Origin of the sequence: Fusicatenibacter saccharivorans, from assembly GCF_027667425.1 — a bacterium.
Lineage (GTDB): Bacteria > Bacillota > Clostridia > Lachnospirales > Lachnospiraceae > Fusicatenibacter > Fusicatenibacter saccharivorans.
This window is the reverse complement of sequence record NZ_JAQEGR010000006.1, coordinates 1-115,343: the sequence shown is the minus strand read 5'-3', so window position 1 is coordinate 115,343 and position 115,343 is coordinate 1. Positions and strand designations below refer to the sequence as shown.

Sequence of the window (115,343 nt, the reverse complement as noted above, 5' to 3'; positions counted from 1 at the left end):
TGAATAGAATTCAGCGCATTCATCAGAAAATGCGGATTGATCTGATACATCAGCTTTTCCAGCTCCAGATCCGCTTTTTCTTTTTCCTTCCGCTGCTCACTCTCAATCAGCTCCTGAATCTGCGCTTTCATCTGATTGAACGTTGCAAAAAGCTGATTGTATTCCGCAAGCTGAACCGGTGTCTCTGCCTCAGAAAAATCTCCTTTTCCAAAATGGCGCATTTCTTTTTCCAGTACTTTGATCGGATGCGATACCAGCCAGATCTGTGAAATTGCGACTACAGCAAGAATGGCCAGTGAAATAAAAATCACGCTTCCTGTCAGCAGGGTCCATTGATAAATTTCGCTCTGGTATTCATAAGTTGGAAGCAGCAAAACCGTATAAAATCCATAGATATTCTTTTTGGCAACTCCCTCATATCCGTTCTGCTCTATTCTGCCATCCTCATCCAGTTCAAGGATATCTCCTTTTGCAAATACTTTCTCGCTGGAATACTCTACTTTCTTTTCCGGATTCAGCTGCAGCAGCACATATGGTATTTTTTCTAATTCGGAACGTTTCTGCAGCATCAGTGCTTCATCTGATTTTGCTTCTAAATAAATCCAGGCATCTGTGCCATCTGAAAATGATGTTCTGCGTCCCATTGAAACAACATTATCATTTCTCACACTGTTGTAGCTTTGATGAATGGAATGATATGTAACTTCTCCCGTATCAACCAGCTTCGACAGTGTTTCCGGCTGGAATGTCTCCTTCTTTGTGCTGTACGTGGAAAACAGAATCTCCGGTGTCATTTCCCGGCTCTCCCCCTGAATCAGATAAGCGCCCAGCATAACATCTTCCATCTCCCAGGTTGCGACATTCAGGGTCTGATAAAAGTCCTGATACTCCAGAATTTTATCATACTGCTCTTCTGCCGTTCGATAAGCATCATATTTTTCCCCGACCAGTCCATTCGATGTCATCGTCTGTGACAGACGCAGCAGCACATTGTACTCTGACTCAAAGCCCTGATTCACTTCCTCCAGTGTTGCTTTCAGCGATGTTTCCATTTTAGATTCCCGCATGGCTTTCATGGAAATCCGCGTGACAAAAATAATCAGCAGAAGACAGAGCAGACTGCTGCATGCAAATACCATTAAAACAATTTTCTTCAGGGAATATTCTTTTCTCTTTTTTGGCTTCCCCATTTTTTCTCCATCCCCCATCTGCACATTCGTTTTTAAACATTTTCTGCAAAATGAAACCTCATTAACACCATTTTAACAACCAATTGCTGTTCCGTCCAGTCACAAGTTGCTCTGATTTTCTCTTTTTTATGGTCTGTGTTTTTCAGAAATCATGTTTTACACTTTACAAACTTGTCTTCCTAAAGTATACTTGAAGCAGTTGATTTTTCATTATTTCAAGGAGGTTTTTCCATGGAACAGCAGACCTACACCATTCGTGAAATGTCCGAGCGTTTTGGACTTCCGGCCTCTACGCTTCGTTATTATGAGGAGATCGGGCTTTTGACAGATGTCATTCATACCGAAAGCAAGAAACGAATTTACACCCAGCAGCACATTAACTGCATGACCGCAATTCTCTGCTTCAAACGCACCGGGCTTCCGATTGCGGGGATTCAGGAGTTTTTCCGGCTTGAGAACGATATCCCGGGAAATATTGACCAGATGGTTGCCATTCTCAAGGAACATGAGCAGAATACACGCGAGAAAATCGAGCGCATGGAATCTGATCTCGAGCATATTCAGCAGAAAGTGCGGTATTACAGCGCGGTTCGCGATGCGATTAAAAATGGGGATGAAATGCCGTCGTGGGATTCCTGCGGCTGTGAGGAGAAGGCGCAGTAGATATCTCTCCAGGCTTTTCCGCCGCAGACACACACAAGTTTCAAAAGAGCAGGTAAGAAAAGGGACCAACATCCACTTTTCTTACCTGCTCTTCTTATTTTTTCTATCACCTTTTCCCTTCATACCCGGAATTTTTTCTGCATTTCCCGCATAAAATCTTTTCCGCGGAAAAAAAACAGCCCGATCAGATACAGCACACTAAGGCCCACGCAGATCACGGACGGCCAGGTAATGCGGACAGTTCCCGTCAGCCACAAAATCGCCGGAACGATTCCTGCTGCTCCGGACTGCATCAGATAAAAAAGATATTCACTGACCTCCATTTTGTACGCTCTTGCCAGAATCTGCATCGTCGCGCCATTCATAAGAACGGCGAGCGGAATTGCGAAATCGACAGACCAGCCGATCCAGCCCGTCGCATAATCCCACAGAATCGCACCGATCATAATAAAGATCAATTGCCACATACTGTTTTTGAGTGGATTTTTCCGTTTCTGATATCCCACCCGGATCAGAAGCCAGGCGCAGAACACACCCGCTGTCGCATAACCTGCCCACCACATCTGCGGCGTTGCAAGGAAATTCATCATCCAGCAGAGTACGACAGCCGCGATGCAGGTGAAAGAAAAAATTTTCAATCCCAGTTTGGCCGTCCCGTGCGGCTGTTCTTTCTGTCCCGGAAAATCATTTTCCTCCTGTTCACAGGCGATGCCCTCTTTCTGCAGCAGATGCATCAGGTTCCGTTCAATATTGGAATCAGCGATTTTAGATGTGATTCCAAGCACCATGCTGTCACCGTAGGAACAGGAACACATCTGTACTTTGTCGGTGCTGGTGAAAAATCCGAACCGCTCAATATATGTTTCATACTCCGGCGGCATCTGAATCCGGCCGATATTGGAATAGACGGTCGTAATGCTTCGTCCGCCGAGCGTCGTGCCCGCCATCAGCGCCAGATTTTTGATTTCCAGCGGCACGGCGCGCAGCACCGGATTCCGCTCAATCCGCACCAGATCGTTCATACGTGTGGAAATCTCCTGCTTCAGCGCCTCTTTCTGCATCGCGGCTCCCGTGATCTGCAGGGCATCCTCAAACGATGCCTCCGGCCCAAGATCACAGGCAATCTCGATCCAGCTCCAGAAATTCGTCATCGATGCGGATGGGAAAAAGTTGCGGAGATTGGCTGGAACCATCAGAGAAACCGGCTTTTTCAGCCTGCTTTTCGGGATTTCTTCATATACCGCATATACCAGCGCCGCCGCAAGGTACGCCGTCACCGACACGCCATGTGCTTTTGCGCACTTATGAACTGCTTCCGCGGAAAGCAGAATCTCAGTAATTTCCATCTCCTCCTGCTCCAGATACTCGCCTTTGATCTGGTATGCCGGGCGGCTTTTTTCTTTTTCATTTTTCTTTCCGGTGTAATACTGGGAAAAGCTGTCCTCCTCGAAATCTGTCTCTGTCAGCATGTCTTCGCTGACCTTTGAAAAGATTTCCTCGGGATGACACAAGATCAGATAATTGCTCACCAGTTCTTTCAGAAACAGCATCGCACCGGTGCCATCTGTCAGGGCATGGAATACTTCGAAATTGATTCGGGTTTTATAGTAAGAAACCTGGAAAAGAAGCGTTTTGTGGTCGGGTACGTAAATCTCACTGCACGGCGGACGCTTTTCCTCTTCTACTTTTGCTGGCAGATCGCGCTGCTCCAGATAAAACCAGAAAAGACCTTTCCGCAGTACCATGGAAAACACCGGGTAATGCTCCATTGTCTGCTCCAGCGCTTTCTGCAGCAGATCCGCCTGGATGTCCTCTTTCAGCTGGCAGTAAAACCGGAAGACTCTCGTATCCTTTTTTCCGGTGGCCGCCGGAAATGCCTGTGCCGCGTTGTCCAGCTTTCTCCAGCGCGAAGAATGTTCTTTCTTCATTTTCTATGCCTCCTTACGCCTTCCCGTGTGTCAATTGTTTCTTCACTGCTGCTATGTTTTCCAGTTCTTCGTCTGCATTTTTCTGCTGTTTTTCTTTCCTTAAAAATGCATTCATATACTGAAAACTTTCCTGCACATATAGGTGTTCAATGCCAAGCGCAAAATAGCCGTGCAATGCGCCCTTGATCCGATGATGTTCAACCAGATTGCCAGCCCTTTTCAGCTTTTTCGCATAATCCTCGCCCTCATCGCGCAGCGGATCGTACTGCGCCGTCAGTACCAGCGTGTCCGGCAGTCCCTGCAGATTTTCTGCCAGTACCGGTGCAAAGTACGGATTTTTGCGGTCTTCTTCGGTCCGCTGATACAGAATTACATAATCTTCCATTTTGACACTGGTCAGAAGGTATCCGGTTCCATTGGTTTTCACGGATTTGTACGGTGATTTCTCTGTGTAACAAGAATTCACCGCCGGATAAATCAAAATCTGTTTCCCCGGCAGCAGTTCTTTTTTGTCCCTCGCCATCAGGCAGACCGCAGCCGCAAGATTTCCTCCTGCGCTGTCGCCCATGATCGTGACATTTTCCGGCGTTACCTCCAGCAGAATCTCCCCGCGCAGCATTGCCTGGGCGGCGGCGTAGCAGTCTTCTAAGCCTGTCGGGAAACGATGCTCCGGTGCAAGACGGTATTCTACCGATACAACAATCTGCCCCGTCGACTGCGCCATGCGTGCGCAGACACGGTCGTATGTCTCCACACTCTCGGTTGTCCAGCCGCCGCCATGGAAGAACAGAATCGCTTCTTTTGCACCATGCTCCTCCATTTTTTCATCCGGGAAGAACAGCCGAATCGGAACCTTGTAGTCCCCATTATATATTTCCATATCCAATTTTCGCAGAAAAATACGGATCGGATCCAGCTTCTTGATATCGGCAAGCCGACGGGCGGATTCTACTTCAATTCCGCCGTAGGACAATACATTTAAAATGGCTTTGACTGCTTTTTTCATTCACTCTCTCCTCTGTTGCTATTTTTCTGCTTCTGTTTTTCGTCTAGTTGCAATGTACTGCTTCAAAAATTCATACATCTGCTCATCGGTCGGTGGGCAGCCTTTCAGATTGTATTTAAACCCTGAAGTACAACTTCCCACACCAAGCGCCCCGCTCTTTCCCCGGTATCCCTGCCCGATGCAGATTTTTTCTTGGAGTTCCTGCAGCAGTCCTTCCTCCTTCAGCCGGTCGAGCGCCGGGATCAGATAGCCGTAGCAGGCACTGCAGGACTCAACTTCCTCTACGGCATCCTGCAGTTCCACGATCTTCCGTTTTTCCGGAATCACTCTTTTTTCACCAATTTCGCCAATTTGGCGGATTGAAAGCCGTGTGAGATCAGCGCTGCCCACGCCCAACTCTTCTGCCATTTTGACATACGGGACATCTTCTGGCTTATAATGCAGTTCCGCGCAGACATATGCATCGATCAACACCGGATCTAACCCAGCGAAAAGGCGATTCATAATAAACGGATTACCGCCATCCTCAAAGTCAAGGTCTCCGCAGATATTATCCACCAAAATAAAATCCTGATGAATCCCCAGCCCCAGATGCGCAATTGGCCGATGAAGTCCCATGGCATGAAAATGACGTTTTTCTTTATTCGGCAAGAGACCTTTCATATTTTTCAGTGCGCAGGTAATTTTAGTCTGGCAATGGCCTTTCATGACCGGGACATTGATCATAAAATCCACCTTTTTCGCACATTCGCAAATCTGAAGTTCCATATCACCACACTGCACTGGCATGCTTTTTTCCTTCTGCGCATCGATAAGCGGAACGCCGTACTGTTCCGAAAGCATACGGTATCCACAGACCTCAAACGATTCCTCTGTCTTATCCCCGACCCAGGAACCTTCCATGATTTGAAGGTTAGTAAATCCGTTTTCCTGAAGATATTCGATGATCCCCGCAACCACCTCCGGATGTGTCGTCCCTCCAAACTCCGCCGGGACAGGTGCTACCAAATTTGGCTTAATACCGATGAGACTGACCTTCGAAGGAATGAGCGTAGCTAAGGCACATTTGTTCAAAAGCTGTTTTGTCATTTCTTTATATTCCATTCCCTGTATCTGGATAATTTCGTTTTTATTCATTTAGTATTGCGGCCCCTTTATTCTGATTTGATTTTTTCTGACATTCGATATTCTTTAGTATATAATAGTTACTGATTTCTTTCAACTCATCCAAAAACAAAATCATTTCCTGTGAACTGTAACCATTCCCGTCAGCTCCAGCTTCATAGAAAATTAAGCACTGTATGCTTGTAAGATTTCCAATCGCATTGTATAATAAATGGAAAACGGTACACAGAAAAAGTACCTCATCAGAAAGGAACTGTCATGAGTTTTGAAGATGATTTAAAGGATGTCGGCGACAGTATTGGAAAGCTTGTGGATAACGCTGTAAATTCTCAGGATTTTCAGGAATTAAACCGGAAGATTTCAGACACCATCAACCAGTTTGTCTACCCAAACCGGAAGGGACCATTCCGTGCAAATGGCACACAGGAGCCGTCCCGCGGCTATTCCGCAGATACTTCCTACAGCAGCCAGCATTCTTCCCATAATAATACAGCGCAGCAGACCGGACCGCATCACTATTCCTACGGGCCGGGAGGCACGATGCCGGGTAAGAGCGCGAACCCGGTTCCCAAACCTTCCCATACCTGGCAGCCCTCCCAGAATACGGAATGGAACAGCCGCATACAAGAACGCCGTGTACTGCGCGAGCGCTTTATGCCATCCACCGATCTTGCACTTGTCGGCGGATTTCAGACGGCCGCCGGCTGGGGTGTCACCGGACTGTTCGGCTGCTGCACAGCGCTTAGTCTGTATTCCTTATTTGCAGGTCCAGACAACAGCGCGCTGATTCCTTCTCTTATTTTTGCCGCATTTACCATCGGCGGCGGCATTCTTCTGAAAAAGGGAAGTAAAAACCGGCGTCTGGTCCGCCATTTCCGCCAGATCTGTACGCTGCTCGGCACAAAGGAATATATTTCCACGAAAGAACTCTGCGACAGTATGCACTGTGAGAAAGGTGAGCTTCTGACCGATATTACGACCATGATTGATAAATCCATGCTGCGCCAGGGCCACCTCGACGAGAATGGTACCTGTCTGATGGTAACAAATGACTGCTACGACCAGTACCGCGCAATGCTCGCCAGCCAGAAGGAACAGCAGATTGCTGAGCAGAAAGCACGTGAACAGCTGGAGGCCTCCGGTGTAACGCCGGAATACCAGCAGATGCTGGAAGAATGTGAATCTTATATTCAGAAGATCCATCAGTGCAACCTGGATCTGCCGGGTGAAGTCATCACAGCCAAGCTGAGCCGTCTCGAAACGGTTGTTACCCGGATTCTCGAGGAGGCAAAAAAGCGCCCAAAAGAAGCCGCCGCCCTGCGGAAATTTATGGATTACTATATGCCGACAACCTGGAAGCTGCTCGACGCTTACCGTTCCTTTGAGAACGAACCAATTCAAAGCGACAATATCCTCCGAACCAAGAAGGAAATCGAGGACACACTGGATACCATCAATGCCGCATTCGAAAAGCTGCTTGATGATCTGTTCCAGACAACGGCATGGGATATTTCTTCTGATATCTCTGTTCTGCAGACGATGCTGGCGCAGGAGGGACTGACAAATCAGGCAGGTCCGTCAAAGCAGGATATTGAGCCGCTTCACATGTAACTATTCAAAGCTATACAATGGAAATCAAATCACCGGTTACGTTTCCGTACCGAAGAAAAGGAGAATAGAAAACATGAATGATTTTGTAAAGGACACCACTGAAATTCCAAGCTTAAGTTTCGGCGCTCCGGAGCCGGAACCGGAACTTCCGGTACAGCAGCCGGAAGAAAAGAAAGAGGTCATGGATGATTCTGTTCTGTCCGACGAACAGAAAGCCATGGTGGATGCCTTTGTTTCCCAGATTGATCTTGCCAATACAAACGGCATTCTGCAGTACGGTGCCGGTGCACAGAAGAAAATGGCAGACTTTTCCGAGAAAACGCTGGAGAACGTCAGAAGCAAAGATCTCGGGGAAATCGGCGATCTGCTCACCTCTGTTGTGACAGAGCTGAAAACGTTTGACGCAGAAGAAGAAAAGGGACCATTCTCTTTCTTTAAGAAAAGCACGAACAAAATCAATGCAATGAAAGCGAAGTATGACAAGGCAGAGGTGAATGTCAATAAAATCTGTGACGTGCTCGACGGCCACCAGCGGCAGCTTCTGAAAGACATTGCCATTCTGGATCAGATGTATGCACAGAACCTGAATTATTTTAAAGAGCTGACCATGTACATTCTCGCAGGAAAGAAAAAGCTGGAGCTGGTACGTTCCACAGAACTCCGTGATCTGCAGAATAAAGCGCAGATGACCGGAAAGGCCGAAGATGCACAGGCTGCCAAGGATCTCGAAGATCTCTGCAACCGATTTGAGAAGAAACTGTATGATCTGGAACTGACCCGTATGGTTTCGATCCAGACAGCGCCGCAGATCCGCATGATTCAGAACAGCGATTCTGTAATGGCCGAAAAGATCCAATCCACACTCGTCAACACCATTCCGCTCTGGAAAAACCAGATGATCATTGCACTCGGCGTTCATCACTCGACTGAGGCTGCCAAAGCACAGCGCCAGGTTTCGGATATGACAAATGAGCTTCTGAAAAAGAATGCGGAGAATCTGAAGATGGCAACGATCGAGACTGCAAAAGAATCTGAGCGCGGTATCGTCGATATGGAAACCTTAAAACAGACGAACCAGAGCCTGATCTCTACCCTCGATGAAGTGATGAAGATTCAGGAGGACGGCCGCCAGAAACGTGCCGCCGCTGAAGTTGAGCTGGTACAGCTCGAAAATGATATTAAGAAAAAAATGCTGGAGCTTTCTGCAGGCGGACAGCACTGATACTTTTTGTATCCTATATAAAAAAACGGAGAAGCCGCTTTTTCTGTGGTTTCTCCGTTTTTTACGTCCTGTCTTACCCTTATCTCGGGCGTTCTGCCTTTTCATTCTTTCTTCGGTATTCCGTGAAATAAAATTCAATATCAAAGCAGGTCTGCTCATCGCCCTCTTCTACCATCTCCCAATCCGGTGATTCGTCAAGATCCTCAAAGAAGGTATCCGCCTGATACGTCATGTCAATTCGTGTGACGTATGCCGTATCACAGTATGGGAGAAGCTGACGGTAAATTTCTCCGCCGCCCGCAACATAAATATCGTCGTCCTCATACGGCTTTAACACTTCCATCAGCTCTTTGATACTGTGGACAACGGTTGCGCCGCGGACAGTCCATTCCGGATCACGGCTTAAAATAATATTCGTTCTGCCTTTTAACGGCTGGCCTGCCGGGAGTGTAGCAAGTGTCTTTCTTCCCATCACGACAACGTGTCCCATCGTAGTTTCACGGAAGAACCGCAGATCAGACGGAATACTTACCAGCAGCCGTCCCTGATATCCCAGACCCCATTTGCGGTCCGCACTTAAAATTGCTTTCATTTTGTTTCCTCTTTCTGTGTTATTTTCTCATCCATACTGCCGGAACGGAACCCTTCCAGATCCATCGTCAGGTAAGAAAAGCCGAGCTTTTTCAGATATGCAATCATTTCTTCTCTCTTCTCAAGCACTTCCCCCATACGCTCCGGTGAGATTTCAAGACGCACCACATCGCCATGTACACGCAGACGGAGATTCTCTTCCGCACCGAACAGCGTATGAAGCCATGCTTCGCCGTCCGCAATCCGATCCAGAACGTCATAGTTAATTTCTGCCCCGTAGGGAAGGCGTGTCGCCATACATGGAGTGGATGGACGGTGTGCTACGGAAACGCCGTACTTTGCAGCAAGTGCTTTTACCTCTGTTTTTGTCACATGACACGCTGCAAGCGGGCTGATGACACCATATTCTCTCAGCGCTTTTCGCCCCGGCCGGTAGACATGAAGGTCATCCTCATTTGTTCCGTCGAGTACCTGGGTGACACCGTGATCGCGGGCAAATTCCAGAAGTTTCCCAAATAGATAGTGCTTACAGAGATAGCAGCGGTTTTCCGGATTGTAACGGATTGCCTCCTGCTCCAGCTCATCAACAAAAAGGACCTCATGAACAGCGCCAACCTCCTTTGCTACTCTTGTCGCTGTCTCCAGGTCGCAGGGCGGATGCAGCCGTGTCTGAAAGGTTACTGCATAAACCTTTGTTCCATATTTTGCAGATGCATCCATGACAAGCTTCAGCAGCAGACTGCTGTCCACACCGCCGGAGAATGCCAGACAGAGATCCTGTTTTGCAATCTCGTCAAGTTGGGTAAGCAATGCTTTTTCCTTATTCTGCATATCTGTTTTCTGTTCTGTCCGGTTCTTTTTCTTTTCCTGTAATTCCATCGTATCTGTCTTCCTTTCCTGTAAAATGGCCGATGTCTTCTTATCAGAAAATCCATCGGCGGCACTGCTGCCCCGATGGATTTTCTCATACAGGTATTCCTGTTCTATTTTTTATCGATATGTCGGATCGCTTCCGAAAGCACCGCCTGTCCAGGTATAACGGGTCGGGTTTGTCAGCGGATAATCCAGATTGTCGCCAATGCGGACCGTTGTTCCGCTGCTGACGTTATCATAAATCCATTTTGCATCGATTGCAGTCAGTCTGACACAACCATGTGACATCGGTGATCCCAGGGAATTGAAGTCTACGGCAGAGATCATATTCAGATCCGGTGTGCTGCTTGCTACGCCATGGAAGTAAACAGCGTCATAAATCTGTGATACATATGGTGCCCAGCACACATAATCTTCACCTCTCATTTGCTTCTTTTTCAACTGCCAGCCGATTTTATATGTTCCTGCTGCAGTGTAACTGATTGGATTTCCTACGGAGCAGATCATTGATTTGATCGGGGTATCGTAAGAACCGGTTGCACTGTTATAGCCGTAAATGGTGACACGTCCGCGGGTTCTGTCTACTGTGATGTATTTGGATGACGGATTGAAGATGCTTGTCACATCCTCCATCAAAGAACCGTCTGCTTTGCGGTAACGGCGGTATTTTCCGATGTACTCCCATCCTTCCGTGATTCTGCGTCCGGAAGCATCGAATTTGTACTGTTTTCCATTGATCGTAGCGGTGCAGTTCTGATATCTTCCGCCCCAGCTGCGGAAATAATACTGAGAACCGTTCAGTGTCAGCCACTGATCATGGTACATGCCGCCCCAGCTCTTGAAGTAGTACCAGTTCTTATCATGAAGAATCCACTCGTCATGTGCCATGCCGCCCCAGCTCTTCATGTAATAATAGTTACCGTCATGGTAAACCCAGCCGGTCAGCATTTTTCCATCTTTATCCAGATAATAATAATTTTTATCATAGAGGAACCAGCCTTTTTGCGTCCGTTTGGTTCCATCTGCATTAAACCAGTACCAGGTATCGCCGGACTTGCCCCATTCGTTTTTATACATACCACCCCAGCTCTTGAAGTAGTATTTTCCATCGAGCCATTCATTGGCAAGCATGGTTCCATCGGATTTCAGATAATACTTATTTCCTTTGTAGGTCAGCCAGCCGCTGGTATATTTCTTTCCATTTCCGTCAAAATAATACCATACATTGTTGACTTTTGCCCATGCGTTTTTGTAGGCCGCACCCCAGCTGCGGAAGTAATAGGTGTTATCCAGCCACTCATTAAAAGCCATTTTTCCATCGGCTTTCAGATAATAGCTGTTTCCATTGTAATCCAGCCAGGAATTCGTCAGCAGTTTTCCGCCGTCTGCAGTTGCCCAGTACCAGATTGTCTGCGTGCTGGTTTTAATTTTTTTCCATCCTGTTGTCGTCGAAACGGCTCCGTCAGCACCAACGTAATAATAATTTCCATTATAGCTTCCAACATCGTTGACACACATGCCGCCCCAGCTCTTGAAGAGATACATGGTTCCGTTCACATTCAGCGCGTTGTCTTCCATATGACCGTCTTCATGGAGATAATATTTATTTCCATCGTAATTGAACCAGCCTGTCCGTACGCCGCCCCAGCTGCAGAAGCTGTACCATTTTCCATCAATCTGTGCCCAGCCGGATTTATTTTTCTGATTACCGGTTTCCATCTCGAAACTTCCATCTTTCAAATTTCCGTTTGCATCAAAGGAAGCTGGTTTCATATAGTAGATTGCTGTATCTACCTTTTGCCATCCTGAAAGAAGTTCCCCTGTTTCCGCATCCACTAAGTACCAGTTAGAGCCAACCGTCAACCAGCTTACCGTACGATCTCCCTGCTGATACGCATTGTGATTTCCAAGAGATACAGTGCTGTCTTCTGCATTCAGATAATAGGTATGCGTTACATTGTTTTCATCAACAACAGTCTGGAAACCTGCCTCTTTTACGCGGGTTCCATCATTGCCAAACAGATATGTTACATCTCCTACTTTCTGAGTTGTGCTCCAGACTGCATAGCCTTCTTCATCGGCATAGTAATCATCCACACTGCCATCCTCAAATTTGATGGTAACAAGTTCATTTTTTTTCAGTTCCGGTGCAAATACTTTTCCTTCACAAATACCCTGCTGTCTCGAACCAAGTTCATCTTTTGCAGGATCTTCCCCTTCTGTCTCAAAGTAGTAGATTCCGGTTTTTCCATCTTCATCCGTCAGCTCTACTTCACCGGTCAGCATATAGCCATTTTCGTCAAACGCATAATCGACGCCGTCGATTTCTATTGGTCCGGTAGCAGCTACCACCTTATTATTCTCATCCAGAACTCCGTACTGAAACTGTTTCTTTCCATCTTTTTCAACGCTGTTCCAGCCTTCCTTCAGATTACTTACTTCCGGAGCCGGAGTTGCGCTCGGCGTCGGTGTCTCGGAAGGGGTCTCAGTTGGTGTTACGGTTGGTGTTGCGGTCGGTGCCTCGGTTGGAGCCGGAGTCTCACTCGGTGTAACCTCTGGGGTCTCAGTTGGCGCCGGAGTCGGAGTCGTTTCTTCGTCTTCGGCCTGAGCTACAGTATCACTTTCCGAATTTACCGGTAATGGACTGGTTTCTGTAGAAGCTGCATATGCACCGGCTGGTGTAACACTTACCATGACGCCAAGTACGGCTGCGGCCAGAAACTTTCTTTTCATTCTTATTCATCCTCCCATTTTTTTACTCTTATACAATTTATAGCTTACTACATTTTTCCATCTATTTCAAGTTATCCGCCGGTAAAATACCTTACAAATTTCTTATGGTTTTTTCCTGTTTTTCGGGCAGAAAAAACCTCCTGACCCCGGTTTTCTGACCGGAAACAGAAGGCTTTTTACTGTTCTTTTATTCGTTTACCGTGGTAGATCCATAGATCTCTGTCTGAAGTCTCGAGATGGTTGCTGCGAAGTCCGGAACAAGCATCTCACCCTTGCTGGAGTACAAGTCGTCGTACGGTACACGGCTCTGTACAATCTCGTAGGACAGAATTGTCGGCAGCTCTCCGATCAATGTCATCAATGTAGACTGATCAATGTTATGGGTAACACTTGGAAGAATGGTATCCGCCAGTGCACTCAGTTCTGTTACGCTTGACGATTTCATTTTCTGCATCATCTTGCTTAAAACCTCTCGCTGACGCTCCGTTCTCTGATAATCAGAATTTCCAACGTAACGGATTCTTGCATATGCAACTGCCTGATAGCCATCCACATGCTGCTCTCCGCCTGCTGTATACTGATGGGCGGAAGCATCCACATTACGGAGTCTGCACATTTCATCAACATATTGGTTCGCTACACGGATTTCATCATCGCTCGGCGAAAGCTCGATTCCGCCGATGGCATCGATAATGTCAATCATGGAATCGAAGTCAACACTTGCATAATTGTCAATCGGCAGTTTGTAGTTGTCCTCGATGGTTCGTACAACCAGCGGACCGCCGCCATATGCGCAGGCTGCATTCAGTTTTTTCACACCGACATCCGGGATATTTGCATACAGGTCACGCATAAAGGATGTCATGTGGATCTGTTTTGTATCTTTATTGATGGACATCAGAATCATGGAATCGGAGTTTCCATACCACGTTTTGTCACGACGGTCAACACCGATCAGCAGAATGTTGTACACGTTATTGTTGTTTGGAAGTTCAATGTCCTGTGTCTCATTTAAAATCTCAGACTGCAGGGCATCCGTCTCCTCATCAGTCAACCCGGTACTTTCTGTCTCAACCTCTGTGGATTTATTGATCGTGATTTTATCATCGCTTACGTAGTTACTCTTGCTGTAATAGTGATTGATTACAGCATAGACACCGACGAGCACAACCAGTACAACTACGAGAAGGATGGTGAGCACATTAACCCAGCCGAATTTCTTCTTTTTCTTTCCTGAGGAATGGCGTCTTTCCGGGATTTCATCCTCGTCATCATATTCTTTTCTCATAACGACCTCTTTCATTTTCTTATTTTCCGGTATTTTCCAGCCGGATATCGTTTATAATATAGTCAAAAAACGGACTGCTGTCAAGTGTGCAGTCCGTTTTGATTGATTTCCGTTTGCAGTTCTTTTTCCTACCGCTGCATTTTCTCCCACTGGTTCAGTGCAGCCTCAATGACTTTGTCCATATCGTAATACTTGTATTCTCCAAGTCTTCCGCCAAAGATAATCTTCTCTTCTTTTTCCGCAAGTGCGGCATATTTCTGATAAAGTTCCTGGTTTCTGGCATCATTCACCGGGTAGTACGGCTCCATCCCCTCTTTCCAGTCGGTGGAATACTCTCTGGAAATGACGGTCTTTTTCTGGGTTCCGAATTCGAAATGCTTGTGTTCGATCACACGCGTATACGGTGTCTCCCGATCGGTGTAGTTTACTACAGCTACGCCCTGATAATTGTCGGTATCCAGCACTTCTGTTTCAAAGCGCACCGTACGGTATTCCAGCTTGCCAAGTGCATAATCGTAAAACGCATCAATCGCTCCGGTGTAAATCACCGTCTCACCCATCGCCAGGTACTTTTCTTTATCTTCCAGAAAATCAACACCTGTCTGTACATCCGCTTTTTCAAAAAGCCGCTCTGTCAGAACGTTATAGCCTCCAATCGGAATTCCCTGATAAAGGTCATTGAAATAGTTGTTGTCATACGTAAAGCGCACCGGAAGCCGTTTGATGATAAAGCTCGGCAGCTCACTGCAATCTCTTCCCCACTGCTTTTCTGTATAACCCTTAACCAGCTTTTCATAAATATCTTTTCCAACCAGTTTGATCGCCTGCTCTTCCAGATTTTTCGGCTCTCCCGGAACAGCTTTTCTCTGCTCTTCGATGATTGTTTTCGCCTCTTCCGGTGTGCGGATTCCCCACATTTTACTGAAGGTATTCATATTGAACGGCATATTATAAATTTCGCCTTTGTAGTTGGCAATCGGCGAGTTTGTATAACGGTTGAATTCTGCCAGCGAATTGACAAACTGCCACACCTCTTTATTCGAAGTATGGAAAATATGCGCTCCATACTTGTGTACATGAATTCCCTCGATTTCTTCGCAGTAAATATTTCCGCCTGTATGATCTCTTCGTTCCAGTACAAGACAGCTTTTCCCTGCCTGACCGGCAAGATAAGCAATCACTCCGGAATACAGACCGGCGCCAACCAGAACATAATCATATTTCTTCATTGTTCTTTCTCCTTACAGTTCTTCCCCAAGTCCCGTCCGGATGGAATTGACAAGGAACTGCAGAGCTTCCTCCTCGTCCTCTCCCTCGCAGAACAGCTCAATTTCGTCTCCGCATTTGACGCATGCGCCAAGGACGCTTAAGACGCTCTTTGCATTTGCTGTATTTCCATCTCCGTAGTGGAATGTAATAGATGATTTAAACTGCATCGCCTGTTTGCACAGGGTTCCGGCCGGGCGAAGATGAAGGCCGGTTGGATTTTTCACGGTCACTTTTCCGCTTACCATTGGTTTCCCTCCTAATTTGTTCCTGTCGTTTTATTTGCTACTGCTTTTTCTTTGATATGAATCGTTGTCTTGACACTGTCTACGAGCTCATAGCCATCCGGCAGTGTGATTTTTACCGGTACCTCGTAATCCCCGACACCCATTCCATTCAGATCTATGGATGCGTTGATCTGGGAAGTATCTAATTTGGCCAGATTTTTGTCCGATGCTTTAATGCGGATTGCAAGCTGTGTCTGATCATACAGAACGGTATAAGTGGACTGAAGATTGCCCGTCTCGATCTGATCGACATCAAGTTCAAATTCCCTGCTCTCATTCGGCATAACCGTTACGTGAACGGTAACGGATGCAGACGAACTGGAAGATACTTTCAGATCTGTCACATCGGCGAGAACATCGCTTAAGTCAACCGTCGTCTCCACATCGGAGCGCTGTCCTGCAACGGAGGTATAGTCTTCCGGAATTTCAATCGTATTGCCTTCATCCGCCAGCTTTGCAAGTGCCTCCTCGGATCCGGCAACGGTGATTTCCTCCGGTGTGGTATAGATATTTTTAATCTGATAGCCGTCTGCCGGAGTTCCGCTGTACAGTGCACTCAGCTTAATACCGGATACACGGCGCCACAGTTCAATATCCACATCCACCTGCGGGGAGCCGCTGTCGAAATTCAAAAATTCCATCTGGGATTCCGGCATCTCATCCTGGTTTTTATCAATAATCATCAGATCCGCCGTGACGGTTCCGGAATTCCGCATATTGGTTACATCTACTTTTGCCACCACACTGCTGATCTTATTGATCAGGGACGTCGGGCCGGAAATGGTGATGCTCTCCGGATCGGAAGTCATCGTTCCCACTTCGTAATCTTTTGCCGGTTTCGTATTTCCTGCGTCAATTGTGATCGGGAATTTTTCGCTGTCCACATCCTCGATTTCCACAGGGATCGTTGCTGTCACTGTGCTCAGTTTTTCCTGTTTTACCATGGAGCACGCTGCCTTGATCGGCACATAAACCGGGTTTGTATCCATCGTCACAATCTGGGTCAGATCGGCCGTGACAGTGATATCCGATGCTTTCAGCCGGCTGACAACCGAGTTGTTGTCCGTGACAGTAACCGTGACCGTCTGGTATTCCTCCGCAATCTGGTATGTTTTCTTTCCGGCTGCGATGTAGGCTTCATTGGTCACCTGCACGGGGACATCAAAGCGCTCTTTCACAATCGGGTCATTCACACTGACCACAACGTACCAGATTACAATGGCAATCAGGATAGAAAGAATTTTCAAAGGGAGATTGTTCAGAAGCTTTTTCAGAATTTTCTTTTTCATTTCTTCTCTCCCTCCACTTTCTGACGCATTCCACGGATATGCCATCCTTTCTTCTCTTCCGGTTTTTTCGCGAGCTTCTGGATTTTGTGAAGCTGCTCCCGAAGGTCGCTCGGTGTTACTGCCGTGTGGAGTTCTCCGCCGGAAGCATACGACACATTTCCGGTTTCCTCGGAGACAATAATCGTAAAGGAATCCGTCACCTCACTGATGCCGACACCTGCACGGTGGCGTGTTCCAAGATTCTTGTTCAGATCCATGTTGTCGGACAGCGGCAGGTAACATGTTGCTGCCGTGACACGGTTGTTCCGTACAATCACGGCTCCGTCGTGCAGCGGCGTATTGTGTTCGAAAATATTGATCAGCAGCTGGCTGGTCAGAACGCCGTCAATCGGGATTCCGGTCTTTTCATATTCCTCCAGGGTGATAGTCTTTTCGATGACGATCAGCGCTCCGGTCTTTACTTCTCCCATTTCAAAACTGGCCCTTACCAGTTCATTGATGGTTTTGTCACTGAACCGTTCATTTTCCTCCTGGCCGCTCGCAAAAGAAATGGCAGACAGCGGATTCTTTTCTCCAATCTGCTCGACCACTCTTCGAAGCTCCGGCTGAAAGATAATTACAACCGCTGTGATCGCCGCCCCGCCGATGTTTCCGAACAGCCACAGAATCGTCTGCATTTTCAGCACGTTTGCAATGATGACAAAGACACCAATCAGAAAAATACCTTTCATCAGCGTATAGGCCTTTGTATTCTGCAGCCAGCGGATCAGGTGATAGACGAAAAATGCAATGAGCAGAATCTGCACAATATCAATCAGTTCAATTTGTTTTGGCAGCCCGTAGTCTGCCGTTCTTGTGACAATCCAGTTCCACACGCCACGCACACTGTCACTTCCTTTCTTTTCCCCCGGCCGGTTTTCTTCTGATTTTCAAAATTCTTTTAAAGATCCTTTAAGGTGTCCTCCAGCATGCTCTTATAATCCACATCCTGATAATCGCCCTCGTCCAGCGGCGGAATTTCTTCTTCCTGAATTTCTTCTGTTTCGTTTATTTCTTCTGTTTCGTTTATTTCTTCTATTTCTTCTTTTTCCTCGATCTCATCAAGATCCCTGCTGTTCCCGGATTCTTCTGTATGTCCAAGATTTGCCAGAGCATCGAGTTCCTCGTCTGTCAGATCCGGTTCTTTTTTCTTTTCATTCCGAATATAAGTCACACAGCGCTGTGCCTTTGTCACATTGAATTTTGGAACGGCTTTTACGTAGTAATAATAATCGTCGTCATCATATTCCAGGTATTCTGTCCGGGTGTAGTCTGCACCGAACAGGAAAAACTCCAGAACAAATCCAACCAGACAGCCGGCCGCCGCCCCGATCAGAACCATCGGGAGTGCAATCTGTACATCCAGTGCCAGGCTTCCGGCAATCATAATAACCGCATAGGCAACCGAACCTGCCACAATGGAAATCTGCCATGCATAGTCCGCACTGCTGTGGCGGATTGCATTGACAAGAAGTACGGTCAGTGCGCAGGCGATCAGAACCAGCAGCATTTCCTCATTGCGGAAGAGGCCGTTGAAAAATTCCTGTACGACTGCCGTGATCTCCGGTGCTTCCGCCGCATGAAGCAGCGGCTCCATTTTTCCGTGAATCATGTCGCACATATAGTAGACAACGACACCGCAGGCTGCTGAAAATGCAGAGAGCGGCGTGCCGGCAAGACCATAGGCAACCGGAACGGCAGATGGCACGTGAAGCCAGAATGCGAGCGGTGTCAAAAGGAGTGCCGGCGCATCCTTCGGCACAAAGCGAAGATATAGAAACCAGAGCACCAGCAGAACCAGCGCCGCAAGACCCGCGACTACCATGTGAAGTGCAAAGCAGTGGCCGATGATCACCAGCATTGCAAGGAAAACCATTCCATTCAATGGCAGGATGGCGCAGATCAGTGACAGAATCAATACCACATACATGCTGTTCAGCATCTTCAGATAGCCGAGATTGGAATTAATACCACGAAATACAGCAAGAGCGAGCAGAAATTTCACAATCGGAAGTACGATTCCGCTGCAGGAGCCGTAAAACTCTTTTAATTTTTCTTTCAGTTCAATCAATACTGTCATGTTTCCTTCCTCCTGCGCCCGGATTTCTTCCCGCTTTTTTCCTGTTCCTCATACATGTTCTGCAGGTCATCCAGCTCTTTTCCATACCATTTCAGCTTTTTCTGTGCTCCCTGGTAACGGATCGTGCTGATCACATACACGGCAATGGAATAGACTGCCAGAAAACACAGATAGGACGCGATCAGACACCCTGCTGCAAACTGCAGGTCGATTGTGTCTATCTCGTCCACCAACCATTCAATATGATATAAGACTGCAACCGCAAGTACCAGAATGTATCCGATGGAAGCCAGAAAAAAATTTTTCAGAAGCTCTTTTCCGATGTAATCACTCCGAAAATAGCGGCCGATTCGTAAGGCATTTTTTTCTTCTTTTTTTTCGAAAAAAGCCAGTTTTGTCATCTGACGAATCCTTTTTTCGTCCAACATGCCTCTTGGTCTCCTCTTCCCGTTCTAAATTATGTTTATTTTACCATATGTTTCCGATATTGGAAAGCTATTCTCAAAATATTCACACACTATTTTACAATTGCCGCACAAACAAAATCCACCTGTTCTGCTCCATTCACTTTCAACAGTGACGCAATGGCATCAACCGTGCTTCCCGTTGTGTAAATGTCATCTACCAGAAGAATCCGGCAATATTTCATCTGCCCCGGCTTTGCCAATGCAAAAGCTCCCTCCAGGTTTTTCCGCCGCTCGGCGGGACCAAGCTCTTTCTGGCGTTTTGTTTTTTTCACACGGCGGATCAGGCGGGCATTCATGGGAAGTTCCATTTCTTCTGCCAGCTTTTCTGCAAATACCTCCGCCTGATTGTAGCCGCGCTGCCGCTGTCTTGCCGGATGAAGCGGCACCGGAACGAGCACCTCCGGATTTCTTCTCTGGATCTGCTTTCCCACATAGAAAAACGCCGCGTGAGCATAAAATCCGGCGTATTCCTGCCGTTCATGATATTTGAACCGCATCAGGGAAGCCTCAAGTTCCCCGTGGTAACCGTACGGCGCAAAACCGCGGTCGAAGCTGTGCCTCGTTCTGCTGCAGTCCCGGCAGAACTCTTCCTCACTTCCCACGGGTTTCCCGCATTTTTTGCACCGCGCGCCCAGAATCGGATGGATCTTTTCCACACAATTCCGGCATAGATACAGCTCCTCACGTGACAGCAGTCCGTCACAGATGGGACATCGTCTCGGATAAACTGCGTTTAAAAGCCAGTTTCCTGTTTTATTTTTTTCTTTCATGTAACCTGCGCTTTCCCTTATCCACTCTGCCGGATGCAGCCGCATCCATGCCCCGGAAAAACGTGTTTACACGTTTTCTTCCTGCATTTCCCAGATTCTTCTGGCGAGCGTTGTATACCGGTTCGCCTCGATATGATTTCCGATCATTGCCTGGAATGTCACATCACTTCCAACGATGGTGACGCACTTTCTGGCTCTCGTCACGGCCGTATACAAAAGATTCCGCGTCATCAGCATGCGCGGGCCGCCGAGCAGCGGAATCACAACCGCCGGGTACTCGCTTCCCTGCGCTTTATGTATCGTTGTGGCGTAGGCGAGCTCCAGCTCGTCCGCCTGTTTGAACGTATAGTCTGCGAATTTTCCTTCCTCAAACTCCACGGTGATCACCTCGGTATACGGGTTGATGCTCCGGATCATGCCGAGGTCTCCGTTGAATACACCCATACCGCGCTCCGCCACGATTCCGTTGATGCCGCGGATTTCCCACTCCATCTGGTAATTGTTGCGGATCTGCATGACCTTGTCGCCCTCGCGGAGGATATTACCTCCATTTTCCCGCTCGGCTTTGTCCGGTGCGGGCGGGTTCAGATATTTCTGCAGAATCTGATTCAGATTTTCCACGCCGAGTGCACCTTTCCGCATCGGAGTCAGAATCTGGATATCCTGCGGGCGGGCATCCACATAACGCGGCAGTTTCTGGGACACCAGCGTCACCAGCACTTTCCAGATCACGTTGACATCGTACCGTTTCAAAAAGAAGAAATCTTTGCTCTTATTGTCCAGTATAACCTCTTCCCCATTATGGATCTTATGTGCATTGACAACAATATCGCTCTGGGATGCCTGCCGGAAAATGTGTGTCAGGCAGACAATCGGAAAGCATTCCGAACGGATCAGATCCCGGAGGACACTGCCCGGGCCGACACTTGGAAGCTGGTTCTGGTCTCCCACCAGGATCAGCCTTGTTCCCGGCACAATCGCGGAAAGAAGGGCATGCATCAGGTGGATATCAACCATCGACATCTCATCAATGATGATGACATCCGCGTCGAGCGGATTATCTGCGTTCCGCTCAAAATGCACATTTGCCGAGGAGTCATCCACATTTCCCGTCAGTTCCAGAAGACGATGGATCGTGCATGCCTCACAGCCAGTTGCCTCTGTCATTCGTTTCGCCGCTCTTCCGGTCGGCGCTGCCAGGAAAATGTCGAGGCCTTCTGCCTCAAAATAATGGATCATCGCATTGATGGTCGTCGTTTTTCCGGTTCCGGGCCCTCCGGTCAGGATCATAAGACCGCTGTATGCCGCCTCAACGACTGCCGTCTTCTGCATCTCATCCAGCTCGATCTGATATTTTTTCTCGATCTTTCCGATCCGCTTTTCGATTGCCTCACGGTCTTCCTCGCATGTAATATTCAGCTCATGCAGCATGCGCGCCGTACTCAGTTCCAGATAATAATACTGGCTGGCGTACACAATCCGCAGCGGCTCATCCCCTTCCCGTTCGGCCGGGAGCTCGCGGATGACCGCTTTTTTGTCGATTGCCATATCCTGCAGAGATTTCTGCATCCGCTCCGGTTCTACGCCGAGAAGTTCCTGCCCTCTCCGAAGCAGCACCGGTTCCGGCAGATAGACATGGCCTTCTGCCGTCGCCTGATTCAGCACATACGAAAGACCGCTCTTGATGCGGAATTCGCTGTCCACGGCAATCCCGATTTTTCCGGCAATCTCATCCGCCGTCCGAAATCCCACGCCTGCGATATCTTCCGCCATTTTATACGGGTTTTCCTTTAAAATCCGGTACACATTGTCCCCGTACTGCTGATAAATCTTTGCACCGAGATTCAGCGCAATGCCATATCCCGAGAGGAAAATCATCGCATTCTGCATTTCGGCCTTTTCTGCCACCTGCTGTGCAATTTCACGCGCTTTCCGCTCGCTGATTCCCTTTACCTCCGCGAGGCGCTCCGGCTCTTCCTCGATGATCCGAAGCGTATCGTCACCGAAGCGGCGCACAATTCTTGCCGCCAGCGCCGCACCGACTCCTTTGATCGCACCGGAACCGAGATACCGCTCCAATGCAACAGAATCCTGTGGAACTTTCGTCTCATAGGATTCAATGCGGAACTGCTTTCCATAGGCAGCATGTTCAATATAATCTCCGGAAGCCTCGATCAGCTCGCCCTCTCCGATCATCGGAAGCGTGCCGACGCATGTCAGCTCGCGCCCCTTCATGCTCAGATTCAGGACGGTATAGCCGTTCTCCTCATTTCGGAAAATAATGTGTTCTACGTAGCCTTCTACTTTTTCTTTTTCACTCATCTTTTATCAAAACTGGCTTTCAAATTCATTCATCACTTCGCGGTACTGGCCGGTTCCAAGCGCAACGACGCTCGCCGGATTTTCTGCTGTCACGGTATTGATGCCGGTCCGCTCCTGGATCAGCTCGTCCATTCCGTCAAGGAGACTGCCGCCTCCGGTCAGGATAATGCCGCGGTCGGAAACATCGGATGCCAGTTCCGGCGGCGTTTTTTCCAGCACGGCACAGATCGCGTCCGCAATCTGGTTTGTCGTCTGGGCAAGGGCACCTCGGATTTCGTCGGAGGAAACCGTAATCGTCGCCGGAAGTCCGGTGATGACGTTTCTTCCCTTGATCTCCATCGTTTTCTCCTCGGCCCGCGGATAAGCGGAACCAATCCGGATTTTCACTGCCTCTGCGGTCTGTTCTCCGATAAATACGTTGTATGTTTTCCGTACATAGCGGATGATATCCTGGTCAAATGTCTCACTGGAAATCTTGACCGAATTGGAAACAACGGTTCCCGCAAGCGAGATCACAGCGATATCCGTCGTGCCTCCACCGATGTCCACGATCATATTTCCGCATGGTTTCGTAATGTCAATTCCGGATCCGATTGCCGCTGCCACCGGCTCCGGCACGATCAGCACTTCCCGGGCTCCCGCCTGGTACGTTGCCTCCTCCACAGCCTTCCGCTCTACTTCCGTCACACCGGACGGCACACAGATGCTGATTCTCGGTTTCCGGAATGCTCTTCTTCCCATTGCCTTCTGGATAAAGTAGCGCAGCATGCGCTCGGTGATCAGAAAGTCCGTGATCACGCCCTGCCGCATGGGCCGGACCGCCATAATATTGCCCGGTGTCCGTCCAATCATCTGACGCGCTTCTTCTCCAATTGCCCGTACTTTATCTGCATCTTTATCATACGCAACTACGGACGGCTCCTTTAATACAATGCCTTTTCCCTTGGCATAGACCAGGATGCTGGACGTCCCCAGATCAATTCCGATATCGGTCGTTGCAGCCATAGTAATCCCCTTTCCTGTTCTCTTTTATTTTTCTTTATTTTAATCTGTTTGAAATTTGTATAGAATAAGTTCGGGTTCAAAACACCCGAAACCCAAAAGGATCGAATGTGCTCTGAACCCAACCCGCTTCTTATTATATACAATCCCTTTTAAAATGGAAAGGATTTTTTAGAGATATTTTTCGACATATTTTCCGGTGTAGGATACCGGGCTCTTGGCCACTTCCTCCGGCGTTCCGCACGCAATCACGGTTCCGCCGCCGTCTCCGCCCTCCGGTCCGATATCAATAATATAGTCCGCCGTCTTGATGACATCCAGATTGTGTTCGATGACAACGACGGTATTTCCGCCCTCGGACAGGCGGTGCAGAATCTCCACCAGTTTGTGGACATCCGCAAAATGAAGTCCCGTCGTCGGCTCGTCGAGAATGTAGATCGTTTTTCCCGTGCCGCGGCGGCTCAGCTCTGCTGCGAGCTTGATACGCTGCGCTTCTCCACCGGACAGCGTGGTGGACGGCTGGCCGAGGCGGATGTAGGAAAGGCCGACATCGTACAGGGTCTGTAATTTCCGGAAAATCGATGGTACCGGCCTGAAGAATTCCAGTGCCTCCTCGACCGTCATATTCAGCACATCGTAGATGCTCTTTCCTTTGTATTTGACTTCCAGTGTCTCACGGTTGTACCGTTTTCCATGGCAGACCTCACACGGCACATAGACATCCGGCAGGAAGTGCATTTCGATCTTCAGGATACCGTCGCCGCCGCAGGCCTCGCATCGGCCGCCCTTCACATTAAAACTGAATCTTCCCTTCTTGTAGCCGCGCGCCTTGGCATCCTGCGTTGCCGCAAACAGATCGCGGATCTGATCGAACAGACCTGTGTACGTTGCCGGATTGGAACGCGGTGTTCTTCCGATCGGGGACTGGTCGATGTCGATGACCTTATCGAGCTGTTCCATACCGATGATGTCTTTGTGTGCACCCGGAATCGTCCGCGCACGGTTCAGATCTCTTGCCAGCCGTTTGTACAGAATTTCATTGACAAGGGAACTCTTTCCCGATCCGGAGACTCCGGTCACGCAGGTCATGACACCGAGCGGGAAATTCACGTTGATATTTTTCAGATTGTGCTCTTTTGCTCCGACTACCTTCAGCCAGCCCGTCGGCTTTCTGCGCTCGGACGGAACCGGAATTTTCAGCTCTCCGCTTAAGTATTTTCCGGTGATGGAATTCGGATTTTTCATCAGATCTTCCGCCGTTCCGATCGCCACCAGCTCTCCGCCGTGCTCACCGGCTCCCGGGCCGATATCGACAACGCAGTCAGCGGCGCGCATCGTATCCTCGTCGTGCTCCACGACGATCAGGCTGTTTCCGAGGTCACGCAGATGTTTCAGCGTCGCGAGAAGTTTGTCGTTGTCTCTCTGGTGAAGACCGATGCTCGGCTCGTCGAGAATATAGGCGACACCGACAAGGCCGGAGCCGATCTGCGTTGCCAGACGGATTCTCTGCGCCTCACCGCCGGACAGCGATGCCGTTCCACGCGCCAGGGTCAGATAGTTTAATCCGACATCCGCAAGGAAGCTCACACGCGCACGGATCTCTTTTAAAATCTGCTTTCCGATCAGCAGCTGCTGTTCGGAGAGTTCGAGGTTCTGCATAAACTTCTGCAGATTGTCGATGGAAAGGGATGTTACTTCAAAAATATTTTTATCTCCGACCGTCACACCAAGCGACGTCGGTTTCAGACGCTGGCCATGGCACGCCTGGCACGGGGTCACACGCATGAAGGTTTCGTATTCCTGTTTTGTAGAATCCGATCCGGTCTCACGGTAGCGGCGCTCTACATTTTTGATCAGCCCCTCAAAAGCCACATCGTACACACCGACGCCGCGCTGACCGCGGTAATGCACCTTGACGGATTTTCCGTTCGTTCCGTAAATCAGGATATCGTGGATTTTTTTCGGATATTCACAGAACGGAGTGGAAAGGGAAAAATCGTACTCCTCTGCGAGCGCATCGAGAATGGCTCTCGTATAGCTCGATTTGTCCGTGCAGGACTGCCAGCCGAGCACGGTGATGGCTCCGTCTGCGATGGATACGGTCTTGTCCGGAATCATCAGATCCTCGTCGAACTCCATCTTGTAGCCAAGGCCGGCACAGCTCGGGCAGGCGCCGAACGGGTTGTTGAAGGAAAAGCTTCTCGGCTCAATCTCCTCCATGCTGATGCCGCAGTCCGGGCAGGAAAAGCTCTGGCTGAAGTTGAGCTGATTTCCGTCCATCGTGTCGACCACCAGAAGGCCGTCCGCCAGATCCAGTACATTCTCGACGGAATCCGTCAGACGTTTCTCAATGTCCGGTTTGACTACAAGACGGTCCACAATAATGGAAATGTTGTGTTTCAGGTTCTTATCCAGCGTAATCTCCTCGGACAGCTCATACTGGCTGCCGTCGATCATCACGCGGACATAGCCGCTGCGTTTTGCCTGTTCGAGCACCTTTTCGTGTCTTCCCTTGCGGCCGCGCACAACCGGCGCGAGAAGCTGGATTTTCGTCCGCTCCGGGAGTGCCATGATCTGATCGACCATCTGGTCCACCGACTGGCGGCTGATGACTTTTCCGCACTTCGGGCAGTGCGGAATACCGATTCTCGCGTACAGAAGACGGAAGTAATCGTAAATCTCCGTCACGGTTCCGACGGTGGAACGCGGGTTCCGGTTCGTCGATTTCTGATCGATCGAAATAGCAGGCGGCAGGCCTTCGATGCTGTCCACATTCGGTTTTTCCATCTGTCCTAAGAACTGGCGCGCGTAGGAGGAAAGGCTCTCCATGTACCGCCGCTGGCCCTCCGCATAGATCGTGTCAAACGCAAGCGAACTCTTTCCTGAACCGCTGAGGCCCGTAAATACAACAAACTGGTTTCTGGGGATATCGACATTCAGTGCTTTCAGGTTGTTCTCCCTGGCTCCCCGTATTCTGATAAACTCTTTTTTCTCTGCCATAACTGTTCCTCTTATTAATTGGAATCCCTGTCCGGACAGGGACAGGAATCTTGTCTCGTTTTCTCCCATTATAGCACACCGCCGTGCGTTATGCAAACATTTGTTCTATTTCTTTATCATCTTTTTACAGCAGAAAATCTGCCAGAATCACATTGCTGACGGAAATCCCATCGCGTGTCAGAGCCAGGCGCCCGCTGTGTTCCCGTAAAAGATGCACCGCTTTGTATTTCTTCAGAACCCCGCCGTATACGGCATGGATCTCCTTTCCAAACTGCTCCTCAAACTCCGCCGTCGAGATCCCTTGTGTCATTCGAAGGCCGAGAAACATAAATTCTTCCATGGCATCCTGCCGGGAAAGAATTTCCTCATCCTCACGGATCTTTTCCAGTGCTCCGCACGCTTTCAGATACAAAGATCGATCTGCCGTGTTCGTCCACCGGCGGTTTCCGAATAACGATGCCGCGGAAGGCCCGAACCCCAGATAATCCGTCCTTTTCCAGTAGCCGATATTGTGGCGGCATGCGAAGCCCGGCTTTGCATAATTGGAAATCTCATACTGGAAAAAGCCGTATTCTGCGAGGATTTCCGCCGTTCTGGCATACATTTCGCGTTCTGTGTCCTCATCCGGCAGATCCAGTTTCTGCTCCGCAAACAGGGTTCCCGGCTCCACGATCAGGCTGTAGGCGGAAATGTGCTCCGGAGAAAGCTCCGCGATCGTCCGAAGACTCTCTTCCCATTTCTCTTCACTCTGCTCCGGCAGACCTGACATCAGATCCACGTTGATATTCGCAAACCCGGCATCCCGTGCCAGTGCAAAACTCTCCTGAAATTCCGCAAACGTGTGGATTCTTCCCAGCCGTTTCAGCTCCTCATCGTGAACCGACTGACAGCCGATACTGATCCGGTTGAAGCCGCTCTTCCTGTAACATTTCAGTTTTTCCGCATCCAGCGTTCCCGGATTGGCCTCCAGCGTAATCTCAGCATCCTCTGAAAAAACGTACTTGCTCCGCAGTTTTTCCATCACACGGGCGAGCATTCCGGCATCCACTGCGGATGGTGTTCCGCCGCCGAAAAAGACGGAAATCACTTCACTTTCTGCCGTCTCTTCCGCTGCATCGATTTCTGCCAGCAGAGCCTCTTCATACTCCTTCTGCATTGCTTTCGTGCCCGGTCCCGAGACAAAATCACAGTAGGCGCATTTCCGGATGCAGAACGGGATATGCACATAGAGTTCCAGTGGTTTTCTTTTTTTATTCATTCTGCTTTTCCTCCGTACGATCGAAAGACCGGCCCCTGCGCTCCCGCAACAGCAGGCGGCGCCGACAGGCCGGTCTCATTTTTATTTCTTAATTTTCATCCAGTTTCAGTACGCTCATAAAGGCTTTCTGCGGAATCTCCACGTTTCCTACCTGGCGCATCCGCTTCTTACCTTCCTTCTGCTTCTCCAGCAGCTTCTTCTTTCGGGAAATATCGCCGCCGTAGCACTTGGCGAGGACGTCTTTGCGCATCGCGCGGACGGTTTCTCTGGCGATAATCTTCGATCCGACAGCCGCCTGGATCGGGATTTCGAAGAGCTGCCGCGGAATCTCTTCTTTGAGCTTCTCGCACATCTTTCTTCCGCGCTCGTAGGCAGATCCCTCGAATACGATGAAGGACAGCGCATCCACTTCTTCTTTATTGACGAGGATATCGAGTTTTACAAGCTCGCTTCTCTCATAGCCGAGCAGCTCGTAGTCGAATGACGCGTAACCTTTGGAGCGGGATTTTAAAGCATCAAAGAAATCGTAGATAATCTCATTCAGCGGGAGATGGTAATGAAGCATCGCACGCGTCGTCTCCATGTATTCCATTCCCTGATACTGGCCTCTTCTCTGCTGGCAGAGCTCCATGATCGGTCCAATGTAGTCGGTCGTCACCATAATCTCTGCTTTTACCAGCGGCTCTTCCATATAATCAATCTCGGACGGGTCCGGCAGATTCGACGGGTTGGTCAGGTCAATGACGGTTCCGTCGGTTTTGTGAACCTTATAGATAACGCTCGGTGCGGTCGTCACGAGATCCAGATTGTACTCACGCTCCAGGCGCTCCTGAATAATTTCCAGGTGAAGCAGGCCAAGGAAACCGCAGCGGAAGCCAAAGCCCAGTGCTGCCGATGTCTCCGGCTCATAGAAGAGGGATGCATCGTTTAACTGCAGTTTTTCCAGCGCGTCGCGCAGATCGCCGTACTGTGCGCCGTCGGCCGGGTACATGCCGCAGTATACCATCGGGTTGACTTTTTTGTAGCCCGGCAGTGCTTCTGCACACGGACGGTCGGCATCGGTCACGGTATCACCCACGCGGGTGTCGCGCACGTTTTTGATGCTGGCGGTGATATAGCCTACCATTCCGGCGGAGAGCTCGTCGCACGGGATCAGACGGCCTGCGCCGAAGTAGCCGACCTCGACAACTTCCTCGACAGCGCCTGTCGCCATCATGCGGATTCTCGTTCCTTTTTTCACGCTTCCTTCCATCACACGGCAGGAAATGATGACGCCGCGGTATGCATCGTAGACGGAGTCGAAAATCAGTGCTTTTAACGGTTCCGTCGGATCACCTTCCGGTGCCGGAATTTTCTGTACGATCTGCTCGAGCACCTCGTCCACGTTCAAGCCGGTTTTTGCGGAAATCCGCGGAGCATCCTGCGCTTCCAGTCCGATGACATCCTCGATCTCTGCAATTACACGGTCCGGCTCGGCGCTTGGAAGGTCTACTTTGTTGATGACAGGGAACACATCCAGGTCATGGTCAAGGGCGAGGTAGACGTTGGCAAGGGTCTGCGCCTCGATACCCTGCGATGCATCGACAACGAGCAGCGCGCCGTCGCATGCGGCAAGGCTTCGGGAAACCTCATAGTTGAAGTCAACATGGCCCGGGGTGTCAATCATGTTTAAAATGTACTCCTCGCCGTCGGCCGCTTTGTATACGGTACGGACTGCCTGTGCCTTGATCGTGATGCCGCGCTCACGCTCCAGATCCATATTGTCCAGCACCTGATCCTGCATCTCACGCTCGGTCAAAAGGCCTGTTTTCTGAATAATACGGTCCGCAAGGGTTGATTTTCCATGGTCGATATGGGCAATAATACAAAAATTACGAATTTTACTCTGATCTATTCCTGACAAGTTTTTTCCTCCTGCTTTTTCACGGGTTAAATATCAATTTTATCTCATGTCTATTTTGTATGATACGAAATTCCACTCAAAAAAGCAAGATAAATTTATCCGCCTGATGCCGGACTTTTGCCCGACAGAACCTTATGCAGGATATCCGCAAACGGCCCCATTGCATTTTTCACCTCCTCGACCGTATTCGTCTGCGCACCAACCTCGAGAAGAACAGATCTCGGGCGGAGATGGAGGTTGTAGCGGTAGCCTTTTAAATAGATACAGCGCGAAAAGCCGGGATAATACTGTTTTGCCTCATACTCCATCTGAAAGGAAAATGCAAGGTTTTCCGCCTGATACGGATTGGGCAGGCTTGTCAGTTCGCCGCTTTCTTTCGTGCGGGAAAGGCCGTTGAAAAACATGATCTGCGCGGTCGGCTTTCCGTTGATTTCTGTCACAAGACGTTTTGAACCATTGACCCCGTCCCGGTGCAGGTCGATCACGACCTGAATGGACGGGTGTTCTTCCAGCGCCGCTGCGATGACCGGCTCCGCGTAGTTGTAGGCGCGGCTCCGCTCGAGACAGCCTTCTTTCATGTCAAATGCCTCTGTAATATGAAGCACTTCGTATCCGTACTGCTTTTCCAGAAGCTCCTGCAGATCATCACCGAGGCCGATTACCGTGTCCGCTCTTTCTCCCGGACGGGAATCGGCGAAGGTTTCCTGCGAATGGGTATGATAGATCAGAATCTGCGGGCCTTCGGCATTTTCCGGCAGGGTCAGGTCTTTTCCGAGCAGGGTGCTGCCGTCGATCTCGCCCGGCAGGACCGAAGTGTTGGGATCGACAACGAAGAAGCGGTTCAGGAGCGCCTGCGGGTCAGCAAGAAGGTCAGGGGAAATTGTCTCCTGAATCGTGTCGGCCTCCGGGTAGAGAATCTCACGCGGTGCGCCGCCGGTTTCGATGGTCTCCTCCTGGACAGACTGCGGCGCTTCGGGTTCTGCCGTTGATGCCGACTCTCCGGCTGCCGGTTCTGTGATTCCTGTTTCCGTCTGCTCCGGCTCCGTGATTTCCATTCCATCTTTTTGAGTTCCATCCTTTTGATCTTCCTCAGTTCCCTGCTCCTTCGATTCTGTCTGCCCTCTTTCTGCTCCCGGTCCCGGAAACGAATCCTGCTTCGCCGTATCCGTTTCCGCTGTTTCTGTCCCGGCAGACAGCGTATTTTCTGCCGTGCTTCCCTCCCGAAGCGCCGGTATCTGATCCCGCACTGCCGCGAGGAGATTTTCCATCCATCCCCTTCCGTCCTCTTTTCCGTCATAAAAAAGAAGCGGCATCATCACATCCACGGATAACTGCTCCGCCTGTGCTGCCGCCCGCTGCAGCAGAACTTTCCCCTCTAAGAAATGATTTTTCCGGAGAACCGCTGCACTGCGGAACAGCAGTATACTGCAGGACAGGAAAAGACATCCCCATCCGAACCATCGTCCATTTCGCCTGGCATTCCACATATTATCACCATATTCATGATATGTTACAGTTCCCCGGAAAATGCCTGATTCATACCTGCCGCAAGAACCCCGGCCAGGCGGCGGACCATCTCGTCGATCTCTTTTGTCGTCACGTAAAGGCTTTCGAGCGCCGGTGAAATGACTTCTCCCAGAAATTCATCCATCTCGGACTCCTCCAGCGATTCCAGAACGCCTGCGACGGCATCGTGGACGATCGTTCCTGCCCCTACAACGGTCGGCACACCGATTCCGATGACCGGCACGCCGAGCGTCTCCTGATTTAAGGCATTGCGGTGGTTTCCGACGCCCGAGCCCGGCCAGATTCCGGTGTCGGCAAGCTGGATCGTACAGTTCAGCCGGTGAATACTGCATGCGGCAAGGGCATCCACGGCGAGAATCACATCTGGATGGGTCTGTTCTGCCGTTCCGCGCAGGATTTCCACTGCCTCCATGCCCGTCTGTGCCATAACGCCGGGAGCAAGGGCACTCACTTCCCGGCCCTTCTTTCCGTAGGTGCGCACCAGATGGCGCGTAACGTTAAGCTGCTCCACCGTCTCCGGCCCGAGCGCATCCGGCGTGATGCCGCGGTTGCCGAGGCCGGCCACAAGAACGGATCCGCACGCTTCCGGCACCATTTCCATCAGACAGTGGGAAAACTCCTCCGCCGCTTTCCGGCTCTCCTCCTCGTCTGCCGTCAAAAGCAGCGGCGCTTCGATCGTCACATACGTCCCTTTCGGCTTTCCCATCATTTTTGCACCCTGCTCCGATGTGATTTTCATAATGGTTGTCTGAATTTCCGCCTTTCTTTTCTTCTTCTCAATCTCGACCCCGGAGATCTCCACATGGTCCCTCTCAAATTTTTCCTGATTCTCCATCGCCAGGTCTGTCCGCATCCTATACTTTCCTATCATACTTTTCTCCTTCTCCTGTATTTTTGTTGTAGTTTTTGCAATTTTTTCAAAAATATGTATTGACAAAACATGCGAAATATTATAGGATAATAAAGCATGTTTCAGTGGAGCGCCCGTGTCTGTTCCATTGAATAACATCCCTTAAATCACATTAATTTTAAAAATATTGGAGGTGTACAGTTTGGCTAACATTAAATCCGCAAAGAAAAGAATCCTGGTAAATCAGACAAAGGCAGACCGCAACAAAGCAATCCGTTCTGCAGTTAAGACTTCTATGAAAAAAGTAGATGCTGCTGTTGCTGCAAACGATAAAGAGGCTGCTGCTGCTGCATTAGTAAATGCGATCTCTACCATCGACAAGGCTGCTTCTAAAGGCGTTTATCATAAAAACAACGCTGCCAGAAAAGTATCCAATCTGAGCAAAGCTGTAAACTCAATCGCATAATAAAGATATAAACCAAAGAGAACTTAGTCATACCGTCATGTGGCTGGGTTCTTTTTTTATGCTTACCAAAAGAGTGCGCCGCGACAGATCTTTTGATAAACACAGAACAAGGCGTACCGGTACAGGAAAACTGGCCGATACGCCTTGTTCTTTTTAGAAAACTCTGCTCTTACGCCGCCCTGCTGTATTTCGTAATCAGCAGCTCCACGCTCAGCAGATCGGAAATTTTTCCCGTCTTCACGTCCTCTTCCATCTGCACGCAGTCATTGACCGCCGCTTTTAATTCCTCCGCCGCATACTGGCGCGACATGGGAATATAGTTCCGCACAACGAAGTTCTGCAGTCCCGTCCGTTTTGCGATCGTCGCCTGATCGCAGTGCTCTGCCAGCAGCTCTTTGACCTGCAGCAGCAGATTGAACTGGCGTGCCAGCAGAAAGAGAATCCGCATCGGCGGCTCCTTTAAAGCCAGCAGATCCTGATACAGATCGAGCGCTTTCCGCTGCTTCTTCTCCGTTACCGCGCGGATCATCTCGAAAATCCGGTTCGTAATCTGCGTTGTGCAGACTGCCTCGATATCCGCCCGCGTGATCACATCTCTTCCCATCGTATAGCTGAGCAGTTTTTCCAGCTCCTGCGAGATATTTCCCATATCCGTGCCCGTCTTTTCCAGAAAATCTTCCATATCCTGGCGCGTGATCTTTTTTCCCTCTTTTTTCATCATGCCGAGTACCCAGGTCATCAGCGTCTTTTCGTCCTGACGAGCAAATTCCACTGCTCTTCCCTGCTTCTGCACCGCCTTGTACATACGGTTCCGCTTATCGACTTCCTCCTCCACGAAGATCAGCACCAGATAATCCGGCAGGGATCCCATGTAGTCTGCCAGCGCGTCGGCTTTGTTTTTGAAAAATCCTGTATTTTCCAGCAGAATCACACGGCGGTCCGCAAAAAACGGCATCGTCTCCGCAAGGTCAATCACTTTGGGAATCTCGGTTCCTTTTCCCTCAAAGCGGGAGAAATTCATCGTGTCGTCCTCCGGCAGCAGTGCGTTTTTCAGCTTGTTTTTATACTGATGCTTCAGATAGGCTTCTTCTCCGTAGAGCAGGTAGGCCTGCTTAAAATTCTGCGTTTTGATATCTTCTAAAATGCTTTTCATTCCATCCTCTTTCTTTCGTTCCGGCAGAAGCACGTTTGCGCAGTGCCGCAGCAGCCGGAGCTTTTGACCATTCAGGAGACGGGAAATTCCACATCCGACCGGTATCCGTGAACCGCCAGTCGGTCACGCTTCAGCTGTACTGTCACGGCTCCATCCACCGGTGTTCCGTAGATATGACTTTTGCAGGCACGAAGCCGCTCCAGCAGCTCCCGGTGCGGATGGCCGTACCGTCCCGGCCACGCGCAGGAAATCAGGCTGATCTGCGGCTGTATGCGGTTCAGAAATGCCTCGCTCGTTGAATTTCTCGAGCCGTGGTGCGCCACCTTTAAAATCTGGCACCGCTCTGCCGCCCCCAGGACCTCTTCTTCTCCGCTTCCCTCCAGATCTCCCGTCAGAAGTGCGCGGCAGGCACCGCAGGAAAGCTGTAATACAACACTTCCGGCGTTTTCCTCTCCCGTATAGTCTTCGCCCGCTCCCGGATGAAGTACCGATACGGTGAGTTCTCCTGCACGGATCTCGTCTCCCTTTTTTAGATATTCTACCATAATTCCCGCTTTTTGTGCGGCTAAAATAAAAGGATTTTCTTTTTCGCTTCCTTTCATCCACACAGGCAGGAACAGATGGCGGATGCGAAGCGCCGTTTTCTGCTCCCCGATCAGCTCCAGCAGTTCGAGGATTCCGTTCGTGTGATCTGCGTCCGGGTGCGTGATAACAACGGCATCAAGAGCGGCAATGCCGCGCTGTTTCAGATATGGGAGAATCCTTTTTTCCCCGACCGCAGACGCACTGCTGCTCCCGCCGTCATTCAGCATCACAAAACGGCCGCTCTCCACCACCAGCGAATCGCCCTGGCCGACGTCCAGCGCTGTAATGGAAAACGTTTCCCGGGGACGGTAAAAAAGCAGAACACAGGCAAAAAACATGGTAATACCAAAGAGCATCCGCTCCCGCTTTCGTGCCTGCGCACCTTTTCGTTTTGCCCCATCCGGATTCATCTCCCGTTTTCGTTTTCGCACATACAGTATCACCAGCAGACCGGTCAGAATGATTCCATATCCTGCCATCTGCCATTTTTCCGGCTGACCGCAGATCCACACATTTCCCGGAATCTGTGCGACCGCCGCTGTCATCTGCCGCAGAAGTGTGAGCAGGAACCGCGCCGGAAGCAGAACAACACTTCCCGCTTTCACGCTTGCCAGTCCCGCCAGAAGCCCCGCAGCACCCGTCAGCAGCACCGCCGTCATGACAGCTCCTGCAAACAGATTCGGCAGAAACGCAAAGAGCGGAATCTCATAAAAATACCACGCCTGCAGCGGGATCATGACAAGCTGCAGGGAAAGGTACACCATCGCAGCCTCTTTTCCTTTCACCGCAAGCTTTTCCAACCCCGTTTTTTCCCCGCGTCTCTTCCGTTCCGCCTTCTCCCCCGCCAGAACCGGATAAACCCCGGAAATGGCTGTTACTGCTCCAAACGAAAGCCAGAACCCGCTCTGCTCCAGATACGAGGGGTTTTCTGCCAGCATCAGAATTGCCGCAAGAGAGAGCGCACTTAAGGAATCATACGTCCTTCCCACTGCGACAGCTCCCATCCGCACCGCAAACATCACCACTGCACGCACGGTCGCCGTTCCGCTGCCGGTAAACATGCCATACAGCACCATACCGGCGGCCGCTGCCAGAGACGCGGAAGTTTTCGGCAGATGCAGCGCCATCAGCAGCCGTCGGAGTGCCATGCCGAGCAGCATCAGATGCATGCCGGAAACGGAAATCAGGTGCAGCAGACCGCTCTGCTGATACGCCAGATACGTCTCCTCCGTGAGTTCCGACCGTTCCCCGAGCAGCATCGCAGAAAGCACACCTGCCTCCTCCTCCGGCATCATTTCTTTTAAAACGGCACAGCACCGCTCCCGCTCCAGCCGGAGCGCTTCGCCGAGATTCCACCGCCCGGCATCCACAACTTCCTCCCGCTCCGAAATCACGTAGAACGCACAGCCTTTTCCCTCATAATATGTTTTCTCATCAAACATCCCCGGATTGCGCGGGCTTTCCGGCTTTTTTACAGTTCCGTACACCCGCACAGCGGCTCCGACCGGCAGATCTCCCCGCTTTGCGAGCAGATAAATTTTCCCTTTGCTTCCCTCCCCGCGCAGCACATACCCGTTGTTGCTGCTCTTTTTCTCATACGTTTCAATCGTCCCTGCAATCCACACCCTGCTGCCCTGCTGCGCCTGTTTTTCGTATTTCGGGTCAGAAAAAGGCGTGCCAAGAGGCACGCCCGCAATCCGCAGCAGCACAAGCACCAGCATGAATCCAAGACACGCCAGGCACATGGGCCGTTTTCTCATGTATCTTTTTCCTCCAGATAAGACAGGTCTTCCTCGTAGAACTGATTGAGTTTCATCGTTTCACGGAAGGTTACATCGCTCTCTCCGTTGATGGAAAACTGCACCTTATCCACCTTACAGTTCGCCGTGATGGAATCCACCACCGCGTAAATCGGAATCTGCTCCGCCACACTCGAAAGCGCAGAATCCTTAAAAGATTTGTCAAAATTCACATAGGCAATCCGATCGGATGTCGTGACACTTAAGACATTCATCGTATCCGGCAGCACTGCATAGTGGCCGTCTTCTTTCGGTCCCTTCATCAGCTGCTCCACCACGACACGTTCCAGCGGAATGTTCGTGCTGTACGGCACCCGCCGCGTCTCCTTCACAAGATGATCGCCTGCTTCATTTGCAAAATACAGTGTCAGCGTCGCATACTGATACTGATAAATTTCCCTTCCGGAATTTTCCAGAAAGCTGTCCGCCGTCATCGTTCCGATCTCGCGTCCTTTGGAATCCTTTAACGGATCCCCGTCAATCAGAAGCGTCACGCGCTCCACCTCCGGAACCTGCACAAAGGTACGCACCAGTCCTGCACGCACCAAAACCTCCTGCGGCCGCGCAAGCTCTCCGTACTCTCCACTTAAGTTCAGCGTAAGGAGCCCGTTCTCCAGCGTATACGTCTTGATGGAAATCCCATTGGAAAGAAGTGCCTGGTTTCCGTCCTTGGCAGGTTTCTCCTGCAGCGCGTCAACCAGCTCCTTGATCAGTTTCTGATCCGTTCCTTCTTTTGGTTCATACGGCTCCTGCACCAGTGTTGTGCCGGTTTTGTCCAGGCAGTACAGGTGATACGCCGACTCCTTCTGGCTCTTCTGCCACTGCCCGCAGCCGCTAAGAAGCAGCACGCCGGCCAGCAGTACGCCAAGTATCCGTTTCATGTGCGCCACCTCCTACATCACGTAATTCAGAGGAATCCGCACGGAAAATGTCGTTCCCTCGTTTTCTTTGCTGTATACACGGATCGCTCCCCGGTGCATGACAATCGCGCTCCGCGCAATCGCAAGGCCAAGGCCGGTTCCGCCGATTTCCCGCGAGTGGGACTTGTCCACGCGGTAGAAACGCTCGAAGATATGCGCAATCGACTCCTCCGGGATGCCGATGCCGGAGTCTGCCACCGTCACGTAGAAATATTTGTGATCCGCATTTAAGGATACACGCACCCATCCATTCTCGTTGTTGTACTTGATGCCGTTTTCGATCAGGTTCGAGAACGCCAGCGAGAGCTTCGTCGCATCCACCTCCGCATTGACCGGGCGGAAGCTGTCGAGAATGAGCTCCACATTTTTCTGTGCGGCAATCGGATGAAGCCGCTTCAGCAGCTGCTCTAACAGCTCGTTGATATTGACCTGGGTGATATTGAGGTCTGCCACCTTTTTATCCATCTTGACCAGCGACAAAAGGTCGGTAATAATCTGGTTTTCGCGGTCGATCTCCGAGGTAATATCCTGCATGAACTCCTGATAAAGTTCCACCGGAACGCCCTCCTGCCCGTTCAGCGAATCCGCCAGAACCTTCATGGACGCAAGCGGCGTCTTTAACTCATGCGAGACGTTCGAAACAAATTCCTGGCGGGAATCGTCGAGCGTGCGGACGCGGGTCAGCATCTTGTTGAATGCGTCCGTGATCAGCTCTGTCTCGAGGTAATCCGGAACAGAAATGCTTTCGTCGAGATAGCCGTCGGTGATGTCCTCGATGGAACGGGTGACCTTCTGGAACGGCTTCATCAGAATGCCCGCGAGCAGATAGCCAAAAACCAGCACGAGAAGCGCAATGATCGAAAGAATCGTCATTCCCTTCGTCTCCAGAATTTTCATATTCGCACGGATCTCATCCGTCGAAATGCTGACGAGCATAACGCCGAGCGTCTCCTTCGTCTCGGTATTCTGAATCCGCACCGTCATTTCCAGATAGCTGTTTTTCCGGTCGTACTGGCTCGTCTCCTTGCCCTGAAAACTCTGGATGACCTCCTGCGAGATAATCGTCTTTCCGCGGTCCATATCGTACGTATCTTTGATGACGCGGAAATCCTGGTCGATAATCAGGATTCTGCCGCCGTAGATATTCGTCAGCATACTGAGCTGTCCGTTGATGACATCCGATCCAGGATCTTCCATGTAATTCTGCTGGATGAGCTGGTTGCAGATAATATCGCACTGATTTTTTACGGTAATGCTGCGCACCGATACCGCACGGTCCTCATAGCTGTTTACGATGCTCTTCTCAAGGATCACACACGGTACAATGCCGATGATCACAAGAATCACCGTGATGCGGAAGCGCAGACTCCGCAGAAACTTCCATTTTTCTTTGTTTTTAAGCCTGGAAATAGTAACCAACTCCCCACTTTGTGTGAACGTACTTCGGTTCACTTGGATTTTTCTCAATCTTTTCGCGCAGACGGCGGATATGTACATCTACGGTGCGCACGTCGCCCGGGTACTCATAGCCCCAGACAATGTTCAGCAGGTTCTCTCTGCTGTACACCTTGTTCGGATTGAAGACGAGAAGCTCGAGCACATCGAACTCCTTCGCAGTCAGATTGATCTCGCGGTCTCCGATGAAGACTCTTCTGCTCTCGCAGTCGATCCGCAGGTCTTTCACCTGTACGACTTTTGCTTTCTCTTCTTTTGGCTCCTGGCGGGCCGCACGGCGCATGATGGCCTTGATGCGTGCTTTTACTTCCAGAATGTTGAACGGCTTTGTGATGTAATCATCTGCGCCGTATTCCAGTCCCAGGATTTTGTCCATGTCCTCGCCCTTTGCGGTCAGCATGACGATCGGAACGTTGGAAAATTCACGGATCTGCTGGCAGACGGACAACCCGTCCAGCTTTGGCAGCATCAGATCCAGAAGGATCATATCGTATTCTTTTTCTTTTGCCATGGAGAGTGCTTCCTCGCCGTCGTATGCGCAGTCAACCTCCATGCCGTCCTGCTCCAGGCTGAAGCGGATTCCTTTTACGATCAGTTTTTCATCATCAACTACAAGAACTTTCTTTGCCATTTCTTCTCCTTCTTGTTCTAAACCTCGATAGAACCCCTTATCTTTTCAAACATCTTTTCCTTGATGCCCTCAATGTTCATAATCTCCTCAATCGAACCAAACGGGCCGTTTGCTTCGCGGTAGGCGATGATGGCATCCGCACGGCTCTCTCCGATGCCGGAGAGTGTCATCAGTTCTTCTTTTCCGGCCGTGTTCAGGTTGACTTTGCCGGAACCGGAAGCCTGCTCCGTGCCGCCCGTATTCTGCTGCGGCGTTTCCGTGATTTCCATGTTTTCTGCCTCCTCGCGCGTCCAGACGGTGATCTGCTCTCCGTCTTCGATTTTCCGTGCAAGATTGAGGATTTTTTCTTCAGCATCCGGCAGAAATCCGCCTGCCGCTTCCACAGCCTGCACTACGCGGCTTCCGCCCGGCAGCGTGTAGACACCGGGGGAAGCGACCGCACCGCAGATATAAACCTGCACTGTTTCTTCCGGTGCTGCCTCCTGTGCCTCACGTTTTTCCGGAATGCCTGTGGTTTCTCCGGCGCTTTTTCCGGAAACCGTCTGCTCCTCATCCACTTCCTTCTGATTCCCGAAAACGGTTTCCGCCGTGCTCCCGCCTGTGCTATCTGACAGTTTGTATTCTGTATCCCTGTGGTTGCATCCGCAGAGCAAAAAAACCAGCATCGCCGCCAGTATTTTTGCATGTTTTCTGCCTCTGTCCTGCTGTTTTTTCAATTTCATGCTGTGTACTCCCTTCCGCTTCGCATCTGACGCGCAAGGGTCCCTTGTGTACGCATAACTACGTTTCTATTGTATCGAAGAAACCATAAAAATACAAGTAGAAATCTTAATCGTTATTCCCACTGAAACACTACAATTCCCACAACGGCGATCGCCATGCCGATCAGTTTTCGCACGGTGAAATCCGTTTTTTCCATACCGAAAAGGCCGAACAGTTCAATCAGCCACGCCGCTGCGAGCTGGGAAATGACGATCAGCATCGCCGCCTTCGCCGGGCCGAGCCCTGCCATACTCCAGATAACCGTGATCGTGATAAACGCGCCAATTGCCCCGCCGAGCAGCAGATACCACGGCTTTACGCGGAACAGATCCCCGATGGGCTCCCTCCCGGTGATGCACCATGCCGCAAGACAGACGGCAAACGCACTGATCTGCACCCAGCCGGCCGCCAGCCATGTACTCGTCTGTTTCGTCACCTCTGTGTTGAAAACGCCCTGAATACTCATCAGTGCGCCGGAAAGCAGCGCTGTTAAAATTCCCGCCATTGATTTTTCCTCCTGCTGTTTTTTTATGTACTCTCGGAGTCTTTCTGCGCTTGATTTTACGAGAAGATTTTTTGTCAGCTGCACCCAAATTTCTGAGGCGTACGCGGTGCGTACGTTGATGAAATTTGGGTGCAGCTGGCGGAAAATCGGCCGTAAAAGCAAGTGCAGAAAGGCCCCGAGAGTACATTTTATACTATTCCTTTTTTCCCCGTTTTTATACAGAACTCAGGGACAGCAGGAAAACAGCCGACCGGTCTCCTGCCTAGGAAACCAGACGGCTGTCTATTTCACATTACTGTAATGCTTTCTCCAGTTTTTCAATCATCTCATCGATGTCATCTTTCGTAATCACAAGCGGCGGTACCATACGAAGAACGTCGCTTCCGGCGGAAATCACAAGAAGTCCGTTCTCAATCGCGCGGTTGATGACTTCTCCGACCGGACGTCCCGTTACGACAAGGCCCTGCATAAAGCCTTTTCCACGGCGTGCTGCGAGGCAGTCATATTTTTCCACCAGCTCGTCCAGCTTTTTCTCCAGATACGGAGCCGTCTCTGCTACATGCTCTACGACATGCTGTTTCTCATAGCATTCAAATACAGCATTGACAGCCGCGCAGGCCAGCGGGTTTCCGCCGTATGTCGTTCCGTGGTCTCCCGGAACGAGCGAATGCTCTGCCGTCTTTTTATTCAGCACGAAGGCGCCGACCGGAACGCCGCAGCCAAGTGCTTTTGCACACGTCATGACATCCGGCTGTACGCCGTAATCCTGCCATGCGAACAGTTTTCCCGTTCTTCCCATACCGCACTGGATCTCGTCGAGAATCAGCAGGATGTCGTGCTCGTCACACAGATCGCGCACGCCCTGTAAAAATTCTTTCGTTGCCGGATAGATACCGCCCTCGCCCTGTACAGTCTCCATGATGATCGCACATGTCTTGTCGGTAATCTGTGCCTTTACGCTCTCCAGATCATTAAAATCCGCAAATTTAATGCCGCCGATCAGCGGTTTGAACGGATCCTGATAATGCGTATTTCCTGTTACAGAAAGCGCTCCAAGGCTTCTTCCATGGAAGGAATGGTTCATCGCGATGATCTCGTGATCGTTGCTGCCATCTTTTAAGTAAGCGTATTTTCTCGCTACTTTGATGGCTCCCTCGATCGACTCCGTACCGCTGTTCGTAAAGAATACTTTATCCATGCCGGATGCCTTCGCCAGCTTTTCTGCCGCGGAGCCCATCGGCACATTGTAGAACAGGTTGGAAACATGGATGACTTTGTCCACCTGGTCTTTCACTGCTTTTTTATAATCGTCATTGCTGTAGCCGAGCGCATATACCGCGATACCTGCTGCAAAGTCCAGATATGCTTTTCCGTCGGTGTCATACAGATGAACGCCCTCGCCGTGGTCGATCACGAGCGGGAACCGGTTATAGGTGTGGAGCACGTACTGCTCGGTCTGTTCCATATACTCATTCGTCTTCATGATTGAATTTCTCCTTGTTTTCCCCTAAAATCGCCGTACCAATTCCTTTGTTCGTAAAGATCTCAAGCAGCAGGCAGTGCTGGATTCTTCCGTCCATGATGTGGACTCTTGAAACACCGTTCTCAATCGCGTCGATACAGCCCTGGAGCTTTGGAATCATACCGCCGCCGACATTTCCGTTTGTGATGAGATCTCTTGCTTCCTGTACGTGGAGCTCGGAAATCAGGCTCTCCGGGTCCTTCGGATCTTTGTATACACCCTCGATATCGGTCAGGAATGCCAGTTTTTCCGCATTTAACGCCTCTGCGATCGCGCAGGCTGCGTCGTCTGCATTGATGTTATAGGTGTTGAAATCATCGTCCATGCCGACCGGGCAGACTACCGGCAGGAAATCGTTATCCAGAAGATCGTACAGCACTTTCGGGTTTACATTTTTGATATTTCCAACGAAGCCGATGTCCTCTCCCTTGGACAGCTTTTTCTCTACGTTTAAGAGACCGCCGTCTTTTCCGCTGATGCCGACTGCGTTGACACCGAGCGACTGAATCATGGTGACAAGCTCTTTGTTGACCTTATTCAGCACCATCTCTGCCACTTCCATCGTATCGGCATCCGTTACACGAAGGCCGTTGACAAACTTCGGTTCCATGCCGACCTTTCCGACCCAGCGGCTGATTTCCTTTCCGCCGCCGTGTACGATGATTGGTTTGAATCCAACCAGCTTCAGAAGAACAACGTCCTGAATAACGTTTCTCTTCAGCTCTTCATCCACCATCGCGCTTCCGCCGTATTTGATGACAATGATTTTGCGGTTGAACCGCTGAATATAAGGAAGTGCCTCGATCAGCACATTTGCTTTGTCCAGATACATCTGATTTACCATGATTTTTTCCTCGCTCTCCTCTTTTGATTCCTGGTTCTGCTGTACCGAAAATACGATTTCCCGGCACGTTTTCGTTGTATTCCCTCAGAATTTCATCCGAATGTTTTTAAGAACGGTAATCCGCATTAATTTTTACATAGTCATAGGTCAGGTCGCAGCCCCATGCCGTTGCTGTCGCCTCTCCCATGTGGATGTCGGCGGTCGCAGTTACTTTCGGCTCGGAGAGGATCTTCGTTGCCTCCTCCTCGCTGTAGTCAACGGCAACACCTTTCGTGATAATCTGCAGTTTTCCGGCTGCGCTCTCAAAGTAGAGATCTACATTTTCCGGATCGAATTTTGCTCCGGAGTAACCCATCGCGCAGAGGATTCTTCCCCAGTTGGCATCATGGCCGAAGATTGCCGCTTTCGTCAGACTCGATGTGATGACGGATTTTGCCAGTGTCACGGCCTGCTCTTTGCTCTCGGCTCCCTGAATCGTCACTTCGAACAGTGCGGTTGCGCCCTCGCCGTCGCCTGCGATGTGCATCGCCTGTGTTTTATTGACTTCAAAGAGTGCTTCTTTGAAAATCTTGTAATCCTCGTTTTCTTCCGTAATTTCCGGGTTTCCGGCAAGACCGTTTGCCAGAAGGAGAACGGTATCGTTTGTGGAAGTATCACCGTCTACGGAAACCATGTTGTAGGTATCCGGTACAACTTCGCTCAGTGCTTTCTGCAGCATCTCTTTTGAAATATTGGCATCGGTTGCCACAAAGCTCAGCATGGTGCACATATTCGGATGGATCATACCGGAGCCCTTGCACATGCTGCCGATCGTTACGGTTTTTCCGCCGATTTCGATCTGAACAGCAACTTCCTTCGGCTCGGTGTCGGTTGTCATGATCGCCTGTGCTGCTGTAGCTGCGGCTTCTCTTGTAGCTGCAAGCTGCGGTTTCAGCATTTCCACGCCGGCTGCGATCTTATCGATCGGGATCTGTTTTCCGATAACACCGGTCGATGCAACGAGAACGGAGTCCTCTGGAATGGAAAGTGCAGCCGATGCTGCCTCTGCGGTTTTTCTGCAGTAGCCATAGCCCTCCTCGCCGGTGCATGCATTGGCGATTCCGCTGTTGCAGACGATTGCCTGTGCGGTTGGATGGTTGTATACAATCTCCTGGTCCCATTTGACCGGAGCTGCTTTTACGATGTTTGTAGTAAAGGTTCCTGCTGCTACGCACGGTACCTCGCTGTAGACAAGTGCCATATCCTTTACGCCCTGTTTTTTAATTCCTGCTGCGCCGCCTGCTGCCTGAAAACCTTTTGCAGCAGTGATGCCTCCTTCAATCTTTTTCATTCTTTTATCCTCACTTTTCGTAAATTCCGTCTGTTGTCTGCTTCTGTCTTTTTTACGGGAACATCGGCGGCATGCACAGGCCTTCGTTTTCCGGCAGGCCGAACATCAGGTTCATATTCTGTACCGCCTGTCCTGCTGCGCCTTTGACCAGGTTGTCCATCGCACCCATCATGATGATTCGTTTCGTTCTCGGATCGATCTTGAAGTTGACATCCACATAGTTGCTTCCCTCGACCCATTTCGTCTGCGGGCAGACATCCTTATCGAGAACACGTACAAACTGCTCGTTGGCATAATACTTATCATAAACGGCTTTAACCTCTTCGTAAGTCACATCTTTTTTCAGGGATGCATATGCCGTTACGAGAATGCCGCGGTTCATCGGAACAAGATGCGGGGTGAAGTTCAGGGTGATCGGGTAGCCAGCTGCATAGGAAAGCTGCTCCTCGATCTCCGGTGTGTGGCGGTGGCCGGCAACGCCGTATGCCTTGATGTTTTCATTGACCTCACAGTAGAGGTTGTCCACTTTCGCTCCTCTTCCTGCTCCGGAAGTTCCGGATTTTGCATCGATGATGATGGTGTTGCCATCAATGAGATCTTCCTTTAATAAAGGATAAATCGAAAGAGTTGAGCAGGTCGGATAGCATCCCGGGTTTGCCACGATGCGCGCCTGTTTTACTTTCTCACGGTTGATCTCGCACAGTCCGTAAACCGCCTCGTCGATATACTGCGGGGATTTATGCTCGATCTTGTACCACTCTTCATACGTTTTTACATCTTTAATACGGAAATCGGCGCTCAGGTCGATGACCTTTACTTTCGAAAGAATTTCATCATTTACCAGGGAAGCACAGAGTCCCTGCGGAGTTGCTGTAAAAATGACGTCTACTTCCTTTGCAAGCTGCTCCATGTTGTCGTCCTTGCAGACATCGTCTACTAACTGAAACATATTCTGGTAAACCGACGCATATTTCTTATCGATATAGCTTCTGGAACCATACCATTTAATCTCCACATCTTTGTGTCCCAGGAGAATACGCACCAGCTCGCCTCCTGCATATCCTGTAGAACCGATAATTCCTGCTCTGATCATACCTTTTTCTCCTTTTTTCTTTCGCCCGTTTTCTTGTCTTGCCGGACATTTTTTCTTTTCTCTTTATGATAGCTCAATTATTTTCTTTTTTCAATGAAAAATCTTTGTTTTCTGCTGTCATATACCGTCGATTGCATAAGTATACACCTCAAATGTATATTATGCAAGTTTTTTTTGAATTTCTGAAAAAAAGCTTGCATAATCCTGTCGTATGATGTATATTTTAGTCATTGACGATGCACCGCGCATATAGGTGCACGAGAAATCCAAGGAGGATCTTACATTATGAAAGAAAAAGTTGTACTTGCCTATTCCGGCGGACTTGATACTACTGCCATTATTCCGTGGCTGAAAGAGACCTTTGACTACGAAGTAATCTGCTGCTGCATCGACTGCGGCCAGGGAAACGAGCTGGTTGGTCTCGATGAGAGAGCAAAACTTTCCGGCGCTTCCAAATTATATATCGAAAACGTTATCGACGAGTTCAGTGAAGACTTCATCATGCCGTGCGTAAAAGCAGGCGCTGTTTATGAGAACAAATACCTGCTCGGTACTTCCATGGCACGTCCGGTTATCGCAAAGAAACTCGTTGAGATCGCAAGAAAAGAAGGTGCTGTTGCCATCTGCCACGGCGCTACCGGTAAAGGAAATGACCAGATCCGTTTCGAGCTCGGCATCAAAGCCCTTGCTCCGGATATCAAAGTAATCGCTCCTTGGAGAATGACCGATGTATGGACCATGCAGTCCCGTGAAGACGAGCTGGCTTACTGTAAAGCACACGGCATCGACCTTCCGTTTGATGCAAACCACAGCTACAGCCGTGACCGTAACCTGTGGCACATCAGCCATGAGGGACTTGAGCTTGAGGATCCGTCCAACGAGCCGAACTACGACGATCTTCTCGTACTGACCACTCCTCCGGAAAAAGCTCCGGACGAAGGCGAGTACGTAACCATGACCTTTGAGGCCGGCGTTCCGAAGACCTTAAACGGAAAAGAAATGAAAGTTTCTGAAATCATCACCGAGCTGAACAAGCTGGGCGGAAAACACGGCATCGGTATTGTTGATATCGTTGAGAACCGTGTTGTCGGCATGAAATCCCGCGGTGTTTATGAGACTCCTGGCGGAACCATCCTGATGGCTGCACATGAGCAGTTAGAGGAGCTGATTCTCGACCGTGAGACCCTGAAAACAAAGAAAGATCTCGGAAACCTGCTTGCTGAGGTTGTTTACGAAGGAAAATGGTACACTCCTCTGCGCGAGGCAATCCAGGCATTCGTTGATGTAACCCAGAAATATGTAACAGGCGAAGTAAAATTCAAACTGTTCAAAGGCAACATCATCAAAGCCGGCGAGTCTTCTCCGTACAGCCTGTACAATGAGTCTCTTGCTTCCTTCACCACCGGCGATCTCTACGATCACCACGATGCAGACGGATTCATCACACTGTTCGGTCTGCCGCTGAAGGTTCGTGCGATGAAAATGCAGGAGCTGGAGAAAAACAACAACAAATAAGATCTGATCCTATGGATTCCCAAAAGAAAGCGGACTCGCTCCGCTTTCTTTTTTTGCATGCAAAAAGGACCCGCCCATTTCAGGCAGGTCCCTTTGTTTATTCGTAATATGCGTCGATTCCGTCCGCAATTCCCTGTGCCATCTTGTTTCGGTAATCCTCGGTTGCCATCAAACGGTCCTCGGAAGGATTGCTCATGAAGCCAAGCTCAATGATCGTGACCGGAATGGTACTCCAGTTGATGCCGCTCATGGAATCGGTGTAAATCACATCGCGGTTCTTCGCACCGGTGTCTTTGCAGAATGCTGCGATCATCTTCTGGGAGAGCTTCTGGCTCTTGCTGACCACATCACCGGAAAGATACGTATTTCTGCTGCTCGGTGCCATCGTGAGTGCTCCGTAAACCGACTGGTTCGAATCGCCGTTCGCGTGTACACGCACGAGAATGTCTGCTCCGTTCTGCGCGGCAAGTTTTGCACGCTCGGAGTTGCTGATATTGACGTCGTGCGTCTCGCGGATCATGTAAACATCGTAGCCGCGCTCCTCAAGGATATCGCGTACCTTTAAGGATACCGCAAGGTTCAGCTCATACTCATTGATGCCGGTTGCCACACCGCATGTTCCGGAAGCAACCTTCGCCTTATAGGTCGATGATCCCGGTCCGATCGGCTCTTTCTCGCTGTTTCCTCTTCTCTGGTGTCCTGCGTCGATTGCCACGCAGATATTTTTGCTGTTCCGGCGGACACCGTTTTTATCAACGTAATAGCCGTCGATGTAGGTATCCTTATAGATGCCGCCCCAGCTTCGGAAGTAATACGTTTTTCCGTCCACTTCCTGCCAGCCGTTCTTGTAAATACCGCCCCAGCTCCGGAAGTAATACGTTGCGCCTTTGATCGTTACCCACTGGCTCTTATACATGCCGCCCCAGCTCTGCAGGTAATACCAGTTATTATCATACCACAGCCATTCACTGTGCATCATTTTGCCGTCCTGCCTCAGATAATACCAGTTCTTGTCATACAGCAGCCAGCCTTCCCCTTTTGGGGTTCCGTTGCTGTCCATGTAATACCAGTCACTGCCCTTGGCCGCCCAGGCGTTCACGCGCATGCCGCCCCAGCTTTCAAAGTAATAATCAACGCCGTCAATCGTCTGCCAGCCGGTACTCATCACACCGTCTGCGTCTACATGGTACGTTCTTTTATCATGCACAAACCACTGATTCGTTCTGAGACTTCCGTCCTCATTCAGATAGTACCATGTTCCGCCGACTTTTTTCCAGCCCTGGAATCCGGCTCCGCCCCAGCTCTCGAAGTAGTAGAGCGTTCCGTCAATCTTCTGCAGTCCGGTGCTCATCACACCGTTTTCATCTACATGGTATGTTCTCTTGTCGTGAACGAACCATTCATTCGTTTTGACGCTTCCGTCCTCGTTCAGATAGTACCATGCCCCGCCGACTTTTTTCCAGCCTTTGTATCCGGCTCCGCCCCAGCTCTCAAAATAATAGAGCTTTCCGTTGACCATCGAAAGACCCGTGCACATGATTTCGTCTGCATTCAGATAATATCTCCGGTTCAGATGGGTGATCCACTCGCTGGCGGCCATCGTGCCGTCCTCTTTTCTGTATTTCCAGCTTCCGTCCTCCTGTTTCACCCAGCCGGCAGGAAGTTTCTCTTCCGGCTCCTGTTCGTTGTCCTCACCTGGAATCGTAACAGCCGGCGTCTCGTTTTCCGAAGTACCGCTCTGCTCCTGCACTGCCGCTTCCTCATCCGAATTCTGCTCGGAACTTTCCGTCTCATCCTGCTGCCAGGTTACGGCCGTGCCGTCATTTTCTGCTGCGCTTACCCTTGCCGGAAGCGCCCAGCCTCCTGCCGCAACGACCGCTGCGATCAGCAGTGCTGCGATTTTCTTTTTTGCCATCTGGTTTTCCTCCTTTTATCGCGCCATCTGGTAAATCTCATATACTTCCTGTGCGCCCAGCTTGCGGATGCGGGACAGTTTTACAGTGTCCTGCTGTGTTGCATCCATGGAAAGGGCACGCAGATCCTCATCCGACGGGTTCGGGATATCAAGCTCATGCAGGGAGGTCGGCATGCCGAGCGAATGGAAGAACGCTACTGTGCGCTCAATGCCTTCCGTTGCCCGTTTGTGATCGCTTCCCTCTGTGATGCCCCAGACTTTTTCTGCAAACCGTGCAAACCGCCAGAGAACCGTCTCATCATCGTACTGGTATTTCGCCCAGGCACCCCAGACTGCCGCCAGGGATGCGCCGTGTGCTACATCGTATTTTGCACTTAACGCATGGCCGAATTTATGTACCGAAAAATCTTTGCCGCGTCCGCACTCCGTCAGTCCATTGTGTGACAGACTTCCGCACCACATGATTTCCGCCATCGCATTGTAATCGGATGGGTTTTCCAGAACCTTCGGTCCGTTTTTGATTACGGTACGGAGGAGTCCCTCTGCGATCTCGTCCGTCATCTCGCACTGGCTCTCCGGAATGAAATAGCGCTCCATCGTGTGCATCATGATGTCGGTTACGCCGCAGGCAATCTGGTATTTCGGCAGGGTTGCTGCCAGCTCCGGATTCATGATGGCAAATTTGCAGCGGTTGAACGGCGTGTTGATGCCTGCCTTTTTGCCGATTGCCTCGTTTGTCAGAACGGCGGAATCACTCATCTCGCTTCCGGCTGCCGGAATCGTCAGAACCGCTCCTACCGGGAGAGATTTTGTCAGCGGTACTTTTTTCGTCCAGATATCCCAGAGTGCCTCCTCCGGATTTGCAGCTCCGTGTGCAACGGCTTTTGCGGTGTCAATCGAGCTTCCGCCGCCGACGGCAAGAATAAAGTCTGCCTGCATTTCCACTGCTTTTTTCACACCCTCCTCGGCAAGGGCAAGTCTCGGGTTTGGTTTTACGCCGCCAAGCTCTTCAAAGGCAAGGCCCTCTTTTGCAAGAGATGCTCCCACTCGGTCCAGAAGACCGCTCCGTTTTGCACTTCCGCCTCCGTAAACGACGAGCACCTTTGTGCCGCCCCATTTCTTTACCTCAGCGCCTGCCTGGTTTTCGGTCTCTTTTCCGAACACGACTTCCGTCGGGGTATACTGTATAAACTGATCCATCTTCTTATTTCCTCCCTGCATTTTTATTCTTCATAAATCCGTACGTTTCCCGAGCTTACACGGTAAAGATCGTCTCTCCTGTTTTCCAGAGACGGGATTTCATTTCTTGTCCGCTCCAGCACTTCCGGATCCAGCTCTGCGATGAGTACCTGCGGGGTATCATCTGCCTCCGCAAGAATTTCGCCGTCCGGCGCAATGATCATGGAATGGCCGTACGCCTCAAACCGCGCTTTCTGGCCGCACTGGTTGGCGGCGAGCACGTAGCATCCGTTTTCAATGGCGCGCGTGCGCAGCAGTGCTTCCCAGTGGCGCTCTCCCGTTGCTTTCGTAAAATCCGCCGCTATCAGAAATGCATCTGCTCCGGAGAATGCCATCAGCCGGTACTGTTCCGGAAAGCGGATATCGTAGCAGATGCTCATGCCGAACAGGCCAAGCGCCGTGTCCGCAAGAACAATTTCATTTCCCGGGCAGATCTCGCGTGATTCTTCGTAGGAGACACTGCCCGGAATATTTACGTCAAACATATGTATTTTGCTGTATTCTGCAATCGTTTCTCCATCTGGTCCGAACAGAAACGACGTGTTGGACGGACGCCCCGGATGGCGCCGTACCGTCATGCTGCCGCAGTGCAGATAGACATCGTACCGTTTGGCAAGGCTGGAAAACCGGCGGCTGACGTAGCCCGGCACTGCACTTGCGTGGCCCGGCATGTCTGCTCCCGTGTATTCTGCGGTCTCCGGGAAAAGAATCAGCTTCGCTCCCTGTTCCGCCGCCTCCCGCACATACTGCTCGGCCATACGCATATTTTCATTCATATCCGGCCCGGAATCCATCTGCACCAGGCCTGCAATTATTTTTTCCATCTTTTTGTCCCCTCGTTTCACATGTTATCTTGTGATTTTTCCGCTTATACTCTCGTTTATTATATCGTTACAGTTCACAGATACCTGCGAACTGTAACATTCGCAGCCCTCATTGAAAGTTTTGCTGCGCAAAAGGAGGGCTGCTCACACCTGAATCACTTTCTTACGCAGCGAAACAGCAAGTGTTTCACTGCTGATTGAACAGTAATATTATATCTCATATTCCCCAAAACAGCTACCCAAATTCGCAATTTTCATACCTTTTGCAGCTTTTATTTTTTAATTTTTGAAAATAACAATTGACAAATCCGGAAAACAGGAGTAGCTTAGAATCATAAGCTGTCGTGTTCGATCAGATGCGGCAGAAAAAATCATGAAAGGAGAACACCACTTATGATCAATCTTATTTATGCATCCAGCGTAAAACAGAATAAACTTCGTATGGCGATCAAACCAGGTGGCTGCCCTTCTTTCGAAATTCTTTGTAAGCATTAACTCTGCATAACAAATCTCTATGCATTCTTTATGCCTGCTATTTCGCACAGAAGGCGCGGTACGTCGATACTGCGGCTTTTTTTATTGCTATAAACAGTACGAAACCGTTCTTTCCGGCTTCGCTCCGTTTCCGGCAGGCAGATTCCGCGGTCTTCTTACCGCATCGATTCCCTTCTTTTATATACAAACGCAGCCTTCGCTTTCGTTTCCCGTTGTTCCGTTCCCACACTTACGGAGCTTTTGAAAGCCTATGTTCTGCCAGACACCCAAACGACATCAATGAGGAGGTTTTAACATTCATGAAGAAAAATCCAATCGGTAAGTACCTGCTCCAGAACTGGTACTACTACGTTTTCGCTTTTGGTTCCATGGCCTTAAGTGTCTTTCTCGATATGCTCGCGCCGCTTGTCACGCTGCACATCGTGGATGACGTGCTGGTCGGTCACAAAATGGAACTGCTCTGGAAATACCTTGCCGCCTTTCTTCTGATCGGTGCCGCAAAAGCCCTGTTTCAGTACATTAAAGAATTTTTATTCGATGTCAGCAGCGTCCGCGTCGCCAGCCAGATGAGGGACAACCTGTTCCGCCACGTCCAGCGGCTTTCGGTGGAATACTTTGACAAAAACAATACCGGCGAACTCCTCGCCCGCGTGCGCGATGACGTCGACCGGATCTGGGATATCCTCGGCTTTGCCGGCATGCTGATCTTAGAAGGCCTGATCTGTATCATGATGGCAATGGTCAGTATGGTCAAACTGGATCTGCCGCTGACACTCGTCTCCGTGGCGATCCTTCCTTTCGTCGCAGGCATCGCAATCCGCCTCGAAAAAGAACTCGACCGTGTCTACGATGCGATCAGCGAGGAAAACGCCGTCATGAATACCGTTGCACAGGAAAATCTCGCCGGTGTCCGCACCGTCAAATCCTTTGCACGGGAACCGTATGAGATCAAAAAATTCCGGAAACACAATCAGAAATACTGCGATCTCAACATGGATCAGGCGCGCGTCCTGATGAAATACGATCCCGCCATCTCGTTTCTTACGAAGCTGATGCGCGTGCTCGTCCTTCTCGCGGGCGGCTACGGTGTCATCCACGGACGCATTACGCTCGGTGTTTTAACGGCCTTTATGGAGTACACCTCCAAGATCACCTGGCCGATCGAAAACGTCGGCTGGCTCGGCAACTGCTTCGCTTCTGCGATTGCTTCCAACAAGAAGCTGAACAAAATTCTCGCAGAGGAGCCGCAGATCGCAGAACTGGAAAATCCGGTGGAGCTTTCAAAACTTCCGGGTGACCTGGAATTCCATCACGTCGATTTCTCCCTGCATGACACACCGATTCTGCAGGATATCGACTTTACCTTAAAGCAGGGCCACACACTCGGCATCATGGGTATGACGGGTTCCGGAAAAACAACCATCGTCAATCTGCTCGAGCGTTTTTACGATGTCACCGACGGTTCCATCTGTCTCGACGGCCACGACATCCGCACCCTGCCGCTGCGCACCGTGCGCGATACTTCTTCCGTCGTCATGCAGGACGTCTTCCTGTTCTCAGACACGATTTCTGAGAATGTCCGCCTCGGCAGCCGCAGCACGATGAAATCCGAGGAGGTACATAACGCTGTCTCCGCTGCATGTGCTTCCGAGTTCGTCGACCATCTTTCGGATCAGTACGAAACCGTCATCGGCGAACGCGGCATGGGACTTTCCGGCGGTCAGAAGCAGCGTCTTTCCATCGCACGCGCCCTGGCAAAACAGGCTCCGATCCTCGTACTGGATGATTCCACCTCGGCGCTCGATATGGAGACCGAATACGAAATCCAGAGCCATCTCGCCGAGAAAAAAGATGTTTCCAAGATCATCATTGCCCACCGCATTTCTTCGGTGCAGAGTGCCGATGAAATTCTGTATCTCGATCACGGACGCATCGCCGAGCGCGGCACGCATGAGAGTCTGATGGCACAGAAAGGCCTGTACTACTCCACCTGGGAGGCTCAGTACGGTGATTACCATAAAGCAAAGGCAGCCCTCGAGCAGGCACTTCCTGCCAATGCTTAATTCAATTTAATTTGTTACCCGACAACTTCTGTATTTACTTACCCGTTAAGAGAGGAACAATACGATTATGGCTATCAATTCCAGTAAAGTAGATGAAGAGCAGAAAGAGGTCTTAAAGAGCGCGACCATCCGCCGCCTCTTCTCCTACTTAAAAAATTATAAACGCCAGGTTGCCGTCGTTCTCGTGGTTCTCGCCGTTACCATCGCGATTTCCACTGTGAACCCGCTGCTCCTGGAGTACGCCATCGACGTCAATATTGCGCAGAAAGACTGGCGCGGGCTTGTTGCCCTCTGCGTATTCATGGTTGTGATCAACCTGGTTTACGCGGCCGGTGTCCGCCTGCGGATGCTTCTGATGGCGCGCATTACCAACAACATTCTTCTGGAAATCCGTGACGAGCTCTACACGCATATCCAGACCTTAAGCTTCAGCTTTTTCGATACCCGTCCGGCCGGAAAGATTCTGGCGCGCATCATCGGCGATGTCAACTCGTTAAAGGATGTGCTGAACGACGGTGTCACAAAGCTGATTCCGAACATTCTCACGATCATCGCTATTCTGGTGATCATGATGATCAAAAACATCTGGCTCTCCTTAAGTGCGATTCTCGTGCTGCCGCTGATCGCTATCGGCATGTATTTTATTCAGATCGTCGCACACAAGAGATGGCAGACGTTCCGGAAAAAATCTTCCAATGTTACGGCGTATATCCACGAGGACTTCTCCGGTATCCGCATCATCAAGAGCTTTACCGCAGAGCAGGAATCGCAGGGCGAGTTTGACCGGCTTCTTCTTGAGCATCAGAACTCCTTCATCCATGCGGTCCGCCTGGCGGATGGTTTTTCCGCTGTGATCGAGGTGACCTGGGGCATCGGAACGTTTCTTCTGTATTTTATCGGTATTTCCGTGCTCGGCGTGGATGCCGTTCCGATCGGTACGTTCACGGCGTTTGCGATGTATCTGACGATGTTCTGGGATCCGATCCAGAACCTGGCCGGTTTTTACAACAAGCTGATCACGAACCTTTCCGCTGCGGAGCGAATCTTTGAGATCCTCGACACACCGGCGGAGGTTGCCGACAAGCCTGGCGTCACAGAACTGCCGCCGATCAAAGGAGAAGTAACATTCGACCACGTCAGCTTTGCCTACTCCGATGATCCGGACACGCTGGTTTTAAAAGATGTCAGCTTTACAGCGGCTCCCGGTGAGACGATCGCACTCGTCGGCCCGACCGGCGCTGGAAAGACGACCATTGTCAATCTGATCAGCCGTTTCTACAATATTACTTCGGGAACGGTCCGCGTCGACGGCCACAGCCTGACGGATGTCTCCATCAACAGCCTGCGTGCCCAGATGGGCGTTATGACCCAGGACAACTTTCTCTTCTCCGGCACGATTCGCGACAACATTGCGTATGGAAAGCTCGATGCCACGGAGGAAGAAATCATTGCCGCCGCAAAGGCCGTGCATGCCCATGACTTTATCATAGAACTGCCGGACGGCTACGACACCGAGATCAGCGAGCGCGGTGCCCGTCTTTCCAACGGCCAGCGCCAGCTTCTCGCCTTTGCCAGAACGATGGTGTCTGATCCGCGGATTCTGATTCTCGACGAGGCGACGTCCAGCATCGACACACAGACAGAAATTCAGGTGCAGCAGGGAATCGAAAGCCTGTTGAAGGGCCGTACCTCGTTCATCATTGCGCACCGTCTTTCTACTATTAAAAATGCGGACCGGATTTTCGTGATCGACCACGGAAAGATTTTCGAACAGGGAACCCACGACGAACTGATGGCAAAACAGGGCGCGTACTACCAGCTCTACCAGGCACAGTTCCGCAGGGTATCGTAATCCGGTTTCACAAAACGTATCAAATATCTGCAAAAAGCTGCTTCCCCGCTTCTGGCGGACGCAGCTTTTTGTGTCTTTCCTTGACAAATGAATCACCCCTGCTATATGATGGTAACTGATCTTTTTTCGGAGGGTTACACTCTCCGTCTGCCGCTTCCCACTCCTGCGGCATTTGTTACTGAACGGTCTGATACGGAGCTTTTTCACAATGCTTCCGTATTTTCTTTCAGAAAGGAGTATCATGACGTTTTTTTCCAGAAAACATTTACGCCTTCTCCTCCTTCCTGCGCTCCTTCTTCTGACGGGCTGCGCAGGTTCCGCAAAGGAAACGGCGGATTCCACAGAGAACGAAAAACTCTCCGCCGTGGCGACCATTTTTCCGCAGTACGATTTTCTGCGTGCCATCGGCGGCGATCACCTCGATCTCCACATGCTGCTTTCCCCGGGCGCAGAAAGCCACTCATTTGAGCCGACACCGGGCGATATGATCACAGTTTCCGAATGCGATCTCTTCGCCTACGTCGGCGGCGATTCCGATGCCTGGGTGGAAACGATTCTCGATTCCGTCGATACCTCGAACAAAGAAGTCGTCACGCTGATGGACTGCGTCGACACCGTTGCCGAGGAAACGGTCGAGGGAATGGAGACCCACGGCCACGCACACGATCATGAGGACGAGGATACGGACCACGACGAGGATTCCCACGATCACGACGAGGATTCCCACGATCACGAAGACGAATCCCACGGCGAACAGGACGAGCACGTCTGGACTTCACCGAAAAATGCAATGCGGATTGTCCAGAAGCTCTGCGATGCGCTCTGCCGCCTCGACCCGGAAAACGCGGACGATTATCAGGCAAACACTGCTTCATACCTCGCTTCGCTTACCTCCCTCGATGAGGAATTTTCCGATGTCACAGCGAATGCCAGCCGCCACACCATCGTTTTCGGCGACCGTTTTCCGTTCCGCTATTTCGCGGACGCCTACGGCCTCGACTATTACGCGGCATTCCCCGGCTGCTCCTCGGAATCCGAGGCGAGTGCCAAAACACTTTCTTTTTTAATTGACAAGATCAACGAAGAGCAGATTCCTGTCGTCTTCCACACCGAGCTGTCCAACGAAAAAATGACGGACTGCATCTGTGAGGCGACCGGCGCGAAAAAGCTGCTGCTTCACTCCTGTCACAACGTATCCAAAGATGATTTCGAAAACGGCGCCACGTATCTTTCCCTGATGGAACAGAATGTCGCCGCACTAAAGGAGGCTCTGAACTAATGGCTCTACTTACCTGCAGTGATGTCACCTTCTCCTACGAGGGCATCCCGGTCCTGACCGATGTCAACTTTGCCCTGGAAGCCGGCTCCTACCTCTGTATTGTGGGCGAGAACGGTTCCGGAAAAAGTACTCTGGTCAAGGGACTGCTTCACTTAAAAAATCCGTCCACCGGCTCGATCACAACCGGCGACGGGCTTCATCCAAGCGAGATCGGCTATCTGCCGCAGCAGACCGCCGCACAAAAGGATTTCCCGGCGAGCGTCTGGGAAGTCGTGCTGTCCGGCCGGCAGAACCACCCGCATTTCCCGCCGTTTTACACAAAGGCAGACAAAGAGGACGCGCTCCGCAATATGGAGCTTCTCGACCTCCTTCCATTAAAGAAACGATGCTACCGTGATCTCTCCGGCGGCCAGCAGCAGCGTGTGCTTCTCGCTCGTGCGCTTTGCGCCACAAAGAAACTGCTGCTCCTCGATGAGCCGGTCACTGGCCTTGACCCGGTCATGACAAACGAAATGTACCAGCTCATCCGCCGCATCAACCGCGAGCAGAACGTTACGATCATCATGGTTTCCCACGATATCCGCAATATTCTGCCGGACGCAACGCACATTCTCCAGCTCGACCAGAAGCAGGTCTTCTTCGGTCCGATGGACGAGTATCTGAAAACCGAGGCGGGAAAACAGTTTTTAGGAGGTGCTGACTTATGATTTCAAATCTGCTGAAAATGCTTTCTTATCCGTTTATGCAGCGTGCCCTTGTGGTCGGCATTCTCGTCTCTTTGTGTGCCGCACTGCTTGGCGTCAGCCTCGTGTTAAAGCGCTACTCCATGATCGGCGACGGCCTCTCCCATGTCGGATTCGGCTCTCTTGCAATTGCAGCGGCACTCGGTTTTGCTCCGCTTGCCTTCACAATCCCTGTCGTCGTGCTTGCCGCCTTTCTGCTGCTCCGCATGAACGAATCCAGCAAGATCAAAGGCGACGCCGCCATCGGCCTGATTTCAAGCTCTGCGCTTGCGATCGGTGTCATCACGGTTTCGTGGTCGAGCGGCATGAACACCGATGTCAACAACTACATGTTCGGAAGCATCCTTGCGATGAGTGATGAGGACGTTGTTCTCTCCGTGGTGCTCTCCATCGTCGTGCTGATCCTGTTCGTCCTGTATTACAACCGTATTTTTGCCGTCACTTTCGACGAGACATTTGCCAAAGCAACCGGTGTCCGCGCAGAGGTTTACAACATGCTGCTGGCATTCTTAACCGCCATCACCACCGTCCTCGGCATGCGCATGATGGGCGCGCTTCTGATCTCCAGCCTGCTGATTTTCCCGGCACTGACCTCGATGCGTCTCTGCCATACCTTCCAGAGCGTGGTGATCTGCTCCGCGGTTCTCTCGGTGGTGTGCTTCCTTCTTGGCATGTCCCTCTCGTTTTTCCTGTCCTCCCCTGCCGGAGCGACGGTCGTAATCGTGAACCTGCTGGCATTCCTGATCTTTTCTGCGATTGCCAGAATCCGCGAGCATACCGCATAAAAAGTTTCCGATCTGACCTGCTTTGTTTTACTGGAGGTATTTTATGAATCGAATTGTAATTGCACTGTTAAAACCGTTTTCCTTCATCCCGGCGATTCTGATGATGTCGCTGATTTTCTCCTTCTCTTCCCAGAACGGAACGGAATCCTCACAGCTCAGTGAAAAAGTGGCGCGCAGCATTTTCATCACGATCGACCACGTCATGGACCGCGGATGGGATGATGAGAAGATCCAGGAACTGGCTGACGAGTATCAGTACCCGGTGCGGAAGCTGGCTCATATGACAGAGTACTGTCTGCTTGCAATCTGTGTTTCGCTTCCGCTCTACGTCTACGGCCTGCGCGGCTTCGCGCTCACGTTTCTTGCCGGCATCCTCTGTGTCGCCTTTGCCGCGAGCGATGAATTCCACCAGACGACGGTCGCCAACCGCGGCCCGTCGGTAAAGGACGTCGGCATCGACAGCATCGGCGTTCTCTTCGGCATCACGTTTGTACGGCTGTTCTGCTGGATTGCACTCGGCGGAAATACGAAAAAAAGAAAGCGGCGCAGACGGCGCTACTATTACTAAAAATATTGGATAACAGAAAAATCCCCGTTGGAAAAATCATTTCTCCTGAAACTGATTTTCCCAACGGGGATTTTTTCATTTTTCTTAAAAACAGCTCTTAGGAAAGTGAATCCGCATACGCCTGAATATCTGCCTTCATCTGAATCCAGGCATCCTCATGCTCCACGTAGTACAGAGGGCAGAGCTTTTCGGTTACATCATAGTGACGGATCACATCGTCCGAAGTCAGATTGAACCGCTTGCATAAGAAACCGGCGAGCTGGACCACAGAATTGTATGTCTCATCGGTAAATTCACCGCTGTCATCCGGGTGGCAGCATTCAATCGAGATCGTATCGAAATTACGCTGGTTCGATGCATACGACCATTCACTCGTCGGGATACACTGAACGACTTCTCCCTCGATGCCGACGACGAAATGGCTGCTGGCCTGCGCCTCCTGCGTCTCAGGCAGGTTTTCAAAGTAATCACGGTTCTGCATCGCCGTGCTTCCCGGGTTTGCGGTGTAGTGAATAACGATACCGTCCACCTTTTTCAGCCTCGTCTGCGGTCTGGACCAGCTGTTCGGCGTCAGAAGCTCCACATCAATCGGCGGAGCGCCGGTCCAATCGGTGATATCGTTGTCCTCATAATCAGAACCGGAATAGTCAACGGCCGTGATATCACTTGCCGTTTTTGCCACACGGCGGATGCCGCTGTAAATGCCGACGCAGATCAGCACCACCAGAACTCCCGTCAGAAACATTCTGCGGTGAAGCTGGCGCTGCCTCTGTTTTCTTGTCATTTTTCCCCGTCTCTTCTGTGCCATATGTTCTCTCCCCGCTGCAAATAAGCGCCCCCTCATTTGAAAAGGCAGAAGCTGAAAAGTTTCTGCCCTTTCCCCCTTCTGCCTTTTGCGACTTTTTATTCTTATTTATCGTCCACGCTGTAGTTCGGAGCCTCTTTGGTGATGTGGATATCATGCGGATGGGACTCTTTTAAGGATGCTGCGGAAATCTTCACAAATTTTCCGGTCTCCTTTAAGGTCTCAACATCTTTCGCTCCGCAGTAGCCCATACCGGAACGAAGTCCGCCGATCAGCTGGAATACAGTATCCTCTACGAGGCCTTTGTATGCTACACGGCCTTCCACACCTTCCGGAACCAGTTTCTTGGCGCCGGTCTGGAAGTAACGGTCTTTGCTTCCGTTCTCCATGGCTGCGATGGATCCCATTCCACGGTATACTTTGTATTTTCTTCCCTGGAACAGTTCGAAATCTCCCGGGCTCTCATCGCATCCTGCGAAGATGCTTCCCATCATGCAGACATTGGCACCGGCTGCGATAGCTTTTGTCATGTCTCCGGAGTACTTGATACCGCCGTCGGCGATGATCGGAGTTCCGGTCTTCTTTGCTTCCTCATAGCAGTCCATAACGGCTGTGACCTGCGGTACACCGATACCTGCAACGACACGGGTCGTACAGATAGAACCAGGTCCGATACCGACTTTAACAGCGTCTGCTCCGGCTGCGATCAGGTCTCTTGTTGCCTCTGCGGTTGCCACGTTTCCGGCGATTACCTGCAGATCCGGATAATGCTCTTTGATGAGGCGAAGTGTTTTGAAGATATTTGCGGAATGTCCGTGAGCGGAGTCGATGACGATCACGTCTACGTGTGCTTTTACCAGCGCATCGACACGATCGAGCACGTTTGCCGTGATGCCGACTGCGGCACCGCAGAGCAGACGTCCCTGCTCATCCTTGGCGGACAATGGGTACTTGATGGTTTTCTCGATATCTTTGATAGTGATCAGACCTTTGAGGTTGAAATCGTCATCGACAATCGGAAGTTTTTCTTTTCTGGATTTTGCAAGGATTGCTTTTGCCTCGTCCAGCGTAACGCCTACTTTTGCAGTGATCAGGTTTTCGCTGGTCATGGACTCTTTGATTTTCTTGGTGAAATCAGTTTCAAACTTCAGATCACGGTTTGTAATAATACCAACCAGTTTTCCGTTCTCGGTAATCGGGACACCGGAAATACGGAATTTTGCCATCAGATTATTGGCATCTTCCAGAGTGTGCTCCGGAGACAGATAAAACGGATCGGTGATAACACCGTTCTCAGAACGTTTTACTTTATCTACTTCTTCTGCCTGCTGCTCAATCGACATATTCTTGTGAATAATACCGATTCCTCCCTGACGTGCCATGGCAATTGCCATACGGTGTTCTGTAACCGTATCCATGCCGGCGCTCATCATCGGGATGTTCAGCTTGATCTTCTTGGTCAGATGCGTAGTCAGATCTACCATGTTTGGGGTTACTTCAGAATACTGCGGAACCAGAAGCACATCATCGAAGGTAATACCATCACCAATAATTGTACCCATTTTCTTATCTTCCTTTCTTCTTAAGTCTTTTTGATTTATCACCTAGTTTAACAAAAAACGAAAACGCTGTCAATCCATAAATACTTTTCTTGGTGCGCGGTTGCGGATATCCTTTAACATCACCTCATCCGGCTCGAAGATGACCATCTGCATTGTGTTGTCTTTTGAAATAACAAATGCATACGGTTTGTGACCCTGTCCTTCGATTCCGGAGGAATAGTTGTAACGTTTGATACTCTGGTTGTTTTTGTAGGAATCAAGCTGATGGGACTGGTACGGAGCCAGGATTTCCATGTTGGAAAGCTCATAGCTTGCGGCTCTTTTTCTTCTTGACTGCGAATAGATACGGTCGATATCGAGCTCGCCGTTGACGTACAGATACTCAAACTCTACCGAAAGCTTCGGGATAAAAATATAGTCTACGATTCCAAGTACCAGCGCAAGAAGCAGAATCAGCGGATTCATCATAATTCCTGCGGCTGCAAAAAGAACGGTAAAGAAGATCAGAACTCCTTTGATCGCCTTGTCTTTTCCTGTCTGCTGTTTTTTCACCAGCACTTCTGTGTACAGATCACTCATTTACTCCATCCTCCTCAAGATATTCGATCAGTTTTGCTGCATTGTCCGCGTTCTTTGTATTGACCAACACGGTCAGATAACACGGCTCATAGTACGTAAGGCCCATATCCTGGTACTTTTTCAATTTGGAAATGTCGAGGCAGGTATCTCCCGCCTTTATCCCGTACTTCTCACACGTCGCTTCGTCAAACAGTGTGGACAGATCCAGAAAATAATCGTCTTTGCTGTAGTTGTCGTACACGGCCTGTGAACAGATCAGAACATCCATGCTCTGTGCGGCAATCACGGCTGTGAATTTCATCAGCGTGTTGTAATCCGCGTTTTCCAGGTTTTCACCGAAGCTGTAGCTTGTATCGATGCTTACCTTTTCGTACTTATCTCCGGTTCCGAGCGCTTCTTTTAGGTCCTCCTCGATCGGACTTACATCCTGCAGTCCTGCGTAATCCACTACGGCAATGCTCACGAGGTCATAATACTTCGCATTTTCATGGATATTCACAATCGTGCCGATGATGAAGATAACAGCGATGATGCCGAAAATGACAGCCTTGTAGTATTCCCAGATATAGGCCAGTTTCTCTTTAAAATTCATTTTCGACAGCTTCTCTTTTTCGAGCTGCATCTTCTCCTTCCTTGTCATGTCGGATTCATAACGACTTGCCATGTGTGTTTCTTCTCCTTTGTTGTATTTCCCCCAACATCCTACAAATCAGTATAGCATAAAACGCCGGAAGCGTCCATATACGCCGCCCGGCGAAAGCATGAAAACTTTCTGAAATTTTTTGTAACGATTCAGGGCCATGCGAAATGGAAGAAAAACTTTCCACTAAAAAATCGGCCGGCAAAGACAGGACTTCGGAACCCATGTTCCGCTACGGTCTTTGCCAGCCGGTTTTCTTATTTTGTTTTACCAGACATTTTTATCCCGGAAATTACATCATTCCCATTCCGCCGTCTGCGCCTGCCGGCATAGCCGGAGCCGGCTCTTTGATGGTGGAAACTACGGACTCGGTGGTCAGAAGGGTTGCGGAAACGCTGGTAGCGTTCTGCAGTGCGCTTCTGGTAACCTTAACCGGATCAAGGATACCAGCCTGGATCATGTCTACATACTCTTCGTTGTATGCATCAAATCCAACACCTACTTTGGACTCTTTTACTTTGTTGATAACAACAGCGCCTTCCAGACCTGCGTTTGTTACGATGTGGAACAGAGGAGCCTCAAGTGCTTTCTGTACGATTCTTGCACCGATCTTCTCGTCGCCGTCCAAGCTGTCAATCAGCTCTGCAAGCTGTGTTGTTACATGGATGTATGCAGAACCGCCGCCTGCGATGATACCCTCTTCTACGGCTGCTCTCGTTGCATTTAAAGCATCCTCCATACGGAGTTTTTCTTCTTTCATCTCGGTCTCGGTTGCTGCACCTACACGGATAACAGCTACGCCGCCTGCCATTTTTGCCAGTCTCTCCTGCAGTTTCTCTTTATCGAACTCAGAAGTGGTCTCCTCGATCTGGGATCTGATCTGGCCGATTCTTGCTGCGATGGCATCTTTTGCGCCGGCACCGTCAACGATAACGGTGTTCTCTTTCTGAACTTTAACAGATTTTGCACGTCCGAGCATTTCCAGAGTAGCGTCTTTTAATTCCAGACCAACTTCCTCGGAGATCACCTGGCCGCCGGTCAGGATTGCGATATCCTCGAGCATTGCTTTTCTTCTGTCGCCGTATCCCGGTGCTTTGACAGCTACTACGTTGAAGGTTCCGCGCAGTTTGTTGATCACGAGTGTCTGGAGAGCCTCGCCCTCTACATCCTCAGCGATGATCAGCAGTCTTGCGCCGCTCTGTACGATCTGCTCCAGCAGCGGAAGAACTTCCTGAATGTTGGACAGTTTCTTATCGGTAATCAGGATATATGGATTGTCGAGAACGGCTTCCATTTTCTCCATATCGGTGCACATGTAAGCGGAGATATATCCACGGTCGAACTGCATACCTTCTACCAGCTCCAGCTCGTTCTGCATGGTCTTAGACTCCTCGATGGTGATAACGCCGTCTTTGGAAACTTTTTCCATAGCATCAGCTACCATCTGGCCTACTTCTTCGCTTCCGGAAGAAACAGCTGCAACTTTTGCAATCTGCTCTTTGCCTGCTACCGGCTGGCTCATCTCTGCAAGGATCTGAACAGCTTTATCGGTTGCTTTCTTCATTCCCTTACGAAGAACGATCGGGTTCGCACCTGCTGCCAGGTTTTTCATTCCTTCGTTTACCATAGCCTGTGCCAGAACGGTTGCGGTTGTGGTACCATCACCTGCTACGTCGTTGGTCTTTGCAGCAACTTCTTTGATGAGCTGTGCGCCCATGTTTTCAAAGCCGTCTGCCAGCTCGATCTCTTTTGCAATCGTAACACCATCGTTTGTGATGAGCGGAGCGCCGTACTGTTTGTCCAGAACAACGTTTCTTCCTTTCGGTCCAAGGGTTACACGTACGGTATCTGCAAGCTGGTTTACACCATTCTGAAGAGCGTTTCTTGCCTCTGCTCCATATTTAATCTCTTTTGCCATGATTGTCATGCCTCCTGATTTTTACTTGATTATTCTTTATTTTACAACTGCCAGAATGTCATCCTGTTTTACGATGATGTACTCTTCGTCTTCCAGTTTGACGTTGGTTCCTGCATATTTGGAATAGATTACCTGATCTCCGACTGCAACTTCCATTTTTACTTCTTTGCCGTCTTCTACTTTTCCAGGTCCTACTGCGATAACCTCAGCCTGCTGCGGTTTCTCCTGTGCCTGTCCCGGAAGTACGATACCGGATTTTGTGGTTTCCTCTGCTTTTAACTCTTTTAATACAACTCTGTCACCTAAAGGTACTAACTTCATTTATGTTTCCTCCTTCAAGATTTCATTCAGTTTTATTTATTAGCACTCAGTTCATTCGAGTGCTACTTGATGGTTCTTACTATAGTGTTTTCCACCTCATTTCGCAAATGCATGAATTTTGTAATTCTCTTTTTTTTTCTCGTGATAGCTCTTAATTTCTCTTATTTTCTCGTTTTTTCTTATTTTGGCAACTTTTTCATATTTTATACTCTCTTTAGAATCTAATTATAGTTTATTCCTAAAAACGGGAATGATACCATTTTTTTCCGCTCCCCGAATGCTTTTTTGCACAAAAAGAAACGGCGCCATTCTTAAACGGCTCCGATTCTTTTCTACATTCCACTTTTTTATTTTTTCGCCTCGTCCGGATGGGCATCGCCCTTTCCTTTCAGGTTCTTTCTTGCTTTGATCTCGTCGAGTTCATCAAAGATATAATCATTTAATACCTTGATATACGTTCCCTTCATACCGCTGGAACGGGACTCGATGACGCCTGCGCTCTCGAATTTGCGGAGGGCATTTACGATGACGGATCTTGTGATGCCGACGCGGTCTGCAATTTTGCTTGCAACCAGAATGCCCTCATCCCCGTTCAGTTCATCAAAGATATGGATGATGGCTTCCAGTTCGGAGAAGGACAACGTGTTGAATGCGGATTTAACCACCTGAACCTTGCGGTTTTCCTCCACATTTTCCTCGTTGACGGAACGCATCATTTCCAGTCCGACAACGGTTGTGCCGTACTCACTGACGATGATATCGTCGATATCGTACTGCGGGGTGCAGCGGTACATAAATACGGTACCAAGGCGTTCTCCGGCGATCTCGATCGGGCAGATAATTGCGGTGTAGCGCTCTACACCAGGCCGCTCAAAGCCGAGGGTCTGTAAATTGACGTTCTCTTTTGTGGAGAGTACGCCGAGGAGACGCTCGTTTAATGCGGCATCGACATAACCGCCCACCTTATCCTCGATCAGCTCCGTAATTTCTTCCACGCCCGGGCAAAGGCTGATGCCCAGCACTTTTCCTTTTTTACTGATCACCAGGATATTGGAACTTAACGTTTCCATCAGGACTTCACAGATATCGTTGAACACGACCTTCGTGGAGTGATTGTTATGAAGCAGTTTGTTGATTTTTCTGGTTTTATCCAGCAGTTGTACGCTCATGTTCTTCTCCTTTCTTTATTTTCTGCATTTTTTTGGCGTATCCGCCGAAAAAAATGCACACTGATGCCTTTTTCAGACAACCCTTAAAACTAAGCTCATTCTATCATGTAGTTTTCCGGAAATCAATATATTTTTCAGAAAACTATAAATTTTATAAAAATTCATGCTAAATTTTTTCGGATCTTCCTGTTTTTCCGCCTCGATAAGCAAAAAAAACGGCCTGCACCAGTTTTTCACCAGTACAGACCGCTTTGTCATTCTCAGTCTTCGTCTTTCTTTTCGCGTGCTTCTACATAGCCGCACTGCTCGTCCGCGCAGACCAGCTTATTGCCTTTTTCCAGCATATAGCCGCCGCACTGCGGGCATTTCTTGGCAGACGGTTTCTGCCAGGACATGAAATCGCATTCCGGATTGTTTTCGCATCCATAATATTTCCGTCCTTTTTTCGTCTTGCGCAGGATCACTTCTTTTCCGCACTTCGGACACGGAACACCGATCTTTTCCAGATACGGCTTCGTGTTCTTGCAGTCCGGGAATCCCGGGCAGGCGAGGAATTTTCCGTGCGGGCCGTATTTGACCACCATGTTGCGGCCGCAGTTCTCGCAGATGACATCCGTCACCTCATCCTCTACCTTAACTTCTTCGAGGTTCTTTTCTGCCTCTGTGACCGCCTCATAGAGATCCGGCCAGAAGTTCTCGACTACTGTCTTCCACGGAACACTTCCATCTCCAACCCTGTCGAGCAGAGCTTCCATCGTTGCCGTAAAGTTGACATCCACGATGCTCGGGAATGCCTCTTTCATCATGTTGTTGACCACCTCGCCGAGCTCTGTCATGTAAAGGTTCTTGTTCTCCTTTGCCACGTAACGGCGGTTGATGATCGTTGTGATGGTCGGCGCGTACGTACTTGGACGGCCGATGCCGAGTTCCTCGAGTGTTTTGACAAGGGAAGCCTCGGTGTAGTGTGCCGGCGGCTGTGTGAAGTGCTGCTGCGGATCCATCTTTTCCAGTGCCAGCTCCGTTCCTGCCTCCAGGCTCCGGACAGCGGCGTTTTTCTCTTTCTTTTCCTCATCCGGATCGGTGTAAACGGACATGAAACCATCAAATGCCAGACGGGAGGAAGCTGCTGTAAAGAGATACTCTCCTGCATTGATCCGTGCGGAAATTGTCTCATAGACGGCCGGCTGCATGCGGCTTGCCACAAAGCGTTTCCAGATCAGCTGATACAGGCGGAACAGATCTCTTGGCAGGGATTCTTTTACCATTACCGGTGTATTCGTCACATCGGTCGGACGGATGGCCTCGTGCGCATCCTGTGCCTTGCTGTTTTTATTCTCCGTCGTGTCCCCGCTTGCGGTATATTTTGTGCCGTACTGCTCCTGGATAAAGGAACGTGCTGCCGCATCGGCCTCCTCGCTGATTCGTGTAGAATCGGTACGCAGATAGGAAATCAGAGCGATCGTTCCCTTTCCTTTTACTTCCACGCCCTCGTAGAGCTGCTGCGCCAGACGCATCGTCTTCTGTGTGGAGAAATTCAGCACCTTCGATGCTTCCTGCTGCAGGGTACTCGTGGTGAACGGAAGCGGCGCTTTCTTGGAACGCTCTCCTTTTTTCACTTCGGATACGGTAAAGGTCTCATTTTCCAGTCCCTTTAAGATTTCATCGAGCTGCTCTTTCGTCTCGATCACCATCTTTTCACTGCCTTTGCCGTGGAATTTTGCAACGAGCGGTTTCTTCTCGCCTGGAATTTTCAGATCTGCTTCCAGTGTCCAGTATTCTTTCGGAATGAACGCATTGATCTCATCCTCGCGGTCGCCGATGATGCGCAGTGCAACGGACTGCACACGGCCGGCGGAAAGTCCGCGTTTGATTTTCTTCCATAACAATGGGCTGATTTCATAACCTACCATACGGTCGAGGCAGCGGCGCGCCTGCTGCTCGTCCACCAGGTTCATATCGATGTCGCGTGCCTGTTTGATCGACGCTTTGACTGCTGATTTTGTGATCTCGTTGAAGGTGATGCGGCGCATCTTGTTCTCATCGAGATTCAGCGCAATCGACAGATGCCAGGAAATTGCCTCTCCCTCGCGGTCAGGGTCAGTTGCGAGATAAACTTTATCTGCTTTTTTTGCGGCTTTTCGAAGAGATGCCAGAAGCTCTCCTTTTCCGCGGATGGTGATATATTTTGGTTCAAAGTCATGTTCTACATCAATTCCAAGCCGGCTTTTCGGCAGATCGCGCACATGGCCCATAGATGCTGCAACTTCGTAATTTGCCCCGAGATACTTTTTCACCGTCTTGACTTTTGCCGGTGATTCCACTATTACAAGATATTTTGCCACCTCTGATGCCTCCTGAATACATATTTTTATAACTGTCCAGATCTATATTGCGTTTTTCATATCGCATAGTTCTGCATCATTACAAATTCCAGAATAATTCCTAAATTAGTCGTAACTTCCACTGACTATACACCAAAAAGTTTTTTCTTGCAAGTGTTTTCCATTTTTAAAATGTACCATTTTTCGATGTTTCCCGACAAAATAACAGGATTTTTTCTATTTTTTAACGATTTTTCCTGATTTTTTTCTTTTCTTTTTCCTTTTTCAGACATGCACGCGGCGCAGAAGAGCCCCCTTTTTTCTTTTTCTTCTATTATAATTGTACACTGGGCGGAATATCACAAAACCTTTCTTTTCCTCGTCCCTTTTACGATAACGCCATGTACACGCCCGGCGGATTTTCCGCAATAACGCCGTCAATTTCGAGTGCCAGCAGAATGCCGGTCAGCTCCTGCAGCGGGATTCCGGTGCTGCCGGCAAGCTGTGCAAGATTCTGCGGTTCTGCCGCGAGTGTTTTCAGAACCATTTCCGCCTCTTTTCCATAGCGCGGACGCGGTGCGGCTCTTTTTGTCCCGGCCTTTTTCACGCCCAGCTCCTCGAGAATCGTTTCGGGTGAAATCGCAATTTCCGCTCCCTGCGCAATCAGGCGGTTGCAGCCGCGGCTTGTCGCATCCGTTGTCCGTCCGGGCAGGGCAAATACCGTTTTTCCCTGCTCCAGCGCGTAGTCCGCCGTAATGAGCGAGCCGCTCTTCTCTTTTGCCTCAATTACCAGAACGACATCTGCCAGCGCACTGATCACGCGGTTGCGGATCGGGAAATGCCACGGAAGCGGCTCTGCGCCCGGCGGAAATTCGCTTAAGACACCGCCTCCGTTTTCCAGCATCCGCCGCATCAGCGGGTAATTCTGTTTCGGATAGCAGATATCCACGCCGCAGCCAAGCACGGCAAACGTCTTTCCCTTTCCGCGCAGTGCCCCCTCGTGCGCCGCCGCGTCGATTCCGCACGCCAGTCCGCTGATCACCGCCACGCCGTTTGCCGCCAGCACCTGCGCGAAAAAGGCCGCCTGGCTCTTTCCGTACGCCGTACATATCCGCGCGCCCACAATCGCCGCTGTTTTCTGCTCATCCGCCGGCAGCGCGCCCCGCACAAAAAGGCGGGACGGCATGTCCGCGAACGGCATAAGCCGCTCCGGATAGCCCTCCTGCCCGCGGCCGACTGTAAAGATTTCCATCGCCATATGTCAGATCCTCCATATACTTTTGTCGGCGCTCCGAAAGCAGATCGCCTCGCTGATATGCGGCACGCCGATTTTGACCGCCCCGTCCAGATCCGCAATTGTCCGCGCGGTGCGGATAATTCCGTGGTAGGAACGCGCGCTGAGGCGCAGGCGGCGGAAGGCATCCTCTAAAAGCTCTTCCGCTGCCTTTTCCAGGATACAGTATTTCTCGATCTGGCCTGCTTTCAGTTCGCTATTGAAATGAATCGACTCCTGCCGGTAGCGCGCCGCCTGAATTTCCGCCGCTGCCGTCGCTTTTTCCCGCATCTTGGCCGAGGATTCGCACCGCTCCTCGCCGTGCAGATCCTCGTAGGAAAGTGCTTCCACCTGCACGCAGAGATCCATGCGGTCGAGGAACGGCTGGCTGACTCTCGAGAGATACCGGCTGATGTCGCCGGGTGCGCAGGTACAGCGCGATAAGTCGGGGTAAAAGCCGCAGGGGCAGGGGTTCATTGCCGCCACCATCAGAAATGACGCCGGAAACACATAGTTTCCGCTGACACGGGAAATCACAATCCGGTGCTCCTCGAGCGGCTGGCGCAGGATCTCAATGGTTGCGCGCGTCATCTCCGGGAGTTCATCAAGGAAGAGAACGCCGCGGTGTGCCAGCGTAATTTCGCCCGGGGACGGCTGTTTTCCGCCGCCTGCAAGAGCCTGCGGCGACATCGTGTGATGCGGAGCACGGAAGGGCCGCTCCCGGCGGACACCCTCTCCTTTGGCAAGCATTCCGGCGATGCTGTAGATCCGCGTTACTTCCATCTGCTCCTCCTCAGACATCGGAGGCATGATCGTCGGAATCCGCCTTGCGATCATGGATTTTCCGCTGCCCGGCGGCCCCAGCATCAGCAGATTGTGAAATCCGGCCGCAGCGATAAGCGCCGCCCGCCGCGCCGCCGTCTGGCCCTGCACTTCGGAAAAGTCCGGCTCTTTTCCGTCCTCCTTCTTTTGATTTTCTATAGACGGAAGCGACGGCATTTTCCCTTCACAGCAGTAGTTCAAAAGCTCCTGTAAATTCTGGATTCCAACGACGTGAAGCCCGCCGACCAGACCCCCTTCCGCGGCATTTCCGGCTGGAACAAGAAGCGTTGTGCATCCAAGCTCCCGCGCCTTCGCCGCTGCCGGAAATACACCGCTGATCTCCTGCACATGGCCGTCAAGGCCGAGTTCGCCGAGCACCATCGTTTTCCGGAGTGACCCGGGCGGAATCCGGCCGAGCGTCATCAGAACGCCCGCTGCAATCGGAAGATCGAAACGCGATCCTTCTTTTCGGACGTCCGCCGGGGATAAATTAATCGTAATTCGTTTCGGCGGCAGGGAAATTCCCATGTTTTTGAGGGCTGTCCGCACGCGGTCCTGCGCCTCCTTTACCTGGGCACTCACGTAGCCGACCATCGTAAACTGCGGCATGCCGTCACTGACATCCGCCTCCACCTGCACCGGAATCATCTCCATGCCCGAGACGGTGGCTGATAATACACTGCAATACAAAGAAAACCTCCTTTTCTTTCAGTAGCAGGTCGTATAGTTCCTATTTATTTTTCATTTTGGGAAAATGTCCGGCAAGAACACCGGGAAGATATTATCTTTGATTTTTGTTCGAAAAAGTAAGGATAAGGAAACCTTTTCTGCACCTGATTTCCTTACCCTTTATTATAGAAGCAGTCCGTTTGAAATGTCAAGCATTTACGAAGCGGCAAACCGTAACCGCAACTTTTCAATTGCATTCTTCTCGATCCGCGACACGTACGAACGGCTGATGCCGAGCCGGGCAGCGACCTGTTTCTGTGTGTATTCTGCTTTTCCGCCAAGGCCGTACCGGAGAAGAAGCACCTGTTTTTCCTGCTCTTTTAATTCCGAATCCAGATAACAGTACAGCCGCACCGCGTCCTCTTTCCGGTTGTACTGTTCCGCGATATCCTCCCCGCCGCCCTCCACGATGTCGAGCAGATGGATCTCATTTCCCTCCTTGTCGGTTCCGATCGGCTCGTAGAGGGAAATCTCCCGTGCCGTTTTCTTTTTGCTCCGAAGATACATCAGCAGCTCATTATCAATACAGCGGGCGGCGTATGCGGCCAGCCGGTTTCCTTTTTTCGGATCATATGTCATCACCGCCTTGATGAGGCCGATCGTTCCAATGGAAATCAGATCGTCGAGATCATCGGGCAGGCCCTGATACTTTTTCACAACGTGCGCGACCAGGCGCAGATTCCGCTCGACCAGAATGTCTCTGGCTTTTGTATCGCCCCTCTGATACGCATCCAGACAGCTTTTTTCTTCCTGTGCAGACAGTGGTTTTAAAAAGGGTTCCAAGAAAAGCGGCACCTCAAAGGGGATTTTTCTTTATTTTATGTTTGAATTGCAGGAAACGTGCCTGTCTGCTATACTGATAAGATCAGCCGGGTTTTCCGGCACTCGACATTATATTTTTAAGAGGAGGTTTCCTTTTATGACAGACCAGAAAAACGGACAGGAATATCTTTCTTTTGTGCTGGAAAAGCTGCAGGCGCGTCTTGCCGAGATCAGTCAGTCTCTGCTGGACGGACAGAAAGAAATTGAAAATATGCACGATTATTACTGGCAGAACTATACCGAGATGGACCAGTACGGATATGAGGATTACGACAATCAGCAGGCGCTGCTGCATCAGGTGAATGCGAATCAGGAGCAGCTTCTTCTGCGGAGCCGCTTCCGGAAAATGCTGGATTCTCCGTTCTTCGGGCGTGTGGATTTCTGCTATGACGGGGATGATGAGCCGGAAATTTTCTATATCGGCATCGGCAATTTTGCGGAGCGGCCGGGCGAGCTGCCGCTGATTTACGACTGGAGAAGCCCGGTCAGCGGTCTTTTCTACGATTTTGACCGCGGGCCGGCTTCCTATCTGGCGCCGGGCGGCGAGATGACAGGGGAAATCTGTTCCAAGTGGCAGTATAAGATCCGGGATGGAAAGATGATTTACGGATTTGAGAGTGATGTGAAAATTGATGATGATATTTTAAAGGCGGAGCTTGGCAGCAACGGCGAGGTACAGCTGAAGAATATTATCCGCACAATTCAGAAGGAACAGAATGCGATCATCCGCAATACGAAGGACCGGATTCTGGTAATTCAGGGAGCGGCGGGAAGCGGCAAGACATCGGTGGCGCTGCATCGGATTGCCTACCTTTTGTATCATGACAGACAGAATCTGAAGTCTTCGAATATTCTGATTTTATCGCCGAACGGGGTATTTTCGGATTATATTTCACATATTCTGCCGGAGCTCGGTGAGGAGAATATTCAGGAGATGAGTTTTGATCTCTTTGCTTACCGCAAATTACAGGACACGGCGGCGGACTGTGAGGATCGCTGTGATCAGATTGAGCGGGAGATGCGGGATCCAAAAGCCGCAGAACGGTTTGCTTTAAAACAGTCGCAGGCGTTTGTGGACCAGATGGAGGGATTTGCGCTGGAGCTTGAGGACGAGCTGATGAATTTCTCAGACGTTTCGTATAAGTCGTTTGTGAAGTCAGAATCGGAGATTATTACGCTGTTTTATGACAAGTTTGCGGATATTCCGCTGCTCTCGCGGATGGATGCGGTGGCGGAGACGTTTATTGACGAGATCGAGACGCTGCTGAACCGGGATCTGCCGGAGGAGGAGCGGATTCCGCTCATCGAAAAATTCCGGAAGATGTATGGGACGATGGATTTTTATGTTCTCTACAATCGTTTTCTGAAGAAAGAGGGATATCAGACGCTGCCGCGGCGGCCGTTGGAGAAGCGGAAACTGCGGTATGAGGATGTGTATCCGGTTCTGTATCTGAAGTACCGCCTGTCGCGGCAGGCGGAGCGGTCGAATATTAAGCATCTGGTGATTGATGAAATGCAGGATTATTCGCGGCTCCAGTATCTGATTATCCGGCGGATGTTTTCCTGTAAGATGACGATTCTCGGCGACCGGGCGCAGACGATGGCGGATCAGCAGCAGGATGTACTGCAGTTTTTACCGGGGATTTTCGGGAAGGATCTGCGGCGGATTGAGATGCGGAAGAGTTACCGGAATACGGTGGAAATTGCGTCGTATGCGGCAAATCTCATTGGCGTGACGGATCTGGAGCTGTTTGAACGGCACGGAATGCCGGTGTTGGAACGGGATGTCACGGATCTTGAGGCGGCTCTGCGGGAGGCAGTGGATACACTGTTTCCAGATGAGAAAACGTATGAGACAGCGGCGGTGATTGTACCGGATGAGAAGACGGCGGAACGGACTTATTTGATTTTGCGGGAGATTCTGTCGGAAAAAGATTTTGACTGTGAGAAGCGGCTTTCTTGGCTGAACCGTGACAGCTCCAGTTTTAAGAAAGGACTGACGGTTACCACATTTTATCTGGCGAAAGGGCTGGAGTTTGATCAGGTGTTCTCGATTTTCCCGAAGGACGAGAAACGGGAGATAATGATGCAGGCGCAGTATATTGCAGCGACCAGGGCATTGCATGAGCTGAGAGTGTATCATATTTAAAAACAGGGAGATCCTCCGAAAAAATTCGATTGGATCTCCCTGTCATTTTTATTTTCGATCAGATATGATAGAATCCTGCGGACTGTGCCGGGATGGTGATGGTTCCGTCTTTGGATTCTGCTTTTCCTCCGATCGTGTAGAGGGCATCCTTCAGCTCTGCACTGTATGGGAAGGACTGCTCTTTGTCGGATGGGTTGATGATGACGAGGACTTTTTCACCCTCAGCCTCACGGACGTATGCCAGCGGATACTGGTTTTTCTCTGCATAAACGAACTCGATGGTTCCGCGGCTTAAGAGTGCTTTGCTGCTCTGGCGGATCTGGATGAGTTTTTTAACTTCGTGGTACAGGGAATCCGGATCGGCCATCTGTGCTTTTGCAGTCGGACGGTCTTTGCCCGGATCCATGGTGATGTAGAGGTCGCTGGCCGGTGCGCTGGAAAATCCTGCGTTGGTGCTGTCATCCCACTGCATCGGAGAACGGGAACCGGTGCGGTTGTATCCGCCCTCAACGGATTTCAGGCCTTCGACGTAGCGCATACCGATTTCATCACCGTAGTAGATGAACGGCGCACCTGGCATGGAAAGAAGGAAAGCGAAAGCAATTTTCAGCTCATCCCCCTGCAGACGGCGTGCCAGACGGTCCATATCATGGTTTCCGGACGGGATGCAGATCAGGCCTTTCTGTGCGGTCTTATTGTAGTTGGTTTTGTAGGTCTCTACAAACTCAGAGATATCTCCTTTTCCGCGTTTGGAGAAGAATGGCTCATCGCAGCGGAACAGATCGTTGTAATGGGACGGTCCAAAGTGAAGCAGGAAGTCCATGTGGAAGCCGCCCTGTAAGGATTTGTCCGGCTCGCCCCACTCGGATACCATGGCTGCATCCGGGAACTCGGCGTCGAGGAATTTCCGTACCTGCTGCCACAGGCGGATGGTTCCTTTGCCTTCCTGATCGTTCTTTACCAGGGAGCCCGCCATATCGACACGGAAGCCGTCGCAGCCCATGTTCAGCCAGAATCTCATGACATCTTCCATCGCTGCCAGCGTTGCCTGCGGTCCCTCATCATCAAAGGACTGCTGCCACGGTTTTTCCGGATCCGGCTGATAAAAGCCGTAGTTCAGGGCCGGCTGGTTGGAGAAGAAGTTGATGGCGCAGGCGCCGTCACGCTCGGAAATGCCGCGCAGGCTTCCCATTCCTTCCGGTGCTTCCCATACGTTATTGGTCCATACGTAGCGGTCTGTAAATTCATTGCGGTCTGCTTTCATGGATTCTTTGAACCATGGATGCTCAACAGATGTATGGCCCGGAACCAGGTCGAGCAGAACGTGCATGTCACGTTTGTGTGCCTCTTCGAAAACTCTCTTCAGATCCTCATTCGTTCCGTAGCGCGGTGCAACGCGGCAGTAATCTGCGACATCGTATCCTGCATCACCAAATGGGGACAGGAAGCACGGGTTGATCCAGATGGCGTTGCAGCCCAGCTCCTTGATGTAGTCTAATTTTTCAATGATACCCTGGAAATCTCCGATTCCGTCGGCGTTGGTGTCGTTGAAGGACTGCGGGTAAATCTCATAAAATACTGCGTTATCTAACCATTTTGACATTTTTTCTTTCCCTCTTTCGCTCTTTCGCTCTTATTTCTGCTGTATTTTCGTCGTTGCAGCAAGTGTTTCTATATGATATATTACTACTGTATCCGCTGAAATACCAGTAATTTCCTATTTCATTCTAATACTATTCTATGATTTTATGCATGCCGCGCTCTGCCATTTCCGGCATTTTACGGACATGCTTTTTGGAGGAGGATTTTATGATGCTTTCTGCTGCGAAAGAAAAACGCCAGCACGGCTCCATGCAGGTTCCCTACAGTTATTATGACTGCCGGATACTCGACTATTTTCCCGGCGTACCGCTGCACTGGCACGGGGAGATGGAGCTGAATTATATCAAACGCGGAACGGGGTATTTTCAGTATGAGGACCGTCTGCTTACGGCGCATACCGGTGATATTTTTCTGATTCAGCCGAACCTCGTACATGCCATTCTGCCCGCCGAGCAGGAGTCGATGTTTTATGATACGATTGTTTTCCACAAGAATATGCTGATCGGCGGGTATGACGACCGCAGCTACACGGAAATTCTGCAGCCGTTTTTCTCCGCCCGGCGCCGCATCCAGGCACCGATTTCACCCGAACATTCCAGTTATGCTGCACTTTCTGCATCCGTCCAGCAGATTTTCCGCTGCATCCTTGAAAACTCTGCTGTCTCCGATCTTCTGCTGAAAAGTGAGCTGCTCCGCTTCTTCTATCTGCTCGCCGCATCGCCGGAACTCTGCACCGATCGTCCCGCCATGCCTGCGGCTGCTGAAAACCTGCGGCCTGTGCTCGCCTATATCCAGGAGCACTTCGCCGACCCGATTACCATAGAGGAACTTGCCAGGCTGTCGCATTTGAGCAAAAGCTATTTTATGAGCTGTTTTAAGCAGACCTTCGGACTCGGGGCCGTTGAATATCTGACACAGTTTCGGATCAAAGCCGCCTGCGAGGCGCTGCGCAGTACGACGCAGAGTGTGTCCGAAATCGCGTACGACAATGGTTTCCGCAACCTTTCCAACTTCAACCGGCAGTTCCGAAGCAAAGTGGGATGTACGCCGCAGATGTATCGGAAGGAATTTCAAAATTCATAAATTCAAAAAGGGATGCATCAAAATATGCATCCCGAAAATCTATCTCTGATCCTATTTTTATTCCGTAATCTCCGGTACCGACGGAACATCTTTATCTTCTTCCCGCCAGCTCCCAGAATGCGACAGCGCTCGCCGCAGCGACGTTCAGTGAATCCACACCGTGTGTCATCGGAATCAGCACGGTTGCATCTGTTTCAGCGATCGTATCACTTGCCAGTCCGTCACCCTCGGTTCCGAGCAGAATGGCGAGCTTTTCATGCGTTTTCAACGACGGATCATCCATCGGAACGGAGTCTTCTTTTAATGCCATCGCAACGGTATAAAATCCAAGTTCCTGCAGTGCAGCAATTCCCTGCTCCGGCCAGTAACTGCCGCCTGGCAGCACGGTCCATGGGACCTGGAAGACATTTCCCATGCTCACGCGGATGGCGCGGCGGTACAGCGGGTTGCTGCAGCCTGATGTGAGAAGCACGGCATCGATGCCAAGCGCGGCGGCAGAACGGAAAATCGCACCGACATTCGTCGGGTTCACGACATTTTCCAGAATCGCCACGCGGCGGGCATTCCGGCAGATTTCCTCCATAGCCGGAAGCGTGCGGCGGTGCATCGCGCAGAGCATGCCGCGCGTGAGGGCAAAGCCTGTGAGCTGTTCCAGCACCTTCGTCTCTGCTGTATAGACCGGCGCGTCCGGGCAGTGCGCAAAGAGTGCTTCGTTTGCGGCAAGCTCTGCGCTTCCGGCAAGGAACGAAACCGGTTCATATCCGACATCCAGCGCACGCTCGATGACACGCGGACTCTCCGCAAGAAAAAGGCCTGGCTGCGGTTCATAATAGTGCAATAACTGCGGTTCTGAAAGACGCGCATACACGTCGAGCTCCGGCGCCGCAAAGTTTTCGATTTTTCTGATCTCTGACATAATATTGATTTCCTTTTGCGTTTTCTCTTTGTTTTCACTATGTTCTATTGTAGCAATCCCGCTCCCGTTTCGCAATCCATTCTTTTTCCCGCCGGTGCCGTTCCCCGCACCATTCGCCAAACCGTGCTTCCAGCACGCATCGAATTTTCTTGTTTATCTGTCTTTTTTAAAAATTTCTCAATTTCCTCTTGCCAAACGCCGCCAGAGACGTTATAATAATCGACGGTTCAAAATTAAAAACTGCAGAAAAGATTGGTATCAGATTGGAAACGGCACAAGTGCATTGCTTGGTTAACGAACAACACATGTGTCTTTTTTGCGCCCATTTTTCAAAATTGCAAAGAAAAGGAGAACAATCGATGCCAAAAACAAAATTTCAAAACGTTGTATTTACCCTCATGATGTCCTTTCTGATGGTCTATGCCATGATCTGCTACAACATTTCCATGAACATCGGCGGAATGACAAATCAGGTCTTTCTGATGGCGTTTCACGAGATGATAATCATGTGGCCGGCCGCTTTTATCCTCGAGTTTTTCCTCGTGGATCATCTGGCTCACAAATTAGCTTTTTGCATGGTAACACCGCAGGATCGTCCGATCGTAATCACGCTGGCAATTTCCATTATGATTATTGCTATTATGTGTCCGATTATGAGTTTTATTGCAACGCTGCTGTTTAAAAATGCCGGAAAGGAATTCGTTGCTGTCTGGCTCCAGACCACGTTTTTAAACTTCCCGGTTGCCTTCTTCTGGCAGCTCATGTACTGCGGACCCTTCATCCGTTTTCTGTTCCGCAAACTGTTTCCGGAAAAATAAGAAAAGATATCCACAAAGGCGAACCGCTTTTCCCCTCTCTTTCCACAATTTCTGTGGACAGACGGTGCAAAATGGTTCGCCTTCTGTGGATATCTTTTGTTTTCTTCCGGGATTACTCCTGCGGTACCGGATTGGATACGCTGACTACATGATCATACCAGGTTCCTTTTTTACCAATGATCGCAACATTGAAATCCTCGTCCAGTTTTTCTACCGGGATATCAAAGCCGTACACTTCATCTGTGGTTCCGTCAGAATACGTTACCTCATCTGTGGTCGGCTCGATCAGCTCTGCGCCGTCTGCCTGTGCTTCTTCTTTTGTTCCCACAAAGACATTGACAATGTTTTTGGATACCAGGCTGACGTGGATGGTCATTTTTCCGTCTTTTACCGTCAGGACACCCTTTCCTTCTTTTGCTTCATTGACATGGAACATATTGCTGTCTGTATTGAAGTCTGCCGTATACGTACCGTCTTCCAGCTCTGATGCGCTGCTTTCTCCTGCAGTCTCCGCTGCCGATGCGCTTTCTGCTGAAACATCTGATGTGGATGTACTGCTCTCTGCCTTAGATGCATCCTGTACAGAAGCGGAAGATGCGTCTGCCGCAGAAGACGCAGATACTGCAGATGCAGAAGATGACGCTGCATCCTTTCCGCCACATGCGCCGAGCATGGATACAGTCAGTGCTGCTCCAAGAAAAAGAACTGCCAATTTTTTTCTCATAATAAAATTCCTCCTTGTATCACCTTGAAGCGGATCTTTTTCATCCGCTCAACTTAAAATCCGACAGCACACTGAGTCTCTTCAGCCGTACTGCCGGATCTTATTTTACTCTATTTTACGTTCGGAATACAACCCCTAATTATTCAGCATCGTCCTGAACGCCGTTGCCGTCCATAGCTGCCTTGGTGTGCTGTACATACAGCTGCTCAACAGCATCAATTCTTCCAAGACCTTCGATCTGAGTGTTGATCTCATCGAATGCACCGGATGCCTCAAACTGGCTCTTCCAGGAATCCTCATCCTCGCCTGCCATATCGTTGTTTGCGTGGTCACCTGCAACAACCATCAGCGGACGAAGAATTACTTTCTTGTATCCGGCTGCTTTTACTGCCTCGATCACATTCTCGCAGGCGGTCTCTTCCGGCTCGCCCTCAACGGTTCCGATGAATACGTTTTTGTATCCAAGAGTATCCATCTGTGTCTGCATCTGGCTGTAAGTTACTTTTGCATTGTGGGAAGTACCATGTCCCATAAATACGAAAGCAGTGCCGTCCTCTGCTGCTGCATCCAGACTGTCATAATTTGCAGATTTTACTGCCTGTGCCGTGATTGCTTCTGCAACGGCCTGTTTGTCCTCGTTGATTACGGTAGCGTCACTTCCAACCTCGCCAAGCAGCGGCTCTGCGATGGTTACGGACTCAAATTTATCTTTATAGCTATCTACTGCTTCTTTCAGCTCGTCGTACTCTGCGCCGTGCATCAGATGAGTCGGCTGAATAATCAGTTTTTTCACGCCATTGCTTACAGCTCTTTCCAGTGCCTGATCTACGTTGTCGATCTTCTCGTCATCGCGGGCCTGTACATGGTTGATGATGATCTGTGCAGTGAAGGCACGTCTTACGGACCAGTCCGGATATGCAGCCTGCAGAGCTTTCTCAACGCCTCCGATATCCTCAGCACGGCTGTCGTTGAAGGAAGTACCAAAGCTTACAACCAGAAGCTCATTCTCGCCGATCTCGTCTCCGTTTAACGGATCATCCTTGGAAGCATCCCCTGTGTCTCTTCCGAAGTAATCCGGATCTGCGTTCTCACCTTCTACGAGTTCTTTCTGTGCGTCTGTCAGGGCATCCCATGCCTCTTTTGCTTCTTTGCACTGCTCGTCGGTGTTATCATTTCTTTCCTGTACATAAATTGCGTCAATCAAAGCTGCCACTTTATCTGCTGCCTCCTGGTCTGCATCTGCGGATACCTCTTCAGATGCAGAAGATGCGCTTACGCTGCTGCTTGCTGCTGTGGTGTCTTCCTCAGATGCGGAAGATGCACTTACGCTGCTTGTTGCTGTGCTGCTTGCGCTGCTGCTGGATGCGTTGCTGCTTCCGCATGCGCCGAGCATAGATGTTACCATAGCTGCTGAAATTAAAGCGACTACAAGTTTCTTTTTCATTTTTGTTTTCCTCCCATTTGCTGGTATCTTTGCAACAACCAATATCGGGGACGTTTTACATTTCAAACTATGAGAAACACGCTCCGCGAGTTTCTCAAGTTATCGCGGCAGTCGCTAAGGTCTCGTGCAAGCACGGACTTTGGCTCGTTGCCCGCGTAAATAGAAAGAAGCCCTTTCGTTTTTCAACGAGGGGCTTCCAGTATTTTCATCACAAAGAAAACCATCTCACCCGCTGTGGGGCAAATGTCCGCTTTCCTGTTTTGTACTGCCAGTTCCTCGTGGCACGAACGTAACGTTCCTGTACTGCGAAAGGCAGGTCTCCCGGCTCATTGCTTCAGGATTTGACTCCAGCGCATCGGTCTCCTTCCCGGTTTCCCAGTGGATCATTCCCCTGCTTGCAAAATACGGTGACGAGTTCGTGCAGGATTCACACCTGCTTCCCTTTTCACCGGACACGCATGTCCGACACCTTACACATCGATATTTAATTGTTTTTTCTTTAACGACTGTTAGTGTAGCACATCGTCTTTTCTCTGTCAAGTGCTGTAAAATCAGGAAATCCGGCCATTTTCCATTTCATATACCACATCCGCGACGTTCATCGTGGACACTCTGTGCGATACGAGCACAATGGTTTTCTCTTCTGCCGATTCTTTCAGGGATTTCAGAATAATTCCTTCATTTAAGGAATCAAGATTCGATGTCGGCTCGTCCAGCAGGATCATGGATGCGTCATGCAGGAATGCCCGCGCGATACCGATCCGCTGTTTTTCTCCGCCGGACAGCGTATCGCCGAGTTCTCCGACTTCGGTGTCGTAGCCGTTTGGCAGTGTCATGATGAAATCATGTATGGACGCCTTCTTCGCCGCCTCCATAATTTCTTCCCGCGTCGCGCCGGGTTTTGCAATAGCGATGTTGTTCGCAATCGAATCGTGGAACAGATGTGTCTCCTGCGTCACATAGCTTTCCATATCGCGCAGATACTTCGTCGGGATTTCGCGGACATCGGCTCCGTCCACGGAAACGCGCCCCGTCTGGACATCCCAGAAGCGCATCAGAAGTTTTAAGATCGTCGATTTTCCGGAACCGCTCGCGCCGTGGATGCCGGTGATTTTTCCCGGTTCCAGTTTCAGCGAATACTGATCCAGAATCGTCTCGTCTTCGTAGGCAAACGTTACATTCTGCGCCTCGGCTCCTGCAAATGCGTGGTCACCGCCGGATGCCGCATCTCCCGGAATTTCTTCCACCAGCGGCGCTTCCTCGAGAAGGGAAAGCACACGCTCGCCGCTTGCCAGCGTCTGATTCAGGTTATTCGACAGGCTGGACAGCGCCACGACCGGGCCGAAGGAACCCATCATCGCGATTGTGCAGGTCAGGACTCCCTCAAATCCGATCCCGCCTTTCGTGTAAAGATAGATCGTCAGTGCCAGCATGCCGAACGATGCCAGAAGAATCACCATGTTGGTGACAGACCGCTGGGAGCCTTCCATGCGGCTTAAGTTTTCCTGCACAGAAGCCAGTTCTTTCGACCGCCCTGACATCTGCTCTTTCCGTTTTTCGCCCTGTCCGTACTGAATCGTCTCGTCGAGGCCACGCAGGGAATCCAGCACGAAGCTGTTCAGCTCGCCAAAGCCTGTCCGGAACTCCATTCCTTTCTGGCTTCCGCGCTTTCCGTTCCACATCGGGATCACAACGCCGACCGTCAGATACGCCGCAAGTGCAAGCAGCCCTGCCAGAACATGGTATCTTCCAATGAAGCATACCATAATCAAAGAAGTTAATGCTGCAATCGCAATCGGGGAAATCGTATGCGCATAGAATACTTCCAGAAGTTCGATATCGGTTGTGATAATCGAAATCAGATTTCCTTTGTCCCGTCCTTCCAGCTTCGCCGGGCAGAGCTTCCGCAAAGCTGCAAACACTTTATGGCGGATGATCGCCAGCAGTTTAAAAGCAATAAAGTGGTTGCAGTACTGCTCCGCATAATGCAGAATGCCGCGCAGCACCGCGATCACGATCATCACCGTGAGTATCGTTTTTACCGGGGTATGTACAAGCCACATGTTTTGCACCGAAAGGCTCGTCCCTGCCGCGCCCGTCAGTAAGCCATGCACGATGACCTGTCCTGCCAGAATCGTCAGGAAGATCGCACATAAATATCCCATTGTTCCAAGAATAATTGCCGCCATCATAATATGAAGCAATGGCTTCACCAGCCCGATCAGGCTTCCCATAATCCGGAGGGCGCTTCTGCGTTTTGCTGTATTTTTCTTCTCGTGCATCATGCATTCCCCTGCTTTCCATAGTTTTCCAGTACCATCTGGCTGTCGTACAGATGACGGTATGCGCCGTTCTGTTCCATCAGTTCCGCATGCGTTCCACGCTCGCAGATGGTACCGTTTTTCAGGAAATAAATCTGATCTGACTGTACGACGTTCGCAAGGCGGTGGGAAATCAGCAATACCGTTTTCGTCTTTGCGAGTTCATGAATCACATTCATGATCAGCTCTTCACTCTCGACATCAATATTCGATGCGGCTTCATCAAAGATATACACCGCACTGTCGCTCCGAAGCAGCGCCCGCGCAATCACAAGACGCTGGCACTGGCCGCCGGAGAGGTTTCCTGCTTTTTCGAGAAGCTCTGTCTGCAGTCCGTTCTGTGTCTGTAAGAATCCCAGCAGATTGACTTTCTGCAGAACCGCCTCCATCTCCTCCTTCGTCGCATCCGGTTTCGCCATGCGCAGGTTCTCTTCTACGGTTCCTTTAAATAAGTAACTGTTGTGGCGGACCAGAACAACGTGCTTCATCAGATCCGTCTCATTGACTTCCGAGAGCGGCACGCCGCCCAGGGTGATGCTTCCCGCATATCCGCGGTTCTTTGCCGCAAGGATGCCCGCGATCGTACTCTTTCCGCAGCCGGATTCGCCGACCAGTGATACAAAACTGCCCGCCGGGAGCGTCAGGTCAATGCCTTTTAAGATTTCCCGGTCCTCTTCATAGGAAAAATGTACATCCTCCAACACGACATCCAGCGGTCCGTCCGGCAGCGTCCGCTCTCCCGTCTGCGGCTCCGGCAGATCGAGGATTTTGAAAATCTTGTCACTCGCCGCCATGCCGTTCATCGCGATGTGGAAGAATGATCCGAGCAGACGAAGCGGCAGGAAAAACTCGCTCGCCAGCAGCACAATGCAGAGCGTGCCGGACACGGTGAGGTTTCCTTTCAGAAATTCCGATACCGCCACCGCCATGCCAACCGCCGCGCCGCCGTATGCTACGATGTCCATCACGCTCGTTGAGTTGAGCTGCATCGTCAGAACTTTCATCGTGATCCGGCGGAAGTTCTGGGATTCCACATCCATCTCGTCGGCTTTCTGCTGGTCGGCCTGATAGATTTTTAAGGTCGTCAGACCCTGCAGATTTTCAAGGAACGAATCGCCGAGCCCTGTGTAAATACTCCAATATTTGTTCAGCAGCTTCTTCGCAATCTTCTGCACAACCACAATCGAAATCGGGATCAGCGGCACACAGATCAGAAGAATCACGCTCGCTTTCATGCTCACCCGGCAGAGGATGGCGAACAGCGTGAGCGGCGCAATCAGGCTGTAGAACAGCTGCGGAAGATACTTTCCAAAATAGGTTTCGAGCTGCTCCACGCCTTCCGTGGATACCTGTACGACCTCCGAGGATGATACCTGTTCGCTGTAGGATGCCCCCAGTTTCAGCATTTTCTCATAAATTTTTTCACGCAGAATCCGTTTCACATCCACACACGCAAGATACGAAGACCTCGCACCCATCCGCTCGCAGAAAAAGCGGATCACAACAACAATTGCCAGCATAAAAACCGTCCGTTTCACAGCCGTCGCCGTTACCGCGCCATACACAACCCGCTCCAGCAGATCGGCAATCGTAAATACCGCGATCACCTGCGACAGAAGCGCCGCCCACTGCCACAGAATCGTGTACACGATATACTTTTTCGCGTGGGACAGCAGCCCCACCAGTCTTGTTTTAATCATAAGTACCTCTCTTTTATGCTTTTGCTTTTCGCTTCTCTCTCATGCTGCAGATTAAATGCCAGATAGCTAAAATCGGATGATACAGCAGCATCCTCGGCCCCGAAAACCGCATAACGGCGCGGATCTTTTCCCGCATTTCCGGCTTGTAGCAGTGTACTTTGCAGTTTGCGCAGAATGTTTTCTGTTCCATGAAGGGACATTTCTGGCTCCGCTGTTTTGCATAGTCCGCTAATTTCTGACATTCCGGACACATCCCGCCGGATGCATGCCCCTCTTTTCCATGGTTCTTCCGGCAGTACAGGCGGATCATCTCTTCCACGACGTACTGTTCTTTCTGCCGCTTTTTTTCTACTTTGTTCATTTTGTTTCTCCTAGGATATGATCTTCTGTTTTTACGGTTTTGACCCGCAGGAAGAAATACAAAATATGGCACATCCATACCACAGCAATACAGATTCTTCCGATCGGCACATTCTTCATAGCAAAAAAGCCGATCGCCATCACAACCGTTACCATCCCGATGATTTTACATTTCGTTCCTACCGTCATCGCCCGATGCTGTACGAAGCTGTCGAGATGCTTCTTATATAATTGGGTCCCAATAAACCAGGTGTGCAGCCGTTCCGAACTTTTCGCAAAGCAGAACAGGGTTGCCATATAGAATGGAACTGTCGGCAGAATCGGAAGCACAATGCCGATGGTGCCAAATCCCAGGCACAGAAAGCCGAGTACGATCCAAAATATTTTAAATGGACTCTTCATAATTTTCCTCCTTTCTCACCGAATATTAAAATAGAAAAATAGCCGCTCATGGTTCTTGCGAATACATGAGCGGTTAGTTGTCGCTTACGCTAGTTATAGATTAACATTATTTAACTTTCATGTCAAACACATTTCACTCCTGAGAGAACGCTCCTCTGCTTGCAGAATAACTGCTGTTATTTCAACTCACGAAGTGTGATACATCATACTCTAAATAATTCCGCCAATGTTTGAAGATTCAACTCACGGAGGGCGACAAAGGAATCGGGCCGGTTGTGTGGGGACGCATCATTTCAACTCACGCCCTCACGGAGGGCGACGCTGCGCCTTCAGTTCATCCGTCAATCCATTGATGTTATACTCAATATACGGGTGCTGCCATAACGGTAGGCGGTTAGTCCTTCTACGGAGGGACTGTGACTCTCCGATTACATAGAAACCCTTTATATGGGAATTCCTTGGAAAGGAGGGCTAAGCCATGAGTATTATCGACTTCATAGCAGTTGTAAGTTTCGGCTTAACCTGCTTTAGCCTTGGATACAACTTCGGCAAAGATACTGCGAAATCACAAAAATAGCCGCCCAGTCCTGCAAACTTTGGCGACTATTTTTACATAAACCAATAAATATGGACTAACCGTCTATCGGTAGCACTCTTTTCAATATCATAATATCATGCATTTCAGAATATGTCAAAATCTTCTTTTCACATATCCCGAAATCTCCGATACCTCTCCTCTACCAGTTCTTCCCCATCCATCTTCTCATACTTTTCCAGGAATCTCAGAATTTTGCCTCTCAATTCTTCACACACCACTGGCATTGTGTCCACCGTAAACTCCCCCGGCTCTTCCACAATCTCTTCTACAATTCCCAGTTCCTTCAAATCCCCCGCCGTCAGCTTCATCACCTCGGCGGCCTCCGGCGCGCGTTTGCCGTCTTTCCACAGGATGCTTGCAAATCCCTCCGGCGACAGGATGGAGTAGATGGCATTCTGCATCATCCACACTTCATCCGCCACGGCGAGTGCCAGTGCACCGCCGCTGCCGCCTTCTGAAATGACAATAGAAAGAACCGGCGTTTTTAACGCTGACATTTCATACAGGTTCCGCGCAATCGCCTCGCCCTGGCCGCGTTCTTCGGCTTCCATTCCGCAGAAGGCGCCTGGGGTGTCTACGAGACAGATAACAGGCCTGTGGAATTTTTCGGCCTGTTTCATCAGACGCAGGGCTTTGCGGTAGCCCTCCGGGGACGGCATGCCGAAATTGCGGCGGATGTTTTCTTTCGTATCCGCGCCTTTCGCCTCGGCGATGACCGTGACCGGTGTGCCGTCAAACGATGCAATACCGCCGATGATCGCCGCATCATCGCCATACAGTCGATCACCATGAAACTCAATAAAATCAGGAAACAGCTCCCGAATATAATCTTCTCCCACCGGTCGGTCCTTTTTCCGCGCTTTCTGCACACAGTCCCAAGCCGATGTTTTCTCTCCCGTTTCTGGTGCTGCCAAAGACCGCTTCACGTCTCCATCCCCCAAAGTCAGCACTTCCGAGGAAACTTCGATATCTTTCCCATGCATCCGCAGAATCTCCGACAGCACCTCTTTCGCCTCTTCTCTTGGCAGAATCCGATCCACAAACCCATGCTCCACCAGAAACTCCGCCCGCTGGAACCCTTTCGGCAGTTTCTGTCCTATTGTCTGCTCAATAACCCTCGGCCCCGCAAACCCGATCAGCGCATGCGGCTCCGCCAGAATAATATCCCCCAGCATCGCCCAGCTTGCTGTCACGCCGCCCGTCGTCGGGTCCGTCAGCACACTCACATACAAAAGCCCCGCATCACTGTGTCTTTTCAGCGCCGCCGACGTCTTCGCCATCTGCATCAGAGAAACAATCCCCTCCTGCATCCGCGCCCCTCCCGAGCACGCAAACAAAATCACCGGCAGCGAAAGCTTCGTCGCCCTCTCCACCGCCCGCGTAATCTTCTCCCCAACAGCCTCACCCATACTGGCCATCATAAACCTGCCATCACAGACCCCGATCACCGTCTCCATCCCGTTGATCCGTCCCTTACCAGTCACAACAGCCTCCGTAAGTCCTGTTCTCTCCTGCAGAGCCCTCACCTTCTCTTCATACCCCGGAAACCCCAGCGGATTCCCCGCCGTCATCCCCTGATCCCATTCCTCAAAACTCCCATCATCCAGAAGAAACTCAATCCTCCGATACGCATGCACCCGAAAATAATTCCCACACTTCGGACAAATATAAAGATTCCTCTTCACATCCTCCGTAAAAATAGCCCCCTTACAAGCATTACACTTCTTCAAAATCCCCTGCGGCGCCTCCGGCACCACCCCATCCGCCGTGTGCTCCTTCCGAAACACCGTCTTCTTAAAATACTTACCCAGCATCATACCACCATCACTCCTTACGTCATAACACTTTCACTCTATTGTCACCATAACAATCTTCCAACCTCACACCTCACCCATCGAGGCATTCATTCTCTCTTCACCGCTCACTCCTGTCATCCCAGCCGCACCGCCCCGCGGTGTCGCTGACCACACTCTCCCAGTCGTGTGTCTGATCTCAGCCGCCCGGCAGTACAGCAGAGGGGGACGGCGCATTTGCAGGAGGAACTATAGCAAGACCCGAAAATAATGCAAAAAAGGCAGTGCTGCAGAGCGCGAATTGCAAGGAACAGATTTGAAGGCGTACCGGGGTACGACGAAAATCTGTGACGCAGTAATTCACGCTCTGCGGTGCTGAATTTTTTGCATTATTTTCGGGGATTGCTATAGAAACACTTAGGCTTCCAGCATTTGCGTTATTTTCAAAAATCCAACTGTCTGAGCGACAGCGAGTTTTGGATTTTTGAAAATGGTTTTAGCAAATGCTGGAGTCCTTAGTGTTTCTTTCCTCTGAAACCGCGCCGTCCCCCTCTGCTGTACTGCCGGGCGGCGTCCGTCTCTCACAATCTCTCCGTCAACCGCTCCACAAACTCAATATCCGCCCTCCCGGCCAGATACTCCTCTTCATTTAAAATAGAATACAAATAATCAACGTTAGTGTCGACTCCCTCGATGACGACTTCCCCCAGCGCACTCCTCATCCGCGCAATCGCCTCCTCACGCGTCCTCCCATGCACAATCAGCTTCGCCAGCATCGAATCATAAAACGCCGGAATCACATACCCGTCATACGCCGCCGTATCCACCCGTACTCCAAATCCCCCAGGCAGATGCATCTCCGTAATCTTCCCCGGACAAGGCCTGAAATTCTTCGCCGGATTCTCCGCATTAATCCTGCACTCAATCGCATGACCCGAAAGCCGTACCTCCCCCTGCGTCACCGACAGCGGCATCCCCGAAGCCACCCGAAGCTGCTCCTGAATCAGATCCACCCCCGTGACCCACTCCGTCACCGGATGCTCCACCTGAATCCGCGTATTCATCTCCATAAAATAAAAATTCCCGTCCGGCTCCAGCAGAAACTCAATCGTCCCCGCATTCGCATAATGCGCCGCCTTCGCCGCCCGGACCGCCGCCGAGCCCATCCGCTCCCGCAGCGTGTCATCAATCGCCACACAAGGCGACTCCTCAATCATCTTCTGATGATTCCTCTGAATCGAACAGTCCCGCTCCCCCAGATGAATCACATTCCCGAACGAGTCCGCCATAATCTGAAACTCCACATGACGTGGATGACGAATCAGCCGCTCCACATACATCGTCCCGTCCGCAAACGAACTTTTAGCCTCCTTCTGCGCCGTCTGAAACGCACTCTGGAACTCCCCGCGCGTCTCCGCCATGCGCATACCCTTGCCGCCGCCTCCAAGCGCCGCCTTAATCATCACCGGAAAACCAATCCGGTCGGCCTCAGAAAGACCCGTCTCCCAGTCAAAAACAGGTTCCTTCGTCCCCGGAATCACCGGCACACCGGCTGCCTGCATCGTATTTCGCGCCTCAGACTTATTACCCAGACGGTCCATCACCTCAGGCGACGGCCCAATCCACGTAATGTGGCACTCCTGGCATCTCCGCGCAAACGTGCTGTTCTCCGACAGGAATCCAAATCCCGGATGAACCGCATCCGCCCCCGTCACAAGCGCCGCACTCAAAATACGTTCCATATTTAAATAACTGTCCTTCGACGGTGCCGGCCCGATGCACACCGCCTCATCCGCGAGCTGCGCATGCAGTGCCTCCCGGTCCGCCTCCGAATAAACAGCAACCGTGAGAATTCCCATCTCACGGCATGCCCGGATAATCCGGACCGCGATCTCCCCACGGTTTGCAATCAAAACTTTTCGAATCATTGTGCTGCCCCCACCATAAAGGTCAGTTCCGCCTGCGCGACCACCTTGCCGTCAACCGAAGCAACCGCTTCCCCGACGCCCATCGGTCCCTTGTGGCGGATAATTTTCGTCTCCAGACGAAGCTTGTCTCCCGGTTTCACTTTTCCCTTAAAGCGGCACTTGTTGATGCCGCCGAAAAATGCAATTTTTCCCTTATTCTCGTCAAGAGAAAGAATCGCAACCGCACCGACCTGCGCCAGCGCCTCGATAATCAGCACGCCCGGCATCACCGGCTCCTGCGGAAAATGACCGGCAAAAAAGTCCTCGCGGTACGTCACACATTTGTATCCAATACCGAATTCGCCCGGTTCAAAATCTTCTATGTAATCCACCAGCAGAAACGGATGTCTGTGTGGAATAATCTCCTGAATCTGTTTCGTTGTCAAACTGTTCATTCGCTGCTTCCTTTCTCGTCCCGGCTTTACGCTTTCACCCGGAACAGCGGTTTTCCGTAATCAACCATCTCGCCGTTTTTCACCAGAACCTCCGCAATCACGCCGTCCACTTCACTCTCGATCTCATTCATCAGCTTCATGGCCTCCACGATTGCTACGACCTGTCCCTTTTTCACGGTGTCGCCAACCTTCACAAACGGCTCGGCATCCTCTGCCGGAGCTGTGTAAAACGTTCCGACCAGCGGGGATGTCACAAAAACGCCTTCTTCTGCTTCACTGTGCTCCTCAGCCGTTGTATTTTTTCCTGCCGTTTCTTTTCTCTCCGGCATGGCTGCTTCTTTCGCTGTCACGCCATTTGCTCCGCCCATCATCTCTGCCATCTGCAGACCGGCACCGGATGGAACCCCGCTCATCTGCACCTGCACCGGAGCTGCTTTTCCATGCTCCATGGCAATCTTGATCCCATCAGCCTCGTAATCAAACGCGGTCAGCGAAGAATCCGAAACTTTATCAATCAACTGTAAAATCTGATCTAATTCCATCTTATTTTCCTTTCTGCACCGGAACACGATGCCGCTTTATTCATATTTCTGAAACAGCAGCACCGCATTGTGGCCGCCAAAACCAAGGGAATTGCTCATTGCCAGTTTCACATCGGTTTCCACCGGAGCGCCGATGCAGTAATTCAGATCGCATTCCGCATCTGCTTCCTTTGTTCCAATCGTCTGATGCACGAAGCCGTCCTGAATGGATTTCGCACAGACAACAGCTTCCACACCGCCTGCCGCGCCAAGCAGATGACCGACCATCGATTTCGTCGAGTTGACCAGCACATGGTCTGCCGCATCACCGAAGGCTTTCCGGATCGCACGCGTTTCAAACAGATCGTTGTGATGTGTGGACGTTCCGTGTGCATTAATATAAGTAACTTCTTCCGGTTTTACTCCCGCTTCTTCCATCGCAAGCTCCATCGCACGTGCCGCACCGCTTCCATCTTCCAATGGAGAAGTAATGTGGTACGCATCGCAGGTTGCGCCGTATCCGACTACCTCTGCATAGATCTTCGCGCCGCGCTGTTTCGCATGCTCCAGCTCCTCAAGTACGAGAATGCCGGCGCCCTCGCCCATGACGAAACCGTTCCGGTCTTTATCAAACGGAATCGAAGCCCGCAGCGGATCTTCCGACTCGGAAAGTGCGGTCAGTGCCGAAAAGCCTGCCACGCCGACCGGCGTAATTGCGCTCTCCGCGCCGCCTGCCACACAGATGTCCGCGTCGTTGTACTGAATTGCGCGGAAGGCATCGCCAATGCAGTGCGTTCCTGTCGCACACGCCGTTACCACGCTGGTACATTTTCCTTTCGCGCCGAGTGCAATCGCAACGTTTCCCGCCGCCATGTTCGCAATCATCACCGGAACGGTAAACGGGTTGACGCGGGACGGATTTCCGGCATCAATTTTGGCTTTCGCCTGCTCGCATGCATTCAGATCACCGACGCCGGAGCCCACCAGAACGCCGACGCGGAACGGATCTTCATTCTCCATGGAAATGCCGGCATCTGCAAACGCTTCTTTTGCTGCCGCAACGGCATACTGGGAGAAAGTTCCCATTCGTCTTGCCGCCTTGAAATCCATGCGTTCTTTTGCCACGAAGCCTTTGACCTCGCCTGCCAGATGTACTTTATATTCTGCTGTATCAAATTTCGTAATCGTTCCGATTCCGCAGGCTCCCTTGCGGACGCCGTTCCAGAATTCCTCCACGGTATTTCCAATCGGGGTTACCGCACCCAGCCCTGTGATGACTACTCTTCTCTTCATTCCAACTCTCCTTTTCTTAGATCACCATGCCGCCGTCGCAGTGAATCACCTGTCCGGTGATGTAAGCTGCCGCTTCGGATGCCAGAAATGCGGCCAGGTTTGCCACATCCTCCGGCTTTCCGAAATGGCCGAGAGGAATCTGGGATACGGATGCTTCTTTCACTTTATCCGAAAGAACCTCCGTCATATCGGTCTCAATAAAGCCCGGCGCAATCGCATTGACGCGGATGCCGCGGGATGCCAGTTCCCGTGCCGCTGTTTTCGTCAGGCCGATCACACCTGCTTTCGATGCCGCATAATTTGCCTGTCCGGCGTTTCCTGCCACGCCGACCACAGAAGCCATGTTGATGATGCAGCCGCTCTTCTGGCGGATCATCGGCCGTGCCGCAAAGCGGATGCAGTTGAACGTTCCCTTGAGGTTTGTCTCAATGACACGGTCGAAGGCTTCCTCCGACATGCCCATCAGAAGGCCGTCCTTTGTGATGCCCGCGTTGTTGACCAGAATATCGATTTTCCCATACAAAGCAAGAATTTCCTTCATCCACGCTTCACACGCCGCAAAATCCGATACATTGCACTGCATCACGCAGCCGTCTCCTCCTGCCGCGCGGATTCCCGCAAGCACGGTTTCGGCCGCCTCTTTTGAACCATTGTAATTGATGACAACAAAGGCTCCCTCCGCCGCCAGTTTTTCTGCAATCGCACGCCCGATTCCGCGGGATGCGCCCGTTACTACTGCTGTTTTTCCACTTAACATCTCATTCTCCTGCTGCATAATCCACTATCTATAATAAAGTTTCGCACACCTGATGCATTTCCTCATAGGTGCGGATATTGTAACCTTTTACATCCCGGTTGATTTTTCTTAAAAAGCCGGTCAGTGTTCTTCCCGGTCCGATCTCCACGAAGGTATCAACGCCGTCCGCAATCATTGCCTCGATGCTCTGCTGCCACCGCACACCGGATGCCACCTGCTGGATCAGAAGGCCGCGCGTCAGTGCAATGTCACGCACATACTGGCCGGTTACATTCGTCACATACGGAATCTTCAACTCCATAAAGCCGACGCCCTCGAGCGCTTCGGTCAGCCCCTGGGACGCAGCTTCCATCATCGGGGAATGGAACGGGCCGCTTACGTTCAGCGGAAGTACCCGCTTTGCGCCTGCTTCTTTTAACTTTTCCGAAGCCTCTGCCACTGCCGCCTCATATCCGGTGATGACAATCTGACCCGGGCAGTTGTAATTGGCAATGTAGGCGCCGGAAATCCCGCTCAAAATCTCTTCGATTTTTGCAGCTTCCATGCCGAGCACCGCCGCCATCGCGCCCTCGCCTGCCGGAACGGCCTCCTCCATCAGGATGCCTCTTCTGCGGACGACCTTCATCGCATCCGCCATTTCCATACCGCCGGCGGACACAATCGCGTTGTACTCGCCAAGGCTGAGGCCCGCTGTCACATCCGGCGTAAGGCCGCACGCCCGGATGGACTGCTCCATCGCCATTCCGGTTGTCAGCAGTGCAATCTGGGTAAACTCTGTCTGATCCAGATGTTCATTTTCCTCAAAACAGAGTCTTTTCATATCAATCCCGATCAGCTCGGATGCCATATCGTAGACGGCTCTCGCTTTCGGACATGCTTCATAAAAATCCGCGCCCATGCCGACACACTGGGAACCCTGTCCAGGAAACATAAATGCTGTTTTACTCATAACCGCGCCGGTGCTCCTTTCAGAAGTTCTTCCATCTCATTCATCATCTGCTCTATGATTTCTTTGCAGCTTTTCTCGTCTTTTACCATACCTGCAATCTGACCGGACATCACGCTTCCTGTTTTGACATCGCCGTCCACAACGGCTCTTCGAAGACCGCCGAGCGTCAGTTTTTCCAGCTCTTCGAACGGAGCTCCCTCTTTTTCCAGTTCCAGATAATGGCGTGTCATCTCATTTCGGATCGCCCGCACCGGATGACCGGTTGTGCGGCCTGTCACGCGGGTATCAATATCTTTCGCCTTGATCACCAGCTGCTTGTAATTTTCATGCACAACGGCCTCTTTCGAAGCGACAAAACGCGTTCCCATCTGAACCGCCTCGGCACCCAGCATAAAGGCTGCTGCCATGCCGCGTCCGTCCGCAATTCCACCGGCCGCAATGACCGGAATTTTTACGGCATCTGCCACCTGCGGAACGAGTGCCATCGTTGTCGTCTCGCCGATATGGCCGCCGGACTCACATCCTTCTGCCACAACGGCATCTGCGCCTGCACGCTCCATTCGTCTTGCAAGAGCCACGGAAGCGACCACCGGGATGACGCGGATACCAGCGTTTTTCCACAGTTCCATATATTTCTCCGGATTTCCTGCGCCCGTCGTAACGACTTTTACGCCTTCCTCGGCAACCACTTTTGCCACCTCATCCGCATACGGGCTCATCAGCATGATGTTGACGCCGAACGGTTTGTCCGTCAGTTTTTTTGCTTCGCGGATTTCATTCCGAACCCACTCTGCCGGTGCCGCCGATGCTCCGATGAGGCCAAGGCCGCCGGCCTCGGAAACTGCCGCTGCCAGATGATGCTCCGCCACCCAGGCCATGCCGCCCTGAATGACTGGATACTGAATCCCGAGTAATTTTGTCACTTCTGTGATCATGAATCGCTTCCTCCTGCTTCCCGATCTTTCTTAGTTTTTGTGCTGCTCCAGATACTCTGCAACATCACCGACAGTTACCATCGTTTCCAGATCCTCGGTCGGGATTTCCACGCCGCAGGTGTCCTCGAGGGACATGACCATTTCAAACAGATCCAGGGAATCTGCTCCGAGATCCTCTTTGAAGGAAGTCTCCGCTGTGATGGTATCGATATCTGCTCCCAGTGCTTCTGCTACGGTTTCTTTTACTTTTTCTAACATGTTTTTGTCCTCACTTTTTTTCTTATTCTTCTTATTTTATATGGGCGTTTCTTACCATTCCAGGTACGCCGCGCCCCAGATCAGTCCTGCTCCGAAACCGGAGAGAACGATTCTCTGTCCTTTTTGGGCTCTGCCAGACCGGTTCCACTCATCCAGCAGAATCGGAATGCTCGCCGCACACGTATTGCCGTATGCTTCGATATTCCGCGGAAATTTTTCTTTCGGTGCCTTCAGTCGTTTTGCCACGCCGTCGATGATGCGGCTGTTTGCCTGATGAAGGATAAACGCATCAATCTCTTCGACCGCCATGTCGGCTTCCGCGAGCACCTCGCGGATGACTTCCGGCACGCGGGATAAGGCAAACTGGAACACGGCACGGCCGTCCATCTGCAGATACGTTCCCTTTTCGCAGGTCAGCGACACGCCTTTTTCTCCATCGGAATGGATCTTTTCGCACGCTTTTGTCTCCTGTTCCTCCGCCGTCAGCACAATGGCTCCCGCGCCGTCCCCGAACAGAATGCAGGTTCCGCGGTCGTGCCAGTCCACCAGGCGGCTCAGGGCATCTGCGCCGATCAGCAGCACGTTTTTTGCCTTGCCGCTCCGGATATACAGCTGGCCCAGTTCATACACCGCAAGAAACCCGGTGCAGGCGGCGCTGACATCGAGACAGGCGGCACGGAAAGCACCGATTTCATCCTGCACAAGACAGGCGGTATTCGGAAAGATACTCTCCGACGAAGAGGTTCCGACAAGAATCAGATCCAGCTCTGTCGAACAGATCCCGGCATTTTCCAGCGCTCTTCTCGCCGCCTTTACTGCCATTTGGGCAACTGTCTCCTCCCCGGCTATGTGGCGCGCACCGATTCCCGTCCGCTCCCGGATCCAGATATCGCTCGTATCCACCATCTTTTCCAGATCTTCATTTTTCCATATCGTCTCCGGTACATACGAACCGGTTCCCGCAATTCTGCCGTTTTTCACCTTACTGTCCTCTTGCTTATTTCATTCTCAAACATTTTTCTTTTCAAATGTTTTGATATTCAAAGTATATCATCAAAATTCATTTTGTCAACCTTTTTTTATTGCTTTTTCCATTTCCCACTTCTATAATGAAACTATGTTCGGGATTTTTTCGAAACTATTTTTTCCGGATTCTATTATTTTGAGCCCCGGCGCAGGTTCTCTATCGAACACTCCGGCAGGCTCCAGAAAGGACACCAAACTTATGCAGGTTCCAATGTCATCCTATCTTGTGGAAATCAAACCACAGATTCAGGAACTGATCCGTCTGCTCGAGCGCGAATTCGATTATGTCAGCGTGCTCTGCACCGATGTCAAAGGTACGACCTACCGCGTCAGCATGCATCAGACCACCGTCGGCGATTATCACTTCTGTGAACGCGGCTTCGTTGTCCGTGCATGGCAGGACGGTTCCTACACCGAATATTCCTTCAACAACCTCACCGATGCCGCAGATCTTGCGGAGGAAATTACTTCCGCGCTGAAATCCGAATTTCAGGCATTAAAGGCACTCGGCATCGCGCAGATGGAGTCTCCTCTCGTGCAGGAAGAAGCCATCACCAAAACGATGCAGAATGAAATCGAGATTGACCCGGAGACCGTCTCCGCAGAGGAGATTCTCTCCCACCTTCGGAAGCTCTGCAACGCCGGCGCTGCCCATGAAGGAATTCTGGAATTCCAGAGTACCGTCAGCTTCGCCCGTGTCAACAAGCTGTTCCTCTCCTCCAAAAAGGATCTGATGCAGTCCTACGCTTTCTCGGAGGGCTCCCTTTCCGCAATCGGCACAGAAAACGGAAAACAGAATATGTCGTACCGTTCCTGCTCCGGCCTGAAAGGCGTGGAAATCTTAAATGAGATGGATGCGATTGTTGAGGAAATCATCGCCGTTCTGTACGACAAGCTCCACTCCGATCCGGTCATTCCTGGCATGTACGATGTCATCACCGCACCGGATGTCACCGGCGTGATTGCACACGAAGCATTCGGCCACGGTGTCGAGATGGATATGTTTGTCAAAAACCGCGCACTCGCCAAAGAGTATATCGGCAAGCCTGTTGCCTCCCAGCTCTCCTCCATGCACGACGGAGCAGTCGGCGCACAGCAGGTCAGCAGTTATCTTTTTGATGATGAGGGAACGCTCGGCACCGACACCACGGTCATCGACCACGGTACACTCGTTACCGGCATCAGCGATCTCGTAAGCGCACTCCGCCTTGGCACCACGCCGACCGGAAACGGAAAACGCGAGAGCTTCGAGCGCAAAGTCTACTCCCGTATGACCAACACCTACTTCACCGCAGGCACAGATAAACTCGATGATATGATCGCTTCGATTGAGCACGGCTATCTTCTCGAAAGCGTTCAGTCCGGTATGGAAGACCCGAAACACTGGGGCATCCAGTGCATGGTCGGACTCGGCCGCGAGATCAAAGATGGTAAGCTGACCGGAAAAGTCGTATCTCCTGTCACCCTGACCGGCTACGTTCCGGATCTCTTAAAGAGCATCTCCATGGTTTCCGACAAAGAAGAGCTCTTCGGCTCCGGCATGTGCGGAAAAGGTCACAAAGAATGGGTCAAAGTCAGCGATGGCGGCCCGTATCTGAAATGTAAAGTGAGGTTAGGCTGATGAACAAATTATACGATGTATTAAAAGCAAGCAAAGCCAGCGACTTTCTGATCCGCGAAGAGCAGACCGAATCCCGCGAGGCATTTTTCATCGGTCAGAAGCTCGACATGAGCCGCGCGAAAAAAGTAACTCATACGTTTCTGACCGTCTTTGTCGACAGTGAGGATGGAAAATTCCGCGGAAGCGCAGAAAAAGAGATCCACCAGGGCATTTCCCGCGAAGAAATGAAGCAGGAAATTGACCAGGCGCTGTTCGCCGCACAGTTTGTGCAGAACCCATGGTACCCTGTTGCAGAGCCATCGGATGCCCAGGCAAGCGCCGACACGGCTGATGCTTCCCGCGATCTTACCGCTGAACTCGTAAAACTGGTGCAGGCTATGCAGGAAATCAAGGCGGAAGAGGATTCCCGCGTAAACTCCTATGAGATTTTCGTCAACCAGAAGCAGACACACATCCGCAATTCCCGCGGTGTCGATGTCACCTTCTCCGGCTTTGACTGCGAGATCGAGGTTGTCACAAACTCCCGCAAGGATGATCATGAGATTGAGATCTACAAGGATCTCCGCTTCTCCGACAAATCTGCCGAGAAGATCATCGCCGAAGTGCGCGGAATGTTCCACACTGGCCGCCAGCGTCTGAATGCTGTTCCGACCCGCCAGAACGAGCACGCCGATGTTCTCTTAAGCGGAGACGCCGTCGGCAGTTTCTTCCAGTATTTTGCTATGCATACCAATGCTTCTTATCAGTACATGGGCGTCGCAAAGGCAAAAATTGGTGAAGCCATCACCGGTGCGGATGCGGATCCGCTGAATATCCGCCTCGTGCCGACGCTCGACGGCTCTGCCAAAAACGCGCCGTACGACGAAACCGGTATGCCGGCAGCCGAGCGCGTTCTGTTTGAAAACGGCATCTGCCGCTCCTACTGGGGCAGCCTTCAGCATGCCCATTATATCGGCATGAAGGATACTACTTCCATGAATAACATGGTAGTTGAAGGCGGTTCGAAAACACTCGACGAGCTGCGCAGCATGCCGCATATAGAAATCACCGATTTCAGTGCGTTTGATATGGATGCCGTAAGCGGCACCTGCGGCGGTGAGATCCGGCTCGCGTATGAGAGCGACGGAACCACCTCCCATCCGACAACCAGCGGATCACTTTCCGCCCGTTATGACGATGTGCTGAAAAATCTGACTTTCTCGAAAGAGACACAGCAGATAAACAACCGCGTGGTACCGTGTGCGGTACTGCTGCGGGATGTGACGGTGGCGGGAGAATAATTTTTCATTCTGCAGCATACGAAAAAGGAGCATCTCCAGGTTTCAAGTTCGAAACCGGAGATGCTCCTTTTTAATTTTCTGTGTTTATGTTCAGTCTTTTCTTCGTCTTCTGGATTTCTTTTTGCTTCCAAAATCCGGAACAACGACCAGGGTGTTAAGACCCAGATAAGTTTCAACATCTTCTGCCGTTTTGATATTGTCATTCAGCACAGTCTGCAGTGTCAGAATTGCCAAAACAAGAACAAAATTTCTAAACAGTAATGGGGTCTGACCCCAATGTGGTTATTTATAATCGTGTGTTTTCAGTGTTGTCGTAATCAGGTTGTGGACCGGCGTATCGTCTTCCACGGCCAGTATCAATGTCTTATTCATTTAAATTCACCTCACTGAGCGGCAGCGTAAAACGAAAATGACAGCCGTGCGGAGCGCAGTCACGAAGCACCAGTTCCCCGCCATGCGCATTTACAATGGAGCGGCACAGCGCCAGCCCAAGGCCAAGGCTTCTGCGGCTGTCACTCACCTTATTTTTTCCGGAATAGAACATTTCAAATACATGCTCCCTGCACTCCGCCGGAATGCCGGGTCCATTATCCTCCACCGCAATCCATACGTTTTTTTCTTCTTTTCCGGCTGTAATCCGGATCTTGGATCCTGCCTGTGTATATTTTACTGCATTGTTGATCAGGTTTACCAATACCTGTACAATCAGCTTTGCATCCATGCGGGCGAGCAGTACATCTTCCCCGCAGTCCACCGTAATTTTATGTTCGTTTTTCCGCCGTTCTACATGGCGCAGCGCCTCACGGACTACATCCTCAACCACCTGATCGGATAACTGCAGTTTTACACTTCCATCTTCTATTTTCGTAAGCGCAAGCAGATTTTCCACCAGTTCAATCAGCCATCCGGCATCCTCATAAATATCCGAAAAAATCTGTTTCCGCATCCCTTCGTCCAGTGCGTCAAAGTTACTGATCAAAGAGTCTGCATTGCCGAGAATTGATGTCAGTGGTGTGCGCAGATCATGGGAAATCGTCCGCAGCAGATTCACCCGAAGCTGCTCATTTTTCGCCATGACTGCCGCCTCTTCTTTTTCTCTCGCACTTTGTTCCCGATCCAGTGCCATGGCGCACTCTCCCAGAATAGAAAGCAGGATACTGTTCTCAAACGCATCCAGTGGCTTTTGTCCGATGAAAATGCCGATCACACCATATCTGTTCTGTGCCGCATAGATGGAAAGGTACAGATACGGTTCTTCAGAAAAACGTTCTGTCATAGCTCCCGCCCGTTTCCGGTTTTTCAGAACCCACTGCAGGATTTCCTGTTCTTTCACATTAAAAACTTTTTCTGATTTTATTCCTGTTTCGGCGTTATAAAGAGTTCCCTGCACAATGCCGTTTTTCTTTTTTTCTACCGGCGCCACAACCAGATTTCTTCCCAGAAGCTTTATCAGCTGCGTTGCCGTAATATCAAAAATTTCTGACGCATCCTCTGCCTTTTGCAGAAGCTGGCTGGTATTAAAAAGAATCTTGGTTCGAAAGGCATCTCGTGCAGAAAGCTTTGCATTTTCTTTCAATTTTGAAGCAAGCGTACTGGTCAGGATTGAAGTGCCAAGCATGATCGCAAAGGTCACCGGATAGCCGGAACCATACGCATACAACGAAAGCCTCGGCTCTGTCATAAAATAATTAAACAGGACAACACTTGCCACAGAGCTGACCACACTACAGGTATAACCGCTGGTCAGAATAGATGTCAGCATGACGCCAAACAGATATACCGTAATAATATTGGCATCCGTAAAACCAAGCCGAAAAAAGATTTCTCCGATTCCGGTCGCAGCAGCCAGAATCAGAACCGTAAGCATTAGTTCTTTCCAGGAAGGCAGCTCCATCCACTCCGGAAATTTTTTTCGTTTCTGATATCTCTGGTACACGTCTGAGTCTGGAATGATGTGAATTTCCAGATCAGGCACAAGATCCGTCAGACGCTCGGTCCACACCCTTCGCTGATGGAAATAGCCCTGCTTCATCATGCTCTTTCCAATGACAATCCGCGTCACCTCGGAAATTCTTGCGTACTCTGCAATCTGCAGGGCAATATCCTCACTGTGTGTCGTTACAATTTCTGCCCCGCTCTGCTCTGCCAGACGAACATGCTTCTGCAGCCTTGCCAGATCCTCCGGTGTTTTTTCTGTTTTTTCTGCTGTCTGCACATACAATGCCGTAAAGCCGGCCTGAAACGCCTGTGCCATCTGCGCCGCAGTCCGAATAATTTTTTCATTGGATGGCGAAGAGGACAGACACACCAGGATATGCTCTTTTTTTTGTTTTTCTTTTTCCAACTGTCTCACCCCACCTCCTATTGTAGATCATAAACGAAGAGAAAGCTATAGTCAGGAAATCTTTTTTTCTCCCGTTCCCTGTTCTTGTTTTCTGTTTTCTGTGAAATTTTGTCCCGTTTCCGGTTCCTCTCTTCTGTTTTCCGTGAAAAATGTCTCTATCTGATCTACGAGCACGCCTCCAGACAAAAAACCGACCAGGGTAACGAAGAGCAGTCCTACACTTAACACAGAAATCACCTCTCTTTCAGATTCGAAAACATTTCTGGATCGCTTTATATTCACCAAGAACCAATATGGTAGCATCGCCATCCAGAACTGTCTCAGGAGACACCGCAACATCTGTTTTTCCATATTTTCTTGTTGCCAGAATATTAATACCGTATTTTTTCCGGATATCCAGCTGGCCGACATTTTTTCCAATCCAGTTCTCCGGGATTTCAACCTCAAAAATCGCATACTGACTGTCAATTTCAATATAGTCAAACACATGATCCGAGCTGTAACGAATCGCTGTCCATTTTGCCATCTGTTTTTCCGGATAAACAACCTGATCCGCTCCGTTCCGCAACAGGAATTTTTCCTGTACATCCCGTTCTGCCCGGGACACGACCCATTTTGCGCCCAGCTCCTTCAAAAGACACGCGGTTTCCAGCGAATCCTGAAAGCTGCTTCCGATCGTCACAATACAGACATCATAATTTCCCACACCAAGGGATCGCAGAAAGTCTGCATTGACACTGTCACCGATCTGTGCATTTGTCACATACGGCATCACGGCGTCGATCCGTTCCTCATTTCGGTCTACCGCCATCACCTGATGTCCAAGCTGATTCAGATGCATGGCAATATGTCTCCCAAATCTTCCTACTCCAATCAGTAAAATATTTTTCATCTCATCTCTTCCTCTCTTCTTATCCTACATTTATTTTTTCCAGCGGCATTTTTGCATGTGCGCTCTTTCTCCCCGGCATCGCAGCATAAACAAGCGTCAGACCGCCAACCCTTCCAAGAAACATCAGTGCGATCAGAATTCCTTTCGAAAGAACACCGAGCTGCGGCGTAATTCCAAGCGTCAGGCCAACCGTTCCAACAGCAGATGCTGTCTCAAACAGACACTCAGAAATCGGCAGATTTTCTGCCACACTGATCACCATTCCTCCCATCAGCACCAGAAAAAGATACATCATCAGAATCGTAGATGCATTTTTTAATACCTCCTGGCCCACCCTGCGTCCAAACATCTGTGTGTCCTCTCTCTGACGGAACGTAGCAGACGCATTAGCTGTCAGCACGGCAAATGTGGTAATTTTCATTCCGCCAGCCGTTGATCCCGGTGCTCCGCCAATCATCATCAGAACAATCATAATCGCCTGGGAAGCACCTGTCATCCCGGAAAGATCTGCCGTATTAAATCCGGCCGTTCTTGTTGTCACGGACTGAAACAATGCGCAGAGCGTCCGCTCCTTGACCGGCATTCCGGCGAAATCCCGGAAGAAAAAGAAAGCCGCCGGAACAAAAATCAGAAACAGACTTGTAAGCAGGATCACCTTGCTTTGCATGCAGTACTGACGAAAATGGTATTTTTTTGTATAGATATCATCCCAGGTCAGAAATCCGATTCCACCTGTTACAATCAGCCCCATAATCGTAAGATTAACCAGTGGATTTCCCACATAAGAAGTCAGGGACGGATACAGATGATCCGTTTTTCCAAGAAGATCAAATCCTGCATTGCAGAATGCGGATACAGAATGAAACAACGCCATCCAGATTCCTTTTCCGCCGTAATCCCGTAAAAAAACAGGCAGAAGAAACAACGCCCCCAACAGTTCAATTCCAAAGGTTCCTTTGAGGATAAAACGCGTCAGGCGCACAATTCCGCCCACCTTCGGGGCAGAAATCGCATCCTGCATCGTGCTTCGCTGCATCAGGGAAATTTTTCTCCCAGAAAGCATCGCAATCGAAACAGCGATCGTAACCACACCAAGACCACCGATCTGAATGAGCAGCAAAATCACGCTCTGTCCAAAGACGGACCAGTAGCTTCCTGTATCTCTGACTGCCAGTCCTGTCACACAGGCGGCTGATGTTGCAGTAAACAGTGTTTCTGTAAATGGCGTTACATTTCCTTCCCGCGAAGCCACAGGAAGCATCAAAAGCAGTGCTCCTGCCAGAATTACCCCCGCAAATCCAAGAATGATAATTTCAAACGACGACCATTGTTTCCTGTATCGCAGTTTTATACTCCACATTTCTCTTTTTACTCCTTCTTTTTGATTCCTCCTTATTTTAGAGACTTCCGTTTTAAAAACGTATAAATACCTTTTCCATGGCATTAAGATTGTATAAAGATTTTTCGAATTTCAAACCAAAAAACAGGAACCGCCCAAAAGTTTCCCACAACAGTAATGGGGTCTGACCCCAATGTGTGTATATTCTTCTTTTATCGCAGTAACGCATTAGTTGGTTAAACTACCGATTTTTCTCCTTTTGAAAGTAGATTCTTTTGTCATAAATATTAAAAAAAGTATTTACAAATCCTTACGCATCAGTTGTTATGTATATAATCTATTGAGAAGTTCGTGTAGAATTATGCAATTTTGTTTTTAATAAATACTCTGTTTCCTTTTCCAACGGCATTTTGTTGACTTTTTACGTCAAACAGAACGGATCAAAGGGTAAAATACCAAATTTTTTCACAAAAAATCACTCAACGTAATTACAGATGAAATCGGATCCATATCCCGAAAAAAACATCGCACCTTATTTTCGAAAGGAGATATCAATTTTATGTTTCATTTTCTAAAAGGAAAGAGTAAAGAAAATGTTCTTTACGCACCTTGCAAAGGAAAAGTAGTTCCGCTTTCCGAAGTCCCGGATCCTACCTTTTCTGAAAAAATCCTGGGGGACGGATTCGCAGTAATTCCGTCGGAAGGAAAAATTTATGCACCGACAGACGGTGAAATAGCCATGGTATTTGATACTCTTCATGCCATCACGCTCACAAGTAGCTCCGGAACCGAAATCCTGATCCACATCGGCCTGGATACGGTTACACTAAAGGGCGCACCGTTTACCGCACACGTTGCAGCCGGCGATCAGGTCAAAAAAGGAGATCTTCTGATGGATGTCGATCTGGACAAGATCACCGGGGCCGGATTGAACACAGTCACTCCGGTACTGATCTGTAATACCGATGATTACGGGAAAATCAGTCTGAAAAAAGAGGGCGAAGTTTCCTTAGACGAAGCCGTTCTCAGTATTTCCTGATCTTTTTTTGATCTTTCGTCAGATGAATCTTCATCCTCTTCTTTTATGAAATGTACGCTTGAAGTCTTTTCTCACTTGCTTTTGTGAAATGCACTCTCAATGTCTTTTCTGCACTTGCTTTTGTAAGTATATTGGATGGATTCGGTAAATTCACGTATCTAATTGGAGGTATCCAGTTATATAAATTATCTTTTAAGGAGGGAGAAATATATGAAATTTCTTCAGAAACTAGGGAAAGCCCTCATGCTTCCTGTAGCAGTACTGCCGATCTGCGGTATCCTGATGGGTATCGGATACCGGCTGTGTCCGGCAACGATGCAGGGCGGCGAGATCTCGGGCGTAGTAAACCTGATCGGTCTGTTTCTCGTAAAAGCAGGAGCAGCTCTGATCGACAACATGGCAATCCTCTTTGCAATCGGCGTTGGTGTCGGTATGTCAGAAAAGAATGACGGTACCGGCGGAATCGCAGCTCTGGCATCCTGGCTGATGATCACAACACTTCTTTCTACCGGAGTTGTTACAACTATCATCCCGTCCATCGCTGAGAGTGCTACAAAGACGCTGGCCTTTGACAAGATCGAAAACCCGTTCATCGGTATCCTGGCCGGTATCATCGGATCTGCCTGCTATAACCGTTTCAAAGACACCAAGCTTCCGGACTGGTTATCCTTCTTCAGCGGCAAACGCTGTGTAGCAATTGTTTCCGGTGTTGTTTCTATCGTTGTATCTGCTGTTCTGTTACTGGTATGGCCATTACTGTTCGGTGCTCTGGTAGCAATCGGTAAATCTATTGTCAGCCTTGATGTTGTCGGTGCCGGTATCTATGCATTCCTGAACCGTCTGCTGATCCCGACCGGATTACATCACGCTCTGAACAATGTATTCTGGTTTGACACGATCGGTCTTGGTGACTTGAAGCACTTCTGGGCTGGTGAAACATCTGCTGATGTAACCTGGAGCCTTGGTATGTACATGTCCGGATTCTTCCCATGTATGATGTTCGGTATTCCTGGTGCTGCACTTGCTATGGTAAGATGTGCAAAACCTGCAAAGAAAAAAGCTGCGATCGGTCTGGTAGCTTCTGCTGCAGTTTGTGCATTCATCTGTGGCGTTACAGAACCTTTTGAGTTCGGATTTATGTTCCTTGCTCCTGCTCTGTACGTAATCTATGCATTACTGTATGGTATCTTTACTATGATCACAGTTGCTCTCGGCTTCCGTGCAGGATTCAGCTTCTCCGCCGGTGCTATGGACCTCCTGTTCTCATCCTCACTGCCCGCAGCACAGAAAATATGGCTGATCATTCCGCTTGGAATCGCAGCATTCCTCGTATTCTACTTCGTATTCCTGTTTGCTATCAAGAAATGGGATCTGAAGACTCCTGGAAGAGAAGACGATGATCTCGAAGCAGAGAAAAAAGTAGAGCTGGCAAGTGATAACTATACCGCAATCGCAGCTAAAATCCTGGAAGGCTGCGGCGGAAAAGAAAACATCACAAGCATTGATAACTGCGTTACAAGACTGCGACTGGAAGTGAAAGATATCACTGCAGTGAATGACAAAGTAATCAAATCTGCCGGCGTGGCAGGTGTGATCAAACCTGGCAAAACTTCTGTACAGGTTATCATTGGAACAAAGGTTCAGTTCGTAGCTGACGCTTTCTCCAAGCTTTGTGAATAATATTTACCCAGGTAGTCCAAAAGGAGCATATCGCTGATGCGGTATGCTCCTTTTAATTGCGCAAAGTTTTCCTTATTTTCTGCCCTTTCGCAGAGCAGGAACCCGGCTGTTGTTTGTCAAATGGCTGCTATCAAAACCAAAGGTCGGATTACTGGTGGTTCCGAAAACGTGTGCATATATGTGGGGAATCGCCGTGTGACCTCAGCTCTTGTTCTAAGCACCGAGCAGCTTTTCGGGACAGGTACAGCACAGTACATCGTTTCGTAAATGTATTTTTTTAAAATCTTGTTATGAAAAGGAGTGCGAAAAAACGTAACTTTGTTTTTTCGCACTCCCATTTTCTCTCCCAAAAAACGCCGCAGCTCTCGTCTTACTTCGCGCTGTCTGCATCTATCACAGACTGGATCTGTTTCATCAGCGTATCATAATTCTCCTGATTGTCGATTCCGCCAAGCATCGGTTCTCCCACAATATTTCCATTTCGATCGACTAAGATTGTGGTCGGAAATGCCATAATATCGGAAGCATACTTTCCTGCAGTGGAAGCAGAGTCAATGGAAAGATTGCGGTATTTCGCACCCTGGCTTTCAAGAACCGCTGCTGCTTCTTTGATCGCATCCTGATTTCCGTCGAAGGTTTCTGTGTTGATGCCTACAACCTCGCCTCCCATGGATTTGATTGCATCGTTTAATTCGTTCAGCTTGGATAACTCAGCAACACAAGGCTTGCAGCCGGTAAACCAGAAATTCACGACCGTTACCGCATTTTTGGAAAACAGACTTTCGTCAACTGTGTTGCCATCATAATCCTGACCCGAAAAATCCCGGAACGGAGATGCCTCTTCGGAATCGTTTTTCGCGTTGCTATCTTCCGATGCTGTATTGCCATTTTCCATTTCCGCTATCTGTTCCTCGATTTTTCGTATCGTTGCAATATCATCCGTCAGTGTATTCAGCTCGTCCTCTGAAAAAGAGTCCTTGTTGGCTTCAACCGTGTCTGCCAGATAATCCCCATAATTTCCGCTCGGATCAGCCGTGCTTTTATTCATCATGCCAAACACCTTATTCCATACATCCGCATGATCTGCAAAAATCTGGTTTTCCTGCTGATATAAATCGTCCAGCTTTGTGCCGGAAGCCCCTGCCGTTTCGGTTCCGGATTCCGCAACAGATCCCGTAACAGCTTCTGTGCCGGATTCCGTCTGTGTTGTCTGCGTTTTCTTTGTGTCTGCAGCCTCTTTTCCGTTGCATGCGGTAAGTAATAATGCTACGCTGAGTGTAAAAACAGGGATAAAAGTTCTTTTGGTTTTCATAAGTTATGGCTCCTTTTAAGATAGTATAATGTAAAAAACAAGAATTCAATATCATCCTTCGATACTTCGTGATCTGCTGCTGATCAATGGTTTCTGATCTCTGACTGTTGATCTCCGGTGTCCTTTTTCTGACACGTTTTTCCCATAAACTGATAGTGGATCGCATCCTTCGGGCAGGCCTTGATGCAGGCTCCGCATCGGATGCATTCCGGATGATTTGGGGTCCGGCACACGTCGATATCCATTTTACATGCCCTGGAACACTGGTTGCATCCGACGCATTTGCTGTTTTCAATCGTGATATGTAAAAAGCTTACCTTATTAAATAAGGAATAGATTGCCCCAAGAGGACAGATCCATTTGCAGAAGGGTCTGTAAAACAAGATGCTGAGCACGACAACCGTAATCAGAATACCGAATTTAAACGAAAACAGCTTGCCCAGTGCAGACCGGATTGCGGCATTTCCGATGGAAAGCGGGATCGCCCCCTCCAGAACGCCCTGCGGACAAATATATTTGCAGAAGAACGGATCTCCCATCCCGATCGAATTCGTTGCAAACATCGGCAGAAGAATCACAAAAACAACAAGGATGATATATTTCAGATACCGCAGCGGCTTCAGTCTGGCCGTAGAGAATTTCTTTCCGGGGATTTTGTGAAGCAAATCCTGAAACCATCCAAACGGGCACAAAAAACCACAGATGAATCTTCCCAGTGTCACGCCGAGTAAAATCAGGAACCCGGTTATGTAGTAGGAAAACTTAAATTTGGATGATCCGACAACCGCCTGAAAGGCTCCGATGGGGCACGCTCCCGTCGCGGCAGGACAGGAATAACAGTTTAGTCCCGGTACGCATACCGTTTTCGCTTTGCCCTGATATATTTTGCCCTGAAAAAAATTGGGGATATGAGGATTGGTAAGCAGTGTGGCCGCTGCCTGGATCCACCCGCGTATTCCGGCTATCTTCTTTGATCGTAACTTCTTTTTCTTATCCAATTCCGACACACTCCAGACATAATTTAATTGCTTTCCCAAGCACAGCGGCCGCTTCCCCTCTGACGGCGCCATAGCCCATCATTGCTATGCCTGTGATAACTAAAACAATTTGAGATATTTTTCTGCACTTCAAAATATGATTGCTCCTTTTATTCTATTGATTGACCAGCTGACTCTGATATTATACAATAGCAGTTGTAAAATCATTGTTAAGAAATGGGCAGGTGAAAAAAATTTTGAGATTATTAATCGTGGAAGATGAGAAACAAATGTGTGACACAATTGCCAGAAGTCTGTACGCCGCCGGGTACGAGGTAGATACCTGCTATGATGGGGCGGAGGCTCTGGAATGCATCCTGGCAGAAAATTATGATCTGATTGTCCTGGATCTCAATCTGCCCGGCATGGACGGAATGGATCTTCTAAAAGAGCTCCGAAAGGAAAACGAAGAAACGAAGGTGCTGATCTTATCTGCAAGAGGACAGATTGCAGACAAAGTAGAAGGACTCGATGCCGGGGCAAATGATTATATGGAAAAGCCGTTCCATCTGCAGGAGCTGGAAGCGCGGATCCGCAGTCTGACGAGAAGAAAATTTGTACAAAAGGATGTCTGTCTGGAAAGTGGCGGGATCAAATTCGATACCATCAAACGAGAGGCCTATGCCAACGGAACCCTGGTTCCCCTGACAAGAAAAGAAAACGGCATTTTGGAATATCTGCTTCTTCACCTTGGCAGACCGGTAAGCCAGGAAGAATTGATCGAGCATGTCTGGGATGCCTCCGTGGACAGCTTCAGCGGATCCATCCGCGTACATATGTCTTCGCTTCGGCGAAAGCTCAGGGCGGTACTTGGATACGATCCGATTTTGAATAAAGTAGGCGAAGGATATCAAATACGAGAGGAGTCCGACCGATGAAAAAAATATCACTGCAGTGGAGACTTACCTGTATCATTACCCTGTATATTGCGGTCATCTGTGGATGTCTGACCCTGCTTGTCTATAAAAACGGAATTTATTATATCGATTCCCTGCAGGAGACCGTAGATGCCAGGGGCGATGATGCCGGAGATCAGGGCGGAGACGGTACCGCAGACGGTTCCGATCAAATCTATATCAGCATTCCGGAGGACAAGTGGGATGAATTTGCCAGGGATTTCTCTGTTCAGGTGTACAACAATAAAGCAGACTACAAAAGAAACAGCCTGATCCTTTCCGCCTTATTGGCCCTTCTTGGCGGTGTCGCTACCTATTTTATCAGTGGCCATGCACTTCGGCCCATTCGTGAGTTCTCCGAAAAAATCGAGGAGGTGCAGGCACAGAATCTGGCCGATTCGCGCATTGAAGAAAACAAAGTAAAAGAGCTGAACCAGCTTCGTATTTCGTATAACAAGATGCTGGAACGTCTCGCAGATGCTTTTGAAATCCAGAGACAATTTACGGCAAATGCAGCACACGAGCTTCGAACCCCATTGTCTGTCATGCAGGTACAGCTCGATTTATACCATTCCACCCCGCATCCAGGCAATGACGCCGACACCTTACAAACACTGAAAATGGTGACAGAGCAAAACGGCCGGCTCAGCAAAATGGTCAAGACACTGCTCGATATGAGTGAGCTTCAAACAGTAAGCAGGGATGAAACCATTGCCGTTGACGCCCTTGTCGATGAAGTACTGGTGGATCTGGAACCGCTTGCCCAGGAAAAGGAGATAAAACTGATCGGGAACTGTAAAGATACCACTATGGTCGGAAGTGACATTTTGATTTACCGGATGGTATACAATCTTGTTGAGAATGCAATCAAATACAACCATTTCGGCGGACAGGTTACCGTAACCGCATACCGGAAGGGAAAAAGCATCTGCCTGTCCGTAGAAGATACCGGAAGCGGAATCCCGGCTGAATTAAAAGAACGCATATTTGAACCATTCTTTCGTGTAGATAAATCCAGAAGCCGCCAGCTCGGCGGAGTAGGCCTTGGGCTGGCCCTAGTTCGTGAAATCGTGCGCGTACATGACGGCAGAATAACCGTTCAGTCCAGCCCGTCCGGTGGAACGATCTTTGAGGTAGTTTTTACACAGTGACATCATCCCAAAAGCCAGTCGATGATATCATCTGTTCTGCAATGTCTGGAGTGCCGATTCCAGCGTATCTTCGTCCATTGCGTATTTTCCGTCCTGCATTCGGACAAGCGCGCCATATCTTTGTTTTTCATTATCCGTTAGTTTCGGAGCATACTCATATTTAAGGTCTTACCAAAACGGCGGGGCCTTGTAAAAAGATTTACCTTTCCCCAGCTGTCAAGAAGCTGTTCAATCAGTCTTGTCTTATCAATATAGTAAAAACCTTGTTGGCGAATTTCCTTAAAATCTTCGATACCAACCGGAAGTTTTAACGTCGCTGCCATTCTTCCACGCCCTTTCCGAAGCTACATTAACAGGCAAAGGATATTATATCCCAGTGCATTTTGATTTTACCATTTGGGAACTCAAATGGCAAGTTGATCCTATCTTCTGCTTTGCCTCGTTTACGGCACATCAATCAGTCCGAAGCGGTAGAACATTCCGTATATGTAGGTCACGCCCCGGATGTCGCCCAGAGCCTTTGGTCCACGCAACTCTAGGGGTCTGACCCTATGAAAATCTGAGTAGACGGGAACTATCGTACTGCTGGAAAACCCTGGTAAAAAGCGAGTAAAACGGCAGCCGTCTCCTTTTCGAGACCCCTGCCGTTTTACTCGCTTTTTCTATTCATTTTCATAGGGCATACCCCCATGTGTCTCGTTTGCTAAGGTCATGGGAATATTAGGAAAATCTTTTAATCTTATCTTTGTATCAGAATTATAGTGATCTTCTTTTGGATTGACCGCCTTGGGACCGGTCCCCGATGTACTATAAGTTACAATATGCTTAACAATAGAATCCTATCTCATCCGTCACAAATGCCTCTTTCCATTTTGCACAAATAAAGAAAAACTGTGCTGATATAAATTCCATCAATTCATTCAGCTCTTTCTTGGAAATTTTACTTCCATTACTTGCCAAAATGCATCCACCTGACTTTGTAAGCCATATTTTAGTCGCATTTGGAGTAGGCTTACCTTTTGATATATGAACATGAATTGGTTCTCCATTTTCATTAGACCAAAAATATACCGTATATCCACATACCATAAACAATTTAGGCAATTTGAATCCCCCCATTCTCCGCATACCGGTATAGCAAATGAGCATTACTATGCAGGAGTTCTTCAAACATTGCTATTTCTTCATCCGAATATCCTTGGCGTTCTGTCCATTTGTAATCAGGCAATTCACACCTTGCCGAATCAAATCCATCTTCTGTTGGTCGTTCAAAGTTTACAATAACTTTTTTCATTCCATCTTTTTCAACAATTTGTGAATGAACAATCTCCGTTTCATCTGCCAGTGTCATATATGGATACATCATACAACGTCACCCCGTTTCTTATTTTTAAACTCATTATAGCATCATACCCTGTCGTTGTCATGTGATTAAAAGCTAAATTCTTTCACTGAAAATTTCAAAAGTAAATTCCATCGTCCGCTTATGCGGTGGAATTTACTCCTACATGAGTGGAGTTTAATCTTTCATATATTCGTGCTATGCTCATGAAGACCTTCTGACAGCAGTAGAAGGAGATCTCTATGAGTAAATATATTCCTGGTAACCAGAAACATCTTTCCCTTGAAGACCGTAAATACATTGAGCGTTCCCTGAATAACGGCAGCACTTTTAAAGATATCACCCGCTTCTTATGCAAAGATCCTACAACTATTTCGAAGGAAGTGAAACTCCATCGTGTAAGTGATTGGTATCATAAAGGATCCTTCCTTAACGCTCACAACTTCTGCATTCATAGATATCACTGCAGAAAAACAAATGTATGCAGGAAAATCATACTCTGCAACATTAAGTGTACTTCCTGTCCAACCTGTAACCAAACCTGTCCTGATTTCGTTAAAGAACAGTGTAACCGTCTTGATAAGGCTCCTTACGTCTGTAATGGATGTCCGAAAGCCATCTATCATTGTTCCATTGCTCACAAGTACCGTTACGATGCTGTCTTTGCAGACCGCAAATACAAGGAATGTCTGTCTTCGTCCAGAGCTGGTATAAACATGACAAAGCATGAACTACGTCAAAAGGACATGGTCATTTCGCCTCTTATTTATCAGGGACAATCTGGAGATTCCACCTATGCAGATGCCTGCTTAAGCCGAATGACATCCAAGGCATATCGTCTTGAATTTCCTGGCAGAGATCGTAGAGTAAACAACGGTAACTAATAAACCTGCTGAGCTTTGCTCAGTTTGAAGCGGAATGGCGCTCCGTTCCTCTGGAACGGATGCGCAGTTCTTGCGGAATATGCACTATTTTAAAAAAATTACAGAATTTCTTTTTTATTCTTTTTATTTGTAATCTTATGTTCATTTCTTCTATTTTCATAAGCTCTCATTCTTTTCTAATTCCCTGCATTTTCCAGAAAGCTCTTCCTCCAACGCTCTCACATCCCTGCAAATCTTTCCTTGGATCTCCTCTGTAAATTTTTCCGGCAATGGATCTCTCACCTTCAGCTCTTCTCTCACTTCGTCCCACCATAGAAACTCTCTATACTTGCAGATCACCTGCTCCACGCATTTTCCTATCCTCGTCTCTTTCCCACATTCCTCTGCCTTTTTCTCATTCTGTAAACTTGCATAATACAAAATCGTGACATTAAGCTCTTCTATCACCTTATTCATTTTCCTGCAGTCTACCTGGGTTCCATGCGAATTTTCTTTTTCTGCCTTACGTTTTCGTTCTTCCTCTTTTCTTTGCGTAGCTATTACTTCATCATATACAAACAACTCACCATCTTGGCTGATATATCCCACTTCGCTCAATACCAGTTTCAACAATTCCGGCGCTGCATGCAGTGTAGATGAAAGCTGCGATAGCTCCCACCGTTCTGCTCTCCTGATATATTCTTCCAATTGCTCAATAGTCGGTTTCTTCTCGATTCTTTTTCCAAATGACTCCTTCAGCCATCCAATACTCTGATAAATAAAAACTACCCGTGACGCCCAGTCGATTGCATCAGCCAGGGAGTTTATTCCCAGCGTGTCTAATATCTGGGAACTGTGATATAAAAATGTTTTCCATCCCTGCAAAACCGCCTGCGCGATCTGTATTCCATCCCCGCCCATATTGTTGGCTTGTACAAGAATTCCTTTTTCCTCTGCCTCTGGAAATGTGCGAAGGAAATCCCGAATCGTCACCCTGTCATATGGGACATTCCATTCGACACCCTCCTCAAATTGGATATACGGAAACATTTTATAGCGTGTATAGCTATCCATATCATCTTTATAATACGTATAAAAAGAAACATGCCGAATCTCATGTCCATGCTTTTTGCAATAAGACACCAGATTTTCCGACAGCTCCTCCTCATGAATCAGGATCATTTCCGGAATACGATATTCCAGGCAATAGTCAATCTGTAAACTGCAGATCTGTCCATTTCCTTTTATATATTCCTGAAGTTTTTCTTCTGCATACGTTATATTTTCCCGAATTTTCTCTTCATAACCGTCCTCTACCGCTACTCCATGAAGCTGCCCCAATTCATCCTGATAAACTGGCGCAAAAGCAATCTCATCCACTTGCCGTACATATTCTGGATGATCCTGCAATAATTTTCGCTTTTCTTCTCCTATCTGCATCAATGTATACTCAGCATACAAATAAAATGCCCGATACAATCTATGAATCAAAAGAAAATACTTATAAAAAAGCGGGACACAGCAAAGTCTTGTATCTGCTACTCCATACTCTAACAAATCCTTTTTGGCCTTTTGTAACATCCTTTTTAGATTTGTATTCATCTTCAGATGTGTGGTCTCCAGAATTTCTGACAGATCTAAATAAATTTTTTCTTCATCATAATGAATCGGTATATGGCCATGCTGCATATAGTTTCGCAGAAAGTCTACAATTTTATACTCCGAATATTGATCATATGCTTTCGAAATGAAGTTTTTCTTAAAACTTTTATCCTTAGAAATATAGAATTCATCAAATTTCTCCATAGATTCTATCAATGTCCGCCCTGCGCTGACGGCATTGCAAAGCAACGCATTGATCTGAATCACATCTACAGTTTCTCCTCTCTTAGCGAATATACGATCGTCAAATTGTAAAGAGAATTTCTCAAACATATTTTCCAAGTTAAAAACCATCATACTATATAACTCATCCAATTCACAAATATGCTGTGACATGCTGAGATACCGCCGCAATATCTGTTCATGCTCCCATGGCAGTTTCTCAAGCTGTGTTCCTGGAACATTCAAAAAATCCATTGGAATATACGCTCTTGTATTCATTGACATCCCTCCAAACCTATACAATTCTTTCTTGGAAATGCAAACTTTTTGTATACGCAAATAACGCTCACAAACTTCTCAAATTTATTACTGTATATATACCCCGTACTTACAATATAATTTGATTTTAACACCTATGTTCCAGCATAACAATCAATTCATGACTTTTTGTTTTTTTCTTTTTATAATATTTTTTACTCGTGTTTCTTCCTATTATAATATCTTTTCTTTTAGCATTTACTTTCTACTCTTCTGTTTCTTCTCATACAGCTTCCTTGGTCCGTATTTATGCTATTGAAGACTTATATTCCAAGAATATTCAAATGAGCAGGAGGAACATCTTTATAGGCGTTCTATAACAGCACATTTATAGGGTCTAAATGCTAGTATTCTCAACTCACGCCTTCACGGAAGGCGACTGCAAATTCAAATAATTTTTGCTGCTAAACACTTCTTATTTTTATTAATTCTTTCCAAATTTCTCATTCTAGCTTTTCTTTTTCACCTAGCTTCTCTTCGCTTTTCTCTTCATCCTGTCATTTTCCGGTGCGAATCTCCCTGTATTTTTCTGTTTATTTACCTTTCGCACTCGAAACATGTACACTCTGTCATAATATTTAATTTGCTTCATTATATCTCTCCACTAATTTTCTATCAACTGAAAATATGTTTTAATTTAATCTCTTTGCTTTTTAAAATTAACTTACTAAAGTTTTTTGTTATTTTTTACTGGCATCGTAAGATGCCAGTAATTAAATTTATAAAATTCTAATAATATCCGAACTTTATCTGATAATTGTAAGTAGGTAATCATCCGTATATTGACATTTTATAAAAGC

General features: G+C 49.7%; 94 protein-coding genes, 3 pseudogenes and 1 riboswitch (1 of these 98 running past the window's edge). Of the genes and pseudogenes, 21 read left to right on the top strand and 76 right to left on the bottom strand.

The annotated features are described in order from the left end of the window. Positions 1–1,190, bottom strand: partial view of a sensor histidine kinase gene (locus tag PGS38_RS07325; RefSeq protein WP_158583750.1) — the 5' portion only. Its footprint begins 523 nt before the window's first position; the window shows 1,190 of its 1,713 coding nt (coding positions 1–1,190); its start codon is at positions 1,188–1,190; the stop codon falls past the left edge of the window. A gap of 231 nt (positions 1,191–1,421) precedes the next feature. Here PGS38_RS07325 and PGS38_RS07320 point away from each other — a divergent pair, with 231 nt between their 5' ends. Beyond that, positions 1,422–1,853 carry a MerR family transcriptional regulator gene (locus tag PGS38_RS07320; RefSeq protein ID WP_118595092.1) on the top strand — a complete coding sequence of 144 codons (432 nt, stop codon included), beginning with the start codon at positions 1,422–1,424 and terminating at the stop codon, positions 1,851–1,853. A 119-nt stretch (positions 1,854–1,972) separates the two neighbouring features. On the opposite strand, the gene PGS38_RS07315 is transcribed toward PGS38_RS07320, so the two are convergent. The 3 genes from PGS38_RS07315 to PGS38_RS07305 are packed head-to-tail and all read right to left on the bottom strand — an operon-like array spanning position 1,973 to position 5,924. Beyond that, positions 1,973–3,781, bottom strand: coding sequence for a DUF6320 domain-containing protein (locus PGS38_RS07315; protein WP_055227317.1), 1,809 nt, complete (start codon positions 3,779–3,781; stop codon positions 1,973–1,975). Positions 3,782–3,794: 13 nt separating this feature from the next. After that, complete coding sequence (locus tag PGS38_RS07310) at positions 3,795–4,787, bottom strand: alpha/beta hydrolase (protein ID WP_119188530.1); 993 nt, start codon at positions 4,785–4,787, stop codon at positions 3,795–3,797. Positions 4,788–4,805: 18 nt separating this feature from the next. Next, positions 4,806–5,924 carry a DUF362 domain-containing protein gene (locus PGS38_RS07305; protein WP_119188531.1) on the bottom strand — a complete coding sequence of 373 codons (1,119 nt, stop codon included), beginning with the start codon at positions 5,922–5,924 and terminating at the stop codon, positions 4,806–4,808. A gap of 246 nt (positions 5,925–6,170) precedes the next feature. Here PGS38_RS07305 and PGS38_RS07300 point away from each other — a divergent pair, with 246 nt between their 5' ends. Continuing rightward, positions 6,171–7,523: a 5-bromo-4-chloroindolyl phosphate hydrolysis family protein gene (locus tag PGS38_RS07300; RefSeq protein WP_119188532.1), complete on the top strand. Its 1,353-nt coding sequence runs from the start codon at positions 6,171–6,173 to the stop codon at positions 7,521–7,523. 73 nt (positions 7,524–7,596) lie between these two features. Further along, complete coding sequence (locus tag PGS38_RS07295) at positions 7,597–8,745, top strand: toxic anion resistance protein (RefSeq protein ID WP_270476101.1); 1,149 nt, start codon at positions 7,597–7,599, stop codon at positions 8,743–8,745. A gap of 79 nt (positions 8,746–8,824) precedes the next feature. Here PGS38_RS07295 and PGS38_RS07290 read toward each other — a convergent pair whose 3' ends face one another. The 18 genes from PGS38_RS07290 to gpr all read right to left on the bottom strand — a co-directional run bounded on the left by PGS38_RS07290 (position 8,825) and on the right by gpr (position 32,311). Then, entirely contained in the window at positions 8,825–9,337 is a 513-nt protein-coding gene (locus tag PGS38_RS07290) for a dihydrofolate reductase (RefSeq protein ID WP_055218639.1), read from the bottom strand. After that, complete coding sequence (gene larE / locus PGS38_RS07285) at positions 9,334–10,215, bottom strand: ATP-dependent sacrificial sulfur transferase LarE (protein WP_330410110.1); 882 nt, start codon at positions 10,213–10,215, stop codon at positions 9,334–9,336. The genes PGS38_RS07290 and larE overlap by 4 nt, the downstream gene beginning before the upstream one ends. 111 nt (positions 10,216–10,326) lie before the next feature. Continuing rightward, positions 10,327–12,942, bottom strand: coding sequence for a L,D-transpeptidase family protein (locus PGS38_RS07280; RefSeq protein ID WP_117761058.1), 2,616 nt, complete (start codon positions 12,940–12,942; stop codon positions 10,327–10,329). Between the two features lie 187 nt (positions 12,943–13,129). Beyond that, positions 13,130–14,230 carry an LCP family protein gene (locus tag PGS38_RS07275; protein WP_158565815.1) on the bottom strand — a complete coding sequence of 367 codons (1,101 nt, stop codon included), beginning with the start codon at positions 14,228–14,230 and terminating at the stop codon, positions 13,130–13,132. Positions 14,231–14,358: 128 nt separating this feature from the next. Further along, entirely contained in the window at positions 14,359–15,459 is a 1,101-nt protein-coding gene (gene glf / locus PGS38_RS07270) for a UDP-galactopyranose mutase (protein ID WP_119188533.1), read from the bottom strand. Positions 15,460–15,471: 12 nt separating this feature from the next. After that, positions 15,472–15,744, bottom strand: coding sequence for an HPr family phosphocarrier protein (locus PGS38_RS07265; RefSeq protein ID WP_022462230.1), 273 nt, complete (start codon positions 15,742–15,744; stop codon positions 15,472–15,474). A gap of 11 nt (positions 15,745–15,755) precedes the next feature. Then, on the bottom strand, positions 15,756–17,072 hold the full coding sequence (locus PGS38_RS07260) for a CdaR family protein (protein ID WP_158554979.1): 1,317 nt from the start codon (positions 17,070–17,072) through the stop codon (positions 15,756–15,758). Then, the gene (gene cdaA / locus PGS38_RS07255) at positions 17,069–17,956 is read right to left on the bottom strand and encodes a diadenylate cyclase CdaA (protein ID WP_330410111.1); all 888 of its coding nucleotides are present in this window, start codon (positions 17,954–17,956) and stop codon (positions 17,069–17,071) included. Before cdaA ends, PGS38_RS07260 begins: the two co-directional genes overlap by 4 nt. Before the next feature lie 56 nt (positions 17,957–18,012). After that, the gene (locus tag PGS38_RS07250) at positions 18,013–19,191 is read right to left on the bottom strand and encodes a hypothetical protein (protein WP_118639982.1); all 1,179 of its coding nucleotides are present in this window, start codon (positions 19,189–19,191) and stop codon (positions 18,013–18,015) included. Further along, positions 19,188–19,619, bottom strand: a complete 432-nt coding sequence (locus tag PGS38_RS07245) for a hypothetical protein (protein ID WP_022462226.1) — start codon at positions 19,617–19,619, stop codon at positions 19,188–19,190. Before PGS38_RS07245 ends, PGS38_RS07250 begins: the two co-directional genes overlap by 4 nt. An 89-nt stretch (positions 19,620–19,708) precedes the next feature. After that, entirely contained in the window at positions 19,709–20,428 is a 720-nt protein-coding gene (locus PGS38_RS07240) for a ComF family protein (protein WP_158578787.1), read from the bottom strand. Positions 20,429–20,494: 66 nt separating this feature from the next. Next, positions 20,495–22,750 (bottom strand): SF1B family DNA helicase RecD2, encoded by a 2,256-nt coding sequence (recD2, locus tag PGS38_RS07235; protein WP_119188536.1) that lies wholly within the window; start codon positions 22,748–22,750, stop codon positions 20,495–20,497. Between the two features lie 6 nt (positions 22,751–22,756). Further along, positions 22,757–23,755 carry a rod shape-determining protein gene (mreB, locus tag PGS38_RS07230; protein WP_022462222.1) on the bottom strand — a complete coding sequence of 333 codons (999 nt, stop codon included), beginning with the start codon at positions 23,753–23,755 and terminating at the stop codon, positions 22,757–22,759. A 168-nt stretch (positions 23,756–23,923) separates the two neighbouring features. Beyond that, complete coding sequence (uvrA, locus tag PGS38_RS07225) at positions 23,924–26,752, bottom strand: excinuclease ABC subunit UvrA (protein WP_117509506.1); 2,829 nt, start codon at positions 26,750–26,752, stop codon at positions 23,924–23,926. A gap of 124 nt (positions 26,753–26,876) precedes the next feature. After that, positions 26,877–28,010, bottom strand: a complete 1,134-nt coding sequence (gene hemW / locus PGS38_RS07220) for a radical SAM family heme chaperone HemW (RefSeq protein WP_118666364.1) — start codon at positions 28,008–28,010, stop codon at positions 26,877–26,879. Positions 28,011–28,098: 88 nt separating this feature from the next. Then, the gene (lepA, locus tag PGS38_RS07215; protein ID WP_022462217.1) at positions 28,099–29,913 is read right to left on the bottom strand and encodes a translation elongation factor 4; all 1,815 of its coding nucleotides are present in this window, start codon (positions 29,911–29,913) and stop codon (positions 28,099–28,101) included. Positions 29,914–30,008: 95 nt separating this feature from the next. Then, on the bottom strand, positions 30,009–31,400 hold the full coding sequence (locus PGS38_RS07210; RefSeq protein ID WP_243108238.1) for a stage II sporulation protein P: 1,392 nt from the start codon (positions 31,398–31,400) through the stop codon (positions 30,009–30,011). A gap of 23 nt (positions 31,401–31,423) precedes the next feature. Next, positions 31,424–32,311: a GPR endopeptidase gene (gpr, locus tag PGS38_RS07205; protein ID WP_118639977.1), complete on the bottom strand. Its 888-nt coding sequence runs from the start codon at positions 32,309–32,311 to the stop codon at positions 31,424–31,426. Between the two features lie 181 nt (positions 32,312–32,492). Here gpr and rpsT point away from each other — a divergent pair, with 181 nt between their 5' ends. After that, complete coding sequence (gene rpsT, locus PGS38_RS07200; protein WP_022462214.1) at positions 32,493–32,756, top strand: 30S ribosomal protein S20; 264 nt, start codon at positions 32,493–32,495, stop codon at positions 32,754–32,756. A 169-nt stretch (positions 32,757–32,925) separates the two neighbouring features. On the opposite strand, the gene holA is transcribed toward rpsT, so the two are convergent. The 11 genes from holA to argC all read right to left on the bottom strand — a co-directional run bounded on the left by holA (position 32,926) and on the right by argC (position 45,355). Further along, positions 32,926–33,909 (bottom strand): DNA polymerase III subunit delta, encoded by a 984-nt coding sequence (gene holA / locus PGS38_RS07195; RefSeq protein WP_119188537.1) that lies wholly within the window; start codon positions 33,907–33,909, stop codon positions 32,926–32,928. 71 nt (positions 33,910–33,980) lie between these two features. Continuing rightward, complete coding sequence (locus PGS38_RS07190) at positions 33,981–36,254, bottom strand: DNA internalization-related competence protein ComEC/Rec2 (RefSeq protein WP_270476096.1); 2,274 nt, start codon at positions 36,252–36,254, stop codon at positions 33,981–33,983. Then, entirely contained in the window at positions 36,251–37,174 is a 924-nt protein-coding gene (locus tag PGS38_RS07185) for a GerMN domain-containing protein (protein ID WP_055227346.1), read from the bottom strand. The genes PGS38_RS07190 and PGS38_RS07185 overlap by 4 nt, the downstream gene beginning before the upstream one ends. 12 nt (positions 37,175–37,186) lie before the next feature. Further along, positions 37,187–38,665 (bottom strand): sensor histidine kinase, encoded by a 1,479-nt coding sequence (locus PGS38_RS07180; RefSeq protein WP_022462210.1) that lies wholly within the window; start codon positions 38,663–38,665, stop codon positions 37,187–37,189. Further along, entirely contained in the window at positions 38,610–39,299 is a 690-nt protein-coding gene (locus PGS38_RS07175; protein WP_022462209.1) for a response regulator transcription factor, read from the bottom strand. Before PGS38_RS07175 ends, PGS38_RS07180 begins: the two co-directional genes overlap by 56 nt. Positions 39,300–39,316: 17 nt before the next feature. After that, entirely contained in the window at positions 39,317–40,021 is a 705-nt protein-coding gene (locus PGS38_RS07170) for a helix-hairpin-helix domain-containing protein (RefSeq protein ID WP_119188539.1), read from the bottom strand. A gap of 113 nt (positions 40,022–40,134) precedes the next feature. Continuing rightward, the gene (locus tag PGS38_RS07165; RefSeq protein ID WP_118595125.1) at positions 40,135–40,566 is read right to left on the bottom strand and encodes a DMT family transporter; all 432 of its coding nucleotides are present in this window, start codon (positions 40,564–40,566) and stop codon (positions 40,135–40,137) included. Between the two features lie 292 nt (positions 40,567–40,858). Beyond that, positions 40,859–42,049, bottom strand: coding sequence for an aspartate aminotransferase family protein (locus PGS38_RS07160; protein WP_022462205.1), 1,191 nt, complete (start codon positions 42,047–42,049; stop codon positions 40,859–40,861). Further along, positions 42,036–42,932 (bottom strand): acetylglutamate kinase, encoded by an 897-nt coding sequence (argB, locus tag PGS38_RS07155; RefSeq protein WP_117813717.1) that lies wholly within the window; start codon positions 42,930–42,932, stop codon positions 42,036–42,038. Before argB ends, PGS38_RS07160 begins: the two co-directional genes overlap by 14 nt. 106 nt (positions 42,933–43,038) lie before the next feature. Beyond that, entirely contained in the window at positions 43,039–44,262 is a 1,224-nt protein-coding gene (gene argJ, locus PGS38_RS07150; RefSeq protein WP_022462203.1) for a bifunctional glutamate N-acetyltransferase/amino-acid acetyltransferase ArgJ, read from the bottom strand. A gap of 52 nt (positions 44,263–44,314) precedes the next feature. Beyond that, positions 44,315–45,355: an N-acetyl-gamma-glutamyl-phosphate reductase gene (gene argC / locus PGS38_RS07145; RefSeq protein WP_022462202.1), complete on the bottom strand. Its 1,041-nt coding sequence runs from the start codon at positions 45,353–45,355 to the stop codon at positions 44,315–44,317. A gap of 282 nt (positions 45,356–45,637) precedes the next feature. Here argC and PGS38_RS07140 point away from each other — a divergent pair, with 282 nt between their 5' ends. After that, a complete protein-coding gene (locus PGS38_RS07140; RefSeq protein WP_055218598.1) occupies positions 45,638–46,870 on the top strand; it encodes an argininosuccinate synthase in 1,233 nt (410 codons plus the stop codon). A gap of 97 nt (positions 46,871–46,967) precedes the next feature. On the opposite strand, the gene PGS38_RS07135 is transcribed toward PGS38_RS07140, so the two are convergent. From PGS38_RS07135 to PGS38_RS07125, 3 genes are read right to left on the bottom strand one after another with little or no spacing between them, the layout of a single operon-like run. Beyond that, positions 46,968–48,785, bottom strand: a complete 1,818-nt coding sequence (locus tag PGS38_RS07135; protein ID WP_117804118.1) for an N-acetylmuramoyl-L-alanine amidase — start codon at positions 48,783–48,785, stop codon at positions 46,968–46,970. A gap of 15 nt (positions 48,786–48,800) precedes the next feature. After that, the gene (locus tag PGS38_RS07130; RefSeq protein WP_119188557.1) at positions 48,801–49,985 is read right to left on the bottom strand and encodes an iron-containing alcohol dehydrogenase; all 1,185 of its coding nucleotides are present in this window, start codon (positions 49,983–49,985) and stop codon (positions 48,801–48,803) included. A 23-nt stretch (positions 49,986–50,008) separates the two neighbouring features. Continuing rightward, a complete protein-coding gene (locus PGS38_RS07125; protein WP_119188540.1) occupies positions 50,009–50,848 on the bottom strand; it encodes a carbon-nitrogen hydrolase family protein in 840 nt (279 codons plus the stop codon). A gap of 794 nt (positions 50,849–51,642) precedes the next feature. Here PGS38_RS07125 and PGS38_RS07120 point away from each other — a divergent pair. From PGS38_RS07120 to PGS38_RS07095, 6 genes are all read left to right on the top strand, one after another. Next, complete coding sequence (locus PGS38_RS07120) at positions 51,643–53,406, top strand: ABC transporter ATP-binding protein (protein ID WP_119188541.1); 1,764 nt, start codon at positions 51,643–51,645, stop codon at positions 53,404–53,406. 67 nt (positions 53,407–53,473) lie between these two features. Further along, a complete protein-coding gene (locus PGS38_RS07115; RefSeq protein WP_117761029.1) occupies positions 53,474–55,258 on the top strand; it encodes an ABC transporter ATP-binding protein in 1,785 nt (594 codons plus the stop codon). Between the two features lie 241 nt (positions 55,259–55,499). Further along, positions 55,500–56,537 (top strand): metal ABC transporter substrate-binding protein, encoded by a 1,038-nt coding sequence (locus PGS38_RS07110; protein ID WP_118640082.1) that lies wholly within the window; start codon positions 55,500–55,502, stop codon positions 56,535–56,537. After that, complete coding sequence (locus PGS38_RS07105; protein WP_022462193.1) at positions 56,537–57,244, top strand: metal ABC transporter ATP-binding protein; 708 nt, start codon at positions 56,537–56,539, stop codon at positions 57,242–57,244. The genes PGS38_RS07110 and PGS38_RS07105 overlap by 1 nt, the downstream gene beginning before the upstream one ends. After that, positions 57,241–58,065: a metal ABC transporter permease gene (locus PGS38_RS07100; RefSeq protein WP_022462192.1), complete on the top strand. Its 825-nt coding sequence runs from the start codon at positions 57,241–57,243 to the stop codon at positions 58,063–58,065. Before PGS38_RS07105 ends, PGS38_RS07100 begins: the two co-directional genes overlap by 4 nt. Positions 58,066–58,108: 43 nt before the next feature. Then, positions 58,109–58,633, top strand: a complete 525-nt coding sequence (locus PGS38_RS07095) for a VanZ family protein (RefSeq protein ID WP_118639970.1) — start codon at positions 58,109–58,111, stop codon at positions 58,631–58,633. A 97-nt stretch (positions 58,634–58,730) separates the two neighbouring features. Here the strand turns inward: PGS38_RS07095 and PGS38_RS07090 are convergent, their stop codons facing one another. The 11 genes from PGS38_RS07090 to sigK form a co-directional block, all read right to left on the bottom strand. Further along, positions 58,731–59,441 (bottom strand): peptidoglycan recognition protein family protein, encoded by a 711-nt coding sequence (locus PGS38_RS07090; RefSeq protein WP_022462190.1) that lies wholly within the window; start codon positions 59,439–59,441, stop codon positions 58,731–58,733. Between the two features lie 101 nt (positions 59,442–59,542). Continuing rightward, positions 59,543–61,000 carry an IMP dehydrogenase gene (guaB, locus tag PGS38_RS07085; RefSeq protein ID WP_117509520.1) on the bottom strand — a complete coding sequence of 486 codons (1,458 nt, stop codon included), beginning with the start codon at positions 60,998–61,000 and terminating at the stop codon, positions 59,543–59,545. A gap of 69 nt (positions 61,001–61,069) precedes the next feature. Beyond that, complete coding sequence (locus PGS38_RS07080) at positions 61,070–61,579, bottom strand: DUF6106 family protein (protein WP_022462188.1); 510 nt, start codon at positions 61,577–61,579, stop codon at positions 61,070–61,072. After that, positions 61,572–62,243, bottom strand: a complete 672-nt coding sequence (locus PGS38_RS07075) for a hypothetical protein (protein ID WP_117509521.1) — start codon at positions 62,241–62,243, stop codon at positions 61,572–61,574. The genes PGS38_RS07080 and PGS38_RS07075 overlap by 8 nt, the downstream gene beginning before the upstream one ends. 268 nt (positions 62,244–62,511) lie before the next feature. Beyond that, positions 62,512–64,137, bottom strand: a complete 1,626-nt coding sequence (gene groL, locus PGS38_RS07070; protein WP_022462186.1) for a chaperonin GroEL — start codon at positions 64,135–64,137, stop codon at positions 62,512–62,514. A gap of 36 nt (positions 64,138–64,173) precedes the next feature. Continuing rightward, complete coding sequence (gene groES, locus PGS38_RS07065) at positions 64,174–64,458, bottom strand: co-chaperone GroES (protein WP_022462185.1); 285 nt, start codon at positions 64,456–64,458, stop codon at positions 64,174–64,176. Positions 64,459–64,805: 347 nt separating this feature from the next. Then, positions 64,806–65,627 carry a GTP-sensing pleiotropic transcriptional regulator CodY gene (gene codY, locus PGS38_RS07060; protein WP_022462184.1) on the bottom strand — a complete coding sequence of 274 codons (822 nt, stop codon included), beginning with the start codon at positions 65,625–65,627 and terminating at the stop codon, positions 64,806–64,808. Between the two features lie 260 nt (positions 65,628–65,887). Continuing rightward, a complete protein-coding gene (gene topA, locus PGS38_RS07055; protein WP_118639969.1) occupies positions 65,888–67,969 on the bottom strand; it encodes a type I DNA topoisomerase in 2,082 nt (693 codons plus the stop codon). 367 nt (positions 67,970–68,336) lie between these two features. After that, complete coding sequence (gene dprA, locus PGS38_RS07050) at positions 68,337–69,206, bottom strand: DNA-processing protein DprA (RefSeq protein WP_022462182.1); 870 nt, start codon at positions 69,204–69,206, stop codon at positions 68,337–68,339. Between the two features lie 3 nt (positions 69,207–69,209). Then, on the bottom strand, positions 69,210–70,733 hold the full coding sequence (locus PGS38_RS07045; RefSeq protein WP_118639968.1) for a YifB family Mg chelatase-like AAA ATPase: 1,524 nt from the start codon (positions 70,731–70,733) through the stop codon (positions 69,210–69,212). A 195-nt stretch (positions 70,734–70,928) separates the two neighbouring features. Further along, positions 70,929–71,555: an RNA polymerase sporulation sigma factor SigK gene (gene sigK / locus PGS38_RS07040; protein ID WP_118640081.1), complete on the bottom strand. Its 627-nt coding sequence runs from the start codon at positions 71,553–71,555 to the stop codon at positions 70,929–70,931. Between the two features lie 136 nt (positions 71,556–71,691). Here sigK and PGS38_RS07035 point away from each other — a divergent pair, with 136 nt between their 5' ends. Then, complete coding sequence (locus tag PGS38_RS07035; RefSeq protein ID WP_119188542.1) at positions 71,692–73,743, top strand: HelD family protein; 2,052 nt, start codon at positions 71,692–71,694, stop codon at positions 73,741–73,743. Between the two features lie 58 nt (positions 73,744–73,801). On the opposite strand, the gene PGS38_RS07030 is transcribed toward PGS38_RS07035, so the two are convergent. Beyond that, entirely contained in the window at positions 73,802–75,346 is a 1,545-nt protein-coding gene (locus PGS38_RS07030; protein WP_117761016.1) for an alpha-amylase family glycosyl hydrolase, read from the bottom strand. A gap of 206 nt (positions 75,347–75,552) precedes the next feature. Here PGS38_RS07030 and PGS38_RS07025 point away from each other — a divergent pair, with 206 nt between their 5' ends. Then, a complete protein-coding gene (locus tag PGS38_RS07025; protein WP_158581750.1) occupies positions 75,553–76,428 on the top strand; it encodes an AraC family transcriptional regulator in 876 nt (291 codons plus the stop codon). A 91-nt stretch (positions 76,429–76,519) separates the two neighbouring features. Here PGS38_RS07025 and PGS38_RS07020 read toward each other — a convergent pair whose 3' ends face one another. After that, positions 76,520–77,344: a TrmH family RNA methyltransferase gene (locus tag PGS38_RS07020; protein ID WP_118640080.1), complete on the bottom strand. Its 825-nt coding sequence runs from the start codon at positions 77,342–77,344 to the stop codon at positions 76,520–76,522. A 359-nt stretch (positions 77,345–77,703) separates the two neighbouring features. Between PGS38_RS07020 and PGS38_RS07015 the strand changes: the two genes are divergently transcribed. Beyond that, positions 77,704–78,162: a DUF2798 domain-containing protein gene (locus PGS38_RS07015; RefSeq protein WP_022462175.1), complete on the top strand. Its 459-nt coding sequence runs from the start codon at positions 77,704–77,706 to the stop codon at positions 78,160–78,162. Positions 78,163–78,274: 112 nt separating this feature from the next. Here the strand turns inward: PGS38_RS07015 and PGS38_RS07010 are convergent, their stop codons facing one another. The 16 genes from PGS38_RS07010 to PGS38_RS06935 all read right to left on the bottom strand — a co-directional run bounded on the left by PGS38_RS07010 (position 78,275) and on the right by PGS38_RS06935 (position 95,560). Further along, on the bottom strand, positions 78,275–78,886 hold the full coding sequence (locus PGS38_RS07010; RefSeq protein WP_022462174.1) for a hypothetical protein: 612 nt from the start codon (positions 78,884–78,886) through the stop codon (positions 78,275–78,277). A 139-nt stretch (positions 78,887–79,025) separates the two neighbouring features. Further along, positions 79,026–80,330 (bottom strand): sirohydrochlorin cobaltochelatase, encoded by a 1,305-nt coding sequence (locus PGS38_RS07005; RefSeq protein ID WP_117761012.1) that lies wholly within the window; start codon positions 80,328–80,330, stop codon positions 79,026–79,028. 294 nt (positions 80,331–80,624) lie between these two features. Continuing rightward, a riboswitch (cobalamin riboswitch) is annotated at positions 80,625–80,818 on the bottom strand. A gap of 63 nt (positions 80,819–80,881) precedes the next feature. After that, positions 80,882–82,612: an amino acid ABC transporter ATP-binding/permease protein gene (locus PGS38_RS07000; RefSeq protein WP_118640079.1), complete on the bottom strand. Its 1,731-nt coding sequence runs from the start codon at positions 82,610–82,612 to the stop codon at positions 80,882–80,884. Then, positions 82,612–84,351 carry an ABC transporter ATP-binding protein/permease gene (locus tag PGS38_RS06995; protein WP_118639965.1) on the bottom strand — a complete coding sequence of 580 codons (1,740 nt, stop codon included), beginning with the start codon at positions 84,349–84,351 and terminating at the stop codon, positions 82,612–82,614. Before PGS38_RS06995 ends, PGS38_RS07000 begins: the two co-directional genes overlap by 1 nt. 13 nt (positions 84,352–84,364) lie before the next feature. Further along, on the bottom strand, positions 84,365–84,712 hold the full coding sequence (locus PGS38_RS06990) for a nitrous oxide-stimulated promoter family protein (protein WP_022462170.1): 348 nt from the start codon (positions 84,710–84,712) through the stop codon (positions 84,365–84,367). Further along, on the bottom strand, positions 84,709–85,113 hold the full coding sequence (locus tag PGS38_RS06985) for a YbaN family protein (protein WP_118639964.1): 405 nt from the start codon (positions 85,111–85,113) through the stop codon (positions 84,709–84,711). The genes PGS38_RS06990 and PGS38_RS06985 overlap by 4 nt, the downstream gene beginning before the upstream one ends. Before the next feature lie 705 nt (positions 85,114–85,818). Then, positions 85,819–87,528, bottom strand: coding sequence for an acetyl-CoA carboxylase carboxyltransferase subunit alpha (locus PGS38_RS06980; RefSeq protein WP_082424902.1), 1,710 nt, complete (start codon positions 87,526–87,528; stop codon positions 85,819–85,821). 557 nt (positions 87,529–88,085) lie between these two features. Next, positions 88,086–89,432, bottom strand: a complete 1,347-nt coding sequence (locus PGS38_RS06975) for an acetyl-CoA carboxylase biotin carboxylase subunit (protein WP_118659233.1) — start codon at positions 89,430–89,432, stop codon at positions 88,086–88,088. Next, positions 89,429–89,866, bottom strand: a complete 438-nt coding sequence (gene fabZ / locus PGS38_RS06970) for a 3-hydroxyacyl-ACP dehydratase FabZ (RefSeq protein WP_022462591.1) — start codon at positions 89,864–89,866, stop codon at positions 89,429–89,431. Before fabZ ends, PGS38_RS06975 begins: the two co-directional genes overlap by 4 nt. Positions 89,867–89,892: 26 nt before the next feature. Beyond that, a complete protein-coding gene (gene accB, locus PGS38_RS06965; RefSeq protein WP_117801508.1) occupies positions 89,893–90,408 on the bottom strand; it encodes an acetyl-CoA carboxylase biotin carboxyl carrier protein in 516 nt (171 codons plus the stop codon). Positions 90,409–90,444: 36 nt separating this feature from the next. Continuing rightward, complete coding sequence (fabF, locus tag PGS38_RS06960; RefSeq protein ID WP_055227403.1) at positions 90,445–91,680, bottom strand: beta-ketoacyl-ACP synthase II; 1,236 nt, start codon at positions 91,678–91,680, stop codon at positions 90,445–90,447. A gap of 16 nt (positions 91,681–91,696) precedes the next feature. Then, positions 91,697–92,437: a 3-oxoacyl-[acyl-carrier-protein] reductase gene (fabG, locus tag PGS38_RS06955; RefSeq protein ID WP_022462594.1), complete on the bottom strand. Its 741-nt coding sequence runs from the start codon at positions 92,435–92,437 to the stop codon at positions 91,697–91,699. 28 nt (positions 92,438–92,465) lie between these two features. Then, entirely contained in the window at positions 92,466–93,386 is a 921-nt protein-coding gene (fabD, locus tag PGS38_RS06950) for an ACP S-malonyltransferase (protein WP_117760987.1), read from the bottom strand. Next, positions 93,383–94,321, bottom strand: a complete 939-nt coding sequence (gene fabK / locus PGS38_RS06945) for an enoyl-[acyl-carrier-protein] reductase FabK (protein ID WP_022462596.1) — start codon at positions 94,319–94,321, stop codon at positions 93,383–93,385. Before fabK ends, fabD begins: the two co-directional genes overlap by 4 nt. Positions 94,322–94,351: 30 nt before the next feature. Continuing rightward, positions 94,352–94,579: an acyl carrier protein gene (gene acpP, locus PGS38_RS06940; protein WP_022462597.1), complete on the bottom strand. Its 228-nt coding sequence runs from the start codon at positions 94,577–94,579 to the stop codon at positions 94,352–94,354. 51 nt (positions 94,580–94,630) lie between these two features. Further along, positions 94,631–95,560, bottom strand: a complete 930-nt coding sequence (locus tag PGS38_RS06935) for a beta-ketoacyl-ACP synthase III (protein WP_117801509.1) — start codon at positions 95,558–95,560, stop codon at positions 94,631–94,633. A 244-nt stretch (positions 95,561–95,804) separates the two neighbouring features. Between PGS38_RS06935 and PGS38_RS06930 the strand changes: the two genes are divergently transcribed. Together PGS38_RS06930 and PGS38_RS06925 are read left to right on the top strand one after the other, a co-directional pair. Continuing rightward, positions 95,805–97,226 (top strand): TldD/PmbA family protein, encoded by a 1,422-nt coding sequence (locus PGS38_RS06930; RefSeq protein WP_117760983.1) that lies wholly within the window; start codon positions 95,805–95,807, stop codon positions 97,224–97,226. Then, on the top strand, positions 97,226–98,506 hold the full coding sequence (locus PGS38_RS06925) for a metallopeptidase TldD-related protein (protein ID WP_119188543.1): 1,281 nt from the start codon (positions 97,226–97,228) through the stop codon (positions 98,504–98,506). Before PGS38_RS06930 ends, PGS38_RS06925 begins: the two co-directional genes overlap by 1 nt. Before the next feature lie 285 nt (positions 98,507–98,791). Here the strand turns inward: PGS38_RS06925 and PGS38_RS17660 are convergent. From PGS38_RS17660 to PGS38_RS06905, 4 genes and pseudogenes are all read right to left on the bottom strand, one after another. Next, positions 98,792–98,878 (bottom strand): annotated as a pseudogene (locus PGS38_RS17660) (DNA-binding response regulator); the annotation flags it as partial. Next, positions 98,871–100,859 (bottom strand): ATP-binding protein, encoded by a 1,989-nt coding sequence (locus tag PGS38_RS06915; RefSeq protein ID WP_119188544.1) that lies wholly within the window; start codon positions 100,857–100,859, stop codon positions 98,871–98,873. The pseudogene PGS38_RS17660 and the gene PGS38_RS06915, both read right to left, overlap by 8 nt. A 235-nt stretch (positions 100,860–101,094) precedes the next feature. Next, positions 101,095–101,742, bottom strand: a complete 648-nt coding sequence (locus PGS38_RS06910) for a potassium channel family protein (protein ID WP_022462603.1) — start codon at positions 101,740–101,742, stop codon at positions 101,095–101,097. A 19-nt stretch (positions 101,743–101,761) separates the two neighbouring features. Next, positions 101,762–103,102 (bottom strand): TrkH family potassium uptake protein, encoded by a 1,341-nt coding sequence (locus tag PGS38_RS06905; protein ID WP_117804786.1) that lies wholly within the window; start codon positions 103,100–103,102, stop codon positions 101,762–101,764. A gap of 538 nt (positions 103,103–103,640) precedes the next feature. Between PGS38_RS06905 and PGS38_RS06900 the strand changes: the two genes are divergently transcribed. Continuing rightward, the gene (locus PGS38_RS06900) at positions 103,641–104,120 is read left to right on the top strand and encodes a PTS sugar transporter subunit IIA (protein ID WP_119188545.1); all 480 of its coding nucleotides are present in this window, start codon (positions 103,641–103,643) and stop codon (positions 104,118–104,120) included. A 210-nt stretch (positions 104,121–104,330) separates the two neighbouring features. After that, positions 104,331–105,800 (top strand): PTS transporter subunit EIIC, encoded by a 1,470-nt coding sequence (locus tag PGS38_RS06895; RefSeq protein WP_119188546.1) that lies wholly within the window; start codon positions 104,331–104,333, stop codon positions 105,798–105,800. Positions 105,801–106,170: 370 nt separating this feature from the next. Here the strand turns inward: PGS38_RS06895 and PGS38_RS06890 are convergent, their stop codons facing one another. The 3 genes from PGS38_RS06890 to PGS38_RS17655 all read right to left on the bottom strand — a co-directional run bounded on the left by PGS38_RS06890 (position 106,171) and on the right by PGS38_RS17655 (position 108,246). Then, the gene (locus PGS38_RS06890; protein ID WP_119188547.1) at positions 106,171–107,112 is read right to left on the bottom strand and encodes a TlpA disulfide reductase family protein; all 942 of its coding nucleotides are present in this window, start codon (positions 107,110–107,112) and stop codon (positions 106,171–106,173) included. Positions 107,113–107,195: 83 nt separating this feature from the next. Beyond that, a complete protein-coding gene (locus PGS38_RS06885) occupies positions 107,196–108,110 on the bottom strand; it encodes a 4Fe-4S binding protein (protein WP_119188548.1) in 915 nt (304 codons plus the stop codon). Next, positions 108,103–108,246 (bottom strand): CD1871A family CXXC motif-containing protein, encoded by a 144-nt coding sequence (locus PGS38_RS17655; RefSeq protein ID WP_055218540.1) that lies wholly within the window; start codon positions 108,244–108,246, stop codon positions 108,103–108,105. The genes PGS38_RS06885 and PGS38_RS17655 overlap by 8 nt, the downstream gene beginning before the upstream one ends. 133 nt (positions 108,247–108,379) lie before the next feature. On the opposite strand from PGS38_RS17655, the gene PGS38_RS06875 reads away from it, so the two are divergent. Together PGS38_RS06875 and PGS38_RS06870 are read left to right on the top strand one after the other, a co-directional pair. Beyond that, positions 108,380–109,027 carry a response regulator transcription factor gene (locus PGS38_RS06875; RefSeq protein ID WP_243110718.1) on the top strand — a complete coding sequence of 216 codons (648 nt, stop codon included), beginning with the start codon at positions 108,380–108,382 and terminating at the stop codon, positions 109,025–109,027. Further along, positions 109,024–110,196 carry a sensor histidine kinase gene (locus PGS38_RS06870; RefSeq protein WP_119188549.1) on the top strand — a complete coding sequence of 391 codons (1,173 nt, stop codon included), beginning with the start codon at positions 109,024–109,026 and terminating at the stop codon, positions 110,194–110,196. Before PGS38_RS06875 ends, PGS38_RS06870 begins: the two co-directional genes overlap by 4 nt. A 140-nt stretch (positions 110,197–110,336) precedes the next feature. On the opposite strand, the pseudogene PGS38_RS06865 reads toward PGS38_RS06870, so the two are convergent. From PGS38_RS06865 to PGS38_RS06855, 3 genes and pseudogenes are all read right to left on the bottom strand, one after another. Beyond that, positions 110,337–110,519: pseudogene (locus PGS38_RS06865) on the bottom strand (AAA family ATPase); the annotation flags it as partial. 502 nt (positions 110,520–111,021) lie between these two features. Continuing rightward, entirely contained in the window at positions 111,022–111,300 is a 279-nt protein-coding gene (locus tag PGS38_RS06860; protein ID WP_055227426.1) for a DUF4160 domain-containing protein, read from the bottom strand. Next, a complete protein-coding gene (locus PGS38_RS06855) occupies positions 111,293–111,562 on the bottom strand; it encodes a hypothetical protein (RefSeq protein WP_055227428.1) in 270 nt (89 codons plus the stop codon). The genes PGS38_RS06860 and PGS38_RS06855 overlap by 8 nt, the downstream gene beginning before the upstream one ends. Positions 111,563–111,780: 218 nt before the next feature. On the opposite strand from PGS38_RS06855, the pseudogene PGS38_RS06850 reads away from it, so the two are divergent. Then, positions 111,781–112,320, top strand: a pseudogene (locus PGS38_RS06850) (helix-turn-helix domain-containing protein); the annotation flags it as partial. Between the two features lie 258 nt (positions 112,321–112,578). Here the strand turns inward: PGS38_RS06850 and PGS38_RS06845 are convergent. Next, the gene (locus tag PGS38_RS06845; RefSeq protein WP_173841956.1) at positions 112,579–114,504 is read right to left on the bottom strand and encodes a hypothetical protein; all 1,926 of its coding nucleotides are present in this window, start codon (positions 114,502–114,504) and stop codon (positions 112,579–112,581) included. Positions 114,505–115,343 lie beyond the last annotated feature (839 nt).

Bases quoted from the DNA above. Each gene is read 5' to 3' on its own strand.
- PGS38_RS06845 (WP_173841956.1), bottom strand. From the start codon at position 114,504: ATGAATACAAGAGCGTATATTCCAATGGATTTTTTGAATGTTCCAGGA.
- PGS38_RS07240 (WP_158578787.1), bottom strand. From the start codon at position 20,428: ATGAAAGAAAAAAATAAAACAGGAAACTGGCTTTTAAACGCAGTTTAT.
- PGS38_RS07000 (WP_118640079.1), bottom strand. From the start codon at position 82,612: ATGCACGAGAAGAAAAATACAGCAAAACGCAGAAGCGCCCTCCGGATT.
- fabD (WP_117760987.1), bottom strand. From the start codon at position 93,386: ATGAGTAAAACAGCATTTATGTTTCCTGGACAGGGTTCCCAGTGTGTC.
- PGS38_RS07165 (WP_118595125.1), bottom strand. From the start codon at position 40,566: ATGGCGGGAATTTTAACAGCGCTGCTTTCCGGCGCACTGATGAGTATT.
- PGS38_RS07245 (WP_022462226.1), bottom strand. From the start codon at position 19,619: ATGTTGGACGAAAAAAGGATTCGTCAGATGACAAAACTGGCTTTTTTC.
- PGS38_RS07280 (WP_117761058.1), bottom strand. From the start codon at position 12,942: ATGAAAAGAAAGTTTCTGGCCGCAGCCGTACTTGGCGTCATGGTAAGT.
- PGS38_RS07300 (WP_119188532.1), top strand. From the start codon at position 6,171: ATGAGTTTTGAAGATGATTTAAAGGATGTCGGCGACAGTATTGGAAAG.
- fabG (WP_022462594.1), bottom strand. From the start codon at position 92,437: ATGTTAAGTGGAAAAACAGCAGTAGTAACGGGCGCATCCCGCGGAATC.
- groES (WP_022462185.1), bottom strand. From the start codon at position 64,458: ATGAAGTTAGTACCTTTAGGTGACAGAGTTGTATTAAAAGAGTTAAAA.
- PGS38_RS07130 (WP_119188557.1), bottom strand. From the start codon at position 49,985: ATGGATCAGTTTATACAGTATACCCCGACGGAAGTCGTGTTCGGAAAA.
- codY (WP_022462184.1), bottom strand. From the start codon at position 65,627: ATGAGCGTACAACTGCTGGATAAAACCAGAAAAATCAACAAACTGCTT.
- argB (WP_117813717.1), bottom strand. From the start codon at position 42,932: ATGGTAAATCAGATGTATCTGGACAAAGCAAATGTGCTGATCGAGGCA.
- PGS38_RS07250 (WP_118639982.1), bottom strand. From the start codon at position 19,191: ATGACAGTATTGATTGAACTGAAAGAAAAATTAAAAGAGTTTTACGGC.
- PGS38_RS06995 (WP_118639965.1), bottom strand. From the start codon at position 84,351: ATGATTAAAACAAGACTGGTGGGGCTGCTGTCCCACGCGAAAAAGTAT.
- PGS38_RS06930 (WP_117760983.1), top strand. From the start codon at position 95,805: ATGCAGGTTCCAATGTCATCCTATCTTGTGGAAATCAAACCACAGATT.
- PGS38_RS07265 (WP_022462230.1), bottom strand. From the start codon at position 15,744: ATGGTAAGCGGAAAAGTGACCGTGAAAAATCCAACCGGCCTTCATCTT.
- PGS38_RS07080 (WP_022462188.1), bottom strand. From the start codon at position 61,579: ATGAGTGATCTGTACACAGAAGTGCTGGTGAAAAAACAGCAGACAGGA.
- PGS38_RS07210 (WP_243108238.1), bottom strand. From the start codon at position 31,400: ATGTGGAATGCCAGGCGAAATGGACGATGGTTCGGATGGGGATGTCTT.
- PGS38_RS07305 (WP_119188531.1), bottom strand. From the start codon at position 5,924: ATGAATAAAAACGAAATTATCCAGATACAGGGAATGGAATATAAAGAA.
- PGS38_RS06890 (WP_119188547.1), bottom strand. From the start codon at position 107,112: ATGAAAACCAAAAGAACTTTTATCCCTGTTTTTACACTCAGCGTAGCA.
- glf (WP_119188533.1), bottom strand. From the start codon at position 15,459: ATGAAGAAATATGATTATGTTCTGGTTGGCGCCGGTCTGTATTCCGGA.
- PGS38_RS06855 (WP_055227428.1), bottom strand. From the start codon at position 111,562: ATGATGTATCCATATATGACACTGGCAGATGAAACGGAGATTGTTCAT.
- PGS38_RS06895 (WP_119188546.1), top strand. From the start codon at position 104,331: ATGAAATTTCTTCAGAAACTAGGGAAAGCCCTCATGCTTCCTGTAGCA.
- PGS38_RS06905 (WP_117804786.1), bottom strand. From the start codon at position 103,102: ATGTGGAGTATAAAACTGCGATACAGGAAACAATGGTCGTCGTTTGAA.
- PGS38_RS07115 (WP_117761029.1), top strand. From the start codon at position 53,474: ATGGCTATCAATTCCAGTAAAGTAGATGAAGAGCAGAAAGAGGTCTTA.
- PGS38_RS07170 (WP_119188539.1), bottom strand. From the start codon at position 40,021: ATGAAATTGAAAAAACAGCAGGACAGAGGCAGAAAACATGCAAAAATA.
- holA (WP_119188537.1), bottom strand. From the start codon at position 33,909: ATGAAAAGCATTTTAGAAGATATCAAAACGCAGAATTTTAAGCAGGCC.
- PGS38_RS07075 (WP_117509521.1), bottom strand. From the start codon at position 62,243: ATGGCAAGTCGTTATGAATCCGACATGACAAGGAAGGAGAAGATGCAG.
- argC (WP_022462202.1), bottom strand. From the start codon at position 45,355: ATGATCAGAGCAGGAATTATCGGTTCTACAGGATATGCAGGAGGCGAG.
- PGS38_RS07035 (WP_119188542.1), top strand. From the start codon at position 71,692: ATGACAGACCAGAAAAACGGACAGGAATATCTTTCTTTTGTGCTGGAA.
- PGS38_RS06900 (WP_119188545.1), top strand. From the start codon at position 103,641: ATGTTTCATTTTCTAAAAGGAAAGAGTAAAGAAAATGTTCTTTACGCA.
- PGS38_RS07090 (WP_022462190.1), bottom strand. From the start codon at position 59,441: ATGGCACAGAAGAGACGGGGAAAAATGACAAGAAAACAGAGGCAGCGC.
- PGS38_RS07290 (WP_055218639.1), bottom strand. From the start codon at position 9,337: ATGAAAGCAATTTTAAGTGCGGACCGCAAATGGGGTCTGGGATATCAG.
- groL (WP_022462186.1), bottom strand. From the start codon at position 64,137: ATGGCAAAAGAGATTAAATATGGAGCAGAGGCAAGAAACGCTCTTCAG.
- PGS38_RS06980 (WP_082424902.1), bottom strand. From the start codon at position 87,528: ATGATGCTGGGTAAGTATTTTAAGAAGACGGTGTTTCGGAAGGAGCAC.
- PGS38_RS06990 (WP_022462170.1), bottom strand. From the start codon at position 84,712: ATGAACAAAGTAGAAAAAAAGCGGCAGAAAGAACAGTACGTCGTGGAA.
- gpr (WP_118639977.1), bottom strand. From the start codon at position 32,311: ATGATAGGAAAGTATAGGATGCGGACAGACCTGGCGATGGAGAATCAG.
- PGS38_RS06870 (WP_119188549.1), top strand. From the start codon at position 109,024: ATGAAAAAAATATCACTGCAGTGGAGACTTACCTGTATCATTACCCTG.
- PGS38_RS06925 (WP_119188543.1), top strand. From the start codon at position 97,226: ATGAACAAATTATACGATGTATTAAAAGCAAGCAAAGCCAGCGACTTT.
- PGS38_RS07175 (WP_022462209.1), bottom strand. From the start codon at position 39,299: ATGGCAAAGAAAGTTCTTGTAGTTGATGATGAAAAACTGATCGTAAAA.
- dprA (WP_022462182.1), bottom strand. From the start codon at position 69,206: ATGGCGATGGAAATCTTTACAGTCGGCCGCGGGCAGGAGGGCTATCCG.
- PGS38_RS07320 (WP_118595092.1), top strand. From the start codon at position 1,422: ATGGAACAGCAGACCTACACCATTCGTGAAATGTCCGAGCGTTTTGGA.
- fabZ (WP_022462591.1), bottom strand. From the start codon at position 89,866: ATGAACAGTTTGACAACGAAACAGATTCAGGAGATTATTCCACACAGA.
- PGS38_RS07160 (WP_022462205.1), bottom strand. From the start codon at position 42,049: ATGAAGACGAATGAGTATATGGAACAGACCGAGCAGTACGTGCTCCAC.
- PGS38_RS07315 (WP_055227317.1), bottom strand. From the start codon at position 3,781: ATGAAGAAAGAACATTCTTCGCGCTGGAGAAAGCTGGACAACGCGGCA.
- PGS38_RS07185 (WP_055227346.1), bottom strand. From the start codon at position 37,174: ATGAAACGGATACTTGGCGTACTGCTGGCCGGCGTGCTGCTTCTTAGC.
- PGS38_RS07020 (WP_118640080.1), bottom strand. From the start codon at position 77,344: ATGTCAGAGATCAGAAAAATCGAAAACTTTGCGGCGCCGGAGCTCGAC.
- PGS38_RS07030 (WP_117761016.1), bottom strand. From the start codon at position 75,346: ATGTCAAAATGGTTAGATAACGCAGTATTTTATGAGATTTACCCGCAG.
- PGS38_RS06975 (WP_118659233.1), bottom strand. From the start codon at position 89,432: ATGATTCGAAAAGTTTTGATTGCAAACCGTGGGGAGATCGCGGTCCGG.
- PGS38_RS07015 (WP_022462175.1), top strand. From the start codon at position 77,704: ATGCCAAAAACAAAATTTCAAAACGTTGTATTTACCCTCATGATGTCC.
- PGS38_RS07260 (WP_158554979.1), bottom strand. From the start codon at position 17,072: ATGAAAAAGAAAATTCTGAAAAAGCTTCTGAACAATCTCCCTTTGAAA.
- larE (WP_330410110.1), bottom strand. From the start codon at position 10,215: ATGGAATTACAGGAAAAGAAAAAGAACCGGACAGAACAGAAAACAGAT.
- PGS38_RS07295 (WP_270476101.1), top strand. From the start codon at position 7,597: ATGAATGATTTTGTAAAGGACACCACTGAAATTCCAAGCTTAAGTTTC.
- PGS38_RS07120 (WP_119188541.1), top strand. From the start codon at position 51,643: ATGAAGAAAAATCCAATCGGTAAGTACCTGCTCCAGAACTGGTACTAC.
- acpP (WP_022462597.1), bottom strand. From the start codon at position 94,579: ATGTTAGAAAAAGTAAAAGAAACCGTAGCAGAAGCACTGGGAGCAGAT.
- PGS38_RS07005 (WP_117761012.1), bottom strand. From the start codon at position 80,330: ATGAAAAAGAAACTTGTAGTCGCTTTAATTTCAGCAGCTATGGTAACA.
- hemW (WP_118666364.1), bottom strand. From the start codon at position 28,010: ATGAATAAAAAAAGAAAACCACTGGAACTCTATGTGCATATCCCGTTC.
- fabK (WP_022462596.1), bottom strand. From the start codon at position 94,321: ATGATCACAGAAGTGACAAAATTACTCGGGATTCAGTATCCAGTCATT.
- PGS38_RS06910 (WP_022462603.1), bottom strand. From the start codon at position 101,742: ATGAAAAATATTTTACTGATTGGAGTAGGAAGATTTGGGAGACATATT.
- PGS38_RS06985 (WP_118639964.1), bottom strand. From the start codon at position 85,113: ATGAAGAGTCCATTTAAAATATTTTGGATCGTACTCGGCTTTCTGTGC.
- PGS38_RS07135 (WP_117804118.1), bottom strand. From the start codon at position 48,785: ATGGCAAAAAAGAAAATCGCAGCACTGCTGATCGCAGCGGTCGTTGCG.
- PGS38_RS07190 (WP_270476096.1), bottom strand. From the start codon at position 36,254: ATGAGAAAACGGCCCATGTGCCTGGCGTGTCTTGGATTCATGCTGGTG.
- guaB (WP_117509520.1), bottom strand. From the start codon at position 61,000: ATGGGTACAATTATTGGTGATGGTATTACCTTCGATGATGTGCTTCTG.
- PGS38_RS07310 (WP_119188530.1), bottom strand. From the start codon at position 4,787: ATGAAAAAAGCAGTCAAAGCCATTTTAAATGTATTGTCCTACGGCGGA.
- accB (WP_117801508.1), bottom strand. From the start codon at position 90,408: ATGGAATTAGATCAGATTTTACAGTTGATTGATAAAGTTTCGGATTCT.
- PGS38_RS07125 (WP_119188540.1), bottom strand. From the start codon at position 50,848: ATGGAAAAAATAATTGCAGGCCTGGTGCAGATGGATTCCGGGCCGGAT.
- uvrA (WP_117509506.1), bottom strand. From the start codon at position 26,752: ATGGCAGAGAAAAAAGAGTTTATCAGAATACGGGGAGCCAGGGAGAAC.
- PGS38_RS07105 (WP_022462193.1), top strand. From the start codon at position 56,537: ATGGCTCTACTTACCTGCAGTGATGTCACCTTCTCCTACGAGGGCATC.
- fabF (WP_055227403.1), bottom strand. From the start codon at position 91,680: ATGAAGAGAAGAGTAGTCATCACAGGGCTGGGTGCGGTAACCCCGATT.
- argJ (WP_022462203.1), bottom strand. From the start codon at position 44,262: ATGAAAAAGATTGAAGGAGGCATCACTGCTGCAAAAGGTTTTCAGGCA.
- PGS38_RS07010 (WP_022462174.1), bottom strand. From the start codon at position 78,886: ATGAGAAAAAAATTGGCAGTTCTTTTTCTTGGAGCAGCACTGACTGTA.
- PGS38_RS06875 (WP_243110718.1), top strand. From the start codon at position 108,380: ATGTGTGACACAATTGCCAGAAGTCTGTACGCCGCCGGGTACGAGGTA.
- PGS38_RS07275 (WP_158565815.1), bottom strand. From the start codon at position 14,230: ATGAGAAAAGAATATGATGACGAGGATGAAATCCCGGAAAGACGCCAT.
- PGS38_RS07100 (WP_022462192.1), top strand. From the start codon at position 57,241: ATGATTTCAAATCTGCTGAAAATGCTTTCTTATCCGTTTATGCAGCGT.
- PGS38_RS07110 (WP_118640082.1), top strand. From the start codon at position 55,500: ATGACGTTTTTTTCCAGAAAACATTTACGCCTTCTCCTCCTTCCTGCG.
- PGS38_RS07025 (WP_158581750.1), top strand. From the start codon at position 75,553: ATGATGCTTTCTGCTGCGAAAGAAAAACGCCAGCACGGCTCCATGCAG.
- mreB (WP_022462222.1), bottom strand. From the start codon at position 23,755: ATGGCTGCAACGACCGATATCGGAATTGATCTGGGGACGTCCAGCATC.
- PGS38_RS07095 (WP_118639970.1), top strand. From the start codon at position 58,109: ATGAATCGAATTGTAATTGCACTGTTAAAACCGTTTTCCTTCATCCCG.
- recD2 (WP_119188536.1), bottom strand. From the start codon at position 22,750: ATGAGTGAAAAAGAAAAAGTAGAAGGCTACGTAGAACACATTATTTTC.